Below are 115,343 nucleotides of genomic sequence, written 5' to 3'. Positions count from 1 at the left end.
CCCCAAAACTTTTAACATTTTTCACAATTCCTTCAAAATATCCACACTTAATCTCGCTATATTAAAATGAGGAATTTATTCATATAGGGAAGGTTAGGGGAACTGAAAGTATGAAAGTAAATCGTTCGCTTCATTACATTTTTTGGCGTTGGCATTTTTATGCTGGGCTTTTTATTACACCGCTTCTTATTACGTTGTCACTGAGCGGAATTGGGTATTTATTTCGGGAAGAAGTTGAAGATTTCATCTATAAAGATTTATATTTTGGGAAGAGCGCCCAAACGGAATCTATTTCGATGTCTGATTCTATTTCCTTAACAGAGAAAAAATATCCACATTATAGTGTGGCGAAAATTAGTGAGTTTAATGGGGATTATAATACGAGGCTTACTATTGCAAATGAATATACAGGGCAACAAAAATATGTGTATTTAGATAGCAATAATCAAATTATTGGAGATCAAAATGCAAGTGAAACGTTTGCCAATATAATGCGGGAATTACATAGTTCTCTTTTAGTTGGTGGCACTGTCGTCAACTATACTGTAGAGCTTGCGGCATGCTGGACAATCTTTTTAATTGTGACTGGATTGTATATGAGTATACGCCAGTTCAAAAACACACCGGCATCCACTAAGCGAGAAAAAGCAAAACGACGTCATTCTATTATCGGTATTATATTTACAATTCCACTCGTTTTGTTAGTCGCATCTGGATTGCCATGGTCAGGATTTATGGGTAACCAAATTTATAAAATCGCATCGTCGAATGAATCGATTGGATATCCCAAGTTGTATATGGCACCGCCTGAATCAAAGGTAAAAGAATTGCCGTGGGCAACAAGAAAAGAAGCTCCTCCTGAATCGAATTCAAATGAGCCAAAAACAATTTCTGTCGATGAATTACAAAAAGGAATTGAAATAAAAAAGCCATACGTTATCTCACTACCAACTGATCCGAAAGGTGTATTCACCGTTTCGAAATCGAGCGGTTCTGGTATTACGGGCATGGATGTGGCACCAAATGAAGAAATAACAGCTTACTTTGATCAATATAGCGGAAAACTCATTTCAAAAACGGACTATCGTGATTATGGCTTATTTGCACAATGGTTCACTTACGGTATCCCGCTTCACGAAGGTCATTTATTCGGATGGCCAAATAAAATATTATGCTTACTAACGACATTATCTTTATTACTTCTTATTTATTACGGAGTAAAAATGTGGTTTGCAAGAAAGCCGAAAGGAAAATTAGCAGCACCGCCAAAACAAAGAGATAAGAAAAGCATAATCGTTTTCTTTATCATGATGGTTATACTAGGCGCTGTCATGCCTTTATTCGGACTATCTGTTTTAGTTATTTTCGCAATTGAACTTCTCATATATGTATTTGCAAAAATACGATCATAATAAAAAGCATTTGTACTCCCGTGTACAAATGCTTTTTATTTACTATTTTCTTTTTTTCTACTACTTATTAAAAAGATAATATCTAATATGATAATCAATGCGATGATAATTTGAGCCACATAATCCATTGTAGTAGGACCACCCGCTTTATTCATCATCATATACATTCCAGTTACAAATGAAATGGAAAGTAGCATGAGTAACGTTACTTCAATATTTTCATATAGCTTTTGAAACAATCGCTTCATTTCCACCACCAGCATTTACCATATTATAACAAAAAACCACTCTACATGAGTGGTTTTTTTCATCACTGCGCCATTTTCTTTCGGTACATCTTCCCGTTCCAATAGAAGAATCGTGAAGTAAGCCCTCCGTATTTTACAATGCGCCGTGCCATTTTGTTCATATTCTTTTGTGCTGATACTTTTTGATCTGATAAATAAATACCAAGTAACCCTCGGCTTATGAGACGATGAAACTTCGCATGAGGTAAATCACCAATGCTCTTCTCTGCTTCTTCTACAAAATGTTTCATACGATCTAATATCGCTTGCTCGTTTTCATAATAACTACAGAAATTCAAATCCCCGCCGGCGCGGTCTTCTTCTTGATCGATGAAATAATCAAGTAAAATGTGAAGTCCTTGTACGTATGGGAAGTATCCTTGTCTAATTTTCGCAATATCTTCATCATGTAATTCATCATGAAATGCATATGCTACAAGACAGAAGATTCCAAGTGTAGAACCGGCACATGCTGAAAATTCAAACCAGCTCATTTCAGGTAAATTTTCTTTATGTGCTTCAAACCATTTTTGTAAGCGTGGTTCTCTTTCTTCTAACTTCACGTGTTTATGAATTTGCAAATCACAATAATAACAAGCAAGTTCATGAAGAACAGGAGCAATTTTGTCATAGTGCTTCGTTTTCTTTAAAACATCTTGGCATGTTTCAACAAGTTCATCTAAATAACCACCATCGTCTTGATCATCACGATAGCGATAATAATTACCGCCACCTTCTACTTCAGGTGATAATGCCATTAACATAGATTCATGCAGTGCGGCAAAATCATTCGGATCAAGTGATGTACTGCGGTCACATAAATTATCTAAATAATCGCTGATTGTTTGATACGCTACGATAAAACGAATGCATTCCTCTCGGTGCTCATTTGCTAACAGTGCTAAAATACCACCGCCTTCGCAATGAAACGTTTTATTCTCAATACTCGCGATTGCCTGACTATGAAGCTCATCATTCGGAATATGGTAGGCACGCTCTTTCCACACCGCTAGCTCATGGTGTACTACCGGAAACACATCACGGTATACTTTCGCCATGAGCGTTATGGGATTACTCGGTACGTTCACTTCTTCCTTCATCTCCTCTATTCGATGTACAAATAATTTACTTATTTGTTTGTTTCTATTATGTTATTGATGCGTATTTCAGTAAATGACTGAATATAATTCAAAATTTCATCACGCTCATACTCATTTAATAACTCGTGATAACAATTCGGCCATTCTTTAAAAGCCTTATCACTTATTTTAACATTATCAAACCAAGTGCGGACACGTATTTTATCTACAAGTTTATCCTCACAAGCTTGCATTAGCAAGAGCGGAACATCTGGAAAATCATCTATTTTTTTATGAGCAATTTCGATAGACTTAATCAATTCACTATACCAACGTACTGATACTTTGCGCAAGAACAATGAATCATTCTCCATCGCGTCCCTAACTTCATGATTACGAGTGGACATTTCCACTGTAAGATTCGTTGCAAATTGCAATTTTGGAGCGATAATATTTAATATTTTTGAGGCAGCTTGAAGTGGTGCTGAAGGTCCAGCTACTAAGCCTAAACATGGCGAACTTAAAATAATGCCGTCTACATCTTCTCTCTTCGTTTCTTGCATCATACGAATGACAATAAGACCACCCATACTATGACCAAATATAAAAATAGGTAACCTATACTTTCTTGCCTCTTTCACCCATAATTTAACTTCCTCTATGTATTCATCAAATGAATCAATATGTCCTCTATTTCTTGAAGTCGTTCCGTGTGACGGAAGGTCCCCCATCACGACGTGATAGCCGATATGATTCCACATTTCCGCAACGGCTTCATAACGTCCGTGATATTCCATTGCGCCGTGCACGATAACAACGACAGCTTTCGCTTCCTCTGTTTCATAATTCCACATACGGACCTCCTCCATTTCACTCTTTCTCATAATTTGATACACTGAAACTAGTCTCTAGGAAAGGAAGACTTTACATGATATATCCTTACAAAGAAAAAAATCCGAAAATTGCGAGTAGTGCTTTTGTCGCTGATTATGTTACGATTACAGGCGACGTTTCCATTGGTGAAGAATCAAGTATTTGGTTTAATACAGTCATACGCGGTGATGTTTCACCAACAATCATTGGAAACCGGGTAAATGTACAAGACCAATGTACACTTCACCAAAGCCCACAGTATCCTCTTATTTTAGAAGACGACGTGACCATTGGGCATCAAGTTATTTTACATAGCTGTCATATTAAAAAAGATGCTTTAATTGGAATGGGATCTATTATATTAGATGGTGCTGAAATTGGTGAAGGAGCCTTTATCGGTGCTGGAAGCCTCGTTTCACAAGGAAAGAAAATCCCGCCAAACACATTAGCATTCGGTCGACCAGCTAAAGTCGTTCGTGAATTAACAGAAGAAGACCGTAAAGACATGGAGCGAATTCGCACACAATATGTTGAAAAAGGCCAGTATTATAAATCATTACAGAAGTAACTTTTCCAGCTGCCACTTTAATGGCAGCTTTTTATATAAAGTGAAACTTTAATCAGTGGGGTTTTTCTTCATCCCCCACTGATTATTAGTTGAACCAGTCGGACTTTTATGGGCAGTTGATCCCCCACCTAACTTCTTTGCTTTCGCTGAATTTTGAGGTGGGGGTCTTACTGCCCATTAAAGCGAGATAAAAACTAACTTTTTCTTTACAAAACATTATTACTCCCTCAATAAAATCTTATTAAAATAAAAGCTAATATCTCCATATATATGTAAACAAGGGAGGAGAATTTTCATGAAGGTCAGTGGACTGTATAAAATAGAATGTTACATTTTCAAAGGAATTAACCGATACTTTGATCAAAAAACATTAAATATCTTTTTCAGCAATATTACTCATATCGGTGGTGCTACTTTCTCAATCGCACTCACACTTTTCTTTTTAATTTTTGCAAAAGGGACTTTGCATCAAGCTGCAATCGCAACTGCTATTTCTTTAGCAATTAGCCATATTCCTGTACAAATATTAAAAAGATGGTATCCGCGAAAACGCCCTTATTTAACAATTCAGGATGCGAAATATCCAGTCCATCCATTAAAAGACCACTCTTTCCCGTCTGGTCATACAACAGCCGTTTTCTCTGTCCTTATTCCATTTATTTGCTATAATCCAAGCATATTTGCTTTTCTATTACCGTTAGCATTATGCGTTGGCATTTCTCGCATTTATTTAGGGCTTCACTATCCGTCTGATGTATTCGTCGGTATGTGCCTCGGCACTTGCTCTGGCATCATCTCTTTTTATCAATTCATCCCACTTTTCACATAAAGGAGTGATATGATGAGAGTCGCCATTTTTACCGATACTTTTACGCCACAAGTTAACGGAGTTGCGAAAACATTAGAACGATTAACACGTTACTTTCAGAAAGAAAAGATCGCCTATTCTGTTTTCGCCCCTCAGCATACAGCTGAAGATAATTTCGTAGCTAATGTGAACAAGATGAGAAGTATCCCGTTAACAATATTATATCCAGAATGCCGCTTTTCTTTTCCTACTCCGCGCATTAAACGAGAACTTCTTTCCTTTAAACCTGACATTATTCACATTGCTACACCTTTCAACATGGGACTTTGTGGATTGTATTATGCAAAAAAGTTAAACATCCCAGTTGTCGGTTCTTATCATACTGATTTCGATGCTTATTTACGCTATTACAAAATCGAATTTCTCTCTAACATGCTTTGGAACTATTTAAAATGGTTTCATAGCCATATGCAAAAAAATTTCGTTCCTTCCTTTGAAACGTTACACCAACTAAAAAATAAAGGCTTTCATTCCCTCTCCATATGGGGACGTGGTGTAGATTGCACACTCTTTCATCCATCTTACAATACAGACCTATTCCGAAAAAAATATAATATTACAGCGAAGTATGTCCTTTCCTATGTTGGACGGCTTGCCCCTGAAAAAGATATTGATACGTTACAACACCTTATTGCGAAAACAGCGCATACTCGAAACAATATTCATTGGCTCATTGCAGGAGACGGTCCTCTAGCAATAAATTTACGTGAAGCTGTTCCGAATACAAATGTCACTTTTACTGGATATTTACAAGGTAAGGATTTAGCTGAAGCATATGCTTGTTCTAACATCATGGTATTTCCATCCGCTACTGAAACGTTCGGAAATGTCGTACTCGAATCACTTGCATGCGGTACACCTGTCATCGGTGCAAATAGTGGCGGGGTTAAAAATATTATTACGGATGGACAGACAGGAGTTCTTTGCCCGCCCAAACATGCGGATTCATTTCTATCATCCATCCATTCTTTATTGCGAAATGAAGAGCAACTTATGCAAATGAGCATAGCGGCTTCATCTTATGCTAAAACAAAAAGCTGGGATGAGATTTTCCGTGGGTTACTTGACCAATATGAAACCGTCCTTCAGAACACCGCATCAGAATTACTCGCTTAAACAGAAGAGCTCCCTTCAACTAGACGAAGGGAGTTTATTACACAGTTATAAATTTTAGTTTCATAAATGATACATAAGGTTAAACATTGTTTTATTTCTATATTCATTATATCAAAAATAAACATAACCAAACAGACTTGTAATAAAAACCCATAAAAATTAATATATGGTCATACAGTATTTTAACTGTATATTGATTTTAAGAATTCCCCTTAAAATCAACTTACTCACATACCTTTATACAGTAATTGTTCCCCAATTTCTGTATACCAAAAAACCTTTCATTCATTTGAAAGGTTTTTTTGAGCCTGCACATATTCTTCTTTCGTATTCACATTTATAAACCAATCCGCATGCGCTTGTACATCTTCTCCAGCAACATACTTTACATTACATTGTGATAAAAGCTGGCCCACACTTCTTTTTTCTTCCTGAAGCAAAGCATACATCTTTTCTTTCACACGGTTATGATACGCTGCAAGTAACGGTTGTTTTCTTCCATTAATAATAGGTACAACCGCATCATATTCATTACTCGTTTGCTCTAGTAAAATGGTAAACCACTCTGGCGAAACGTTTGGTGCATCGCAAGGCATAATAGCGTACCAATCTGCTTCTATATATTCCATACCTGATACAATGCCGGCAAGCGGTCCATTTCCTTTATAATGCGGAATATCTTCTATAACAGGAACTTGTACGAGTTGCTCTACTCGCTCTTTTATATCAGTATGGCTAATTACTACAATGTCTTGCAAAGTATTTCCCATCACTTTCACAATATGCTCAACAAAAGTAGTTCCCTTCCAAATTGCTAACGCTTTCGGCTCACCGAATCGACTCGACATACCGCCTGCTAATACAATTCCAGCATACTTACTCATTGGCGATGCAGCTCAAATGTAATATGACCTAATTCCGGTAAAATTAATTTATTCATCGCAAGGCGAACTGCTCCGCTCGATCCTGGCATCGAGAAAACTACTTTGCGCCCAATTGTACCACCAATCGCTCTACTTAACATTGCGCTGCTTCCGATATCTTCTAAATAACTAATCATGCGGAACAACTCACCAAATCCGACAATTTCTTTATGTAATAACGCTGATACTGCTTCAATTGTGACATCGCGTTTCGTAATACCAGTACCGCCATTTGTTAATACAACATCTACATCTTCCTTATGATAACCAGCTAACACCGCTTGCTGAATACTTTCTTTATCATCTTTTACAATTTCATAAGAAGTTACTTTATGTCCCGCTTCTTTTAACAATTCATGTAATAGTTGTCCGCTCTTATCTGTCTCTTCCGTACGTGTATCGGAAATCGTCACGATCTTACAACGCACTTCTTTTGGAGCTTGTTTTTTATGTTCAGTTACACTCATTTTTCATCTTCCCTTTCATTTTATTGTAAAATTATGTATGAAGCAAAGGATTCAACATGATACAATATAAGTATGTTTATCCATATAAAGGAGCTTTACATGATTCAAAATATGAAACGATCCGTACCCATTATACCATTCCTAATTATATTATCCCTTTTTCAATGTATCGCTTACGGGTTCGATATTAACTTTTTAAAATTGTATGTACTTTTGCCTGATGGTGGTATTCGTTACTATTTGACTAGCACATTAATTCCTCTCGTACTTGCCTATATAATAGATTTTATTTTTAAACGTTCTATCTCTAAATAAGGAGGTCTACATATTATGGAACTTTATAAAAAACTAACAACAACATTCATCCTCTTATTCGTCGCTTCCATTACTGTCGGCTTTTCTCTAAAAGGCGCAATTCCATACGCTACATTAGTAAGCATTATATTCGCAACACTATTTTTACTATGCAGTGCCTTTTGCGCGGGTAAAGCACGTCAAATGAAAGGTTGATTACATATGTTCCAGAAGAAACCAATCCTTTGTAAATCATGTAAAAAAGAAATACAAACGTATGAAAAAGCATGGATTCATATGCCCTTTCCAGCAAATAGTATGACGAATATGAAAAAGTATATTGAGCTATACGGCGAAGTGTATTGTAGCTCATGTATTCAAATTGGAAGTAAAACAAAATAAAAAAAGCTTTGCGCTCACGGCGCAAAGCTTTTTTTCATATATTATAGACCAGCTTGCTCTTTTAAAGCTGCAGCTTTGTCTGTACGTTCCCATGTTAGGTCTACATCAGTACGTCCGAAGTGGCCGTAAGCTGCTGTTTGTTTATAAATTGGGCGACGTAAGTCTAGCATTTTAATAATACCAGCTGGGCGAAGATCGAAGTTGTTACGAACTAGTTCTACTAGTACGTCTTCAGATACTTTACCAGTCCCGAATGTATCAACTGAAATTGATACTGGTTGTGCTACACCAATTGCGTATGCAAGTTGTACTTCTGCTTTGTCAGCAAGACCAGCTGCTACGATGTTTTTCGCAACATAACGAGCTGCATATGCTGCAGAACGGTCAACTTTCGTTGCATCTTTACCAGAGAATGCACCGCCACCGTGGCGAGCGTATCCACCATAAGTATCAACGATGATTTTACGTCCTGTTAAACCAGCATCACCTTGTGGTCCACCAATTACGAAGCGGCCAGTTGGGTTAATGAAGAATTTCGTTTCTCCATCCATTAATTCTGCTGGAACTACAGCTTTAATTACATGCTCTTTTAAATCGCGATCGATTTCTTCCCATGTAACATCTGGATGATGCTGTGTAGAAATTACGATTGTATCTACACGTACAGGTTTACCATTTTCATCATACTCAACTGTAACTTGCGTTTTTCCATCCGGACGTAAGTATGATAATGTGTCATCTTTACGTACTTCAGTTAAACGGCGAGCTAATTTGTGAGCAAGCGAGATTGGAAGTGGCATTAATTCTTGTGTTTCATTACATGCGAAGCCAAACATTAAACCTTGGTCTCCCGCACCAATTGCCTCAATCTCAGCGTCAGTCATTAGACCTTCGCGTGCTTCTAGCGCTTGGTCAACACCCATAGCGATGTCAGCAGATTGCTCATCGATAGATGTTAAAACTGCACAAGTTTCTGCATCGAATCCGTATTTTGCGCGTGTGTAACCAATGCCTTGAATTGTTTCACGAACGATTTTTGGAATATCTACGTAAGTAGAAGTCGTAATTTCCCCCGCTACCAATACTAAACCAGTTGTTACAGTTGTTTCACAAGCTACACGTGCATTTGCGTCCTTTGATAAGATCGCATCTAAAATTGAATCAGAAATTTGGTCACAAATTTTATCTGGATGTCCTTCAGTTACAGACTCAGATGTGAACAGATGACGTTTTTTTGTCATGTGGTAAACCTCCCTACAGTAATTGTATATATTGTACGGAACTCATCCTTAATTTGCCACAAACTGCGACATACATTTATTCTCCCACACAAGCATACAGAAAAACCTTTCCTACTTTACATAGAGGAAAGGTTTAATTTGCTACTTGCATACTGCTTTTTGCCCTTTGCTCTTATCGTTCGAGACCGTTAGCCTCGCACAGGTTTTAGCACCTATTCACCTGTATTTACCACTACAAGTGAGGTTGCTGGGCTTCATCGGGCCTGTCCCTCCGCCAGCTCGGGATAAGAGAGTATCCGTCCCAACCTATACTAAAGAAATGATATTCATTTGTCAATTAATATTCACATTTTCCTGAAAGTTTTTCTCAATACGCCTGGAATGAAATATTAATAAGGAAATAATACATTCACACAAACAAAAAGAAATAAATAGTATACATTATTTATATAATTGTGTTATACTCTTGTTGGGGATTACGAGAAATATTTCATTAAATGAAAAGGATGGTATATAAATATGAGTACTGTGAATGTCCAAATTGGTTTACACGAATTATTGAACGGAAGCAATGCACAGATTCAACTAAGTGTTCCGCAATTAGTGGAAAAAGTATTAATGCGAAATGAAGGGAAATTAACTTCTACTGGTGCCGTTTCTGCTTCAACAGGAAAATATACAGGACGTTCTCCTAAAGATAAATTTATTGTGAAAGAAGCATCGGTTGCTGACAAAATTGCTTGGGGAGCAGTGAATCAACCGATTTCTGAAGAACATTTTAATAAATTATACACTAAAGTTTTAGAATACTTAAAAGAAAAAGAAGAGTTATTCATCTTCAATGGATTTGCAGGCGCTGACCGCAATTACCGCCTACCAATTCAAGTTATTAACGAATATGCATGGCACAATTTATTTGTACATCAATTATTCATTCGTCCAACTGAAGAAGAATTAACAACTCATGAATCAGAGTTCACAATTGTTTCTGCACCGAATTTCAAAGCTGATCCAGCTGTTGACGGTACAAACTCTGAAGCATTCATTATGGTTTCATTCGAAAAACGTATCGTACTAATTGGTGGTACAGAATACGCTGGAGAAATGAAAAAATCAATCTTCTCTATTATGAACTTCTTACTACCTGAACAAGATATTCTTTCTATGCACTGCTCTGCAAACGTAGGTGAAGAAGGTGACGTAGCACTATTCTTCGGTTTATCTGGAACAGGTAAAACAACATTATCTGCTGATCCACACCGTAAATTAATCGGTGATGATGAGCATGGTTGGTCTGATAACGGTGTATTCAATATTGAAGGCGGTTGCTACGCAAAATGTGTAAACCTTTCTCACGAGAAAGAACCACAAATTTTCGATGCAATCAAATTTGGATCTGTTTTAGAAAACGTTATCATTAATAACCAAACGCGTATCGCAGACTATAACGATACTACTTTAACAGAAAATACTCGTGCTGCATACCCTATGCATGCGATTGACAATATCGTACTGCCAAGTGTTGCTGGACACCCAAATACAATCATTTTCTTAACTGCTGATGCATCTGGCGTATTGCCTCCAATCAGTAAGTTATCAAAAGAACAAGCTATGTATCATTTCTTAAGTGGTTACACTAGTAAACTAGCAGGAACAGAGCGCGGCGTTACATCTCCGCAAGCAACATTCTCAACTTGCTTCGGTTCACCATTCTTACCACTTGATGCATCTCGCTATGCTGAAATGCTTGGTGAAAAAATCGAGAAACACGATGCGAAAGTATTCTTAGTAAACACTGGCTGGACTGGTGGCGAATACGGCATTGGTAAACGTATGAACTTAGGTTACACTCGTGCAATGATTCAAGCAGCATTAAGCGGCGAACTTGCGAAAACTGAAACAGCTAAACATGACATCTTCGGTCTTGAAGTTCCACTTCACGTACCAGGTGTACCTGACGAAGTGTTAATGCCTGAACAAACTTGGGCTGATAAAGCTGCTTACAAAGCGAAAGCAATCGAGCTTGCGAGCGAATTCAAAGAGAACTTCAAAAAGTTCGACAGCGTTTCTGAAGATATTATTAACTTAGGCGGTCCAATCGCTTAAGTACAAACTTTCTGTTGGAATACCCCTTTTACTCATATGAATAAGTGTCGTGTAACCGTAAAGTTCCGCGTACTCACCGACAAAACCCAATGCGGCTTAACGGTTATACACACTTACATAAAAAAGAAGCTTACGTTAAAAACGTAAGCTTCTTTCTATATCTTATCTCTTCATCTATGACTTAGTTCGTTAAATCACAGAAAATTCATTTTATATTCATTCATTATTATTTTTTTATGATAAAATTTACATATGAAGGAAAGGATGAGGCCTATGAAAAATTTTTCTCGTACAGGAAAAATTTTATTCAGTTACGGAGCGATCCAAATGTTTTGGGGACTTGTGATGCTTAACGTTAATTTATTTGAGCATACAAGTGAAACGATAAAATATATTATTCTAATTACCGGAATAATTTGTTGTATTATATCCACCTTTTTTAAAGAACATAAGAGTCATACTAATACGTGATTTCATGTTAGCTTATAGGAAGCAGCAACCTGTATTTTATGCAAAATTATGCTTCCTATTGTAACTACCCCTCGCCGGATCCTCTATTCCACCTAAAAAGAGGCTTTTTATCTTTTTAGCTCTTTGTTAATTCTTCCTCATCTTTCATACTATAGTAGCCTAAATTCACAACGATTAAGAAATAACCCCCCAGAATCCCTACTGCAAATGCCCACATAACCATGTGGTGCTCAATTTCGTACATAATAACAGCGCCCAAAATGGCAGCTGCAAAACGATTAAACATACCGAGCGTCGGTGCTTTCGTTTTCTTTACGATACTATCTCCAAGCTTCTCAATTCGTCTCCCTAAAAGCCAAACACAATACATACTTACGATAAGTCCAATTCCAGCACCTAGAAAATGAGCTGAAAACGGTGTTAACATCCATCCTAGCAAAAGAAAACCTAGTAAATAATACGATTGAATTTTAAATGATCTTAATGACATACTAATCATGCTGTTCTCCTCTTCAGTAATTTTTATCTATCCAACAAAAGCTGTATAACTCATTTCTTTCGAGTTCATACTACTTAAAATTCATTTCACTCAAATTAAAAACAACATAAACAGTATGTTTATGTTGTTTGAATGTTTTCAGGAAATAATATTATACAAGATTTCAAGCATCATATTCTCATAATTTGTGACGTTTTTCCAAACATTTTTCGTCCATTTATGAAAAAAGTGATATCAATCTATGAACATACGGATATGATGTAATAAGTACACAAATAAAGGGGGCGTCTAATGATTTATTTTTTAATGGCTCTCATTCACCTCATTATCCCTGCACTTATTGGACTTTCATTGTATTGGTACACGAAAAATCATAGTATTTTCTACGCTGTCCTCGGTGTTCTTCTTCCAGGTATTATTCTTATCACACTCTTCCGTATTCCATTTTTAAACTTAATTCCACTTATTACTGCTATCTTATTTCTCGTCTTCTTACCAAAAATAAAAAAATAGGAAAGCAGATCATAGATGATCTGTTTTCCTATTTTGATATAGGTTCCCCCGCAGTAGAATGAATTTTTACTTTCTCCGATTTCACAAACCATAGACCGAAGAAAATAATAATTCCACCGATTATTTGTTGAAATGATACATATTCATTTGCCCATATAGCTGCAAATAAAACAGCTACAAGTGGCGTTATATACATATATACCATCGTATGTGACGCGCCAATTTTTTGAATACCAACATACCACATCACTAAACCAAATACTGTTACAAAGAAAATGGAATATAGTAAAGCGAATAGTGTCATTCCATGTGTAATGTGAAATGGCATTATAAATACATGTGGTCCACTTAACAATAAAAGCGGAATCGCGCCAACTAATGCTGACCATGCGGTAACACGTAGTGCTGAATATTTTTTAATTAATGGACCTGCTAAAACAGGATAAAGCCCCCAGCATATTGATGTAATAAGTCCAATTCCGTTACCATAAAAAGAACTAGCAAGCGAATGCCCTGCTAATAAAACTAATGCAGCACCACCAAAGGCAATTATAGAACCGATGAGCTTTCGAGAAGAAAACTTTTCTTGTTTCAAAAAAATAGCAAATACAGTTGTAAAAATAGGTGAAATAGAAATGAGTAAAGAGGCATTTGTAGCGGACGTATATTTGACAGTTTCCATAAATAACGTTTGATACAGTACAATACCTACAACACTAACGATGATTAATCTAGGTATATCCTTTCGTTCCATATAAACCGACTTTTCAATAAAAAATGTAAGGAGTAACATAAGCGGTGCCGCTGATATCATCCGAAGTGCAGTAAACTCAATTGCTGTAAATTCTAAAAGTCCATATTTAGCAATCGTAAAATTAATCCCCCAAATAATAACGACTGCTAAAATTAATAACTCAATCCCCCATCTTCTCATGCATATCCCCTCCGCAAATAAGATTATACAGAAAATTCAATCACATGTATATTTCATTATGTGAAAAAATCTTTGTATTGTATGGAGAGGTTTGCTTTGTTTGGTACATAAACTTATATCGACGATTTTTCGAATATATCGACTTATCAACAAAAAACGAAAATAATAGTACCTTATATAATAAAAAGATGGTCCAAAAATATTTTGGACCATCTTTTCTTTCTTACACTCGAACGTGTAACTTCATATTTGGATTATAAAATTGGCTTGGGCTCTTCAGCTGAAAAGTTCCTCCAACTTCATGCCAATCAACTGTTAACTTATCATCCATAAATACAAGCTTTGTACGATCTGCGATAAAATTCATTGCGCTAGATTCGATATCCACATCGCGCTCATCTTTTTCTGCTACAGCTACTAAATCGATAATTCCGCTCATTACACAACCGCAACCTTCATTATCGTAAAATAACTTTATATATTTCGCTTCATTTGGAATCGTATCCATAATCTTTTTATATGCTGCTTCTGTTACAGTAACGTACATATGTTAATCTTCATCCTCTCTTCTCATATCCTTCATACATTGTACCACCATTTTCTCTTAAATTTATATACATAAAATTAAGACTAATATACAATATATGTAATAAAGGAGGTTGTATCACTCATGTTCAAATTACTGCGATACCCCATCTTCTTAGGCCTACTCGGTAGCTTTTTTATTTCTAGCGGAATGCTATTACAACATATACTTCCTTATTCTCCTTCTATTGGTTGGATTTTAGGCTTTATTTGTTTCCTAACCGCTTCTTATTTTGCTATGAAAAAATAAGAAGCGCTTTAAGATTTATTTGCAGCTTAATTTTGACTTGGGTGTTACTTTCGGCCCACAAGAGAAACGTTGGCTCTATAACGATTCAACTCTCCTCTCTATTTTAAAATCTATACACAATACGATTGAACACACAAAAATATAGAATTCATAATATGTATATAGTGGTTCTATTTTTAAAACTAGTTTTTCAAAATATAGAAAGGAGAACATACATGTACCCACGTAATTGTTTTAGTTGCGACGGCAGACGCAATAGTAGTTCTAACGGAAACACCGGGCCCACTGGTAGCACCGGACCTACTGGAAACACTGGCTCTGCCGGCATCACTGGACCTTCCGGGAACACCGGACCCACTGGTAGTACTGGACCTTCTGGCTCTGCCGGGCCTTCCGGAGCTGGTTTCCAAAGTACTACCGCCTTTAGTCTAGCAGCCGCCCCCACCTATAAAAAAGGACAAGTTGTCACTTATACGAGCAGCGGCTATGTTGTAAAAAAAGATGCACCTCAAGGATTTCCGAATGTATCTCCAGATTATATCGTATTAGTAGAAAGTGGACCTACTGGAAACACTGGCAGTACTGGACCTTCTGGCGGTACCGGACCTTCCGGCATCACTGGACCTACGGGGAATACTGGATTTACTGGCAGTACTGGGCCTACGGGGAATACTGGACCTTCTGGCAGTACTGGGCCTACGGGGAATACTGGACCTTCTGGCAGTACTGGGCCTACGGGGAATACTGGATCTACTGGATTTACCGGGCCTACTGGATTTACTGGTTCTACTGGTAGTACCGGACCTACTGGCATTACCGGACCTACTGGAGCTGCAGGTAGTGCCTCAGCAAAAAGTATTATTTTTCAAGGAACAAATGCTGGTTTTCAACGTATAGCGGGTTCTCCTGGCATTGACTCCAATGTTATTCCATATGTCACTGCTGGAGACGGTAGTGTAGTTGGCTTTGCTGCATCTATAAATGTAAATAACTTACCTGCTGCTGTTTATACGATTGATATTTGCAGGAATGTCCCAACAAACCTCACTGCCCCTACTTCCAGTTACATTTTAACTACTATTACCTTAACTACCACGGACAAAATTACCGGAACTATAGTATTTTCCATTAAACCGACGGATACTGGATCAGGACAAATTCAAGTATTTAATCCTACTCCAGCCGTAGGTCCGGCTACTGTAACTTGGACTAGCATTACAACTGGAAACCCTGTTTCAAGAGGGGATGCTATATCTCTTTATATTAACCCTGGAATTACTGCCAGTGCTGTATATTCTATTTTTCTAATCACTAATATTTAGTTCCTTCTTAACAGTAATTTATTTAACAAAAAAAGGAGATCACTCTCAAATAAGTAATCTCCCTTTTAAAAATTTTTTCATTACATTGGCAATACAATCTTCACAGTCGTTCCAACCCCAACTTCACTTTCAAAACTCATTTTACCGTTGTGGTCTTTAATAATTTTTTCTGTAACTACTAAACCTAAACCTGTTCCCGTTTCTTTCGTTGTGTAAAAAGCTTCATTTAACTTCGGAATTTTGTCTTTTGGAATACCGCAACCTTCATCCTTAACTTGAACAATGATTGCATCTTCTACAGTCACTTTAATCGTAATCGTTCCGCCAACTGACATTGCTTCAATCGCATTTTTAATTAAATTAAAAAATACTTGCTTTAATCGTTTTTCATCGCATGTAATCGATGGTATGTCTTTACTATAAATACCTTGTATGTGCACTCCTTGCTTTAAAGCAGGCTTTCCCATAACTCGAATAACATAAGCGATAATTTCTTCTATATTATGAACTTCTGATTCTAGTGATTTAGATTTCTCAAATCCACTAAGTTCTGTAGCGATTGTATGAATTCGCTCTACTTCTTGTTTCATAATATCACTATATATTTTATCCTCAGGATATTTATTTGCTTGCTTATTAACAAATTTATCTAAATTAGCTAGAGGTCTTCTAATTTTGTAACCAATAACTGTAGCCATTTTCCCAACAGTTGCTAGCTTTTCTGTTTGTTGTATTTCTTTATCCATCATCTCAAGCGTACGAACGTAAGATTGAAACCTTAAAAACATAATCCAACATATGATAGTAAATACGCTATATAATGCCATCGGGATTAAAACGAGTGACGAGTGAATAATGATTCCTATAAGAGCGTATTTCCCAACAAGTATACCAGTAACTAACCAAAAATACCTTTTGTTCACAAAGAGTGGGGCAAATAAAATAAAAAATCCTTCTACTATATTCCCACCATCAAACTCAGCATCACTACCGTAGTAAATCATAAAATTATGGATAAAATCTAGTAGGTTATATCCAATTAGAATAATATATTTCACTGCAAATGGATTCTTCCATTTCATGAAGTATACTCCAATACAAAACAAAATCACCATTAGAAAATAAAGCCATAAACCTAAACCATCTTCAAATTGTCCTACTCCTTCTTGCTCTCCTCCTATTAAAGGTACAATAAATTCGTAGGCAAGATCGTATACAAAAAATATAATGAAAAATAAACTTAAAAATATTTTCAGTGCCTTCATTTCTTCATTTTTAAATATATCGTCTTTATTCATATCGTAACTCCTAGCTTTTCTCCCTCTTGGATTTCATTATTTCCACGTTGCTTCGGGAGCATAATATCTATTCTAGTTCCAATATCTCTTTCACTTGAAATATGTAATTCACCAAGATGCTGCTCAGTAACAAGCCGATTCGCTACAGTAAGTCCTAGGCCAATTTTATCTTGTTTCGTTGTATAAAAGGCCTCTTTAACACGAGCTAAATTTTCTTTCTTAATACCGTAACCATTATCAATTACACTTAGCATTACATAATCTTGTCCTTTGTTTTCTAACCGTAACTCTAATGTGCCACCTTGCTCCATTGCCTCCAGAGCATTTTTTATGACATATAGAAAGACTCCTCTTATTTTCCGCTCATCACATTCAACTTCTATCGTCTTTTCTTCCACATTAGAAATAAACTGGACGCTAGATTCATTCATTTTTTCGCGAACAATTTTTACTGCTTGTAATGCAATTTCACCTATATTATGTTTCTTATAAACAGAAGGTTTACATGTAGCAACTTCCATTAACTCACTTATCATATTATTCATATTTTCTATTTCAAAAATCATCTGTTCGTAAATAGGGTCCTCCTCATGCTTCTCTCGTTGTAATTGCGTAAACCCTTTTAATGAAGCAAGTGGATTTTTAATTTCATGTCCCACTGTCGCTGCCATTTTTCCGATTACTGCTAATTTTTGTGATTCACTAGCAATCTTAATACTTTCCTTTACCGCTGAAAGGTATTGTATAAATCGATTTAAAATGATGTATGCCGCTATTAATACGAGTGTATACATAATGAGGAACATAAATCCTTTTACTTCCTTTAATACGAATAAATAAATAACATATTTCCCTACAATTGTCGAAAGTACAAACACAAAATATTTTTTATTTAAAAATATAGGTACAAAGAAGATGAAAATAATTTCTATTATATTTACTCCATCAAATGCCGCCTCATTATAAAGCATATACGAAAGTATATTAACGATTTCTATTCCTATGTATGCAAATACACATGCATATTTAACAAGGTTCGCTTTCTCTTTTTTTATTAAATATACATTCACACCGAGTATTGCAGTTCCGCAAATAACTTGCCATAGTATGCTATGTCCCATATCCGTTAATGATTTATTTTCTAATACGATTGCATAGAAAATTTGGTATGAAACAACAATGACATATAGCACCCATAAAAAAATTTTTGCATTCCTTTCTTCTTCTTTATATGATAGAAAACTTCCTTTCACTTCAACACCCCTTCAAAATAATATCTCGAAGAATACCATTTATTATAATAAATGATTTTCATAGACAAACAAAGATAAATCGAACATTTGAGGAAAATCATCCCAATAAAGCAAAGTATCTTCAGGCTATATAAGCATAAAAGCTATAAACAATAATACGTATATTATGGGAGGTGTTTTATGTGGACGGCAAAAAAAATAAAAAAACAGAACAACTGGAACCCTTCACGCGTGAGAATGAAGGAAAGAAAATGACGACAAATACAGGTGTTACCATTTCAAATGATGAAAATACTTTAACCGCTGGTGATCGTGGTCCTACCCTTCTAGAAGATTTCCTAATGCGAGAAAAGCTTACTCATTTTGACCGTGAACGAATTCCTGAAAGAGTCGTTCACGCACGTGGATACGGTGCACATGGTATATTCGAGCTATATGAATCTTTAGAAGAGCTAACAATGGCCCACTTTTTACAAGACCCTTCAAAAAAAACACCCCTTTTCGTTCGCTTCTCTGAAGTAGCTGGATCAAAAGGGGCGAATGAAACAAATCGAGATGTACGAGGGTTCGCCGTTAAATTTTATACAGAAGAAGGAAATTTTGATTTAGTAGGAAACAATATTCTTATTTTTTTCATTCAAGATGGCATTAAATTCCCTGATCTTATTCACGCCCTTAAACCTGAACCGCATAATGAGATTCCACAGGGACAAACAGCACATGATACATTTTGGGACTTCATCGCCAATAACCAAGAATCGGCTGCGATGATGATGTGGATTATGTCTGATCGTGCCATTCCAAGAAGTTTTCGAATGATGCAAGGGTTTGGCGTTCATACATTTCGCTTAGTGAATAAAAATGGAAAGTCACGATTCGTAAAATTTCACTGGAAGCCGAAGCTCGGCATTCACTCATTAATTTGGGATGAAGCGCAAAAATTAGGTGGTGCTGATCCAGATTACCATCGCCGTGATTTATGGGAAAATATTAATGCTGGAAACTATCCTGAGTACGAACTTGGCATTCAAATTTTAGAAGAAGAGGATGAATTTAAATACGATTTCGATATATTAGATGCGACGAAAATTTGGCCTGAAGAAGATTTCCCCGTTAAAATCATCGGGAAAATGACATTAAATCGCAACGTCGAGAATGTATTCGCTGAAACGGAACAAGTCGCGCTTCATCCGGGAAGTATCGTCCGTGGTATTGATTTTACAAATGATCCGCTCTTACAAGGTAGGCTCTTTTCTTATACAGACACTCAATTGGCACGCGTCGGTACAAATTATCAAGAATTACCGATTAACCGTCCGATATGCCCATTTCACAACAATCAAAGAGATGGTGCATCTAAATATATAATCGACAAAGGAAAAATTGCTTACCATAATAATTCCTTAGCAAATAACACTCCTTACACTGTCCCCGGTACAAAGGGTGGGTTCGTTACATATCCTTCTACTGTATCAGGGCATAAAACGAGAGAAACAGCCGCTAGTTTCAAAGATCATTTCTCTCAAGCACGTTTATTTTGGAATAGTATGAGTAACGTCGAAAAGGTTCATATTATGCAAGCCTTCTCCTTTGAATTAGGAAAAGTAAAAAGTAAATCGGTCCGCCAACAAGTCGTAACTATGATTGGGCATATTAGTACTGAATTAGCTACGTTAGTCGCTGAAGCGATCGGAGCAAAAGTCCCAAATATTCAAGAATCGGGCGTTACGAAATCATCGCCAGCACTCAGTATGGCAAATACGACATTTAGTCCTAATACATTACGAGTAGGTGTCATTGTTGCAAATGGATATGACGGACAAAACGCGCAATATATACTAAATCAATTCAAACAAGTTGGGTTGCAGCCAGTAATTGTTTCCGAGCGATTAGGTATTGTGCAAGGAACGCAAAATGTACGTTGGGACGTGAATGACACTTTCTTAACGGGATCTTCACTTCTTTATGACGGGCTACTTCTTATTGGAGGAAACCTTGATGAACTGTTTCTTAATAAAGCGAGTTCATTTGTCGTAGAATCATATAATCACTTTAAGCCAATTGGTGCCTTTCAAAATGGATCTACCGTTATTCAATCTTTAAATATTGAAGGAAAGCCTGGCGTCCTAATAGAACAAAACCCTACGCAACTTGCAAATAAATTTATTAAAGCCATGACGAAACAACGCTTTTGGGATAGAGCATATGAATAGGTTAGAGGGATAATTTATGTTTGTTACCGTCGAGAAAGATGTGCATATTTTTGTGCAAGACGTTAATCCTGGACCCGGTAGTAAAACCGTGTTTTTCGTTCATGGCTGGCCTTTAAATCATCAAATGTACCAATATCAACTCAATGTGTTACCACAGCATGGTTTCCGCTGCATCGCTATGGATATACGCGGAAACGGGCAATCTGATAAACCATGGACTGGTTACACATACGATCGTTTAGCAGACGATATCGCCATTGTTCTCGAAGCACTTCAAGTAGAAAATGCTACATTAGTCGGTTTTTCAGTAGGTGGTGCTCTTTCTATTCGGTACATGTCCCGCTATAATGGCCATCGTATTTCTAAACTTGTATTAGTCGATGCTGTTTCCCCCTCTTTCGTTAAAAATCAAGAATCGCCCTATGGTGTCCCAAAAGAACAAGCAGATACCCTCATTAATCAAATGTATGCCAATATGCCAAAATTTTTAAATGATGTATCTTTATCATTTTTTAATAGAAACTTAGGATCTGCTACGTTAGAATGGTTTTCTTATCTCGGTATGCAGTCTGCTTCCTACGCTCTCATCAAAATATTGCAAGCAGCCGCAAATGAAGATGTAACGAAAGATTTAAGTGAAATTAACGTCCCAACAAAAATATTCCACGGTGTTCACGATCAACTTATCCCTTACAAAAGCGCTGAACTCACGCAAAAGCGGATTAAAAATTCTCAGTTACATCCTCTTACAAATAGCGGTCACGGCTCTCCAATTGATCAAGCGGATGAATTAAATGCAGAACTTATAAAGTTTTTGCATTCATAAAAATCTATACCAAATCGCTTCAATTGGAACGCATTTTTTGAAAAGATTAAAATTCACATATTTCTCACAAATCAATCAATAAAACGATTACCTGTACATTTATACTAAATGTACAGGTAATACTCCCTAAACCCAGCTTGTCTGGTTACCCCGTTAAATACTATAAAAAAAAGAACTTGTATCGTTATACAAGTTCTTTTTGTTTGTTCTATTTAAAAAGTATATCTTTACTATACTGCTTTCCAGCAAGTAAATCATATTGGATCATTTTATATTGCTCTAACATTTCTTTTTGTTTCTTTGTTAAATCTGTTATCTCTTCCCCATCTTTATTAACCTTTAACTCATCTCTAAGAACCGGTATTTCTTTATGCATTTCCGATAAAAATTGATAAAACGGTGATTGATTTAGTCCTGCATAATCAAAAACAAGATTAGAAAAATAAATTGGACTTACTAAACCTAAATTGTCATTTGGCAAATCAAAATTTGCATACATTAACAATGGTGTTTCTGACATAATTAATCTTTCTCTTACCGTCTCTTCATTTTCTATATATCCTGCTTCTTTATAAATAGATTTATTAGTTCCTAACATAGGTAAATGATCTCCAAAGAAGACTAATAAAGTAGGTCTGTCTAAATCGTTAAGCTGCTCGATTAAATATTGCAGAGCTTCATCAGACAGTCTTACACCTTCTGTATATGCTTCTAATTCCGCTTTCGATTCCTCTTCTGTTAATCCACTAATTTCTATTTTATTTTCTCCAAACATATTTGGCGTATACGGAAAATGATTTTGCATCGTCACCGCATGAATAAATGTAGGTTCTTTTCTCTTATTTAATTCATCTATGATTTCTTTACTCATAGATAAATCACCAATATTGTCTCCCACTACTTCTTTATTTTTCATCGTATCTTCTGCATTAAAATTATCGAATCCCAATGTTTTATATACATCTTCACGTTTATAAAACGATCGATTAAACGCATGAATTGCACTTGCATAATACCCTTGTTTTTTCAACTCACTTGCAATCGATGGAATCTCTTTTTGGCTTGGAACAGCTTGTTGATATGGTATAGAACCTGGCATTAAAAGACTCATCGAATAACTCGTTAAGGCTTCAAATTCTGTATTCGCTGTATTCCCTCCAAATGTAGGAGCTATCGTTTGTCCACCTGGAAAATTCTCTGTATAATGATGTAAATTCGGCACTGGATCTTCGCTAAATGAAAGATTCGTTAATTTTGTTGGATCCCAAAATGCTTCACTCATAATAAATATAATGTTCGGCTTCTCTACTTTTTTTTGTGCTTTTACTTTGCCGCTATATTGTTTTTCTATATCCTTTGCAATTTGCTGCATATTTTCTTTTGAATATTCCTCTGGCTCTTTAATAACTGTCGTATCTAAGTTACTTAAAAATCCAATAATAAAACCATTCGCTTTATAATTTGCAGCTTGATTCCATGCACGGATGTCTACTCCACCTTTTATAAATAAATCATTCATAAAGGTAGTAGGATAGTTACTATATCCATACAACATAAACCCAGAGCCACATATTAAAATAATCCTCATAATAATATGTGATTTTATAACTGGAATATACTTTCGTATATACGTAACTACAAATACAATCAACACAATGCCAACGATTGTCAGGAACATATTCCAAAAACTAAAATACTCCATGACCATCGGTATAACGGAATTCATATGACCAATCTGTGTAAAATCAGACGGGTAGAATGGCTCTCCTCTAAAAATGAGTTTAAAATGGTTCACCATCACAAAAATAAGTAAGACTAAGCTAGTTATCGTTGTACTTAAGAAAACTCTTCCAAGCAAATTATATGCAAAAACGTATACCATATAAATAAATAACAGGCTTAATATATACTGTCCATATTGTAAATACACCCATGTATTTACTACTATAAGGTTCATGTCCTCCTGCACTATGATATACATCCAATTCATTGTATGAGCAATTAAAAATAATACGACATACACTCGAATAGCCGGCCTAAGCTTATGACTGATGCCTTTATTCAAATGAATGATATATAGTAGTACACTCCACAAAACAATAATGAGTATACTTAGCGGTATTTCCCCATTAAAAAAATCTTTCGTTCTCTCAAATTCGAAAGACCTTAACATAACAAAGAATAGCGTTTCTAAACAGATCGCCCACATTCCACTAAGAATGATAGAAATTAATAGATTCTTTCTCGGTTGCTGAGCCGAGAAACTAAAATGAAATTCATCTCTTCTTCGTCGCTGTGTAAAAACATTAAAGCGCAATTTATTCCCTCTTTCCTTTACCCCTTCGTCTCGCATCAACAAACATATTGTCATATACAAAATACCATATTTGTATGCAGCTAGTCTCCCTATGTGCTTGTAATAATACACATGTATCCTTAATTTCCCCTTAAAAATGCAGTGAAACTTTAATAAGTCCGAACCATTCAGGATTGAACGGGATAAACCTTCTTCGCTCTATATTCTAACAGCATAAATGAACTACGCTTCACAAAATTGTTACCATAAGAAAAGAACCTATCAACACTGACAGGTTCTGCTTCATTCTAACAGACATGAGCATATGTATTATATAAGAGAATACATCCATACTTTCCATATAATACATACAAGTAAGATAACTACAAAATCAAAAAGATCTAATCTCGGGCCCTTTTTCATATTCATCTCTAGCCACATATGAATCCATTTTCTTTTTGTATATTTTTGAATGTTTTTCTTTGCAAATCTGTAAATGAGTACTTGCATAATAAAAAAACCGACTACGAAAATGAACAAGAAAATGAGAAAATCGACCACAAAATTCCTCCCTATTTTTGCAGCGATTTTTCTACTATATGATTTTTCAAGACCCACTCTTCAAATTGAGCACTTCCAAATTCCCAACTAAGATCACGAGCATGTACAGAAAAAACGTAATGACCAGCATATTCGTCCATAAATCTACCTGTCTCGATCTCATCTTTCTGAAGACCATATGTTCCAAAATTAAAATACACATCCCACACGTCTTCATTCTTCCGCTTATAAGCAATCGATTCCATATCACATTCTGTTCCGAAATAGTCAAGATGTAAATGTACGCTATCATCATATTCGTACTCCATTTTATCACCCCTTATATTTGTACTTCTTTATCACCCAAAAAATTCCTGCTATCTACACTCACATATGGGCACTTACCTACATATCATGCTTGTAGAGTGACTTCTAGGAGGTGTCATATAGTGAAAAAATTTATAGCTGTTTTTTGCATCATGTTACTATCTGTTTTCACATTTGCTGCTTGCAGTAGTAAAAAGGAAGGTACGAAAGAACAAACGCAAAACATTCGCATCGGCGAAGTTACCCATTCTCTCTTCTACGCCCCTTTATATGTCGGGATTGAAAAAGGATTTTTTAAAGATGAAGGATTAAATATTGACCTCCAAACAACAGCTGGCGGAGATAAAACGATGACCGCCCTATTATCTGGCGGAATTGATATTGCTCTCGTCGGTTCTGAAACGTCTATTTATGTTCATCAACAAGGTGCAAAAGACCCTATCATTAACTTCGCACAACTTACACAAACAGACGGAACATTTTTAGTTTCGCGTAAAAAATTAGACTCTTTTAATTGGAATGACGTAAAAGGTGTTACGTTTTTAGGACAGCGTAAAGGCGGCATGCCGCAAATGGTTGGAGAATACGTTTTAAAGAAAAATGGCATTGATCCTCGCAAAGATACAAACTTAATTCAAAACATCGAATTTGCTAACATTGCAAGTGCCTTTGCATCTGGTACTGGGGAATTTGTACAGCTCTTTGAACCGACTGCAAGTATATTCGAAAAAGAAGGAAAAGGGTTTATCGTCGCTTCGTTCGGAAATGAATCTGGAACTGTTCCGTATACAACGTTCATGGCAAAAGAAAGCTTCTTAAAGAAAGATAAAGATGCTGCTGAAAAATTCACACGTGCGCTCTATAAAGCACAACAATGGGTTGATACACATAGTCCAGAAGAGATTGGTGACACCGTTTCTCCATTATTTAAAGACACTTCAAAGGACATTACAGTAAAAGTAATTGAACGTTATAAAAAGCAACATTCTTATGCGACAAATCCGCTATTAGATGCTGAAGAATGGAAACAGCTCCAAACGATTATGAAAGAAGCTGGCGAATTACAAAAAGAAGTTCCACATGAAGCGCTCGTCAATACAAAAATTGCCGAAAGCGTTATTAAGAAATAGAGGCGAAGTGTATGAGTTTTTTACAAATACGTAACGTTTCTCACTGCTTTTTCGCGAAAGAGAATGCCAAACTAATTCTCGAAGATATGAGCTTACAAGTGGAAGAAGGCGAATTTATTTCTATACTCGGTCCAAGTGGTTGCGGCAAAACGACACTCCTCTCCATTATTGCCGGGCTACTTGATCCAATTGAAGGTATCGTCTTTTTAGATGGTGAGCCTATTACAACGAAAACTTCATCTATGGGATATATGCTGCAGCAAGATTACTTGTTCCCTTGGAAAACAATTGAAGAAAATATTATGCTCGGACTTCACACCCGAAAAATTTACAATGAACAGACGAAAGAACATACTTTACAGCTTTTAAAACAAGTCGGTCTACATGATGTAGAAGAGCAATACCCTCGTGAACTGTCCGGCGGTATGCGTCAACGTGCCGCTCTCGTTCGAACGTTAGCGACCGATCCTAAAATTTTATTGCTAGATGAACCATTCTCAGCACTCGATTATCAAACGAAATTGAAACTAGAAGATCTCGTTTTCAACTTACTACGCAAATATAAGAAAACGTCACTACTCGTAACACATGATATTGAAGAAGCAATTGCGATGAGTGATCGTATTTATTTACTACAAGCGAATCCCGGGAAAATTGCAAAAACATTTATCGTCCCAGAAAGCATCCGTTCCTTATCACCGTTAGAATCACGCCACCACCATGACTTCCCATCCCTCTTCCAAGATATATGGAAGGAGCTGGAGCGACTTGGATAATATAAAGCAACTACATGAACAGTTTCAGAAAAAAGAACGTAAGCGTGCATGGTTAGCACGCTCACTGCAGCTTTTACTGCTCATTCTTTTCTTTTCACTATGGGAAATAGCTAGCAAAAAAGAGTGGATTGATCCTTTACTCTTTAGCTCTCCTTCAAGCATTTGGGATCTCTTCCTTAGTAAATGGATTGACGGTTCGCTTTGGGTTCACATATGGACGACATTACTTGAAACAGGAGTAGGCTTCATTCTTGGAACAGTGCTCGGCGCTATTATCGCTACTTTTCTTTGGTGGATGCCACTTCTCGCTCGCGTGCTCGACCCCTATCTCGTCGTCCTAAACGCCATGCCAAAAGTGGCACTTGGACCTATTATCATTGTAATCTTCGGTCCAAATATTTCTTCGTCGATTGCAATGGGGGTAATCATTTCCATCATCATTACCATTCTCGTTATTTACAGCGCATTTCAAGAAGTCGATTCTAACTATATAAAAGTGATGGACACGTTTGGCGCAAATAAATGGCAATGTTATAAGCAAGTCGTTCTCCCTGCATCCTTCCCAGCAATTATTTCAACGTTAAAAGTGAACGTTGGTTTATCATGGGTCGGTGTTATATTCGGCGAACTTCTCGTCTCTAAACAAGGTCTTGGCTACTTAATTAGCTACGGATTCCAAGTATTTAATTTCACGCTCGTCTTACTGAGCGTACTACTCACCTGCGTCCTCGCAACACTTATGTATGTGTTTGTTGAGGCATTTGAAAAACTTCTAATTGGAAAACGAAAAAGAAGCTGACTTAGGGCGATAAACTATAGTCAGCTTCTTTCTTTACCTTTTATCACACATCTTTGTTTCATTTGTAACGTTTCCATCCGCAACTGTAACTGTATGGAAACAATCCTTCACACGTACTGTAACGACATTTTCTTTTCGATCTATTACATGATAATCATCATACTTTTTATTTAATGCACTACGAATTTGCTCTCCTTCAAAAATCGGAAAACCGTGAGACATTACCCAAATGAGACCAGCAACCGCAAGAATCGTTTTCATACGTTTCATTACCTCCTTGAGAGTAAACTTATAGTCCCTACAATATGCGCATTATAATTGTGTCTAATTTGTGACATTTTTATACTAATTCTCTTTTAAAGCTTCAGTTCCTTCTTCTTTTTGATAAAAAGACAGAATTTTCAATTTTATCAACATAAAAAACGCAAAGAACTAAAATTCTTTACGTTTTCTTGGCTAACATATATAACTCGCATTAGTGTCCACTTTGTTGTTCTAACGTTTTCGAAACATCATATAATCCCGTCAACACTTCCGCTCTCATTTTTACAAGCTCAGGGAACTGATAGAAGAACGCAATTTTTTTATACTTTAACTCCGATCCTTCTTTCACCTTTTTTGAATCTTGCAAAATAAATGCTGTAAACGTATCTGCAATATCTTCCGCTACGTTTGTCGTTCCATACTGTGAGACAAACTCCTCATGCTTTTCTTTAAAAAATTCAATTTGAGTTTCTTCACTTTCTTCTACTTTCTTTTCTATCCACTCCTGCTCAATGTCCTTCCAGAAAGAGTTATAAAATTGATTAATATAAGATTTTCCCCTCGCACATCCCTCTTGTAAGAAAAGAGTTTCACAGTTATTTCGGTACGTTGAAATATCTTTATCTTCTTCAAAATCCTTTACATAGTTTTCATCTACTGGTATTTGCTTATGCCCGAGCGTCAACACGTGAGCCGTCTCATGAATTAATGTTTTCATCACTTCATCGATATTTACCGCGGAATCAAGTGTATCTAAGCTTAGGGTCCAATCTTTCGGATTCTCCATACTAGGCATAACGTGAGCAACAACACCGTCATAACCGTCCGTTATTAAATCAAATTCTGTTATATTCCCGCGATATTTAGCTGGAATGAGAGTACGGTACATATCCCATAAGTCTTCATGATAACCTCTATCTTGACGCTGTTGTAGTACCTCTTCTTTCGCTTCTTTATCTTCAGCGAATACTTTATTTAAACGTTTCCGTTCTATTTTTTCAAAATAAGGATCTACAATTTCATCACCATCAATATAATAAGAGGCTAAAAAGAAATAATTTTCGTCATCCTCTTTTTTCTGCTCTGCCTCTTTCATATTCGCACTTTCATGCTCTTCTATATCATAATCTTCTACTGCTTCAAGTTCAGATAATCCATCTATTTTTTCATATACTTTTTGAAGTTTCTTATCTCCTATTTCCACACATTCTTCTTCTGTTTTACAAATTTCTTTTTCCTTCACACTCTTCATAGAACTATCGCATCCTGCTATTAAACCAATTGCGACGATCAACCCTACTAACTTGCCACACAGTCTCTTCATACAATCCTCCATTATTCCATTCTACAAAAATATCATAATCATTTTTTAACGAATATGCGATAATTAATTATACAAACTGTAAGGAGGTTTCTCATGATTCGAGCAGTCTTATTCGACTTAGATGGAACACTATTAGATCGGCGCCAATCTCTAGAACAGTTTATTCATGATCAATATAATCGCTTTGCCTCTCACTTAATGAGCATAAAAAAAACAGGGTATTGTTCTCGGTTTCTTGAACTCGATAATAATGGCTATACGTGGAAAGATAAAGTATATGCTACTCTCCTTTGCGAATACAACATTACCACTTTAACACCAGAGCAACTGCTGTACGACTACATTACAAACTTTCAACATCATTGTATTCCTTTCCAAAATATGCATGAATTACTTCAGCGTTTAACACAACAAAATATTAAAATTGGTATTATTACAAATGGCTTTACTGACTTTCAAATGAATAATCTTCGCGCACTAAACATACATACGTATACAAATACAATTCTCGTTTCAGAAGCGGAAGGAATTAAAAAACCACATCCTGAGATTTTCGAACGGGCTTTAAAAAAGCTAGATGTTAAGGCCACAGAATGTCTTTACGTTGGAGATCATCCAGAAAACGACGTGCTTGGTTCTGAACGAGTAGGGATTCTTGGTGTGTGGAAGAGAGATTCATTTTGGGATGATTTTGAGCATCCACGTATAGTGAACGATTTGTTGGAGGTGCTTTCGTTTTTAGAGGTAAAAATGAAAACAAAATAATAGTAAATAAATTACATTGGCAATTTTTTTACAATATATCGACTTACCGACAAAAGCTGACAAACAAAAAAGAGGCCGTTTTTCAAAAACGCCTCCCCTTCCTTTATTATTCATATACTGTAAACTGCGGTTTACTCGGATGATCTTTAACTTGCGCACCATCTGGAAACTTTGAAACTTTTTGATATAGGGCAATGTCACCGATACAACCTGCTGTTAGTAAAATCCCTAAAAATGAGATGGATTGCACATTCGTAGTTAACCCAATTACAATTGGCAAAATTCCAGTTGGTAAAAACGGCAGCATTAACACTTTCTTCATTTGCTTTACTGTAATCGCCTGTTTAGAATGAGCATATGCAACACCTAATTTCCAATTAACACCCCATTTCAGTTCACTCCACGGAACACCACCGATATAGCGAAACCCTATTAAATGTATCGCTTCATGAATACAAACAAGAACAATCATTGCGATAATAAAAAGAAACAAGGTTGGTAACGTAATTTCAATTTGAAACTCACCTGAAAGAAGTGAATGTAAAAAACTAACTCCAATCGCCAGAGCAAATGCTATACAACATGAATAGAAATTTAATTTCCCCATCGAAACAGTAACAGTCGTTTCTTTTCTTTTATCCATCTTCCCCCTCCTAAAATGTAAATATATCTTTACAAAATTGTATAATATACCCAAAATGATGTAAAGATATATTTACATTTATTCTTACAAACAAAAAAAGAAACCGGCCACTTTACTTCGTAAAACAGCCGATTTCTTCTATATGTTTCATCGTGCGCGCCAGTACATCGTCACGCATTATAAAGCTAAATTTTCTATCCGTTTTAATGTTATCAGGAATGTCTGTTAATAAAACAGATCCTTTCGTTTCTTCGTAATGCGTATGTTCTTCTACCGCACTAATTGTTGCAAAATAAATGTTTTTAATGATTATTTTGTCTTTTCCAGATACTTTATATTGTCCTAAGTAAGTTAAATCAGAAACTATGCCGCCGGTTTCTTCATGAACCTCTCGAACTGCCGCTTCTTCCGGTGTTTCCCCTAATTCTACTTTACCACCTGGAAATTCAAGACCGCGACGTAAATGATGCGTTAATAACCATTGATCCCCGTACCGGCATACAACCCAAACATGCTTTGGCTCAGGAGAAAATGGATAACGTTCAAACGATAATTGTACAGTATTGTGGTAATAATCTTTAAATTTGTACATGCCATTACTCCCCTATTGATGGTTACAAGTTTTTCCTACCACAAATTGTAGCATATTCTCGCTTTTCTGCATAATATTATCCAATTACAATCCATTGATTATTCCCATTTGCGCGACTAATTCTTTCGTCTCATGATTACCTAAATCGTAAATCATTTTATATGCTTTTTGTAGTTGTTCATCATATCGGTCATTATTCGAATCGTGATGATACTCAACAAATGGAACGTGAGAACGTACAAATGAACCTAAATCCTCTACATATGCTTGATCAAAGTACTCTCTTAACTCCGTAATTTCCTCATCACTTGCGGAAATCTCAAAATTATACGTATCCGCCGTCTTCACTTGTGAAATTTGACCGTTTCCTATTGATATATAATATGTTTTTTTCGTCTCCATGTAACACCCTTCTTTCATCCTTTTAATTTCTATTGTTTTCATCAATTACAAAATTATGTAAAATAAAGAAAAGGAGGGATTCCATGTTCAAAATATTAATTATCGGTATTATAATCGTCCTAGTCATACTAGTACTCTCCGTCATGACGATTAATAAAGGCTACGCTTATAAACATTCTGTTGATAAGCCAGAAGATAATCCTTATACAAAAAACAGCAAGAAGAATTCATAATACGCTTCATATACTACTTATTTTAGCCCACATCCTATCCAGTATTAATTTACTGACATTTCAACATAACTTTCTACCACTTTCACAATCTCTATTAGGAGTTTTACTGCTTCTTATTACCATTGAACAAATCAGGAAAAAGGATTCAGGAACTAGATTTATTTGTATTGTTGCAGGTGCTTTCATTTAGATTGTTCTCATCATTACCTACATAAACTAGAAGGAGGGCTTTTATGTTAAAAGGCGTTCGAATTACTTTTGCACTTATCGCCTTATCTATAGCAATCTATGGATTTATTAGCGGTAACAGAGACATTATGCCTTACATGTTCATTTTCTTAGGGGCTATGGCTTTCACTATAGGTTTAGAGGAAATAAAAAAACAGAAACAATCTAGCAGCATACTTGCTTTCATGGCTGGAGCTGGTGCTTTACTGCTTGGCTTCTCAGAAATATTCCGGTAAATAATCTATTTAAAAGGTGGAGATTTGTATGCTAAAAACATTACGAATTGTATCGGCTCTTATCGTCATCGCTCTCGCTTTATCCGGAATGTTTACAAACGCACTTGTTACAATGCCTTATATGCTCATCGCCTTATCTGTTATGACCTTCATCATGAGCGCAGAAGAAAAACAGAAACAAAAGAAAGTACATAGTACACTCTCCTTCTTTTCTGGCGTATTCACTTTAATCGTTGCTATTATAATTTTTGTCTCTCGGTAATTATTTTTCTACTAGGAGGTTAAAATGCATATAAGAAAAGTACAGCTAACCATCGTTTTTATTACTTTAATCTTATGTTTATACAGCACATTTACAATGAACTTTCAAACCTTTTCACCTATCATTTTGTTCCTCTTTAGTATATATGGCATTTTAGTAGGAATTGAGACGATTCAAAAACAACAAAAACAAATTGGAGCTATTAGCATCGGTTTAAGTCTTTTTACGATTGTTTTTGTTATTCCATTTATAATGTTCTTTTAAAGGAGAATTATATGTTTAAAAACATTCGAATTATAATAGCTACTATCGCTCTTATTCTCGCCCTATTTAGCTTCTTCGCAAATATCTCTATGCTTTTACCATACGTTTTTATCCTTTTGAGTATTATGTTTATCCTTTTTGGAATCGATGAAATAAAAGAGCGGCAAAAAGCAAAAGCATTTGTTTATTTTCTCGGTTCTGCCTTTATTTTATATGTTGGGGTGTCTAGTATACTTTCATAAAAAAGAGGCCGCCCAACACATATGTTAGACGGCCTCTTCTTTATATTTGATTCATACTATTGGCAGTTTTTGTCGGTAAGTCGATATCCAGTTTCGAAACATCGATATATTAAAAAAATCGTTGATATATTTCAAGTTGTGTTCGATATATTCGAAAAATCGTCGATATAATTTCATTTATCATCGTGTTACAAAAAAACTGCCCTTTCACAGGCAGTTTTTTCTTTTTATCCAAATACTTTCTCAAGTTCATCTTTATCTTGGCTTAACCAGAAGTTCATTAAGCGTTGTGCTCCTTCTAAGTCGTGAAGCTTCGCTTGGCCACACTGTGTTTCATTTGCAGCTGGAATTTCTGTAATTTGAACCGCATCTTTTAATGTTAATTCTAATAAATCAATGATTTCTCGAACCGTTGGTGTTCCGCTTACTACAAGATAATATCCTGTTTGGCAGCCCATTGGTGAAATATCGATAATATCAAAATGCGGATAACGATCAATATATTTACGTAAATTAAATGCTAATAAATGTTCTAACGTATGAATAACATCTGGTTTCATTGCTTGTTTATTCGGTTGGCAAAAACGAATATCGAATTTATTTACAATACCGTCACTACCTACGTTGTGAACTCCGCAATGTCTTACATAAGGCGCCTTTACAATCGTATGATCTAATTCAAAGCTTTCTACTGATGGCATACAACATCTCTCCCGCTTTTAATTTAATTCCGTTATATCCAATATGATATAACGGAAATCAACATTAGTAAAGTATTATGTACAGTCGTGCTATAATACTTTAAGACTATGCTGAAAAGGAGACCATTATGAAACAGATTTTTATTGGGATTATACGCTTTTATCAAAAATTCATTTCTCCAATGACACCACCAACGTGCCGCTTTTACCCAACTTGCTCTCATTATGGATTAGAAGCATTTCAAAAACATGGTGCTCTGAAAGGGTTTTGGCTTACATGCAAGCGTATATTAAAATGTCACCCTTTCCACCCGGGAGGATTTGATCCTGTCCCAGATAAAAAGGATGACAAAGTAAATTCTTAATTGTCGTAACCATTCACAACTAAATCTAATTTTCCTGTGTCAGGATCTATAACAAGACCGTGAACAGGTACTTCTTCAGGAAGTAATGGATGGTTGCGAAGTATTGATACGCTATGTTCTACACTTTCTTCTACACTAGAGAATCCTTGTAGGAATCTTTCTAAATCGATTCCAGAATAACGAAGTGTATCTAATTTCTCTTCTGTTATACCGCGCTCTTTCATCTTCTCAATTGTACTGCTTGCTTGAATTTTTGCCATACCACAATCGTGGTGACCAACTACACAAACTTCATCAGCACCAAGTTCATATACAGCAACTAAAATACTACGCATAATACTTCCAAACGGATGTGAAATAACAGCGCCTGCTACTTTAATAATTTTCACATCACCGTTACGCATATTCATCGCTTTCGGTAATAATTCAACAAGACGAGTATCCATACAAGAGATAATTACCATCTTTTTGTTTGGAAATTTACCTGTTTCGTACTCTTCGTATTTTTTTTCTTCAACGAATTTTTCATTGTATTGTAAAATCTCTTCTAATGACTTCATAGTAAAGAACCCTCTTTTCTCTCATTTACATTACTTATATAGTGTACCAAAATTTAAAAAACTCAAAAAGGATATTACTTTATAGTGAAAATAAGATATTTTCAGATAACCGACATAATTCTTTCAAAATATACACACACCTTTGTAACAAGTCCCTCCTATTTAAAACGTATTTTCACTATAAACTGATTGTAGATAATGTAAAAAAGGAGTGAATTTTCATTATGTCCGACGTTCTGTTACTGAGTCGTTTTCAATTTGCAATTACTATTTTTTATCACTTTTTATTTGTACCTTTGACAATCGGACTTGTTATTTTAGTAGCATGTATGGAAACTCAATACGCCCGCACATTGAATCCAACATACCGCAAAATGGCAAATTTCTGGGGTAAATTATTTACAATTAACTTCGTAATGGGGATTATAACTGGGATTACGATGGAATTCCAATTTGGAACAAACTGGTCTGAGTACTCCAAATATATGGGAGATATTTTCGGATCACCTCTCGCAATCGAAGCACTCGTTGCCTTCTTCTTAGAATCTACTTTCATGGGAATATGGTTATTCGGTAAAGACAAAATTTCACCAAAGTTCCGTGCCTTCTGTATGTGGATGGTTGCACTTGGAACAAATATTTCCGCCCTTTGGATTATTACAGCAAACGGTTTTATGCAAAATCCTGTTGGCTACGTCGTACGTAACGGCCGCGCTGAATTAAATGATTTCTGGGCACTTGTGACAAATCCATATGCTTGGAACATGTTCTTCCATACTGTAATTGGTTGTTATATCGTTGGTGCTTTCTTCGTTATGGCAATTAGCGCCTATCATTTATTACGTAAAAATGAAGTGGAATTCTTCAAAAAATCATTTAAATTTGGTTTAATGTTAGGTTTATTCGCTGCAACTGTTACACCGTTTATGGGTCATCAGTCTGGTGTATCAGCAGCTAAATATCAACCAGCTAAAGGAGCTGCGATGGAAGCAGTTTGGGAAACTGGAAAAGGACAAGGCTTTTCGATTGTTCAAATTCCTGATGTAAAAAACGAAAAGAACTTTGAATTCCTTACTATTCCGAAACTAGGGAGTTTCTTCTATACAAACTCATTTAATGGCGAAATTGTTGGTTTAAAAGATATCCCGAAAGATGAACGTCCAAATGTTAACCTCGTGTACTATAGCTTCCGCTTAATGGTTGCACTTGGTATGTTCTTTATGGCATTAACTTGGTACGGTTTCTACTTAAACCGAAAAGGAAAACTAGAAAACTCAAAACGTTATTTAAAAATTACAATATGGTCTGTCTTACTACCATATATCGCAATTAACGCTGGTTGGATTGTTGCCGAAGTAGGTCGTCAACCATGGACAGTTTATAAACTAATGCGTACAGCAGAATCTGTATCACCTATATCTGTTCCACAAATTTGGTTCTCATTAATTAGTTTAATCTTGTTCTACACATTACTTTTAATCGCAGACGTATACTTAATGCTAAAGTTCGCGAAAAAAGGACCAGCAGCATTAGAAGAACCTGCTACTGAGGGAGGTGCAGCTCATGTCTCATGATATGCTTGCAATTATCTGGTTTTGTTTATGGGGCGTGATTTGGACAGTTTACTTCATTCTTGATGGATATGCACTTGGTAACGGAATGATTTTTCCTTTCGTTGCGAAAGACCGACAAGAACGAAATCAATTACAAGAAGCAATCGGCCCATTCTGGGGTGGTAATGAAGTATGGTTAATTACAGCTGGTGGCGCAACATTTGCTGCCTTCCCAGTCACATATGCAAATATGTTTAGTTACCTATATACACCACTATTTTTAGTATTACTCGCACTGTTTGCTCGTGCTGCCGGACTTGAATTTATGCATAAAGACGATTCACCAATTTGGCAAAAAACTTGTAAATGGGCATTTACAATTGGTAGTTTCCTAATCGCCTTCTTATTCGGTGTTACGTTCGCTAACCTTTATTACGGACTACAAATCGGAAAAAATGGCTATGAAGGAAATTTACTAAGCTTACTAAATCATTATGGTATTTTAGGTGGTCTGTTCTTCACTGCTATATTCGTCGTATCTGGCGCCCTTTGGGTTATGATTAAAACAACTGGTGAAGTATCTGATCGTGCTTATAAAATCGCAAGACCATTTTCAATGGCAGCTGCTATCATTTTAGCTATTTTCTATGTAGCAACTGCAAATCGTACAAATTTATTCCAAAACTTCACAGAATATCCGGTACTATTCATTCTTCCGGTACTTGCCATGTTAATGAGTGTACTCGCACTTATTATGGTGTACAAACATAATATAGGTCTCGCATTCACATTCGTTTGTTTAACAATCGCAATGTTTATGACAACTGGATTTGCAGGTATGTTCCCAAGAATGTTACCATCTCGTATTAATGATGCTTATAGTACAACGCTATATAACGCAGCTGGTAGTCAATTAAACTTAAAAATTATGTTCTTCGTTGCAATGGTTATGGTACCAATTGTTATTGGATATCAACTTTGGAGCTACAGTATCTTTAAAAATAAAATTCATAAAGACTCTGCTAAAGGGTATCACTAAAATAAAAAAAGACACTTCGTTTGAAGTGTCTTTTTTGTACGTATGATTTTTGATAAGATGTTATATTTCCAATCTAACAACTATAATACAGAAGAATCATGAACAGCTCACAGCTAGATTGTAGCACAGGGCACGTTCATCATTTTATGCAATTTTACATATTTATCTATAAAGTAAACTGTATTCCTTGATCGTTCGCATCGCTATCCCTTACATCTGCTGTACTAATACCACTAAATGTTTGTACTTTTTTTCCTGTATTCGATGATCCTGATCCATTATAAGCTTTCGTTTTTTCAATCGGCTGCACGTTATATTTATCTCCTAAATTAATCGTTCCGTTACAGTTTTCAATAATAACGCCTTCCACAACTGACGGCATTTTGTCACCTACTTTCATTTCCTTACTTTTATTTTATGAGAACCGCCTAAAAAAATAGCATGTTTCCATAAGAAAAAGCACTCAAACTGAGTGCTTTTTCTTATTTACCTTTTTTCTTTTTCTCACAAGCAATTCCATCGCCATCACGATCTAAATGCTTACCATAATATGGACTATCTCTTGTAATGTCATAATATCCAGCATCGTTTGCTTCTTTACAATTAGCAAAACGTTTCGGATCCGGTTTCACTTCAGGTTTTACTTCTGGTTTTACTTCTGGCTTCACTTCTGGTTGTGGTTGTTTTGCTCCTGGTCTTTCTTCAAATGGTAACGTTGCATTATATAAGAACTGAACGTATTGCTCACGACTTACATGCATTTTAGGTGCGAATTTACCATCACCAGTTCCAGCCGTAATATAATTTGATTTAATTGCAGTAATCGCAGGATTCGCCCATCCATTTCTATCTACATCCGGGAAATTATGATCGCCTCTTATTTGCAATTGGAATCCCCTTGTCAAAATTTGTGCCATTTCTTCACGAGTTAACGAATCTTTCGGTCTAAATTTTCCTGTGTTATCTCCAACGAATACACCCATCTCTGTTAAAGCAAGAATCTCTTTTTTAAACATAGTTGAACGATCCGTAACATCTTTATACGGATTGTTATACTGTTCTTTTACTGTCGGTTTTAAATGACGGAACATAAGAGCTGCAACTTGCTCACGTGTTACATCATCACCAAATCCAAAAATCCCATTTCCGTATCCAGCAACAACGTTTTTATTTGCTAAATCCATAATCGCTTTATAAGACCAATGATTGTTTGGAACATCTTTAAAATCTGCACTTGCCTGCGCTGTTCCAATTGAAGTAAATGCTGTAGTTGCAACAATTGCACCTGTTAAAATTAATTTTTTAAATCCCATACTTAAGTCTCCTTTTCTTTCCTATAATAACCATTTAACAATATAACAAATTATTTAAATATATTTTGTCACATTATGTCGAACACAAAAAAGAATCCAAAAGGATTCTTTTTTGCTAAGCATGAATGGCAGTTTTGGAGACAGTTGACTTCTTCAAAAATTTATTAGGGGTAATATTTTGAAAAAGAAAGCCTTTCATATGTAGGTTAACACCACTGGAATATATAGTAAATTGATAATATTTATACGGAAGATTGCTAATGTTTAGTATAGATACTTTCCACTATATCAACAGTGAAAAGTATCTACATGAAACAATAAAAAGGTGCCTTCAAAGAGGGCACCTTTCATAAACAGACGCTATAAAACAGAATTATTTATTGTTATACGATTGTTAGATACAAAAAGTAGAGGGAAATGTTTGTAAGAAATTCTGCTTTATATAGTCTGCCTACCACTTATATTTTAATCCTCTTCACTTGAAAATAAATATAATATGCATAATTACATGAAAAAAAGAAAAGACACTCCATAGAGTGCCTTTTCAACCATTTTACTTTTAATATATCGCTTTCCATACATTGTAACATATGTATCTATATATTTTATTGAGAAAATTCTAAATCATTTTTTCTTTCATTTTCAATTATAAAATCATGTAATATAAAGGGTATGTCAAATTATTATACAAATTGAGGTGTACTATATTTATGTATTTTGGAATTATTCCTCTTATATTGTTTATTATTTTTCTTATCTCTTACTTAAAGGATCCGCGAAAAATAATAAACGGCTTTTTATTTAATGTTTTTTTCTGTTTTTTCCTTCTTTTTTGTGTGATTATATCTGTAAATTCAAGTATTGATGTCCTACGCTATAGTATAATTTTACCTATTTTAGCACTTATTCTTATGATTCCTTTCGGTGTTGTTGCTTTAATGTTTGGGCTATTTCTGAATGCGAGAATTTTAATGAAACGAGAAGGACGACGGTTCACTAACTGTTTAACACTCATTGCTGCTTTAGGTATTTTATTCTGTATATTATTCTTTTTCATAAGTCCAGCAAGTTTCTTCTCACCGCATTTGCAACCTATTTTTGGTGGAATTTCTCTTATAACCTTATATTTCTTTATACACTTATCTAACTTCTTAAGCGCTTATTTTCTATATCAATTCAACAGACCAAGGCGTAATCAAGATTTCATCATCGTTCTTGGTAGCGGCTTAATTAATGATAAAGTACCGCCTTTACTTGCAAGTCGTATTCATAAAGCAATCGACTTTTACTGGAAACAAGCCGCTGTGAATACACCACCAACAATCATTTTCTCTGGTGGACAAGGTCCAGATGAAGGTCTTCCAGAAGCGGAAGCGATGCAAAAGTACGCTGTTGAAAAAGGAATCCCGCTTGAACATACAGTGCAAGAAAATCGCTCTGTAAACACATATCAAAATATGTCGTTCTCTAAAGAAATTATGGAGTCTTTAAAACCTGAAGGTAAGTATAGAAGTATTTTTACAACGAATAATTTCCATCTTTTCCGCGCTGGTATATATGCAAGACAAGCGGGGCTTAATAGCCAAGGAATCGGATCAAAAACTGCATTTTATTACTGGCCTAATGCAATGATTCGTGAGTATGTCGCAATCGTTGTGATGGGACGTAAACGTCATATGAAAGTTTGCGGAGCTATTTTAGGATTTTCTTTATTCCTATCCGTGCTTAGTTTTATCATTTCTTAATAGTCTCCCATCCTTTGAAAGGATGGGATTTCTTATACTCACTTCAAAAATATTTTAAAGTGAGTATGGTCATAATATCCCCTGCATACATCCATTAAAGGAGAAATTTTTCAAATTAAATGTTAAAATGGAAGTTAGGTGTGAATGACGTAACAAATAAGAAACTAGTTTGAAACGAGGAAATTACATGGAGAAAATTATCAAAAACAAGCCCAATAAGCTAAAAATTGCTTCAAAAGCTTTGATGATTATTATTGGGGCATTTATCACAGCGTACGGATTAGAAGCAGTATTAATTCCAAATAACGTATCAGACGGTGGTGTGACTGGTTTAAGTATCGTTAGTTCAAGATTATTTGGATTGCCATTAGGAGCTCTAATCGCAGTTATTAACATTCCTTTCGTTTGGTTAGGATATAAGCAAATCGGTAAAAGCTTTGCTATTTATTCCATTATCGGGATTGCTTCATTAGCAGTAGGTACTGTTGTTATGCACGGAATACCAGCTATTATTGAAGGCGATACACTACTTGTTACAGTTGTTGGTGGTATTATTATCGGTTTCGGTATGGGACTAGCATTACGTAACGGCGGCGCATTAGATGGAATCGATATGCTAGCTGTATTGCTTTCTCGTAAGTTACCTTTTGGAACAAGTGACCTTATTTTATTCTTAAACATGTTCGTATTTATTTTCGTATCAACAGTATTCGGTCTTCAAGGAGCTATCCTTTCGGCAATTGCTTACTTTATTGCTTCGAAAGTGATTCATATCGTTGAAGTTGGTTTAAGTGGTTCGAAAGCATTTAAAATCATTACGAAAGAGCCTGAATTAATGGTAGAAACAATTCGTGATCGTTTAGGCCGAAGTGCAACATATAACGAAGTATACGGTGGTTATTCAAGAGAGAAATTCAAAGAAATTTCTTGTGTAATTAACCGTTTAGAAGAAAGTAAAATGAAAGAACTTATTAATGAAATCGATCCACAGGCCTTTATTACAGTTTATGACGTAGCAGAAGTAAAAGGCGGTAACTTTAAGAAACGTGATATTCATTAATCATCATGAATAAAGAGGGTGTGCCAACAATTTGGCACACCCTCTTCTTATTATGAAGTTGCGGTCGTTGTCGGTAAGTCGATATATTTCAATAATCGCTGATATAATTTTACTCTCCCCATCTTCTTCCTCTCTTAATCCATGCTACGTATTTTTGAAAGGCAGGCACTTCATGTTGAAAGCGCAGCGGAACATATAGAAAAAGAGTACATGTACATAGTATCCATAGAATACCTACTACAAAGTGAAATTTCATCGTTGTGCTAATAAACAAACTGAGGAATAAAACGAGGAACATAATCAAACTAAACCTTTTATATATAGTCATACTAATTTCCTCCTTATAACTTAATTGTACCAGCTACAAGGAATTAATTTCCATAATAAAAAGACCGAAAAGCAACTTCTCCTTTTCGGCCTCTATACCTATCTTCTCTTCGTAATTTTTCCTGAACCACCGACCCTCGTTTTCGGAGGAGATGTATTCCTTGGCGGCGTTTTAATAGATGATTTCGGCTTCACATCTGATCCGCTCGAGCCACCTGGTGTTTTTGTAATTTTTCCTTTGCTTCCAGTAGAAGGCGGAGGCGTACTACTTCCTTTTTTCGTAATACTTCCTGTATCTCCTACGGAAGGTTTCGAATCTACATTATCGCCTCGCTTAATGATAGATCCTTTCCCTTCCTTCGTAATTGGAGGCGGGGTTTTCTTTTCTTCTTTCGTAGGCGGTCTCTCTGGAATAACCGGTTTATGATTTTGTCTGTCATTATATCCGCGATAATCACCGTATGATGATTTTCGTGAACCGAATATATCGTTTAAAATACTTCCCATAATATATCCTTGCAGGAAGGATGGTTGGTAATTTTGACGGACAAATTCTTTATTACTTATTTCAATTAACGTATCAGAAGGTTTCTCTTTATCCTTTTGCAAGTTATAAATCTTATCAGAATAAACGAGGAACATTTGATTTTCGTCTTCTTTAGATGCTTGCTTCGGTTCTCTTTCATTAATGAGTTCCTTTGCGACTTCAGGAACTGACCGATTGGCGGCCCTATACACGTAAGATTCTTGTTTACCTTCTTTTGCGACAGATTCTAGTGGATAACGGTCTTGAATCGACTTTGTCTGTCCGCCTTGACAACCTGATAAGGCATATCCAGCAACAACAAGTAATAGAACGATAGCAAGTATAGGGATTACGAACGATTTAATCATGGTAAACAATCGGTTTGACATGATTACGCCCCCTTACGTTGCTCTTATAATTTGTACATCAGCAGGAATAATTGCTTCTCCCTCATACATCATTGTGCGACCATTTTGCCATTCAATACGTAATAATTTTCGGTTATCTGATTGGAATTCCCATACGTACTGTTCCTCTGAAGCAGAGAATGGTGTTTTCCCCATCACAACAACACGTCCGTTATATTGCTCTTCCATATGGTACTCTGTATCATCCATTTCAATTGTCGTCGGAACTTCATCAATTGAATCTAAACGACCATCGATTGGTGTATATAATTTGTAATACGTATTTTCACGATCTTCAATTTTTAAATAACGAATATCTTTCCCGTCTTGCAGTGTTAAAACAATTTCTTTACGAGAATGCATACTCGTTTTCCCAGTTAATTCGTACATGACTAATGAAACTTCAATCATATCGCCAGGAGCTAACGTTAACAAACTCTTCTCCGGTTTCGACGGTTCTGGGCTCTTCATTATATTTTTAATTCGTTTAAATAAACTCATGATTTACCCCTCCTTCTCTCTTTATAAACAAGCACCTAAAATAAGTGCACCAACGATATGTAATGATCCGGCCAACATCGCATGCGCAACACTGCCTTCTTTCGTACCTTCTTCTAAATCTAAACCGGACATTTTCTTTAACACAAATTCGATAAACATTTCTACCACTAATAAAATAACGAAAGAAACTGCTGATGCAAGTAGCGCTTGCCATAAGTCATTTGCTTTCGTTATGGATTGAGATAAAATGTACCCTTGCGCGAATAATTTCATAACGAAACGCGTTGTTACAGCTGTATTCCCATTCTTTATTTCTTTTAAATCATTGTATTTAGTAAAAATTGAATCAACCCACATAATTGCAAATAAAAGTACTGCACTTGCTCCAGTCCATACAAGCATGGCTAACACATTTGTCCATGTCATTGCAAAACCTCCTCTAAAATGTAATAGAAAACCGACATGAATTCTCTTCAGACATGTCGGTTTCTTTGTCTATTCTATATTATTTCTCATACTGCTTCATAATACGAGCTAATTCATCGTCAACAGCAGAATTTTTGTTTAAGCTTGCGAATTCATCATCTAATGACTTTTCTTTTTTATACACTTCACCACTTGCTTCTGCTTCAGCTTCTAATTGAAGAGCTTTCTCTTCCATACGACTTAAACCAGCTTTTGCTGAATTTGAATCAAATCCAGACATCGCCTGATTAATATTCTTTTGTGCTTTCGCCGCATTTACACGTGCTACAAGTGTTTCACGTTTATTTTTCAGCTCTGTTAATTGCTTACGCATTTCTTCTAGCTTCAGGCGAAGATTATCGGCAGCAGCTTTGTTTTGCTCATAGCTTGCTTTATACTCATTCATCTTTTGCTCTGCGTTTTGTTTTTCTTCAAGARCACGACGTGCAAGATCAAGATTGCTTGCTTGAACAGCCATATGAGCTTGCTCTTCACGTTTTTTCACAAGTGCTTCTTGCTCTTCAAATAATATTTTGAATTTCTTCTCAAGTGCAATTTGAGCTGCTACACTTTTCTCAGCTTCTTGTACATCCGCTTGCATATCGCGTAAATATTGATCCGTCATCTTAACTGGATCTTCCGCTTTTTCAATTAATGAATATACATTCGACATTGTTAAATCTCGTAATCGTTTAAATACAGACATTCTAATTCCTCCTATGACTTACCTCATATTTCAAATTCACTACTTGGAAAACTGAAAAATCTCCCTTAACAGTAAAGAATATTCATTTTTACAGCCTACGTGTTTATTATAACAAAACTAATATGTCCTTACATGTTATTTCCAAAATACAGCCAATATAATATGACATTCTATATAAAACATTGTATTCCTAATATATTCTCATTAACCCTCTTCAGAATTGACTTATTTTTATGCACTTTCACTAAATTACATTATTGTAATGTTACTGTAAGCTAACTCGATAGTTACGTTGCAATATTTCTTATACACTAATACCAGAAGCAACGAACAAGCTTCTCATCATTTCAGAACTAATACAAAAACTGTATTTACAATAAAACATATAAAAAGGAGAAATCATCATGAAAAAATTAGTAGGCATCGGATTAGCAGCAGCAATTTCATTCGGAGCATTATCAGGTTGTTCTTTATTAGGAGAGAAAGCAAACGGTTTTGTACTGTACGGATCAGAAGAACAAGTTCAACAAATTACAGATAAAAACAAAAAAGAAGTGAAAGAAAAAGACTTCTATAAAATGAAAATGACTACATTAGAGGGTAAAAAAGTTCTTGTTATGGATAAGAAAACTGGTGAAGAACTGGTGAAGAAAGAGTTACTTAGCAAAGTTGATGAAAAAGACGACACGAAACCACTTAATAAATTACCAGCTGTAACAGCAGAACAAGGTGTATTATTTGCTAAAGAAAAAGTAGAAAATGCTACACTTGATGGGGCAAAATTAAAATACGAAGGCAATACAATTATCGGAAGTGGACGTGCATATGCCGACATGTTCGCGATTGTTGATGATGCAACTTACGTAAATGTAAAAGGCGATGAAAAATCTGTTGGGGTATTAAAATTCGATAAAGACCCTAGTAAAGAATTCCCTGGCTACAACGGTGTAGAAGCTTCTCAACTTGTAAAAATTAAAAGGTAAAACAAAAAAGCTTTGCGAAATTCGCAAAGCTTTTTTCTATTTATGAGCAACTTGCTCCATATCCGGACTACAAGTTTGCGACTGACATGATTTATTTAAAGAACATGCTGCGCATTTTCCCTTTTTACTTCTCTTTACAAAATTAACTAACGTGTATGCTGCATAACCAAAAATGATAGCTCCGATTATAATATTGACCATCACTCTAATACATCTCCTTCTAGAATCCGAGTAAGGATCCAACTTGGTATATAATGAACGTTAATACATAAGCAACAACGAGTGGATAAACGACAGAGAAAATTGTCCACTTCGTTGATCCTGTTTCACGTTTAATAACAGCTACTGTCGCTAAACACGGAACATATAATAAAATAAAGAACATAAATGCATATGCTGATAACGCAGTATAATGTGCTCCCATTACATTTCCAAGCACATCTTCTTTCACCGCATAAATAATTGCCATTGTAGAAACGACAACTTCTTTCGCTAAAAATCCTGTTAAAAGAGATGCTGCAGCTTGCCACGTTCCAAAGCCGAGCGGTGCAAATAGTGGTGCAATAAATCCACCAATCATCGCTAAGTAACTATCTCCCATATCAACACCAAATCCTGATGGACCTGCATAGTTTAATAACCAAATGACAACAGAACCACCGAAGATGAATGTACCTGCTTTACGAACAAATCCTTTCCCTTTCTCCCACGTGCTTAGCCATAACGTTTTCGCTTGTGGCACGCGGTAAGGAGGTAGTTCAATGACGAAAATAGACTTTTCCGCTTTTAAAATGGTAAGAGACATAATTTTTGTAACTAATAATGCAAGAACAATACCTGCAACATATAAAGAAAACACAACAGTTGCCTGACTATGAGGGAAGAATACTCCCGCAAATAATGCGTATACAGGTAAACGTGCCGAACAAGACATAAATGGTGTTACAAGAACTGTAAGTAAACGTTCTTTTTCTTGTTCAATCGTTCTCGCTGCCATAATACCTGGAACATTACATCCAAAACCGATAATCATCGGAATGAATGCTTTTCCATTTAAACCGAAGAACTCCATAATTCTATCCATAACAACTGCAATTCGCGCCATATATCCTGAGTCTTCTAATAATGAAATGAAAAAGAATAGTGCAAAGATTTGTGGAACGAATACTAATACCGCACCAACACCGGCAATAATACCTTCTGTAACGAGTGCTTGAATAAAATCAGAAGCTCCAACACTTGTGAGCCCAGCCGTTACCCAATCCGTAAGCTGTCCACCAAAAAATTCATCTAACATATCGGATAAAGGTGTACCAATCCACGTAAACGTAACCTGAAAAATAAAAAACATAACTGCTAAAAAGATTGGAAGTCCTAAAATTTTATGTGTAATTAATCTATCAATTTTTTCCGAAAAAGGAATTTTTCCTTCTTTCTCATGCTTCATAACATTTGTTTTTAACTTTTCAATATACGCTTCACGAGTTTTGTAAATGTGCTCTTCCAACGTACAATCAAGTTTTCCTTCTAAGCGAGATCGAATGGCTACAAGTTCCTTATAAATTGGTAATGCTTTCATTTCTTTTTCTACTACTTCGTTATTGCTTAAAAATTGAAGGGCTAACCATCTTGGATGCTTATAATTCGCTGTCTCTAAAAGAGCTATTACCTCTCCAATTCCTTCATCCATCTGTACACCATATGAAATAATGAATGGCTTTTTCTCGTTTTTGTCATTTTCTTTAAGAGTAGCAAGTAGTTCTTCACAGCCTTTTCCACTTCTTGCAACGACCGGAACGACTGTTACACCTAATAGCTCTGATAATCGTTTTACATCAATTACAATGCCTCGTTGCTTTGCCACATCGACCATATTTAATCCGATTGAAACCGGCTTTCCAAACTCAAGTAATTGCAACGTTAAATGCATATTTCTCTCGAATTGCGAAGAATCCACTATATTTAACATATGATGAAATTCGTCTGTTAGTAGAAAATTTGTAACGACACCTTCATCACGCGAAACTGGATTCAAATCATAAACACCTGGTAAATCAATTAATGTTCCTTGCTTATCTTTTAATTTACCAACCTTCTTTTCTACTGTTACACCGCTCCAGTTTCCTACGTATTCATAAGAACCAGTAAGTGCATTAAATAATGATGTCTTCCCTGTATTCGGATTCCCTAGCAAAGCTACCTTATTCACGCTAATTCCACCTTTATCATTTTCGCGTCACAATGACGAATACTAATTAACTGTCCACGACACTCCAATGTACAAGGACCTTTGAACATCGCTTTCTGCTTCATGCGAAGTTCGCTTCCTTCAGAAAGACCGAAAGCAGCCAATCTTCTCTTCAGTAAATGATCTAAAGACTGAACGCTTTTTACTAACACTTTCTCACCGATTTTAATATCTACTAAGCTCATAACCTTCCCCCTCAGAAGAGAATGATAATTATTTTCAAAAAAATTATAGCACACTCTATTTCTCTTGTACTATACCCTTTTGCTTCATATTTATTAACATTTCGCTACAATTCTATTTCAATCATTGTCATACTGTATTCGTTTGCCATTCTCATCCATTTCGCTTACAATAAACAATAGCAAATAAAGAATCTCGTTATCACTGGGGGAGCCATGCCGCTGAGAGGGAACACTTCGTTCCGACCCTTCGAACCTGTTAGTTAATGCTAACGCAGGGATTGTGCAAACGTCCGAAATACATACCTCTTTTTTATTTACGTATTTCGTATCCTCCTATGATATCTATTCTTTTTTGCACAACTTGGATTTAGGGGGAGACAACATGCGTAACACCAATTTACAAGCGATGATCGAATCTGCAATTCTTGCAGCCTTCGCCTTGGTCATCGACATTTTACCATTATCAATCAAACTTCCAACAGGCGGTTCCATTTCATTCGCTATGATTCCTATTTTTATTATTGCATACCGCTGGGGCTTTAAATCAGCTTTCTTAGGTGGTTTAGTTTGGGGACTATTACAAATTGTCGTAGGAGATGCTTACATTTTAACACCTATTCAAGCTTTCATTGAGTACTTCATTGCCTTTGCTTTTATCGGATTTGCTGGCTTATTCTATCGTCCAATTCAAAAAGCACTTTTAACGTCTAATGAAAATAACTTAGAACAATCAAGTTTAGGTAGCCGTAAAGAAAAACCTTCATCAAAACAAAACGAAGGTAAGAAAGTCCTTGCTTATATTATCCTTGCTACATTTATCGGTAGCTTTGCTCGCTATTTCTGCCACTTTATTGCTGGTATTATTTTCTGGGGACAATATGCACCGAAAGGTCAATCAGCAGTTCTATACTCATTAATCGTAAACGGCAGTACAATGCTCGGTTCTTTTATTTTATGTACCGTTTTACTTATATTTTTATTTCTTACTTCACCTCGCTTATTCAAGAGCATCAATGCTTATCAAATAAATTCAAACAAAAAGAGCGCTTAATAAGCGCTCTTTTTGTTATATCGTAATATCAATTAAAAATACAATAAATGCACAAAAGAAAATAAATACCATTATACTTAGCCACTTGCTATGCACGGTTCATCGACTCCTTACATAACCTCATTTTCTAACCAGATTATATCGCTTAAAAATAAAGATTAGGTAAAGATAATATGAAAATAAATTAAAAAAGCGTAGCATGCATCATCTACGCTTTTTTAGGTAAATAAAAGTAAAATAATACACCATCTTCTGTATTTTCTGCCCCATATTCAGCATCGTGCAGTTCTAAAATATTTTTAGAAATAGCTAGACCAAGCCCAGTTCCACCTTGTGAACGGTGGCGAGCTGCATCCACGCGATAAAAACGGTCCCAAATTTTATCTAATTGCTCTTCTTCAATGTGAGTACCTTTATTTTCAATACACACTTTTATACGATCTTTCTCATCTATTGTAGAAATAATAATATCCTCTTTATTCGGTGTATAACGTATGGCATTCGTAATGAAGTTCACGATTACTTGTTCAATCCGACTTTGATTTGCGACTACTTCAAATGAACATATATTTTTATGCACATGAAGTTCTTTTTTCTCTATGTCCACAGAAAGGTGTTCACATATATCTTCAATTACTGTATCGATATAAAATACATCCTTTTTCATTTTATATGTACCTGACTCAAATTTAGCTAACTCCAGCATATCCAAAATTAAAGTATCCATTTTATCTACTTCTCGTTCCATTGCCTGAAAATAGTATTCTTTTTTATGCTCAGCTACTCCATCTTTTAAAATAGAAATACAGCTTTTCATAATACTCAGCGGTGTTTTTAATTCATGCGAAACACCAGAAATAAATTCTTTCCGCGTATTTTCTAACTTTCTTTCCTTTTCAATATCTTGTTCTAGCTGTCCAATATGCGAATGGAGCTTATTAGATAATACATTAATATTTTTCGATAAATCACCAATTTCATCTTTTGAAGTAATCGGTATTTGTTCTGTGAAATCTAAGTGTGCTATTTTCTTCGTCGTATCATTTATTTTTAATAACGGCTTTGCAATTTGTTTTGAATAATAGAACGAAGCTAGAAAAATAAGAACGACTACAAATGCAATGATGTAAATGTAGTAATCTTGCACCATTTGTACAGCTTCATCTACAGGCTGTAAAGAAGCCATCGCATAAATATATGTGACTGATCCGTCTCTTTCTGTTATTGGTTTCATTAATAATTTATATTTTATATCATTTTTTTCATAGTCCATTGTTTTTATTGAATATTCTATTTGATTACTTTCATTTAGTAATACATCCCTTTGAAACTCTTTTATGCTATCTAAGAATAGACTATTTTTATAAATTGGATTTACAAGACCTTTTACATCAGGAAACTGTACTTTCGTAACACGTCCTCTTATGTAAGTATCTAATTCCTGAGCAGATTCTTCCTGAACAGCTGGTTTCTTTTCTTTAACAAGTTGTTCTTGATCCGCTCTCTTTTTCTCCTCATCTAATTTCATTTTCTCCTGAAACGCTTTTTCTAACGGTTTATTAGATCCATTTAAATTTTGCTTACCTAACGCGAAAGAGAATGGAATAAAACTATCACCTTTTTTCACGCCAGAAAAATAAATTTCTTGTCCTAAAAACGGATCTGATAATTTATTATCAATCTCCTCTATATTGACGAGATTGTATAAAGGAATTTTGAATATTTGTTGTCCAAAGCTCTTTTGTTGCCTACGATCTATCGTTACTTCAAAATAAAAATCATCCGCATGTTTTAAATTCCCATTCTGATCTAACGTTGTAATCCACGTATTATTTTCTCTTAAAAAGTCTTGCTCCAGCTTCTGAATTCCTTCTGCACTTCCTGCATAATTCAAATAATTCTTCTCAAAGGAATTTAAATTCACTTTAATATCTTCTACTTTTCGATTCGCATAATATTGTTTAAAAAATATCGTTTGTCCAATAAATATCGTCGCTAAAATTAACATACATAATGCTGTTGTGAGGGCAAATAATTTTAGTACAATCCCCTTTCTCATACATTCCCCTCAAATTTATAACCTGTTCGTACTACAGTTGTAATGCACTTTGCTTTCTCTCCTAATTTATTTCTTAAATTACGAATATGACTATTAACCGTTCGATCGTCACCAGCAAATTCATATCCCCAAATTCTTGAAATGAGTTGCTCTCGCGTTAAAACAATCCCTTGATTTTTCATGAAATACGCTAATATTTCAAATTCAGTATGTGTTAAATTAATGTCTGTCCTATCTACCGTAACAGTGCGCGATGGGAAGTGGACGTGAATACCGTGAATGGATAATGTATCATCTTCATTCTCTAGAAGTTGCTTCGTTACTTTTCTACTTTCTAACAGCCTTTTCGCTCTTGCTAATAAAATTGGTGGGCTATACGGCTTCGTCACATAGTCATCCGCCCCAAGTTCAAATCCAAGTAACGTATCATCTTCATCTACACGTGCCGTCAGCATAATAATAGGAACCTCAGATGTTTTACGAATTCTTCGGCAAACAGACCATCCATCAAGTTCCGGCAACATAATATCTAAAATAACTAAATCAACCTCTTCTTCCTCAAATACAACTAAAGCTTCTTTCCCATCTCTTGCTTCAAACACTACATATTGCTCGCTCAAAAAATAATCTTTTAATATTTCACGCAAAATATCTTCATCTTCCACAATTAAAATGTTTTTTGACATAACTTATGTATCCCCCTTCCGCTTTCAGAAACTATCACTTCATTTTGAATAACTAGCCGTTAACTTCGCCTCGATAATATATCTATCTGGTGCATCCCCTATATAATCAAATGGATAGCAAGTCGTTAGTGTTAATATCGGTTCTTCTTTTTTTATAATAACAGTACGATCATCCGCATGGGTAATCCATATCTTTTGAATTTCGTATGTGTAAGTTTTATTATCATACTCTAAAACAAGAGTGTCTTTTTCTTTTAACTCCCCTAAATCTGTAAAGACAGTATCCCGGTGTCCACTCAGTACAGTATGTCCCCCTCCAGATGGTGTTGTCGTTACATCACTAACGAACATTCCAACTCCTTTCTTCAACGTTGCATCATCCGCTCCCCAGTATATAGAAAACTTCTTCTTTATTTTCGGTATATTTAACAGTGCAACCTTTTCTCCTTCTTTATGTTCTGTTTGAGAAGAAGGTACTTGGGAAGTTACAGGTGTTTCGTAAGAAAGTTGCTTATGTTGTATATTTTCAAGGCTCTTTAATTCTTCTTTCGTTAATTGTTGAGCAGAGCTTTTTCCTTTATACCATTCCATAGCGTAATATGATCCCGTGAATAGCCCTATGGCCATCAATATGATACCTATATAATTGAGTAACTTCATGTTCATCCCTCCATGCCAAAAATGGTAGGAATAACCTACCATTTTTAATATATGAAATTATTCCATTCTTTATAGGACAATATTTTATTTACGCCTTAACTTTATTGCGACGATTCAAACCAAATAATGTCCCTATCCCTACAAGACATGCGCTTAGTGCCATCATTGCTACATTATTAGATGCTGTGTTTGGTAATTTTTCACCTTGTACAGCTGGCTTCGCTACTTCTTTTTTTACCGCACCATTTTTTTGTTGTACTTGTGCTGCTTCTTTTTTTGCCATATCATTTTTCAACTGTTCTTGTGCTATTCTCTTTTTCTCTTCTTCACTTTTTTGCTGTTCCTTAATCAATGCTTCTTTTTTCGCCTTATCGTTTTTCAACTGCTCTTGCGCTATTCGCTTTTTCTCTTCTTCACTTTTTTGCTGTTCTTTAATCACTGCTTCTTTTTTCGCTTTATCTTGCTGCAGTTGTGCCTGTTCTTCCTTTGTTACTGTTCCAGTATCCGCACTCGCTACTGAAGAATATCCTACTGTTAAAAGTGCCATTGCACAAATTGGTAATAGTCTCTTTTTCATCTTCATTCTCTCCTTATATTTTATTCACATCAACTCGCATCGGATGTATCACTAGAATAAACAAGAGATATAAATATAAGATGCAGATGAAATATATTTCATTTAAAGATTTCATTGTAGAAAAATAAAAAAACATCGCAATATATACGATGTTTTTTCGGGTGTGTGTCTCAATATTTACATGTTACTTTCGCGTGATTTAGAAGTAGAACGGGCCGGAGCGATAACTAATTGTCTCGGCTCAGTTTTCTTTAAGTGATTTTTGACGTTACACTTACGACGTTGAACAACCCACGCTTTAATAGGGTTTGTCAAAATAATCTTTTGCTCTTCGTTAGGGGCCTCTTCTTCAAACCTACAACTTTCGCTCCATTTATTCCATTTCATTGTAAATTTAGAAGAAGAATGATCGTCTTCTCGATCAAACAAGTGCAAAAAATCCATTTCGCCAGCTAGCATTACGGTGTTGCTAGTTGCTAAAAAAGAAAAGGTCGTCCAACGTTTCTCCATGCCCTCCTACTCCTTTTTCACATATAGAGTGCCTAAAACTTAATTTACCTAAAATATGCTTGCCTTTTACCTTACACCTATAGTTTATCCAAAACACTACTATGCAACTATCGATTTGCCTTACAACTACCTTACATTTTTGTAAGAAACAAAAAACCTTCACTCTCTATACGTGAAGGTTTCTCATTTCTTATCTATATGATCTTTCATATGATCCACTCCAGCTTCTTGTAGCTGTGACATCATACCGTGGGAAATTGCGCCTAATACTAAAGTCATTCCAATTAGTGAAATTCGAATCGCTGGTACATCAATTATGTAAGCCAAACTACCAAGAACAATTGTTAAAAGTAATGCTTTTATAAATGTTGCACTTGTATACTCTTTCTTTCTCATCATAATCACCCTTTTTGGAAGCGTTTTCTTTATATGATCAGTATATCATATCATCTGACTATTTTGTGGGGATTTCTGTAAAAAACTTATATCTTCTTTGACTTTTCCCCTTCTTTCCTTTACAGTCGAAATGTTCACAAGTTTTACACTGTAGGAGGACTCCAATGAATCTTGAAATAAAAGATACTTTAATTTCTGAAGAACAATTACAAGAAAAAGTAAAAGAACTAGCACTTCAAATCGAACGTGACTTTGAAGGAGAAGAAATCGTAGTAATCGCTGTATTAAAAGGATCTTTCGTATTCGCTGCCGATTTAATTCGTCACATTAAAAACGATGTAACAATCGACTTTATTTCTGCATCTAGCTACGGAAATCAAACAGAAACAACTGGCAAAGTAAAACTATTAAAAGATATCGATGTAAACATTACTGGAAAAAACGTAATTGTCGTAGAAGATATTATCGATTCTGGTTTAACACTTCACTTCTTAAAAGACCACTTCTTTATGCATAAACCGAAAGCATTGAAATTCTGTACGTTACTTGATAAACCTGAGCGTCGTAAAGTGGACTTAAAAGCTGAATATGTTGGCTTCCAAATTCCAGACGAATTTATCGTTGGCTACGGTATCGACTGCGCAGAAAAATATCGTAACTTACCATTTATCGCTTCAGTTGTAACGGAATAATATAATAGAATAAACTTCTATCAATCATTGATGGAAGTTTATTTTCTATCACGATTCGTAAAAGACAAAGGGAGAGAATAAAATGACAAAAACAAAATTTGAAAAAGTACTCCTCATCGTAAATCCGAAAGCAGGACAAGGTGATCTACATACGAACTTAACGAAAATCGTACCACCTCTTGCGGCAGCTTTTCCTGACTTACATATCCTTCATACGAAAGAGCAAGGCGATGCAACAAAATATTGCCAAGAGTTTGCTAGTAAAGTAGATTTAATTATCGTCTTTGGTGGTGACGGCACTGTATTTGAATGCACAAACGGCTTAGCACCTCTTGAAACTAGACCTACACTTGCAATCATTCCAGGCGGCACTTGCAACGACTTCTCTCGTACACTTGGCGTTCCGCAAAACATCGCAGAAGCAGCAAAGCTTATTACACAAGGACATGTAAAACCAATTGACGTCGCAAAAGCAAATGGCCAACACTTCTTAAATTTCTGGGGCATTGGACTCGTATCTGAAGTATCAAACAATATTGATGCCGAAGAGAAAGCAAAGCTCGGAAAAATTGGTTACTACTTAAGCACTATTCGAACTGTAAAGAATGCTGAAACATTCCCCGTAAAAATTACGTACGATGGACAAATATATGAAGACGAAGCTGTCCTTGTTATGGTTGGAAACGGTGAATATCTTGGCGGGATCCCGTCCTTTATCCCGAACGTAAAATGCGACGACGGAACACTTGATATTTTCGTAGTCAAATCAACAGGCATTCAAGCGTTTAAAGATTATATCGGAAAGAAACTATTTGAAGACTCAAATGAAAATGACATCTTCCACGTAAAAGCGAAATCCATTCATATTGAAACAGAAGAAGAAAAAGAAGTAGATACAGATGGAGAAAGCTCGCTTCATACACCTTGTCATATTGAACTATTACAAGGACACTTTACGATGATTTATAATCCTGCGGTTGTGTAATGAATACTTTATTATACTTTAATAATTACTAAACTTCGCATTTTTGCGAAAAATACAGTATAATTAATAAGTAAAAGGTTGTTAACAAAAAATGTTAACAACCTTTTTATTTTTTCAAAAAAACTTTTCACTTTAGAGGAGCGATCACATGTATTGGAGAAAAAATGATAAGCCTGTAGAAGATCCCGAAGCGATAGCTATATGGGAATGCACGGCAAAAGACTGCCGTGGATGGATGCGTAAAAATTTTTCATTAGAAGAAGAACCAAAATGTCCATTATGCAAAAATGATATGAATAGTAGCGAGCGTTTATTACAAAAGCTCTAACTTCTGCTTTTCTCCACTTTAAATATTAGAATAAAGGATTATCTTTCTCCTTATCTACAAGATGCATTTCCTATATGTGAATAGAAAGAAAATAGATAATAGCGTAAAACATTGAAACAGAAAAGAGATGGTTTTCCCATCTCTTTTCTGTTTCAAATTCCCCTTATCAAACCTTAGTTATGCACACCTCATTTTAGCTAATAAAAAACGAAAAACTTTATCACTATTTTCATTTACTCACAATCCGAACATAAGAATGAACCGTTAAGAAATAATAACTAATATAAATAACGCTATATCCTTTAAAAGATGTATAAAGAAAAATGAAACAAAAAAATACATGCTGTATCAATAACCGCTCCAATCGGTACTTCAAAATGAACGTTTACGCCTAATTCCATCATGCTTACTAATAACTGAAGGAATGATTTTGAAAGTAAACTACCAATTACAATGCCGATTACTAATCGATAGTAAAACCATTAACGTATTTTCATAAAACAGCATTTTGCCTATTTCTTTTTTTCCAATACCTAGTAAAGAGTAAAGACCTATTTCTTTCTTACGCTTTCGTGTAAAAAATCCAAAACCATACAAAATGATTTCAAATTTCCTATAATTAAAATGTTAAATTACATTTCGAACAAAAGGGAGCAGAATTGCCTCTCCTAATTTTCGCATTACATTTTGGACAATATACATATCGCTCTTCTATCTTTTCTCGTTCTATCATATGTAAAGATACTATTCTCATACTACACATAACCCCGATTAAAATAAGACTAACAATGAGTAGCATCACCCTCGCCCCCTTACACTAAACATTACCATAAAACAACAAAACCGATTCTCTCATTGAGAATCGGTTTTATACTTATAATCCTAATTTCGCCTTCGCTCCATCAGGAATTTTATCTGTTGTTACTTGTACTTTATTATGTAAGAACTTACCTCTCGTAAGCACATGCCAGTATGAGCCTTTTGGTAATTCATCTACTTCGTCAATTGTAACTTCTTTTTTCTTACCATTTTCATCATAAGCTTTCACTTTATATTCACGACCTTTATTTCCACCTAACTCTTTTCCATCGTTATCAATTATTGCATAATGGTCCTCTATATCAAGAAATGGATTCATTCTATCAAACCCCGCGCTCCCCTTTAATAAATATGCCGCTCCTGCGACGATAACAAGTAGTGATCCAAAAATAAATCTTTTCATCTATATTCCACCTTTCATTATGTTTTCTTTAAGGTTTTTCTAAGTATAGAGCTTATTTCTTAATAAAAACTCGTTCGATTTCTTAACATTTTCTTAAACTAAAAGTGAAATATTAATTAAAAAGATTGAAATAGACAAAAAATAACTTTTTACACTCCAATTGACAAAATTACACCTTTAGTGTAATTTTACACTATAAGAAAAAGGAGCTGCATTATGGATAAACAAAAATTTATTGAACTCGTTAATTCAAAATTAAAACTCATCCGTGTTGAAAATAATCTATCACAAGATAAAATGTCAGAAATTATTGGTTTATCGAAGAAAACATTAGTAGAAATCGAAAAAGGAAGACGCACGCTAACATGGGCAGGCGCAGTTTGTGTCGTAACACTCTTCGAACAGAGCGATACAGTCCAGATGACATTTGGGGATGATGTGAATGAAATTATAAAAACAATCGCTTTTACACATTACAGTACAAACTTCCCGAAGACGTTAGGCGGAAAAGTGTGGTGGCGACAAATAAAAGAATTAAACGGTTATCAAATACAACAAAATATTTTATCTCAACATTATCGAATTTTAGATAAAGAAGACCGCAGAATATGCCATTCATTCGATTTCGATGAAATTGAACAGCGATTTATGGAAATGGCAAAAACATCTCAATAAAGTAAAACTTTAATCAGTGGGGATTTTACTGCCCTTTAATACGGGATAAAATAAATTTCGGAGTATAATTCAAATGGAAAAACAGACAAATATCACGATTTTAAATACGCTAATCATTAGCACGTTAGTATTCAATTTATTTATTTTCACATCAAGAATGAGCTTTTTACCTTGGTATATTGAAGATGGATGGGGCTATCTAGGATTATTATTTACGTCCTTTATTTTCTTACTTTGCTTCTTTCAATCTTCGAAGCTTCATAAAGACGGAAAGTTAACTACACTACAAAAGTTTATTCCACTTGCTTCTGCCATACTTTCAATCTTTGTTCTTATCACTCCATCAAGTGATTTTATGACTATACTAGCTAATCTAATCAATACAATCATATTAACAATTTATATAACTGTATTTCAAACAACACCTAATGTAAGTAATGAAAAGCTATTACATTAAAAGGGAGAGTTATTCTACAAAATAACTCTCCCTTTTATACTACTCTCAATAAGCGTAAGCCCTCATTCTATTTATTTACTCATCACCGTACTTCTTCTTTGCTTATACAAATAAGCACCACTCGCAACAACAAAAACAATTCCGCCAAAATACACGCCATACTCTATCGCAAGCGCTACAATCCTTTCAATATGTTGTCCAAATAAAGAACCGAGTACAAAGTAAGCAAGTGTCCAAACAAGTCCTGTCGTATAGGAATACAAAGCATACGTCTTAAATGACATGTTATTCATTCCAACTAAATACGGTACGATATGTCTGACGACTGGTATGAAGTAGCTTGTGACTAACGCATAATGGCCATACTTCTCTACCATTTTTTGAGATTTCAAAAGATATTTCGCCTTTTTCTTTTTCATTAGCTTATCAAGTACTTTTATACCAAATATTTTTCCTACTATATAACCTAACGACAGCCCAGATACAACGCCTAAATAGGTTAATAAAAATGCTGGAATGACACTTAATATCCCTAATGAAGAGACAAACCCACCACTCATTACGATCATTTCGTCTGGAATTGGCATACCGATAATACCTAACCATAAACAGAAAAATAGTGCCCAATAGCCATACTGTTCAATATAAGATAATAATTCATGTAATTCCATTAGGCATAAGCTCTTCTTAACTCTTTTTTACAGCTAAAGATGTACGCTGGCGGGAAATTGAGCCACACTTTTTCGAGCGTAATTTCAGGGAAGAAATGTTGTATAAATCCTTTTTTCACAAGTGAATATTGAAATGTAATAAATTCACCTGTCTCATGTATCGCCTCCATTACATTGTTTAAAATACGCTTTGAAACTTCTTCTGGTAAAGATGTAAAAGGCAATCCCGATAAGACGTAATCAATGCATTCTATCTGTAATTCTTCCATATACTTCTTTATATTTTCAGCTGAACCATGTACCACAATGACGTTCTGCTCATTTTTAAACTTTCTCTTTAACTCTTTGCAAAACACTTCATTAATTTCAATAAGAAGAAATATCGTTTCCTTCTTCTTTCTCTTCATAATTTCTCTCGTGAAAACCCCTGTACCAGGCCCTAGCTCTACGATACATTTCGCTCTATTAAAATCAATGACATCTACCATTTTCTTTGCTAATATTTTTGAACTTGGCGCAATTGCACCAGTATGTTTCGGATGTTTTATAAATTCATGTAAGAATGTTATGAGTTGCATGTAACCCTCTCCCCATTCGTTCGATAGTTTTTAACTTGTTTCTAAGTATAACTATCGTTTCTTAACAAAAATTGAGGAGATTTCTTAAGATTTTATGAAGAATGAAACATTTCTTATTCCATATATAAATACCTCTTTTATATTCATTAATTTGGTATAGTAGATATAAAAAGAACTTTTATGGAAGGTACCATCACTACGTTTATTTTCATGCACTATCTGCGGAAATTAATTTGTAAATCAACTTTCATCATTATCCAATATATGTAATTATTTTCATGTAAGCAAACAAAGGCAAATAATAAGAAATATAGATTTGAGTCTGAATATGTGGTATTCCAAAACTATTTAAAAGGAGAAGATAATGAATAATTCCATCGACCTACAGCACTTATGTGACCTTGTACATAGAACATTCCATGTTCCTGTTCAATTTCTATCTACTGATAAAAAAATTGTATATGAATCTACTTCTCATACAATTGGTAGTCCATTTTATTCTTCTAAAGAAGAACATCTTAATGAAATTTATCAAGAAAACGTACCTTGCAATTTTCCAATTTTCAAAGGAAATAAGTATCTTGAAAATTTCATTAGCATCCATATAACAAATCATGAACATATAAAAGGTACAATTATAATCGGCCCGACTACCTATCCAAAAGTATCAGATGAAATGGCGATTAAACTGATGAAGTATTTCAACTGTAATAATAAAATGCAACAAGGAGTAGATTACTATCAATTTCTACCCGAGATTAAAAAAAGCACGTTAATTGATATAAGTATTTGGTTACATTACGTCATTTTTAATGAAAAATTAGATAGAGATATTGTCTGGAAAGAGAATAAATTACTCGAAGATGTTTCTTATAAAATCGTAAATCCTGATTTATACATTTCAAAACGTCGCCGGCATGATTCGCAAAATTATGACATATCATTGGAACGCAAATTTTTTTCAGCCATTAAAGAAGGCAATACAGAAAAGGTCATACAATATGCGTATTCATTCCCCCAAGAAGATGCGACAATTTGGTCTAAAGGAGATCAGCTTAGAAACCAAAAAAATAATGGCATTATCGCCATTACGCTAGCTATTCGATATGCGATAGACGGTAATCTTCCATCGCATATTGCTTTTTCACTCGGTACTTTATATATACAAACGATTGAGAAACTAGATAACATGTATTCCGTAAATAGGTTAATTGAAGATGCATTATGTACTTTTGCAGAACGTGTAAAAGAATATCATAATCAAGCATATTCTAATTCCATTACTACGTGCCTCAATTATATTAACAAGCATATTTACGATGAAATATCTTTGAATGATCTTGCTAACCTTTTACATATTTCCCCTACTTATTTATCAAAACTATTTAAAAAAGAAGTGGGAATTCCTTTAATTGAATACATCCAGAGAGAACGAGTAGAAGAAGCTAAAAAATTATTAACATTAACGACTTATCCATTATCAGATATTTGTGCCTGGCTTAATTTTAATGATCAAAGTTATTTCACAAGAGTCTTCAAAAAAATTGCGGGTATGACGCCTAGACAATATCGTGAAAATCATACCGTTATATAAAAATGCTTACTTAATATAGAAGGTGAGATAGTTGTTATACTAGCTCACCTTCATCACATCGATTTATTCCCCTTAATAAAGTTTGAATCCCATTCAAAAAAGTACAAGAATGACAAATAATTACTATAAATAAGTGAATGAATTTGATAATTTTTTAGTACGAAGCCAATCCTGCTCCCAATCATCCATACTTACTTCGTTCTATCACACAAGGTACTTCCATAGTAATTAGCCTTCCCATATAGAAAATATATTGTTAGGAGAATAGAAAGCATGAGTAGTACAAATATATCAAAATCGACTGATATGAAAGAATCGCAAATAGTATCACCCTATGATGATAGAGACAAAATTGAAGATACTTTATTACGCTCTTACATTTCAGAAAAAGAAATATTGATCACTTATTATAAAGATGGTTATTTCCCTACAAGTTATATGACTGTAATGGAATTAAATCCTTTGAAGCGTTCTTTACTTTGCATAGATGCCTTTAACCGAAAGCATACTTTTAGTTTCATCGACATAATCGATGCGCGTTAATTATCTCTTCATTATAATTAGAACGTAAAAAAAGCCATTCACCTCATAAAAAATTAGGTAAATGGCTTTCTTATTTTCTCGCAGCTTCACTTATTATTTCGCACTCACAATCTTATAATAAGAACGAACTGTTAGGAAGTAATATCCGATATAAATGACACCATATACTCCAATACTAATTAGGAGCGGGATCATAATTTCAAATGGTAATATATTTGACAAACCTTTTAGTGCAAATAAACTGTGTAAAATACCGATAATTAACGGAATAGCAAAGATAAAGCTCACTTGTTTTGCTATAGCTCTCTTCATCTCTTGCTTCGTTACACCAATTTTATGAAGAACAACGTAACGATCACGGTCAGCACTTGCTTCTGTAAGCTGTTTAAAGTAAATGATTGAGCCTGTCGCTAATAGGAAAACTAATCCTAAGAATAGCCCAATGAACATCATTAAACCTGTCGTTTCAATTCCCATTTGGAATCCTGTATAGAAATCGTTAAATGGTTTTAAAACTTCCGATTCGCCTGCTGGCATAACGTTTGCTAATTTCGCTGTTAACTCTTTACTATTTCGCTCACCTTTTACATCAATATTTTTTACAGCGCGTGTTTCATATACTTGTTTCGCCTGCTCATATGTTTGATCTGGAACGATTACAAATAGTTCATTTAAGTTTGTAAGACTTCTACTATTTACACCTTTAATGTTTAGCTCTTTCGATTCATTCCCAACAGGAAATACAGCTTTATTTCCTGTATAAAGAGGACCAAAATCAAGTTTTTCAATATAGAGGCTATCGTATACAAAGGCTTCATTCGCACTTAAATTTACAGGCTCTACATCTAATCGTTTCGCAATTGTATTAAAGCTTGATTGAGAAATAAGCTGGTACTGCTTCGTAACATTATAATGTGTGTTCAGCACTTGATCTGCTCTTTCACCTTTAAATGTTCCCTTCACAGGAATCATTTCAACTTCTGATTCATATGTCACTGGATGATTGCTCTTCTCTCCAGCAAGTATTTCTTTTACTTTTTTATCTAGTGCTTCATCTTTTTTCTCGTAAGAATAACTATACGGAGCAGCAACTTTTGATTGCGTAAATGTGTTGTAATACATCGTAACTGACGTACCAACCGCTGTTAATGTCACTGCACTTAAAATAGCAATTGTTGCTAGTGATTTCGAGTTTCCTTTAATGCGATATAGTAGTTGCGATGTCGTTACCATATTCATACCGTTATAAAATGCTGACTTATTATTTCTTGCTCGCTTCAATACAAATACTGTGAAGAACATAAACAATAAATAAGTTCCTGCTACTGTCGCTAGTAAAATGTATAATGCAACGACCATAAAGTCTGCATACATAACTGCTTTCATGTACATTAACGCTAAGAAATAACCTGAACCGATTAAGAAAACTGAAATTAACGCCATCACTACGGATCCTTTTGGCATTGCTTCTCCTTCGCGTTCCGCTCGGAAAAGTTCAATTAGCTTAAAGCGATAAATTAAACGATATCCTTGAAGTGATGTATACAAAATAATCACAAAGAAAATAAGTGCTGTATCAATAACTGCGGCCATCGGTATTTCAAAATGAACGTTTAAGTTTATTCCCATCATACTTATTAGTAGTTCAAGGAATAGTTTTGAAAGAACGCTACCGATCGCAATTCCGATAATTAAAGACATTAATCCCATTAACATATTTTCATAAAACAGCATTTTACCAATTTGTCTTTTACGAATGCCTAATAAGGAATATAGCCCAACTTCTTTTTTACGCTTCCTTGTAAAGAAACCGTTCGAATATATAATGAACACCGCTACGAAAATAATTAGCATAACACTTGAAACTTGGAACGCTCCGCTAATTTTTTTAGAAGCTTCCGCAGCTTTTTCCATTTGTGAATTATACTGCAACGCCTTAAATGTAAAATAAATGACGATGCTAAAGATCATAGATGCAAAATATACAAAGTAGTCTTTAAAATTCCGCTGTATGTTGCGGAGGGCAATGCTAGATAAGGTCATCAGCCATACCTCCGGAAATGGAAGACATTACGTCAACGACTTGTTGGAAGAACTGTTTACGCGTTAATTCCCCGCGGTGCAATTCTTTATATAACTCACCATCTTTAATGAAAATAACTCGTTTACAGTAACTCGCCGCAAACGCATCATGTGTTACCATTAAAATTGTAGAGTTATCATATTCATTTAACGACTTCATACTTTCAAGTAAATCTGTCGCTGATTTAGAATCAAGCGCTCCTGTCGGCTCGTCCCCGAAAATCATACTAGGATTCGTAACGATCGCACGCGATGCTGCGCAGCGCTGCTTCTGTCCGCCTGACACTTGATATGGGAACTGACTTAAAATGTGATCAATACCGAATTTCTTTGAAATTTCAAGAACGCGGCGATCAATCTCACTCGCTTTCACCTTTGATAACGCAAGAGGTAACGCAATGTTCTCTTTTACCGTTAACGTATCTAATAAATTATAATCTTGGAAAATGAACCCTAAATGATCGCGGCGGAATAACGCTAACTTATCATCGTTCATCTTCACGATATCTTTTCCATCAATTAAAATTTCACCGTTCGTCGCATTATCAATTGTAGAAAGAACGTTTAGTAAAGTCGTCTTACCCGAACCAGAAGGTCCCATAATTCCAACGAACTCACCTTCTTTTACTTGTAAGTTGATACCTTTTAACGCTGCAAATTTATTACCACCCGTGTCATACACTTTTTCAATATTTTTTGCTTCTAACACTGTTTTCATCTCGACATCCCTCATTTCTTCTATTCTCTATTTTCAACTATATACACTCTCTACTCTTGCCACTATCGATGTTTCTTACACAAACATGACAGTTATGTAAGACGCATAAGTAAAGATATAAAAATTTAACCTACTGAACAAAAGTACTTTGTTACTATAGCATTGGGATATCATACCATCCATTCATTCTCCTTACAGGAACATTACAATTTTGTAAGGTTAAAAATGTACCCTACAAAGTTGTGCATGAAATGTCGGATGGACTTCGTTTGTTCCTGCTATTCTATTTAACAAGGAGGTCATCGTATGGATTCACTTAAAAACATGAATGCGGCAATGCAATATATTGAAAATAACTTAACAGATGAAATTGATTTTAAAGAAGTCGCAAAAATAGCTTACTGCTCTGAATACCATTTCAAAAGAATGTTTTCTTTCCTAGCTGGCGTATCACTATCAGAATATATTCGTTGTAGGCGTCTTACTCTTGCTGCTTTTGAACTAAAAGATAGCAATGCAAAAGTCATTGATGTCGCTATCAAATATGGATACAACTCACCCGATTCCTTTACACGTGCCTTTCAAAACTTGCACGGTATAACGCCTTCAGAAGCTCGAAGTACAATTCGTTCTTTGAAAGCTTATTCACCAATGACCTTCCAGTTATCGATTCAAGGAGGAAATGAAATGAATTATCGAATTAAAGAAAAAGAACCATTTCGAATTATTGGTATTACGAAACGAGTACCGATTGTGTTTAATGGTGTAAATGAAGAAATTGCTTCTATGTGGAAGAGTTTAAATCCAGAGTCCATTCAAACGTTAAAGTCCCTTTCAAACATGGAACCGAATGGAATTATTAGTGCTTCTACTAACTTTTCTGAAGGAAGGATGGAGGAAAAGGGAGAACTTGATCACTACATTGGAGTAGCCACAACGAAAAATTGTCCAGCGCAATTCGCGCAACTTGAAGTCACAGCTTCAACGTGGGCTATCTTTGAAGCTGTCGGTCCATTTCCTGAAACATTACAAAATGTATGGGGACGCATTTATTCCGAATGGTTTCCTTCTTCCAACTATGAATTAGCGGTAGGACCGGAAATATTGTGGAATGAACAGAAAGATGTATCTTCTCCAAACTTTAAAAGTGAAATTTGGATACCGATTTTGAAGAAATAAGAAATAAAGCTGCTCTTCCTTAGAAGGAAAAGCAGCTTTTATTTACATTTTTAGTTCTTTTTTATAAGCAACATAAGAATATCCCATCGTTAGTCCTACTGCACCGATAATAATCCCAATTATTAAGAAAGCTTTCCATACTACTGGGGCAAAAATACTTAACATCATAATAATTCCTAATACAACAAACACCTTTCCACTAAAACGGTGTGTCTTCCTCCACACTTCCTCGTTACTTAATGTCCACGGTGTTTTTATACCTACAAAGTAGTTTGGTTTACATTGTGGTAAATAGTTGCCGATGACTATAAATAAAAGACCAACAAGAATATGCGGTGTACTATTCATGGGAATGTCATAACCTAATCCAGCACCAATTCCAATGATACTTACTAAAAATAATAGGACTAATACGCTATAATTCATTACATTATATCCTTTAGAAAATTTCTTATAATTCCCATGCTTCGGATCTATCTTAGGCAATAAAGTCAATAACACATATATAAAAACCATAACTGCAACATCCAAAATCATCATGCCCATTTTTGACATATGTCCATCTACCTCACCAGCAAGATTCCAATGACTCGGAACCTCCTCCGGTAAATGCGGCCACGCGGCACACCATGCAATAATCGTTAAAGCAATTAATAATAACGGAAATATATGCTTCCTCATTTCCCCTCTTCCCCCTTATTCGTAAATGTAAACACCCAAGTCAATAAATCTTGAAATACAGTTGTATTTAAAGAGTACATAACGAATTGCCCTTTTTTTTCATCTTGAATAAGTTCAGCATTTTTAAGTGCGTTTAAGTGGTGTGAAATACTTGGCTTCGTCATATTGAAATGTTCAGCAATCTCACCAGCAGTTAAATCATCTTCTTTCAATAAGTCCAAAATTTTTCGCCTTGTTGGATCTGCTAATGCTTTGAATGCTTGATTCAATGTCTTTCTTCCTTTCACTAATTAGACATTTAGATATTTATCTAAATATTAAATCACTTCCAATTAATTGTCAATTATACATAAGCCCTTTTTACTTTTCACACTTTTGACCTATACTGTTTATTAGCCTACATTTCAACATAATGAAAAGACTTGAAACACATGATACACTATAGCTACAATTGTTTTTTTAGGAGGAGTATACATATGTATAAAATTTTAATCGTTGAAGACGATCCAAATATTTCATCATTACTACAATCTCACATTCAAAAATATGGCTATGAAGCTGTTGTTGCAGAGAATTTCGATGATATTATGGAATCGTTTAATGCAGTGAAACCACATCTTGTTTTACTTGATGTAAACTTACCGAAATTCGATGGATTCTACTGGTGCCGTCAAATTCGTCATGAATCTACTTGTCCAATTATTTTCATTTCAGCGCGTGCTGGCGAGATGGAACAAATTATGGCGATTGAAAGCGGTGCGGATGATTATATTACAAAACCGTTCCACTATGACGTTGTAATGGCGAAAATTAAAGGTCAATTACGCCGTATTTACGGTGATTATGCGCCAAATATTTCTGAACGTATCGTTGAAGTAGAAGGTTTAAAACTATTCCCAGAACGCCCAGAAATCCATTTCGGTGCTGAGCAAGTTCTTTTAACGAAGAAAGAGGCAATTTTAGCAGAAATGTTATTATCTAAATTCCCTCGTACAGCGAGCCGTGAAGATTTATTAGCTGCCCTATGGGATGACGAAAGCTTCGTTGAGGAAAATACATTAAACGTAAACATTACGCGTCTTCGTAAAAAGTTCAATGAGCTTGGTATTGAAAATGCTATTGAAACAGTACGTGGACTTGGGTATCGTTTTAACGCAACTTGGAGTGAATAAGCATGAAGCTATTTTTACGTGATCATTTTGCATTTTTTCTACTATATGTATTAAACTTCGGCATCATTTTCGTTCTGTATGATGCAGTAGATGGATTTCAAAATAATAAATTTTACTTCGTCGTTTTAAGTTTATATTTATTCATTTGTTTCCTCGCTTATCGTTACGTCCGCAATCGTAGAATGTACCATAGATTAAGTGAGCAACCAGAGAAAATGGAAGATGCGTTTATTGAAAGAGCAACTGCTCCGATGCCTCACGGTGTAAATGAACTCGTGCGCACGCAGTATCGTCTATTCCAAAAAGAACTACAATCGTATGAAGTAAAGCAGCAAGAACATCAATTATTCATTAACCACTGGGTGCATCAAATGAAGACACCTGTGTCTGTTATGCAACTTATGGTGCTCGAAATGGAAGATGAACATTTGATTCCGAAATTCAAAAAAGAATTAGAACGATTAAATCAAGGACTCGATATGGCTTTATATATGGCAAGGTTAAATAACTTCCATGAAGATTTCCACGTTGAGACGATTTCGTTAAAAGATGCGGTAACAAAAAATATTAACGGATTAAAAGAACTATTCATTCGAAACGGGGTCTTCCCTGTTTTAGAAGTTCATTCCGATTTAAAAGTTGCTTCTGATGCGAAATGGCTAAAGTTCATCATTTATCAGTTAATGACAAATGCAGTTCGTTACTCTGGTGAGCGCGGAAAGAAAGTATTCCTATCTGCTTACCGAAACGGAAAAGATATTATTTTAGAAGTTCGCGATGAAGGTGTTGGTATTCCGCAAGAAGATATTCGAAGAGTATTTGAACCGTTTTACACTGGGAAAAATGGTCGCGCATTCGGAGAATCTACTGGTATGGGACTTTATATTGTAAGTAAAATTTGTGATTATTTAGGTCACTCTGTCAAACTAGATTCTGAAGTTGGTAAAGGAACGACGATTAAAATCATCTTCCACAACGCTGCAAATAATCAAGCAGAAACTACGGAGAAGGTGACCGAAGCATGATCGGAACATATGCTAGCAAAATGTATGAGAACTTACTCTCATACATTTTTTGCAATAAAACTACATATTTGCCTTCTAGCGAGAGGTACATATTATGACATTTTGGCAATTTGCATTTAAAAATGTAACGCGCAACTCGAGAGCTTATTTTGCTTACTTTGTAAGTAGTTCCTTTTCCATTGCTGTTTTCTTTTCGTTTGCTGTTTATTTGTTTCATCCGAAATTACAAAATCCCACTATGATCTCTGAAATTTCAGGATTAATGATTTTTTCAGAAGTTGTTATTGTCTTGTTCTCGTTCTTTTTTCTACTCTATTCAATTGGATCGTTTTTAAAAGTTCGTAAAAAGCAATTTGGTATTTTAACTATTTTAGGTATATCAAAAAAACAATTACATCGACTCGTTTTCACTGAAAATATGTTAATTGGTATTTTATCTATCTTTTTCGGTATGCAGTTTGGATTTGTATTTTCACAATTTTTCTTATTAGTGACAGCGAAAATTACACATCTACCAGGGATATATTTATATCCACCTACGAATGCTTTCATTTTAACAACGATTGTATTTCTTGGTCTCTTTATCGCTGTATCTTCATTTACACCCATGCTAATTCGTACGAAAAAGACGGTAAACCTTTTAAAAACTAATGGTGGGAAACAAAAGGAAAGAAAACCATCCATATTCATTTCTCTATTTGGTGCTATCTGTTTATTAGGTGGTTATATTTTAGCTGCAAACCCTAAATATTTCTTCTCAATAAACACGCAAGTAGGCGTTATCTATATGGTTTCAAGTGTTTTTGTGATTCCAGCACTTGTTACAATTGGGACATATTTTTTCTTTTCTCAAATTAGTTTCTTACTTATTTATATTTTAAAGAAAAGAAGAAATTTTTATATGAAACGAATTAACATGCTTTGGATTTCGGATTTAGCAAGTCGTATTCGAACGAATATCAATATGCTTTTTATTGTAGCGATGCTTTCTACAATTGCTTTCACAATGATTACGTTCCTATATGGATTCGGAAAGTTTACAAAGCTAGATGTTGCGAGAACTTCACCTTTTCCATTTTCTTATTTTTCATATGACGCAAATCCTTTTGTTAACGAGCATTTAACTTGGCTTGAAAAGCAGTTACAAAAGGAAGATTTCTCTTATAAAAAACTAAAGGCTGATTTATATGAAACACCACTGAAAGAAGATGAAGGTATAACGACTTACAATGACATCTATGCAATGAAACAAAGTGACTATAACAAACTTGCAGCTTCCCTGCGAATGAAACAACTATTCATGAGCGATAACGAAGCATATGTCTTAACAGGTAGCGCTTATTTCACCTTATTCAGCCAATTTGAGCCAAGCTACAATAGAAAATCCATTACACTTTCTAGCACAAATACGACATTACAAGTAAAAGGATATGAACAAGTAGGGGCCATTCCCTCTGACTTTTCATATCAAACTTTAATTTTACCTGACGCTGTTGTAAACAACTTACCAAATACAACAAAGCATGTAGCAGCGTACAATTATAACGTACAAAACTGGGAAAAGACGTATGAAATTGCTAATGATTTTATGAAAAAAATACAAAGAGATCGACAGGAATTCCAATACGAAGGACCCCTTATACGCTCCTATGAATCAGCAGGCTCATTATATAGAATTACATCAGGAAGTGCCGCATACTTCCTAATCGGGACATTCTTAGGTGTCATTTTCTTTATTGGAGCAGGTAGCGTTCTTTACTTTAGACTGTATACTGATTTAACGAATGAACAAGAAAAATATGTAGCAATTTCAAAAATTGGTGTAACAGATGTAGAGATGAAAATATCTGCAACCATTCAACTTAGCATTTTATTTTTCGTTCCGTACGTTATGGCGTCCATTCATACAATGTTCGCAACAAAAATGCTCCAAGACGTAATTGATTTATCACTATTCAAAGAAATTTCAGCTGTTCTTATTATTTTTGGAGTCGTTGAAGTCATCTTTTTCTTATTTATTCGTTCCTTTTACATGCAAAAGTTATCAGAGTATACGAATGGTTAAGTTTTATAAATATATTAGTACAGGAAAAGGGTATCTCTTATATCCTTTTCTTCTTCACTCTATTAGGAGGTTCAGGTGAATGACATTTTGGCAGTTTGCATTCAAAAACGTAAACCGGAACGCCAGAGCTTATTTCGCCTATTTTGTAAGTAGTGCATTTTCCATTGCAATTTTTTTCTCGTTTGCGGTTTATTTATTTCATCCTAAATTGCATATGACAGGCGTGAATGCTGCTCTGAACATATTAATGACAATTTCAGAAATTGTCATTGTATTCTTTTCATTTTTCTTTTTACTATATTCAATCGGTACTTTCTTAAAAGTACGAAAAAAGCAATTTGGGATTTTAACAGTACTTGGCATATCTCAAAAACAATTAAAGAGACTCGTATTTCTAGAAAACATGCTAATTGGTGTTCTTTCCATCTTTTTCGGCATTCAACTTGGACTTGTCTTCTCGCAGTTCTTTTTATTAGTTACCGCCAAAATTACACATGTTCCTGGTTTATATTTATATTGGCCAACAGCTGCCATTATTTTAACTATGATCATTTTTCTAGGACTCTTCATTCTCGTCTCATCGTTTACGCCGATGCTCATTCGGACGAGAAAGGCTGTACGTCTTTTAAAAGAAGGAACAAAACAAAAAGAAAGAAAAGCATCCGTGCTCATCTCTCTATTTGGTGCGACATGTTTAATATCTGGATACGTACTAGCAGCAAATCCGCTATATTTCATGTCGCTCGGCGAAGTAGTTGGGCTTTTGTACGCCGCCACCAGTATATTTCTCATTCCGTCACTTGTTGCAGCTGGAACATACTTTTTCTTTTCACAAATTAGTTTTTTACTCATTCGTATATTAAAAACGCGAAGAACATTTTATATGAAGCGAATTAATATGCTTTGGATTTCTGATTTAGCAGCGCGCATTCGGACAAACATTAACATGCTCTTTATTGTAGCGATGCTATCAACACTTGCTTTTACTATGATTACATTCTTATATGGTTTTGGTAAATTTATGAAGTTCGATACAGTAAGAGAAAATCCTTTTCCTTTTACATATTTATCACATACTGAAAATACGTTAGCGGATGAACATTTAAATTGGTTAAAACAAAAGTTTAACGAAGAGCAATTTACTTATAAACAATTTAAAACGGATATATATGAAGTATCTTCAGCGGAAGGAAATTCTCAGCTCTATTATGCAATTAAACAAAGTGACTATAATGTACTTGCTAAGGCTTTAAATTGGGAAACGCTCACGGTAAATAAGAATGAATCTTATATTCTTATGAAAGACTTAGATGATCAGGTTATTGGAACGCTTCATAATAAAGACAAGAAAAATACTCTTACACTTACTCAAAACAATTTACAACTACAAGTGAAAGAATATAAAAGTTATAACCCATTCCCAAATCGCTTAATATACCAATTGCTCATACTATCTGATGAAAATGTAGAGGCGTTATCATCCGTTTCAAAACAGATGAGTGTATATAGCTTTAAAGTTAAGGACTGGGAAAAAGCTAATAACATCGGCTCTTTATTCATAGAAAAAGTGAATACAGACGGGAACAACATTCAAGCAGAGCACCCGCCTTTCCATGCAAGTGAAGCGAGCGATTCTCTATACACAACAAAACAAAATGTCGCTTCGTTCTTCTTAATTGGGACTTTCTTAGGTGTTATTTTCTTTATTGGTGCTGGCAGTGTTCTTTACTTCAGAATGTATACAGATTTAACAAATGAGCAAGAAAAGTATGTAACGATTACAAAAATCGGTTTAACAGAAGCTGAGATGAAACGATCTGCTACAATTCAACTTGCAATTCTTTTCTTTGTTCCATACATTATGGCATCGATTCATACGATGTTTGCGACAAAGATGCTACAAGAAGTATTACATCTCTCGTTCTTCGCTGAGATTACAGTCGTACTTATGATTTTTGGAACGGTTGAAATTTTATTTTTCCTTTTAATTCGTTCCTTCTATATGCAAAAATTATCACAACACATTAAGTTTTAACGGATAGAAAGGTGATTACTATGGAAGAAGTTTTACACATAAAAAACGTCTCAAAAGTGTATGAAGGAAAAGTCCCTCATACTGCTTTAAAAAATATAAATTTACATGTAGATAAAGGTGAATTTGTCGCTATCATGGGACCATCTGGTAGTGGTAAATCTACATTTTTAAACGTTATCTCTACAATTGATTCCCCTACTTCTGGTGATGTCGTGATTAACGGAAAAAAACCGCACACATTTCGTAGAGAGAAGTTAGCTATTTTCCGCCGCCAAGAGTTAGGATTTGTTTTCCAAAACTTTAACCTACTAGATACACTAACAATCGGTGAAAATATCGTACTACCTTTAACATTAGATAATGTTCCATTAAAAGAAATGGACGAAAAGCTTAATAACATTTCCAAAAAGCTTGGCATTGATCATATTTTAGACAAACGTATTTTTGAAGTTTCTGGGGGACAAGCACAACGTACCGCAGTAGCACGTGCTGTTATTCATCATCCGTCACTTCTACTTGCCGATGAGCCAACGGGAAATTTAGATTCAAAAGCGGCAATTGACGTGATGGAACTATTTACGAAATTGAATAAAGAAGAAGATGCAACAATTTTAATGGTTACGCACGATCCATTCGCAGCAAGTTACTGTAACCGCGTCATTTTTATTAAAGATGGCGAGCTTTACAACGAACTACATCGCGGGCTATATCGCGAAAAGTTTTATCAAGAAATATTAGATGTTTTAGCATTATTAGGAGGAAGACGTGGATGACATTTTGGCAATTTGCATTTAAAAATGTCTCGCGTAATTCTAAAGCATATTTCGCTTATTTTGTAAGTAGTGCTTTTTCTATCATGGTTTTCTTTTCATTTACTGTATACGCGTATCACCCGCGCTTCCAAAATGTACAAAGCTTTCAAGAACGTGATCCTCTAATGAACTTAGCTAGTACAGCACAGCTTGTTATCGTTATGTTCTCGTTCTTCTTTCTCTTATATTCAATTGGAACATTTTTAAATGTACGGAAGCAGCAATTCGGGATACTCACGATTCTCGGTATCTCACAGAAACAATTAAAAAGACTTTTATTTACTGAAAACATGATCATCGGGATATTGTCTATCTTTATCGGCATTCAAGGTGGCCTTGTATTTTCTAACTTTTTCTTATTAGTCACTTCGAAATTAACAAATGCGAAAGGTCTCTATTTATATTGGCCAACAGAAGCGATAATCGTGACAACCGTAACGTTTATCATTTTATTTTTAATCGTTTCTACGTTTACACCGATGTTTATTCGTACGCGTAAAACAGTCCATCTTATTAAAGGGAACAAGAAAGTGACAGCCGAAAAAAGGCCGTCTATACTCATTTCGATATTTGCTTTAACTTGTTTAGGGTTATGTTATTATATTGCTGGTTATCCACAAGGCTACGTAACCGAAAAAAATGTGCAAAACGGATCTGTCTTCTTTATTATATTATCTATTTTGCCACTCGTAGTAATCGGAACATATTTTTTCTTTTCACAAACATTTCTTCTTTTTATCTATATTTTAAAGAAGCGTAGAAAGTTTTATTTGAAACAAATAAACATGTTATGGATTTCAGATTTAGTTGCTCGTACCCGTAGTAATATTAATGTACTCTTTATCGTTTCTATGCTATCTGCGCTTGCATTTACGATTATTATCGGACTATTTGCTGCGAATAATAATACAAAAGCGTCGATACTAGAGCGATATCCTATTCCCTTCACATACAAATTAGAAGGGGATCATTCCCTTGAACGAAAGCACGTTAATACTATTGAATCCGAACTTTCCAATGCTCATTTTCAATATAAAAAATATAAATTTACGCTTTTAAAAGATACTGCTTCAAAAGAAGAGATTGCAATTATGAAAATGAGTGATTATAACGAAATTGCTAAACAGTTAAAGAGACCTACAATCACCCTTGATTCAAAAGAAGTTTACATTATTTCTGGCTATTCACCAGAGCTATTAAACCTTGTATCAAATCCATTTGTAAAACAAAATACAATTACGCTTGAATCCAATAAAAAGGAGTTTTATATAAAGGGATTTATTAACAAAGGAATAGCACCACCATTTGCATTAGCAAATTTAGTTATTATGCAAGATTATGCAATCGATACTATGATTCCTCATATTGAAACCATTACAGTTTATAACTACTTCGTGGATAATTGGGAAAATGCAATTATTCCAACAAAAAATATATTAAAAAGTATTAGTAATGACACCGAAAAATATTATGAGGCACATAAAGACGATAAGCATGCATCTCCCGTTCCTTTTAATATTTATACAGCTACTGATGAGTTACTCCATAATAAAGAAAATGCAGTTGCTCAATTCTTTATTTGGGCATTTCTTGGCTTTATCTTCTTTATCGGTGCGGCTAGCGTTTTATACTTCCGTATGTATAACGACTTAACGAATGAAAAACAAAAATACATTACGATTACAAAACTAGGCTTAACTGAATCAGAAATGTTTCGCTCTGCAACGATTCAGTTAGGAATTTTATTTTTCGTTCCTTATATCGTTGCTGGTGTTCACACATTATTTGCGGTTAAGTTTTTACAAAGCATGTTTTCTTTCTCATTACTAAAAGAGTTATTAATTATACTCACCTTTTTCGGGATTATCGAGATCATTTTCTTCTTCTTAATCCGTTCTCTGTACATTAATAAATTATCACAGCATATAAAAATATGAATAAAATAGCCTTGTGCAGTATGCACAAGGCTATTTTCAATAGTTTTTAATTAGCAGCAATATCCACCATAGCCGCCGCCATAACCGCCGTAACCACCATAACCACAACCGCCTCCGCCTCCGCCGAAGCAGCTAGCACCGATGATAATTAATAAAATAAACAATACGATTAGAAGCGCAAAACCTCCTCCGCAACCATGGTGTCTGCGGTTACAATCATCATGTCTGTGTTCACACTTTTCGCTCATTACTCTATTCCTCCTTTAGTATCATTCATAACAAGTTCACCTTGCTCTAAATGAGGGGATTCCATTTATAGTATGTTTTCAGGGCGAATAGGAAGCTTGGCTTACCTAAAAACGGGCTTGTTTTTGGAAATGGGCTTCATCAAAAAAAGATACCAATTAAGGTATCTTCTAAATAAAAGTATTTAATAAAAGCGCAAAACCAAATGCAATAAATGATAACAATGTCTCAAGTACCGTCCACGTTTTAAACGTTTCCTTCACCGTTAATCCTAAATACTCTTTTACAAGCCAAAACCCTGCATCATTTACGTGAGAAAACATTAATGATCCTGCACCTGTTGCTATAACGAGCAATTCTAAATTTACACCTGACATGTGCTGAATAACTGGTGAAACAATCCCTGCTGCTGTCGTTAATGCTACTGTCGCTGAACCTGTTGCAATTCGAATTAATCCAGCTACCATGAAAGCTAACACAATTGGTGATAACGATATATGTTCTGCCATTTGGGCAATCGCTGTTCCAACGCCGCTTTCAATTAATATTTGTTTAAATCCACCGCCTGCACCAATAATTAAAATAATGGAACCGACCGGTAATAAACTTTCATCCATTAATTTTTTAATCACCTTTTTATTAATTCCTTGCCTTATTCCAAGTAAATAAAATGCTGCAAAACATGAAATAAGTAAAGCAATTACTGGACTTCCTATAAATACAAAAAATTCAGTTATCTTTTTCGGTAATGAAATATATGGTGCAACTACTGATAAAATCATCAATACAACTGGTAATAAAATAATAAAAAATGAAACTTTACGACTTGGTAAATCTGTTGATACAGTCGTAACTCGAACAAGCTCTGGTTCATTTTCAGGTATAACCCTTTTATGTACCCACTTTGCAAATATCGGTCCTGCGATAATGGCTGCTGGTAACGCGATAAGTAATGAATATAAAAGTACCTTTCCTAAGTTCGCGTTATAAATACCGATTGCTGTCATCGCCCCTGGATGTGGTGGTACAAGCCCGTGCACAATAGATAATCCAGCAATAACAGGTAACGCAATTAATAATATATTTTGCTTCGTCGTTTTTCGAATAGAAATAACAAGTGGTAATAAAATGACGATCCCCACTTCAAAAAATACCGGAATCCCTATAACAAATCCTGCAAATAACATAGCCCAAGGTAGTTTCTTTACACCGAAAAATCGAATAAAGAAGTCTGCCACTTGCATGCCGGCCCCTGAATCGGACATCATTTTTCCTAAAATTGTTCCGAGAGCTAAAATACCAACTAGATGCCCTAGTACACTACCGACACCAGTTTCATAGGCAGTCACTATTTTCGTCAAATTCAATCCAGACATGATAGCTAAAAATAAACTTGCAACTGTTAAACTAATAAATGCATGCCATTTCCACCATGATACCCCTAAAATAACAATCGCGATTGCAAGTAACGTGACGATTAATAAGTATATATCCATCTCTCATTCCCCTTACTTTTATCCCGTATTTGCAGGCAATAAGCACCTAATTGGTGCGGGATGAATCTAATGAAACACTTTATAAAAAAAGAGGGCGAATCCCCTCTTTTTTATACGTCATAATTCACTACATAATGCTGCATTTCTGTGTTGTAGTAGCCTTCGCTATATTCAATTACTTCTCCAACTTCATCGTAAGAATAGCGCATACGTTTTAATAGCGCTGTCCCCTCTTTTTCACCTAACGCTTCGGCAACGAAACTAGGCGCAAGCCCAACAGCGAATTCATCTCTGAAGTTTTCTAAATGTATACCTCGGTCTTCCACTAAATCGTAAAGCGATTGCAAGTCAAAGTCCGATAAATCTGTACTTGCCATGTGTGCTGAGAAATAGTGCGTATAATGAATGTACGGTGCATCATTTAACGTATATAAACGTTCAATGCGAAAACTTTCCTTACCGAATAATCGAAATGGCACCGTTCCTTCTTCATTATGAACGATTTCTGCTTTGAGCAATTTCTTCTGTACTTTATATCCTTCTTCCACTAACACTTCTGTAAATTTCTTACCCTTTGACAACTTTGTCGCAGAAGTATTACGGATAACTTTCGTTCCTTTACCGCTTTTCTTTTCTAAATATCCTTCTTGAGCAAGTTCTTTAATCGCATTACGCACTGTAATTTTGCTCACTTTGAACTCTTCTTCTAACTGCGGTTCGGAAGGAATATTCGTATGAATCGCATATACACCATGCAATATTCGATCACGAATAATATTTTTTATTTGTAAATATAATGGTCCTTTTTTCCTCGTTACGTTCACCGTTACACCCACTACCTTTCTACATCACCTACTGATGCCGTCATTGCCCGAAGTATATCCTTCTCTGATGACATTGGCGTATCACCGACGATTGTATGTGCAAGCATTCCAGCTGCTGACGCAAATGAAACAGCTTTCTCTGGTGCAAACTCTTCTATCTCGCCATGAATAATCCCGCTCGTATAAGCATCTCCAGCACCTATTCTATCATATACAGAAAACGTAAGTGTTTTTGCAAAAGTGAACGCACCATCTTTACATATAAACCCGCGAAGCGAGTGTGTATTATCGCTATTAATAGAGCGATGTGTACCAGCAATTGTAGCGATATGATATGTTTCAGCAACCTTTGGAATAAGATCAACAAGTTGCGCCTCTCGCTCCGTCTCCTCGGTTTTCATTCCCAGAACGAACATTGCATCTTTTTCGTTCATCATAACGATATCAGCAAGAGCCAGCATTTCTTCATAATGTGGTTTCGCCTGCTTATACCCGTCTTCTCCCCAAAGAGATGGACGATAGTTGCAATCAAAGACGACAGTTCCTCCGTTTTCTTTCACTGCTTTCGCTAAAGATTTCATATGATGGCGCACCGTATCATTCATCGCAAGTGTAATCCCGCAAAAATGAACGATATCAATTTCCTTTGCGATTTCTTCAAATTGATACATGTCTTCACATGCCGTATTGAAACTACTTTCTAATCGATTTGAATAAGTAACGCGGCTTGCACGTGCGCCAAATCCATTTTCTAAAAAGTACATGCCGACATATTTACCGCCTCTTGAAATAAACGGCGTCCGAATGCCTAACTTTTGAATATGTGATACCGCAGCATCCCCTACAGAATTTTCCGGTAAAGTTGAAATAAGAAAGCCTTCATGCCCGAGATGAGAAAGTGCCGCTGCAACGTTCACACCTGTACCAGAAAAGGAGTAATTTAATGCGTTAGCTTGCGACAATAACTCATATCCTGGTACTTGCAGGCGCATCATTACTTCGCCGAATGCTGCAATTTTCTTACGCATATTGATCAACTAGCTTCTTCACTACCGCTAATAACTCACGCACATCTTCTGTTTTCGTATTACCAGTTTCTTTATCAATAATAGAAGAGTACACGTGCGGGATAACTTGCTCTACATTTGCCTCTAATGCGATACGTAAAATTGTTTCAAAGTTTTCTTTATCAATTCCGCCTGTTGGCTCTAATGCAAAGCCTTCTTCCGCACATGCTTTCGCAACTGCGCGATATTCTTCTTCATGAGCTAAACCTTTCATTGGGAAGTACTTCAATGAATTTCCGCCCATGTCACGTACAAGTGCGATCGCTGTTTTAATTGGAACGATTGCTTTTTCTTCTCCAGCTGCACTAATTGGACCAGTAGAAATGTTTACGTACCCTACTTTTCCTGTTGGTGATACTAAACTATTAATCCAGCTATCTTTTCCGCCAAGATTTGCACGTGTCGCTCCAACTGAAGGGAACACTTGATTAATATGACTACCAGGATAATGCTTCGCAATTTCAGCTACAACTGCTGCTTGGCGATTATCTCCTGCGCCTAATCCGATTGATACAGCGTCATCAATTTCTTTTCCGTATGCTTTCATCGCTGTAACTGCTTCTTCTACTGTTGGATAATCTTTTGATAACACTCCAACAACTACATAACCTTCTGCGGCCTCAAAAATGTCTTTCGCATTTTCGATATTGTTCGCTAATACATTTAATGCTACGCGGCCTTTATAAAAACGTTTTTGAATGTTTGTCATTTTAGTTTCCCCCTACAATTTCTCTCATTTTTTCTTCAATTACATGTATGTCATCACCTTGAAGTGGACGTGGATCGATATCAAAGAATCCTTGTCTTACTCCGTAATCACGTGTGTAAATGGCAATTTCCCCTTCGCGTAATGCTGTTACAACATCTTTTGCTGATTTATTTAACTCATTCTCGTTAATGTGAATGCGTGCTCTAAAGATTGCTCTTCCTGCTTCATCTTGAACGATCGTTACATTTACACCGTTTAATTCTTTTAGCGGCATAAGTACTTGTAATAACTCTTTTTCTTGCTCACTCTTATCTTGTTTTACTCCGTACTCATCAAGTGCTTGAAGTAGACCGAAAGTTGTTTCTTTCCCAACTTTCATACTTCTTCCGATGCAATGTAATTGTACTTTCAGCCACTCGATATATTTTCGTTTACCGCCGACAATACCAGAAGTTGGTCCTTCAATTGCCTTTGAACCGCTATAAATGGCAAGGTCTGAATACTTCACATATTTTTGAATATCTTCTTCAGCTGCCGCATCGACGATAAGTGGTACGTTATTTCGCTGCGCAACTTCCCATGCTTCTTCAACAGAAATCATATTTTTTTGCACGGCATGATGGGATTTCACATATAGAATTGCTGCTGTATTTTCACCAATCGCATCTTCAATATGCTCTGCTTTCCCTTCATTTGCGTAACCCACTTCAACAAGCTTACCGCCACCTAAATAAATCATCGTTTCAACAGGAGCACCGTATTGAACGTTATGACCTTTTAACATAATCACTTCGTTTTTCGCGATGACCTCTTGATGAAGTCTTTCACTTTTACGGTGATTTCCTTCTGTAACGATACCAGCGATAGAAAGCGCAATTCCGCTCGATGCTGAATTCACAACGACTGCTGCCTCCGAATCTAGAATTCTCGCAATATGGTCTCCTGCTTTATCTACTAAATCTGCAATTTCCACATAATTTTGTCCACCATGTTTCATCGCATCCATAACTGTATTTGTAGGAGCGGATACACCTAAAATACTCATTCTACCGCTCGCATTAATTACTCTTTTTAATCCGTACTTAGCATTCAATGAATGACCCATTGATTACAACCCCTTTCGTATCAATTCTTCTTTCAGCAATGCGCTGATCCCCTTCTGAATCAATTAACGTAATCGGTTCATCTTTCACCGTAAATAAAGTTAAATTTGCAATATCGCCTTCTTGAATACGGCCAAGCTCTGGTTTTTTCAGCCACTCTGCCGCATTTTTCGTAACCGCATCAATTACTTCTTCTAGCAGATAACCTAAGTAAAGGAATTTCGAAAGAACGTGAGCCATACTATACACTGGGCCGTGTATACGATTCTTCCGGTAAATATCTGTACTAATTGTATTAAAGGCAATACCGTGACGCTTCGCCGCTTCTGCTACTTTAAAAGAAAAACTAGCATTACCGTGACCAACATCTAAATGAACACCGCGCTTCACTGCATCTAGTAATACAGGTAGCGGTTTGCCTTCTTCATCAAATAAATTATTTTCTTTCCCGTTTAAGTAATGTGTAATGACATCATCTTTTTCTAAAAGAGGTACAACTTCCTCAATGCGAGGAGGCGCTGAACCGATATGTACCATAATCGGCAATGATGTTTCACGAGATAACGAGCGTGCAACATGAAGCGGTTCAATTCCGCTGTCACAAACAACACTTTTACTCATTCTCGCCTTTAACCCAACGATGACATCTTTATACTTTTCTACTGCTTCTATTACTTTCTCTTTATCTATCCATTCCATATTGGATAATTCATCAATTCGTTTCAAACCGATGCGAGAAATATTTAAAAAGGCAAATAAATTCGTTTTCGCCTGTTCTCTACTTTGTACTAAATCTGCAATACGATCAGCTCCGCAGCTACCCGCATCAACAATTGTCGTTACCCCTTGCTTAACGCCAATTTCATCCACCTCATCGCCATACGGATCAAACTCTGGAAAAGCATGAACGTGTAAATCAATCCAGCCACTCGATACGTAAGTACCTGAGTAATCAAGAACCTTTCCACCCTCGCCAGCACCAGCTTTCGTCACCTGTGCGATTTTATTATTTTCAATTACAATGTCAATCTCTTCCCCGTTCACACGTTTCACATTACGTAGTACGAATCGTTCTGTCATTGTACTTCCACCCTTTTCTATAAGAAGCCACAAGAATACGCTTACATTAAAATTTCATTTTATATGTCTTTCACACGTTTAGCGTAACACAAAAAAAGGGAGAAGTAAATATAACGTTATAATGTTTAAAGGTGAAATAAAAGATACTCCTCAAAATAATGATAGTACAGGAATTTATATCAACGCTTCAACAAGGAATATCGATTTACCGACAAAAAACGCCAATCCCCTTCTTATATACGAAAAGGCTGCTCCAAAAGGGAACAACCTCTTTATCTATTCCTGAACCGTCACGATAACCCCATCCATATTATTCCCCGAAATTTCATACTGCTTATTCGCTGGAACATTCACGTTCATACGATCTGAAACTTTATAATAAGAAACCGTATATTTCTTACCTTCAACATCAGTTGAAACTTCTTTTTTCTCTTTTAAGAAGTCCAAATATTCCTCTAATGTAATTTTCTCCTTTTGCATAATCGCACTATGAGGTAATCCGACATAGCGTATATGCCACGGCTCATATTGAATGCCTGTAATATGACTTTTATTTTTCGGATAACGTAAAACAAAGCCATGCTTCCATACGTTCTCTTCAATCCACTTTCCTTCAGGGGCTCTCTCCATTTTCTTTTGCGTAGATCCAATGTCGAGTGATAATCCTAAATTATGTTCACTATATCCTGCTGGAAGTGCATAGTCAGATCCCATTTCTTTATACAATTTACTTTGCTCTTTAAAATCTCGATACCCGCTACTCATTAAGAAATGCTGTACTCCATCTTTTCCAGCTGCATCGACAACGTTCAAAAAATTTTTCACAACACCCTTTGATAAGCGAAGATTTCTATCAAATATGACGTAACCTCTTACTAATTCACTATTGTGATTTACATTTATAATGTCAGACCTAATACTATCTTTTTTAACTGGGTAATCTTTATTAACTAATAATAGATCCCCTTTATAAATTTCTTCTTTTGTAATCTCTATCTTTTCCGTATTCGCAGCTCTTACCGTATTATCTTTGTCAGCAATTTTAACATCGATCTCTTTTTGAAATAACGGTGATATATAAAAACCTACACAGATTGTACATGCTATAAATAGAGAAATAAATACCCACTTTTTCATTTCTAGTTCCTCCTTAACGTAACTTACGTATAGAATAGAAAAAACTATTAAAATAAAAAGTGGGGTAAAGTTTAAATTTTTATTAAATTGCTCCGCTCTCTTCTTTTGGCAATCTCACTTCAAATATCGTCCTAATCACATTACTTTCAGCAGAAATCTTCCCATCATGCTGTTCAACAATATTTTTCGCGATAAACAGTCCAAGGCCTGTACTACCTTGTTGCTCTGACCTTGCTTTATCACCTGTATAAAACATATCAAAAAGATACGGTAAATCTTCTTCCGGAATGCTATCTCCGTAATTAATAATTTGTACGACTACCTCTTCACTCTCAATATATCCGTTCACATCGACAAACTTTCCATCATACCCGTAACGAATCGCGTTCGTTAAAAGATTTTCAAATACCCTCGCTAATAATTTTCCATCACCGCTAATAGGTAAATAAGAATCCATGTTCAATCTCGCTTCTAAACCCTTTTTCTCTAATAACGGATACAATTCTTCCTCTAACTGTATAAGCAATTCACTTATATCAATTGGTCTTTTGTCCAGCTGCAACATCCCATAATTCATTCTCGTAATTTCAAATAATTCATCAATTAAACTTTCCAGCCTTTCGGATTTCGTAAAAGCGATTGTGGAAAAATGTTTAATTTGTTCTTTCGTCAAATTCTCATCTTTAAGAATTAAATCTAAATAACCTAAAACAGATGTTAACGGCGTTCTTAAATCGTGAGCTAAATTAACAATGAGCTGGTCTTTACTACTTTCCGCAAAGTCTCCTCGTTCAACCGCTTCCTTTAATTTTTCACTCGCTACATTTATTTCACGTGCGATATATCCAAACTCATCATTAGATGAAACGCGCACTTCATTTGTAAAATCACCGTTTGCCAAATGATGAATTCCGTTTGAAATCTCATCAAAATATTTTAAATACGGCCTAGTAAGGAAGAAGAAAAACATAATGGATAGAGGAATGAAAATAATCAAAAAGAAATTAACATCCCCAATTTGTCTTACCATGGAACGAAATTGAGCTAACGGATCCTCAAAACGAACGACTAATTTATAATAAATCCGTAATCCTTCATAAATGATATACGTTACGCCACCAGCAAATATCATACTTAACGCAAATAGCATAACCATCTTCGAGCGAAAGCTTCTCATCTTTTTAGCCATTGAAAGTATACCCTACTCCCCAAACTGTTTTTATTAACTTATTCTTTCTTTTATCTTCCCCAAGTTTTTTCCGCAACGTACGAATATGTACCATAACCGTATTTCCGCCTTCATAATAATCATCTGCCCATACTTGCTGAAAAATATTTTCCACATTGTACACTTTCTTCGGATGGCTCGCTAATAAATATAAAATATCAAACTCTTTCGGTGTTAATTCAACTTGTTCTCCGTACACATTCACTGTTCTTCGCTCAGGATCAATAACGACTCCGCCTACCTCTAAAGCAGATTTATTCTCCGCTACCTTCGGCTGATTTAACGTAAGAAATCGGCGTAATTGTGCATTTACACGTGCGACTAATTCAATCGGTGTAAAAGGTTTCGTCATATAATCATCTGCACCTAATACTAAACCTGTCACCTTATCAAAATCAGACGTTTTCGCACTTAAGAAAATGATTGGCATATGGTGCTTCACGCGAATTTGGCGCGTCACTTCATAACCATCCATTTTCGGCATCATAATATCTAAAACCACTAAATCGATTGGCTGCGTTTCAATAATATGAATTGCCTCTTCTCCATCAGCTGCTTTCACGACGTGGTAACCTTCTTTTTCTAAATGTATCTCAATTAAATCAGCAATTTCTGCCTCATCATCCGCTATTAAAATTGAAATGTTCTTCATTTTACTCCCCCTTTACCCCGCTATTTGCGGGCAGTAAGACTCCCACCTCAAAATTCGGGTGAATCAAAGAAGTTAGGTGGAAGATCAACTGCCCATAAAAGCCCGATTGGTTCAACTAATAATCAGTGGGGATGCCCCCACTGATTAAAGTTTCACTTTATACGCTCGATTGTAAACTAGTCTATCCAATTTGTACAATACGAAAAGGTTACTCACAGGAGTAACCTTTGTAAATGAAATTATATCGACGATTATTGAAATATATCGACTTACCGACAATTAACAACAAAATCCTACCGCTATTTGCGGGCATCCTGATTAAATTCACCGCTCCAAAACTATCCGCTGCTTCGTGATTTCCGCCAGCCTTCCTCGATTTACTTCATACTCAGTGTCAACACTTTGCGGTACAATCACCTTTCCGCCCTCAAGCATCACTTCCGGCGAAATAATATCCTTCTCCCAATGTCGGCTAGAGGCAGATATATCACCTGGAATCGTAAAGTTTGGCAGTGAAGCAAGCGCAACATTTTGTGCTCGTGAAATCCCCATCTCTACCATACCACCGCACCAAACTGATATGTTATGCTCCATGCAGTAATCATGAATTTGAATGGATTCTGTTAATCCACCCACTCGCCCTGGTTTAATATTAACGATTCGGCAACTGCCAAGCGTAATCGCAACGCGCGCGTCTTCTAAACTATGGATGCTTTCGTCTAAACAAATCGGCGTTTCCATTTTCTTTTGCAGTTGTGCATGATCAAGAAAATCGTAATCCGCTAGCGGTTGTTCAATCATCATCAATTGAAATTCATCTAATCGTTTCAGTTTCTCCGTATCAGCTAATGTATACGCTGAATTTGCATCAGCCATTAACGGGATGCTTGGAAACTCTTTACGAATTTCTTTCAATAACTCGTAGTCGTGCTCTGGCTTTATTTTCACTTTAAAACGCTCATATCCTTCTTCTGCATACTTCTCGATTTGTTTTAACATAACCGAAATTGTATTGATACCAATCACAACGCCTACTTCAATTTCAGTCCTAGTTCCGCCAAGCAATGTCGCTAATGACTTCTTTTGACGCTTTGTATATAAATCCCAAACAGCCCCTTCAATTCCGGCCTTTGCCATTCTGTTTCTCTTTATATGCTTGAACAACCCTGGTATTTCATTCGGATGAGAAATTTCAGCTTTCAATAAATCCGGTATTAAAAAATCTTGAAGTACATGTAGCGCTGTCTTCACCGTTTCTTCCGTATACCACGGTTCAGAGAACGCAACAACTTCGCCAAATCCAATGTATCCGTCCGTATTTTCTAATTCAATGACGATACTTTCACGCTTTTCATACGTTCCGTAGCTTGCAGCAAACGGGATTACGAGTGGCATTTCCGTTATATGAAGTGTCGCTTTTTTTATTTCCACTTACATCTCCTCCACTAATTGTCTTAACTCTCGTCTTAACAATTTTTTCGAAGCATTTCGTGGTAATTCCTCTAAGAAACACGCTTTCTTCGGCACTTTATATTTCGCTAATTTCTCCTCGCAAAAATGCAGAATTTCTTCTTCTGTTACCTCTCCACTTTTTACAACAAAAGCAGCGGGTACTTGTCCCCATTTATCGTCAGTCATACCGACAACACCGGCTTCCGCTACCATCGGATGAGAAAGCAACACTTCTTCAATTTGAGCCGGATATATATTTTCTCCGCCAGAAATAATTAAATCACTGCGGCGATCTAGTACGTATAAAAATCCTTCTCCATCTAAATAACCGAGGTCACCAGTATGAAGCCATCCGTTTTGAATTGTTTCGCTTGTCGCATCTTCACGGTTAAAATAACCACCTGTTACATTCGGTCCTTTTACTACGATCTCGCCTTCCACAAACGGCGGTACTACTACGCCATCTTTTTCAATACGAAGTTGGCACTGAAATAGTGGTTTCCCAGCTGATCCTACTTTCGTTAACATATAATCTGCGGATAACGTACAAATTTGCGACGACGTTTCTGTCATACCGTACGTTTGATACACAGGAATTCCTTTATCTACACAAGTTTCTAATAACGGTTTCGGCGCTGGTCCTCCGCCAAGTAACATACATCGTAAAGAAGATGGATATGTCTCTTCTCCAAGTCTCTCTAATAAATCAGTTAACATTTTAGAAACGACAGAAATGATCGTAACACCTCTCGTTTGAAGTGCTTTATGAATAAAATCAGCATCATATTTCGGAACGAGTAAAATACGCATTCCGTACATAACATTTTTCATTAAAAGAGATAGCCCGCCAACGTGGAACATTGGCATACAAGCTAACCAGCAATCATCATCACGAAGCCCTAAATTAAGCGAAGAACCGACTGCGCTTGCCCAGTGATTGCCGTACGTTAAAATAACGCCTTTCGGTTTTCCTGTCGTCCCTGACGTATAAATGATTGTCATCGCTTCTTCTAAAGAGAATTCTTCTTGTATAGAGGCTTCCGCCTTCGATCCATTCATCACTTCGGCGAACGAATATACAGGAACATCTTTAGCCTCGAAATCTTGATCCGTCACTAAGCATATAACTTCAGCATCATCCATTTGCCAAAGTAGCTCTTCTCTTGAAAGACGCGTATTTAAAAGCACAGCTACTGCACCTACGTAAGATAGGGCGTGAATAACTGTAATCATCTCCATACCATTTTTCATCAGAACAGCCACCTTTTGCCCACGCTTCACTCCTACATGCGTGAGGTGTTCACAAACAGATACTACTTTTTCATGCAGCTCCATAAAAGTAACCTTTTCATCCTCTATTTCAATTGCAGTGCGATCTGGTGTTAAAAATGCACGTTGCATTAACCAATTTGGCATCGTCTCCATCACTCATTCTCCTTTCATGAAAGAAAGAGACTTGATATGACATCAAGTCTCTTAGTTATTTTGTTTCCGGTTGATCTCATCTAGCTACAGCGGCTAGAACAGTCGGTCGTTTCACGCCTTCCTACGAGGCAAAAAGCGCCTCTTCGTCAGAAGCTCCATCCCCCTCACATTCTAAGCGAGAAAGTAAAAAACACTTTCTGTGCGAAAGAACCTTAGCCTACGAGGCTAAACAGTCGGCTCCGCTTTTGGTTTGATCAAGGGAAACGAGGGAATTGACCGAAGTCCGGACTGCGTTTTTCTTTGAACGCGTCACGACCTTCTTTTGCTTCGTCAGTTGTGTAGTACAATAACGTTGCATCTCCAGCTAGTTGTTGAATACCAGCTAGACCGTCTGTGTCTGCGTTGAATGCAGCTTTTAGGAAACGAAGTGCCATTGGGCTGTTTGCTAAGATTTCTTGTGCCCATTGTACTGTTTCTGCTTCAAGCTCTTCTAATGGTACTACTGTGTTTACTAAGCCCATATCAAGCGCTTCTTGTGCGCTGTATTGACGGCATAGGTACCAAATTTCGCGAGCTTTCTTGTGGCCTACCATACGAGCTAAGTAACCAGCTCCGTATCCACCGTCAAAGCTTCCTACTTTAGGACCAGTTTGTCCGAATACAGCGTTGTCTGCAGCGATTGTTAAGTCACATACGATATGAAGTACGTGTCCACCACCGATTGCATAACCTGCTACCATTGCGATAACTGGTTTAGGAATTGCGCGAATTAGACGTTGTAAGTCTAATACATTTAAACGAGGGATTTGGTCGTCACCTACATATCCACCATGACCGCGAACTTTTTGGTCGCCGCCAGAACAGAATGCACGTCCACCTTCACCTGTTAAAATGATAACGCCAACATTTGCATCATCACGAGCTTGTGCAAAAGCGTTGATTAACTCCATTACCGTTTTAGGACGGAATGCGTTATGTACTTCAGGACGGTTAATCGAAATTTTTGCGATACCATTGTATGTTGAATAAATAATATCTTCGTAATTGCCTTCTTTTACCCATTCAATAGCCATTACAACTACCTCCTTGTATATTTCTGATCTCCTCTATAAGTGTAGCTTCCTTCTTAGATGAAAAAGCATCACTGCATAGTTTTTAGAAATCCCTTTACTATTGTATCAAACTTTTCCGGTTGTTCCACATGAATTGCATGGCCAGCACCATCAATTTTCACAAATTTCGCGTCAGAGATGCATTTTTCGATGTTTTTTAATATGCGAAAGAACTTTTCATCATGCTCCCCGTTCATTAAAAGAACAGGTATTTTTAAGTTTTGCAGCTCGTTCCACCATGAAGGCTGAGCCCCTGTTCCCATGCCGCGCAAGCTATTTGCAATTCCTTTTGGATTGTTAGCAAGTCTTTCTTGTCGCACTGCTTCTTGTGCGTTTTGTGCTAAACGTTTTTGCGTTTCAAACAGCGGAATATTTTCCCACATCGTTACAAAACTATTGATGCCTTCTCGCTCAATTTTATCGGCAAGTCGCTCATCTTTTTCACGACGTTCTTCTCTCTCATCTTCACTTTTGAGCCCAGCTGTACAATTTTCTAACAAAAGGGAATGTACATACTCTGGATATAGACATGCCATCGTAATCGCCAGTCTACCGCCCATTGAATAGCCAAGTATGTGCACTCTTTCAATATGAAGGTAATCTAATAGTTCTTTCATTTGCAATGCTACATTTCGAATATCATAGTGAGTTACATCTTCAGGACTTTCCGTTTTTCCGTGCCCCACAATGTCTACTAAAATGACTTGAAACTGCTCACTCCAAGAAGGAACGAAGGAACGCCACGTTTCCATGCTTCCCGTAAAACCATGAAGAAGTAGAAGTGGTTCCCCGCTTCCGACTACTTCATATTCATACGATACACCTTGCAGCGTTACGTTCATTTTGATTCACCTTGCAACGATGTAGTAATTACGTCCTGCGTTTTTGCCCACAATTTACGGTGCAATGTTAAGTTTTCATCACGGTTCGTACAAATTTCTACAACGTGTAAACCTTCCGTCGTCGTTCCCTTTTGTACCTCTTCTCGGAATTGCTCCCAACCATTTACACGACTAAATGAACCGCCGTACATTTTGACAACATGCTCATAATCAAGTCCAATTGGCGTTCCAAATAATGATTCAAAATGTTCCTTTTTCTCATATTGTGGTAAGAATGAGAAAATACCGCCACCATCATTGTTTACAACGACAATCGTTATATTTAATTCATGTAATTTTGCGGCTAATAATCCGTTTAAATCGTGATAGAATGATAAATCACCAATAACTAATACGAGCGGATCGCAAATAATGCTCGCTCCTAAAGCTGTCGAAATGATGCCATCAATCCCATTTACACCACGGTTTGCCATCACTTGAATATTTTTATCCGATGTGAAGAAGAATGAATCTGTATCACGAATTGGCATACTATTACTCGCAAATAATGTTGCCCCTTCTGGTAGTACGCGGACGATATCCGTAATAACTTTCCCTTCAAATGCAGTTTCATATGTTTCCATTTCACGAAGCGTTTCCTTCGTTTTTTCGTTTATATGTTGCCACATTCCGAACCAATCATTCTTTTTCATAACTGGCAGTTTTTCTATTAATGCACTGCAAAATGCAATATCACTTGCTTGGACAACTTCTGTCGCAACGAGAGCTGGATCTCTCCATTGTCCAGATTCGTCAACAACGATATGAACAGCTTTCGTCTGTTTTTTGATGAACTGCGTTAATGCTTTCGAAACAGGCATCCCACCAAAACGAATCATAACTTCTGGCTTCCACGTTTCTTTTAACAGCTCATTTCGTAAAAATGTATCGTAACAGTCGATTACCATCGTTTTATCGTGATGTCCGCTACGAATGTTAGAAAGTGGATCCGCTAATATTGGATATCCCGTTTTCTCAGCTAGTTCTGCCGTAAACGCTGCGATTTCTGAATGACTATCATCTCCACAAATAATAAGCCCCTTTTCCATATGTGAAAGGCGCCCTACAAGAGAATCTACATATTCACTCGGCATCATCACGTTCCCTTGCTGAACTACTCCTGTATATTCCCCGCGTCCTTTATCCCATAAACTTTCTAATGAGAAATCTGGGATAAGCGGCTCGCGAACTGGAAAATTAAGATGAACAGGTCCTTGCGGCGCTAGAAGTGCGCTTGCTATCGTGCGCTGCGTCGTCATGCGAGCATAATGATACATCGCCTCACTCGCTTCTGGAAGTGCCATCTCTGTAAATTGCTTCACAAATGTACCGTATAAATTGAATTGATTCATCGCTTGTGGTGCACCAACATCTCTTAATTCATGCGGTCTATCTGCCGTTAAGACGATAAGCGGTACTCGTGAATGAAAAGCTTCACATACAGCTGGATAGTAGTTCGCCGCTGCCGTTCCTGACGTACATAATAATGCAACAGGGCGTTTTTTTGCTTTTGCGATACCGAGCGCAAAAAATCCCGCTGATCTTTCATCTACATGTAAATATGTGTTCATTCCTTCATGTTGTTCCATTAGTAGAGCAATCGGTGTTGACCGTGAGCCTGGACTAATGACAACATCACATACATTTAGACGCGTCAGTTCATCCACGAACGCGCCTAAATAATATGATAATGCTTCTATATGATTGTTCATTTCATTAATTCCTCCAAAGCACCAAGCATCGGTCTAAACTTCAAGCTTGTTTCTTCATATTCAAGTTGCGGTACTGAATCAATTACAATCCCGCACCCAGCAAATAAGGATGCTTTCGCGCCATTTAATAATCCGCAGCGAAGTGCAACCGCAAATTCACCATTTCCTTCATCATCTATCCAGCCAATCGGTGCACCATATAACCCTCTGTCTAACAATTCAACATCACGAATCAGTTTCATCGCTTCCAAACGAGGTGTCCCGCCAAGAGCTGGTGTTGGATGTAATTCTTCTACCATTGTCAAAAGACTCGCATCGCCTTTTGCCTCTACAGGCGTATATAAATGAATTAAGTTTTTCGTTGTTAATAAGCCCGGACTTTCCGGAATATTAACGGATTCGCAGTGCTCATTTAGTACTCCTCGAATCATGTTCACAACATAACCGTGTTCAGCTAAATTCTTTTCATCATGAAGAAGCGCATTACTATTTCGTTTACTTTCTTCTATAGATTGACCATGACCAGTTGAACCAGCAAGACACATCGAAGTAAACTTCTCATCTTCTTTGCGAATTAATCTCTCTGGCGTCGCTCCTAAGAAGCATGCTCCTTTATAATCAAAAGAAAATACGTAACAATCTGGTTGCCCAATGCGAAGTGCTTCTAAAACAAGAGCAGAATCAATATGATGATCCATTTCTACTATTAGCTCCCTCGCTAATACAACCTTCTGCACGTTCCCCTGCTTCATCTCATCTTGTACTTTCTCAATGGCCTTCATCCAGCCTTTCGGATCTACTTCTACTTTAGAAGTAACTGTTAATTTCGATCCTTCGAGTGCACATTTACTCTCCCAAAAAATTTTCTCTTCTAAAGAAACAATTTCGTTATAAAGAGTTTCTGCACAATCAGTTGCTGAAACGAATGTATTCATTGTTAACCATGCTTTTTCATTTTTTACAGTTAATAAAAATGCTGGTAGTGAAAATGTCGTATCATCAAATTCTTTCCATAAGTCGGTTTTCTCTTTTTCTTGGTCAAATGAAAATCCACCAAATAAAAGAGGACCTGTTCCAAATTCGTATCTTTCTCTTTGTACAAATGCTTTCTCTTTTACTTTGTCCCACTCGTCACGGGCCGTTTGAAAGCGTTTGTTAGAAGAAGTTGCTATAGTGAAAACAGAGCCAATTCCAGCAAATATTACATGCTGAGCTGGGTCTGCAAAATAACATCTATTTTCGAATGAGATCCTTTTTCCTGCTGCATAAAACAGAAGCGGATCTATCCAGTCTATTTGTTTTACGAAGCTAACCAATATTTTTTCATCAGTTGCACGCTTAATGGCTGCACTAAGAACTTCTTGCAAGCCTATTTGTTTCGTTTGAATCACAATTGTCTCCCCCCTATGGGCGAAAAATAGTCATAATTACGCTTGATTTTAAGATACACCTCAAACGAAAGGCCTGTCAACGTTTAGCATTTCTGAGAAATTCACCTTCTCTTCCTAGAAAATAAACGTTGACACTAAATGATGCTTTTTCTACACTTAGTTGTGTACAATATGTGACCAAAGGAGGATTCAACATGGAAATGAACGTCGAAACGAATTCCTCTCCTACGGCGCCAAAGCCAAGTAAGCAAACCGGCTGGCGCATTTGGTGGAGTTTACTACGTCCCCATACATTAACAGCAGCTTTCGTTCCTGTTTTCATCGGAACAGCCTATGCGATGCAGGTCGGAGGTATAAATCAAATACATCTCCCTCTTTTCCTTATGATGCTTCTCGCTTGTCTTCTCATTCAAGCAGCAACAAACATGTTTAATGAATACTTTGATTATAAAAGAGGACTCGATCACGAAGGGTCAGTTGGTATCGGCGGCGCTATCGTTCGCGATGGCATTCAGCCAAAAACGGTGCTTAACTTAGCATTTGGATTTTTCGGGATCGCAATACTATTAGGTGTTTATATTTGTATGAATTCTAGCTGGTGGCTTGCTGCAATCGGTCTTGTTTGTATGGCCGTTGCTTACCTTTATACAGGTGGCCCACTTCCAATTGCATATACACCATTTGGAGAGTTAACAGCCGGATTATTTATGGGTGTCATTATTATTGGAATTTCATTCTTTATTCAAACTGGAACTGTAACATCAGAAGTCGTTTTACTATCTATTCCAAGCTCCATTTTAATTGGTGCCATTTTACTAGCTAATAACATTCGTGACTTAGATGGCGATAAAGAAAACGGTCGTAAAACGTTAGCAATTCTCGTTGGACGCGAAAGAGCCGTTGGTGTACTCGCTTCTATGTTCATCGTTTCTTATATTTGGACAATCGCTCTGATTATCGTTAACATCGTATCACCATGGATGCTTATCGTATTTTTAAGTGCACCGAAAGCATTGAAAGCGACGAAAGGCTTTATCGGCAAAAGTATTCCAATGGAAATGGTACCTGCGATGATTGCAACAGCAAAAACAAATACAATCTTCGGTCTCCTCATGGGAATCGGATTATTGCTTGGATATTTCCTATAAAGTGAAACTTTAATCAACTGCCCGTTAATGCGGGATAAAAAGGAGCTGCTGACGTGGCTCCTTTTTCATATACCAATTTCAGCTCATAATTCCTACTCTCAACGCTCATACTATGTAAAGAAACTGAATTGTAGGAAGGTGGACGACTATGTTAACTCCACAACAAATAAATCAATTTAAATCTATTTTAGAAAAACAACAGCAAGAAGTTGAACAAACAATACAAACTCATGAGAATACAGATCGTGCTTCTGAACGCGATTCTGTTGGAGAATTATCTAGCTATGACAATCATCCAGGTGATATGGCTACAGAATTGTACGAACGTGAGAAAGATTTCGGGCTCATCGAATTTTGGCATAAGCAGCTAGAAGATACAAAACATGCCCTGCAAAAAATTGAAGAAGGTACGTATGGAATTTGCGAAGTATCTGGCGAAGAAATTCCGTTTGAAAGATTAGAGGCAATGCCAACCGCTACAACATGTATTCAGCACACTACAAATAAATTAAATATGAACACGCGACCAGTTGAAGAAGAGGTGTTGGCTCCTTCTTTTCACAAGCACGACGAAGATCATTCTGTAGAATACGATGCTGAAGATGCATGGCAAGATGTCGCAAATTATGGGACATCAGAAACACCGTCCGATTTAGAAAGACAGGATTTCAAAAACTATAATGGCATGTACGTAAATAGTGAAGAAAATGTTGGGTATGTAGAGGATTTCGAAAATTTTATAGGAACAGACATGTATGGCAAAAATCCTCAAGTTTTCGCCACAGAAGAACATGAAGAGTATGAACAAATGCTTGATGACTTTGAAGAGCGTACTTTCAAAGGCGAGTTATCTTCAAATGAATCTAGCTCCAAAGAATAAAAAAAGCATTCCGAAATTCGGAATGCTTTTTTTCGCTAGCTAATTAGTTTTTTGTAACGTTAGCTGCTTGTGGTCCGCGGTTTCCTTCAACGATTTCGAAAGAAACTTCTTGACCTTCTTCTAAAGTTTTGAAGCCGTCGCCTTGGATAGCTGAGAAATGTACGAATACGTCTTCTCCGCCTTCAACTTCGATGAAGCCAAAACCTTTTTCGCCGTTAAACCATTTAACTTTACCTGTTTGCATGTCATGTACCTCCTAAATAAAAATGAAACTATGAATCCACATGAAAAGGTGGATATAAAGGACATGAATGTATAACAAGCTTACAGCCTTTAATACAACGTGCTTTATTTCCGTACCACATTATGTAGCTCAATAGTATTTTCACTATATCATGCTATGTCAAAAACGTCAAATGAGAACACTTTCAACCCATCGTTTTTTATAATCCTAGTATAACCTTAAATTTTCATTCTATTTTTATTCAAAAATTAACAAATCTACAGTATTCTAATTCCTTTGATTTCTGTACAATATAATTACTACATATGATGAGGTGAAAAAATGCAAGCACATGAAATCGAGTATAAATTATATGGCGATGATATGCAGTTTGTTGAAATTGAATTAGATCCAGAAGAAAGCGTTATCGCAGAGGCTGGCGCAATGATGATGATGGAAGATCATATCGAAATGGAAACCATTTTCGGTGATGGTTCTGGCCCATCTAGTGGTCTATTCGGTAAATTAATGGGCGCTGGTAAGCGTCTTGTTACAGGTGAAAGTATGTTTATGACTGTCTTTACAAATACAGGTCATGGCAAGCGCCACGTATCATTCGCCGCTCCTTATCCAGGAAAAATCATCCCTGTTGATTTAACACAATATCAAGGGAAAGTCGTTTGTCAAAAAGACGCGTTTCTTTGTGCAGCAAAGGGCGTTTCTATCGGAATTGAGTTTACGAAAAAAATTGGAACTGGTTTCTTCGGTGGTGAAGGTTTCATCATGCAGAAACTTGAAGGTGATGGACTCGCTTTCATGCATGCAGGAGGAACTGTATATAAGCGTGAATTAAAACCTGGCGAAAGACTTCGCATCGATACAGGTTGTCTCGTTGCCATGACAAAAGACGTTAACTACGATATCGAGTTCGTTGGAAAAGTAAAAACAGCTCTATTTGGCGGCGAAGGCTTATTCTTCGCAACGTTAGAAGGTCCTGGAACGGTTTGGATTCAGTCCTTAACACTTAGCCGTTTAGCAGCACGTCTTACAAGCCCAGCAGCTCAAAACAGCGGTGAAGGCAGCGTCTTAGGCGGACTTGGACGTTTATTAGATGGAAAAGAGTAAACAGTGCCCTTATAGGGTGCTGTTTTATTTTGGCATGATTCGTCCATAAGTCGCTATAATTTCATCCACTAATTTATATACGCGATACAAACTATTTGCCCCCTCCAAAAGAATGAATCAAGTCCCTCACTGCATATATTGAACTATACCTTTTCTTAAGGAGGGCTTCCTTAATGCGTACTCCTTTATCCTTCGATAAAGATACCGCCATATTGTTAGCTTCTTGTTGTGAGTTAACGTATGAACAATATAAACAAAATGGGATTTTCGAAATACCGGATGGTTTTCAATATGTACAAGGCTTTCAAGGAAAAACCATTCAAACGACAGAATGGTTCGGATTCATACTAGAATCTGAGGATACGATTATTGTAGCTTTTCGCGGAACACAAACAGATACAGACTGGATTATCGATTCACTCGTTAACCAAAAACCATACCCATATGCTTTAAACAGCGGAAATGTCCATAACGGCTTTCTTTCCATTTATGAATCTTGCCGAGATTCTATTATGGATATGCTCGTATCACTACCAGCCCATAAAAAACTCCTTGCAACAGGTCATAGCTTAGGCGGCGCGCTCGCCACACTACATATACTCGATGCGCGTATCAACACCGCCTTCGCACAGTACGGTCTTTATACATTTGCCTCTCCCAAAGTGGGCGATATTGCATTTCGTAATTATTATAAACTACAAGTAGCTAGTAGCTTTCGCTTCGTTAATTTATTTGATGTCGTTCCTCTTCTCCCTCCGCGCAATGTCCATTTTAATGACCAAGACTGGGAATATGCACACGTTCATCACAACATGACTTTTACAAAAAACACAAAATCTATTACAAATAATCATGCCATGACAACATACAAAACATGTCTGACTTCTCATTTTTAACCAGGTAATGATTGGAAACCCTATATCCTTATACTATAATAATATATGAAGTTATTTTTGGATGAGGGGACCTTACATGCTAAAATTTATCTTTGCACTTTTTCTCATTGTAATTTTTACGTTTACGGGTTTCTTTACATTTTCATACTTTGCGACTGGAGAATATGGTGGAACAGGTATCATGTATACTGCCATCCCATTTCTTTCTTAAGCAAAAAAGGAAAAACGAGCTTAATGAGATTAAGCTCGTTTTTTAGCAATTATATTCCTCTTTTAAAAGTGAATACACTTTGTCTCCATGAATAAAAGTCCCTTCAAAAGGGACTTTCACCTAATACTGTGTAACGGCATTACCAATACTCCAAATCTCATTACTATACTGTAAAATCGTTCGATCACTCGCAAAATGACCAGACTGTGCAATATTTAAAATCGACATTTCTAGCCACTTCGTTCGGTTTTCATACGCTCTACCGACAGCTTCTTGTCTTTCCGCATATGGACCAAAATCTCGCAGAACGAAGTATTCATCATTTTGAATTACGAGAGAATCATAAATCGCTTCAAATTCAGCTCCCGAATGTGCAAAGAAACCATTCGTTAACTGATCTACTACTTTTTTAATATGCATATTGTGGTGATAATAATCACTTGCACGATATCCACCATTTTGATAGTAATGAAGAACCTCTTCCGCTGTTAAGCCAAAAATGAAACAGTTATCATCACCGACCCGGTCTTTTATTTCAACATTAGCTCCGTCTAACGTTCCGAGTGTAATCGCACCATTCATCATAAATTTCATATTCCCTGTTCCTGATGCTTCTTTACTCGCAGTTGAAATTTGCTCACTCACATCCGCAGCTGGGAATATATCTTCCGCTAAAGACACTCGATAGTTTTCTAGAAAGATAACTTTCATATATTGGCTTACGTACGGATCATTATTCACTTTCCTTGCGAGTTCATTGATTAATTTAATAATTTTTTTCGCATAGTAATAGCCAGGTGATGCTTTCGCTCCAAAGATAAAAGTACGCGGATAAAATGTAAAACTAGCATCCTCTTTCAAACGGTTATACAAATATAAAATATGAAGAACGTTTAATAGTTGTCGTTTGTAAGCATGTAGTCTTTTTACTTGCACATCAAAAATAGAATTAGGATCAATTGTAATCCCCATTTTATTATGAATACGCTCCGCTAAAATCTCTTTACGCTCTTGTTTTACCTCTGCAAATTTCTCTTGAAAACTCGCATCATATTGAACTAATTGTAGCTCTTGAAGCTTAATCGGTTCTTTCTTCCACTCTGTTCCAATCGCCTCCGAAATAAGGTTTGTCAGCTGCGGATTCGCCTTCATTAACCAGCGTCTATGAGCAATTCCATTCGTTTTATTATTAAACTTATCTGGATAAAACTCATAAAACAATCGCATTTCACGTTGCTTTAAAATTTCCGTATGAATTTTTGCTACACCATTTACGCTATGGCTACCGACAATTGCTAAATGAGCCATTTTCACAAGATCATGCGCAATAATCGCCATCTCTTCAATACGATGCCATTCATATGGATAACGTTCCCAAAGTTCATGACAGAAACGTTCATTAATCTCTTCAATAATCATATAAATTCTCGGTAATAACGGTTTAAAAATGTGAATTGGCCACTTCTCAAGCGCTTCTGATAACGTCGTATGATTCGTATAAGAAATCGTTTGTGTCGTTATGTGCCAAGCTTCTTCCCATGCTAGTTTTTCTTCATCTAATAAAATACGCATTAGTTCTGGAATCGCCAAAACTGGATGTGTATCATTAATATGAATCGCAATTTTCTCATGTAATTGACGAAGGTCACCATATCTTTCTCTATGCATACGAACGATATTTTGCAAACTTGCTGATACGAGGAAATACTGTTGCTTCAAACGAAGTATTTTCCCCTCATCATGCGTATCATCTGGATATAAAAACTCCGATACCGCCTCTGTTTCACGCTTATATTTCAAAATATCTTTGCAATTTTGCGGGAAAGGAACTGGTTCAGCATTCCAAAGTCTGAGTGTATTTACAGTACTCGTCTCATAACCTACTACTGGAACGTCATATGGTACTGCCATAATCACTTCTGCATTCGTATGCCTGAACTCTAAACGCCCGTCAATGTATAGCGGTTCAACATTGCCGAAATAACTTACCTCTACAGCTTGATCATGCCTTCTTACTTCCCATACGTTTTCATGAAGAAGCCACTGTTCTGGAAATTCAACTTGATAACCATCAACAATTTTTTGATCAAATAAGCCGTGCTTGTAACGAATTCCACAGCCATGACCTGGTAAGTTTAAAGATGCAAGTGAATCAAGGAAACAGGCTGCTAATCGTCCAAGTCCACCATTTCCAAGACCTGCATCTGCTTCCACCTCTTCTAACTGTTGCAAAGAAATCCCAAGCTCAGAAAGTCCTTGCTCACATACATCCCTGATGCCTAAATTTAATATGTTACTTCCAAGCAAACGCCCAAGTAAAAACTCAATGGATAAGTAATACATTTGCTTTTGCTCTCCAGACCGATAACTTTCGTTCGTTGCAATCCATTGACTATTCATATACTCACGTACCATGTACCCAAGCGTATTGTATTGATCACGAGTTGTAGAGTCTTTAAAACTTTTACCATACATCGTCTCTAACTTTTCTAGAAAAGCTGATTTGAAACTTTCAACATGAGTAAACATTTCTTCACCACCTACATGTTATTCCATGAGACTTTTATACAATTTCTTATAGGCAAGAGCTGATTTCTCCCAGCTATAATCTTCAGTCATCGCTTGTTTTACAAGCTGCTCCCATACCGGTTTATCATGATAAAATTCAATCGCACGAAGAACCGTGTGCAACATGTCATGCGCATTAAAGTTCGTGAAACTGAAACCATTTCCTTCTCCAGTTTCTTCGTCATAAGATTGTACAGTATCATTTAATCCGCCTGTCTCTCTTACAATCGGAATTGTACCGTACGCTAATGCGATAAGTTGTCCAAGTCCACACGGTTCAAATAGTGATGGCATTAAGAATAAATCACTTCCCGCATACACTTGGTGGGCTAGTTCTTCATTAAATCCGATATACACTTTTACCTTCTCAGGATACTCGTATGCCATCCACTCAAAGAATTGTTCATATTCAGAATCACCTGATCCTAAAATAATACATTGCACATCTTCCTCCATTATTTCGCGGAATACAGTACGTACTAAATCAAGACCTTTTTGCTTCGTTAATCTCGTTACCATCGAAATAATTGGTGTATCTTCTTTTTCTGGCAAACCAAAATAACGCTGCAAGGCGCGTTTATTTTCATTCTTTTCCTCTAATGACTCTGCATCATACTGAGCAGTAATATACGAATCTGTTTCTGGATTATATACGCTCGTATCAATTCCATTTACGATGCCGCTAAGCTTACCATTATTTTTTCGTAACAACCCATCTAACTTCTCACCGAAAAACTCATATTGAATTTCCTCTTTGTATGTCGGGCTAACCGCTGTAATTTGATCAGAAGCAATAATTCCGCCCTTCATAAAGTTCACATTTCCATAAAACTCTAGCTGCTCACTATGAAAATATTCATCACCAAGTTCTAACAAGTCGTACATCACTTCAGGAGGAAATACACCTTGGAACTGCAAATTATGAATCGTATACACCGTTTTAATATGCTCATATAATGGATTATCTTGATACTTTTCACGCAGTAAGAAATTCACCATAGCTGTATGCCAATCGTGGCTATGAAGAACATCCACTTCAAAATCAAGATGCGGAATACACTCTAAAACTGCTTTCGAAAAATAAGAAAAACGCTCTCCGTCATCATAATGACCATATAGAGAATCTCTCTTAAAATAATATTCATTATCTATTAAGTAATACGTAATCCCGTCTTGCTCACCTTTTAAAATTCCGCAATATTGATTTCTCCACCCAAGCGGGACGTTAATTACTTTATGTAACGTACATCCATCCCTTAATTTTTGCGGAATAAGACTATAATTTGGAAGTATAATGCGAACGTCCACGCCTAATTTTTTTAGCTCTTTTGGGAGCGCACCTGCTACATCAGCTAATCCTCCCGATTTAACAAATGGTACACATTCTGATACTGCAAATAAAATATTCACTTGTTGTCCCACTGCACGAAAAGCTTATACGACTTCCCTTGCAGCTTCCTCCCTTCGAGTTTTCATTTGAATGAATGCTTTAATCAGTGGAGGAAAAACCCCCACTGATTCTTTTAAGAATAACTATTAATCGTACTGTTTTGAATGCTTCCTTTTTCTACAACATATGGCTCATCGGCGTTTCCTTTTAGTACAACACCGTCACCAATTTTCACGTCTTTATCAATAATAACACCGTCTATTATACAGTTATCTCCAATTTTGCTCTTTTGCATAATAATGCTATTACGAACAATTGAGCCTTTTCCAATTTTAACAGAACGGGAGATAACACTATTTTCTACTTCTCCTTCAATAATACTGCCGTTTGCAATCATTGTATTTTTCACGGCTGCACCCTTCAGGTAACGAGTTGGTGGTTCATCTTTTACTTTCGTAAAGATCGGTGCTTCTTTCTTAAATAATTGCTTCCAAATAGCAGGTTGCAAAATTTCTAAGCTATGTTTATAGTAACTTTCAATTGAATCAATAATAGCTACATATCCTGTATGCTCATACGTAGCAATATGCAGTGATTTTCCGCGCTTTTCTCTCACTACATCAAATAAACTGTATTGCTCCACATCTTTATATGTCTCAAATAAATCTAACAATAATTGTTTCTTTAACACGTATGTTTGAAGCGAAACCCCTTCATGGCAAACTTCAGTAATATCAGCTGCCGTATGTATATGTCGCTCTAACACCGCTTGAAAATTTAATGCTGTTACGAGATGGCTATTCGTAATAACAACGTATTCTTCTCTAGCTCTTAAAAAATAATCAATATGTCTTCTAAAATGTGCAAAAGACCCAAATTCATCTTGGTCACATTGGCAATTTGGCGGGAATAAAAACAGTCCGTCTCTTTTTCTATCTAAATCCCACTGTTTTCCTGAACCAACATGGTCCATTAGTGAACGGTTTTTATGACTTGTAAAAACCGCTACACTATGAATATTAGAATTCACCATATTTGAAAGCATGAAATCAATGAGTCGATAACGGCCCCCAAATGGTAACGCCGCTAATGAACGATGCCCTGTTACTTTCTTTAAGGAAGGAAAACTTCCCGTTGCATTAATAATTCCTAACATTTTTTCTCCCATTCATTTCATCCCCCTTTTCTATTTCCCTTCAGCAATGAGTACTACATCGTCGACATTTTTTTCTGGACGAATAATTGTTCCATCTTCAATAACCATTTCCGATCCAACAATCGCTCTTTCAATCACAACATTTTTACCAATCTTCGCTCCTGGCATAACGACGGAATCAATAACCATACTACCTTCTTCCACCGTCACCCCTTGGAATAATACAGAATGCTTCACGTCCCCTTCAATGACGCATCCTTCGTTAATAAGTGATTCTTCTACTTTTGCCTTTTCTGCAATATATTGAGGTGGCTCATTTGGATTCACAGAATAAATACGCCAATTACGATCGTTTAAATTCAGCGATGTTTCATCGCGAAGTAAATCCATATTCGCTTCCCATAAGCTTTTCACCGTTCCAACATCTTTCCAATATCCTTCAAACGGATACGCCATCAGCTTTTTCCCTTCATCTAATAAAAGCGGAAGTACATCTTTTCCGAAATCATTACTAGATTCAGGATTTCTTGCATCCATCTCTAAATACTCTTTCAAAATTGCCCAGTTAAAAATATAAATTCCCATTGATGCAAGATTACTTCTTGGAAATTGCGGTTTCTCTTCAAATTCAACAATCTCCATCTCTTCGTTCGTATTCATAATACCGAAGCGACTCGCTTCATCCCACGGCACTTCAATAACAGAAATCGAAACGTCCGCTTCTTTCTCAATATGGTAATCTAGCATTTTACTGTAATCCATTTTATAAATATGATCGCCTGATAAAATCAGAACATACTCTGGTTCATATTGACTTAAATAGTTTAAGTTTTGATAAATGGCACTTGCTGTACCTGTGTACCACTTCACACCTGAAGACTCCGCATAAGGAGGTAACACTGTGACTCCACCGCTTACTCGGTCTAAATCCCAAGCATTGCCGATTCCGATATAATTATGAAGTTCGAGTGGTTGATATTGCGTCAAAATCCCAACCGTTTCAATACCAGAATTCGCACAGTTACTTAGCGTAAAGTCAATAATGCGATATTTACCACCAAATGGAACAGCTGGCTTGGCTAAATTTTTTGTTAATGCACTTAATCGACTACCTTTTCCCCCTGCTAGTAACATTGCTACGCACTTTTGCTTTTGAGCCATCTTGTTTTTTGCTCCCCTTTCTCGTCTTCACTGGTCGTAATATGGATACGCCAAATGGTGGAATTGTAATTTCTACATGTGCCGCTTGATTATGATACGGTTCTTGAATCGTCTTGAGACGTTTCTTATTCACTTGCCCCGATCCGCCATATTGCTCAGCGTCACTGTTTAAAATCTCGTTATAATACTCGAAATCTGGCAAACCTACTTTATAGTTTTCATATGTAGCTTTCGTAAAATTACATACGACAACTAACGCATCTTCTTGTTTATCCCCTTGGCGGATAAACGAGAAAATACTTTGCTCATGATTATTAGCATCTATCCACTGAAATCCTTCAGGTGAATGATCAAGCTGCCAAAGTGGTTTGGAGCGCTTATACAATGCTATGAGCTCTTTAAAGTAATCATGCATATAACGATGCATTTCAAAATCATGTAAATTCCAATCTAAATCTTCAAGGTCTTTCCACTCATCAAACTGCCCGAATTCTCCACCCATAAAGAGCAATTTCTTACCTGGATGAGTAAAGAAATATCCATATAATAAACGAAGTTGAGCAAACTTATCCCAGTAATCTCCTGGCATTTTATTTAATAACGACTTTTTCCCATGAACGACTTCATCATGAGAAAGCGGTAATATGAAATTTTCAGAGTAAGCATATATTAAAGAGAACGTCATTTTCTCATGAATATACTTCCTGTACTCAGGCGCACACTCCATATATTTCAGCACATCATTCATCCAGCCCATATTCCATTTGTAATTGAACCCAAGCCCACCTTCATACGTTGGAGCTGTTACAAGTGGCCAAGCTGTTGAATCTTCTGCTGTCATAAGAAAATCTTCATCTTCTGCAAACACCGCTTCATTTAACTCTCGTAAAAATGAAACAGCGTGCTCATTACTTTGCTCTTGTCCTTCTTTATTCCAGTACAGCATATTCGCAACTGCATCCACCCTGAAACCGTCAATGTGGAAATACTTCATCCAAAATAACGCATTTGAAATTAAAAAATTACGTACTTCCCTCTTCCCTAAATCAAAATTAACAGTTCCCCATACTAGGTTTTCTTGTACATCTATATCTTTATATTCATAAGTCGGTGTCCCATCAAACAAATATAAACCGTGAGCATCTTTACAAAAATGCCCCGGCACCCAATCTAAAATGACACCGATTCCATATTTATGACATTCATCGACAAAATACATCAAATCATGTGGCGTGCCGAATCTACTTGTCGCTGCATAATATCCCGTCCCTTGATATCCCCAAGAACGATCATATGGATGCTCAACAAGCGGCATAATTTCAATATGTGTAAATTGATGTTCCACCACATACGGAATGAGCTCCTCGGCCATTTCTCTATAAGAATACAGAGCGCCATCTTCTTTCTTTTTCCAAGAACCGAAATGTAATTCATAAACTGTCATCGCTTCTTTATAAATCGATTTTTTCTTTCTCTTACGAATCCAGTTTTTATCATTCCATTCATATCCCTCTATATCAAAAACTACAGATGCCGTATTTGGTCTTACTTCTGCATATACTGCGTAAGGATCTGCTTTTAAAATAACGTCACCATCCATCGTTTCAATCGCATACTTATATATCTCATTCTCTTCAATATGCGGTACAAACAAGGACCAAATCCCCTCTTCTGTCACTTGTAGCATCTTATGTTGCTCATAATCCCATTCATTAAAATCTCCAACAACACTCATTGCTTTCGCATGAGGAGCCCATACTGTGAATCGTACACCTCGCATCCCATCTTCCGTCACAATATGTGCCCCAAAGATGTTATAACTGTCATAGTACTTTTCTGTATGAAACTCATCTCGTTTCACTTCTTCACAATTTATTACATCCAATATGTTCACCTCACTAAGATGACAGAAATTTTTTACTCTTTATCATTTCTGCGAAAAACTGAAATATCCTTGTTATTTTTTAAAAAATATTCGTTTTTTTCTTTAATTTCGCTTAAAATATTCAAATTTACTGTGTAAAATATCGAATTTTGACGAATATCCATTGCGAACGCTTCATTTCCTACTAGGCTTTCATCCTATTATTTATTTCTCAACCTTTATTTCATTAGATTGATTCTATTTTACTTGCTATTTATCACTTAAAATCACAACAAAATAATCTGTCATAAAAAAATGTTTCTCAACATTTTTTGTCACAATTTTATTGAAATGGAAAATTCATAAGCATATACTTGTTCTCAATAAAGAACTACGAACTCTCGCAAATATAATTCATACTGAAACACTATGTTTACTCTGTCCATGCTCCAAGAAAAAGTTTGATAAAAAATTAAATTAGGAGGCTTTCTTATGTCATTAAAACAAAAGGTTGGAATGGGAGTTGTCACAGCTTCACTTGGCTTATCCCTTACATTCGGCGGTGTATTCGCCTATTTCAGTGATTCTGAAACATCTAGTAACTCATTTCAAGCTGGTACACTAGATCTTTCTATTAACCCAAGTGTAATTGTTAATGTGAAAGATTTAAAACCAGGTGATTTGATTGAAAGAAACTTCAAGCTTGAAAATAAAGGAACATTGCATATTGCAAAAGTAGCACTTGAAACATCCTATGAAGTTACAGATGCAAAGCAAAATAATGATGGTGAAGATTTAGGCGATCACATCATCGTCAAATTTTTAGTGAATGATGGAAAGCCATCTAATCCAAACGATGATCATGAAATTTTGTGGGAAACAAAATTATCAGAATTAAAAACTATGAAACCGGAGGATGTAGCTACTTCTCTAGAACGTCATAACTTAATAGATGGTATTAAATCTGGTGAAACAGATTATTTACACGTTCTCTTCTCCTTTGAAGACAACGACCAAGATCAAAATAAATTCCAGGGTGATTCCCTGCAGCTAAACTGGACATTTCATGCAGAACAAACACCAGGCGTGGAGAAATAATTTTTAAAATATAAATTATCGGAGGCCTATATATGAAAAAGAAAAATCGTTTTGTTACCGGAATTGTGACGGCTGGCGTTCTATTTTCAACTGCCCTTCCGTTCAATGTACTTGCTGAAAACCCTATTAACCAAATTGACTCTTCAAACGCCCAGTCTTTACTATCAAAACTTTCTAAAGAACAGCGCCAAGCATTACAAACGTTAGATGCCAATCCTGGTTTTACTATTTCGCCAGATATTAATACGAGTAGTTCTGAACCAGTAAATATCATTGTAGAATTTCAAACTGCTCCAGTAAAGATTAATGAATTAAAACAAAAAGAAAAAGGATTACAAGCTGCTCCTGAAAATATAAAGGCACGTATTGATCAAGAACATGAGGAATTCCAAAAAGGATTAAAACGCCTTTATCAATTCAGCCCATCAGTAAAATCAGGGAATTTCCAGTCTGTACTAATTAAACGTTCTTATAAGCACGCTATAAATGGTGTTGCGCTAACGTTACCTGCAAATACAGTTGAAGAATTGTTACGCATTGGCGTTGTAAAACGTATTTGGAAAGATTACGAAGTGAAATTAAATTTACCAAAACAAGCAGAGCAGAAAGCACCTCAAAAACTAACAGATAGCATTCCCCAAATTGGGGTAGATAAGTTACATAGCGAGGGCATTACCGGAAAAGGAATTAAAGTTGGTGTACTAGATACAGGTATTGATTACAATCACCCTGACTTAAAAGACGTGTATAAAGGCTATCGCGCAAAATCGGGTGAGGATTCTAGTAAGGTAGACCCAAACTCCGTAAAAGGTTGGGACTTTATTAATAACGATGCAGATCCGATGGAAACAACTTATACAGAGTGGCAACAATCTGGCGCTCCTGAATTTGATGATCGTGGTTCTTCCTTCTATACTGCGCATGGTACTCACGTAGCAGGTATCGTTTCTGCTCAAAAGAAAAATAAATCAGATTCCGCAGTAAAAGGTGTTGCACCTGACATTGAACTGTATAACTATCGTGTACTAGGTCCTTACGGAAGCGGCGATAGTTCTGGTATTATTGCTGCAATCGATAAATCTATTTCTGACGGTATGAACGTCATTAACTTATCGTTAGGTGACGATAGCAACAATCCGCTTGATCCAACGTCTATCGCTGTCAATAACGCAATGCTTTCGGGCGTTTTTACAGTCGTTGCTGCCGGGAACTCTGGCCCAAATCCAGCGACACTTGGGTCACCAGGCGCTTCTCCATTTGCTATTACAGTTGGAGCAAGTGATAGCTCTATTTCCTTACCGAAACTATCCGGTCATGCTGGGCAATTACAATTCCCTAACCTAATTTTATTCGGCAAAAACTTCACTGATAAAATAGAGGATTTCAAAGGACAATCTCTCCCTATTGAATCTGTAGGAATCGGTACTCCTGACGAGTTTAGTAAAAAAGATGTAAAAGGAAAAATCGCTCTCGTTGCACGTGGTACAATCTCGTTTGATGAAAAAATCGCAAATGCGAAACAAGCTGGTGCAAAAGCAGTTATTATTTATAACAATGTGGATGGAGAAATTCCTTACTATATTGGCGAAAGTACAAAATACATTCCAGCATTCCGCCTAACGAAAGAAGATGGCGAAAAACTAAAAGCTCAAATTGAACAAGGCAAAACATCCTTAACTTTCGATGAAATAAATTATATTCAAACAGAAGGCGATCATCTTGCAGACTTTAGCTCACGCGGCCCTGTTACATCAAATGATGATATTAAACCTGATATTACAGCGCCTGGTGTTGCGGTACTTTCAACAGTACCTGAATATATTAACGACCCGCAAGAAGGTGAAAACTACGATGTTTCCTATGAACGTATGCAAGGAACATCCATGGCATCTCCTCATATCGCTGGCGTTGCTGCTCTTATTTTGCAAGAACACCCAGAATACTCTCCATTCGATGTAAAGGCATCTCTTATGAACACAGCTGATGATTTAAAAGAAAAGTATTCCGTATATGAAGTTGGAGCTGGACGAGTAGATGCTTATAACTCTGTTCACACGGAAACAAGTTTTAAAGTGTTAGATACGACAAAAACAATTGTCAATGATGAAGTGATTGAAGTACCAGACGAAACTGGATCCATTGCATTCGGTAAATACTATCAAAAAGACGGGGAATCCATTGAACAAAAACGAAAAATTAAAATTGAAAACCGCAATAAACAAGAGAAGAAAGAATTTAAAACAGAAATTTCTTATACACCAGCTTCTTCTGCCATTAATGACGCTACCGCAAACGGTGTAAAAATTTCTACTTCTGAAACAATTACGATTGATGCTGGTAAATCAGATGAAATTGAAGCAAAAATTAATATTCCTGCTGGTGCAAAGCAAGGCCGATATGAAGGATATATTCATATTACAAATACGAAAAATAAAGAAGAAACGTATCAAATTCCGTTCTCTATTCGTGTGTCAGAGCCTGGTATTGAAAATGCACTATTATCAAGAAAAACAATCTCAACTGATACATCTACATTCAATCCATACCGCGAATCATATGTTCACGGGGCGTTCCAATTAAATAGCGAACTTGAAACGTTAGATCTTATCGTGAAAGATTCCAAAACAAATAAAGCACTTGGCTTCATCGGAACATTAAACACGAGTGGATTAAAAACAGATGTGTATTACTATTTAGATTCATTCTTTAACGGCAGAGTGTATCCTTTTACAAATGATCCTGCAAAACCAATTGGTGATGAAAAAATCGACTTACCAGAAGGAGATTACACAATTGAATTTGTTGGCTACGATAAAGCCGGGAAAGCACGTGTGAAAGGTGATTATGTCGTAATTGATAATACACCGCCAGAAGTGAAATTAACTGGATTACAGCCTGGTATTTATGAATTAAATGAAGAAAACTATACAGTAGAAGACGGTAAAAAAGCACTATGGGTTAAAGGAAATGTATATGATTCTAACGTTGACTACTTAAGAGGAAAAGGATTAAACATTACGCAAGAAGCGAACGGCGTTATGTACTATGACTATTCTCCCTACTTGCACAAGTTTTTACCTATTACTGAAAATGGTGACTTTAAAGTTGGTATTACACCTGATTCCTTTAAAACTGAAGGTCCAATGAACACAGGCGTATATATTTTCGATTATGCAACTGCAGGTCCTGACTATCCAAGCGGTGTAAATAACTATTGGTTTATTCCGCAAGGTGCTCAATATGCAAAAGCTAGTTATGATAAAAAAGAATTATATAAAGATGATGAATTCACTGTGACACTAAACGCCAAACATGTGAAACAATTTGTATCTGGAGAATTTAACGTAAAATTCCTAGAGAAGAACTTCAAATTTGCAAATGCGAAATTGAATCCTACTTTTGAAAAACTCCTTTCTGAAAAAGGGGTAACCGCAAAAGTAAATGAGCCGAAACTAGAAGAAGGTTCTGTTACAGTAGGCGGAGCTATCGATGATAAAAACTTCGCCGGATTAGATGGTGACTTCCCGTTCATTGATGTAACTTTCAAGGTAGAAAATGATGAGTTTTATGAAGCAAATGCTCAATTAGATTTACCGGTGTTCGTTTACTGGAAACAAGGTGAATCAGAGCCAAGCAGAATGCGTGTGCTTCAAGATCAAACATTCTCAGTTATGTCTTTAAACTCAAAAGTAGAAGGAAATATTAAACCTGGTGCATTCTTAAATGAACGTGGATATTTAGATGAGAAATTTGATTATACAAAGCTTGGTGTAAAAGTATATGCAACAGATTCTTACCGTCATAAGTTTGAAGGCTCACTTGATAAATACGGTTACTTCAAATTGAATGGACTTCCTGTTAATAAACGTGATTATAACTTATACGTGGAGGTTCCAGGACATTTAACAAGCCGACTAACTACAAAACTAGGTACTGAAAAAGATGGTAAACTACTTGGTCAATATTATTATGCACGACCTGACGAAAACCTTGCTGGCGATGTAAATGCTGATAAAGTAATTGATATGAAAGATGCTGAAATTATCGCTAGCAACTATGGTAAAAAAGGACTATCTGTGAAAGACGGCGACCTTAACAAAGATGGCATTGTCGACGAAAAAGATATTCGTTTCGTTGAAAAGAACTTCTTGAAAAAAGGACCAGATGCATCTAAATCACAAATACCTGTTGAAAAATCAAAAAGCGGTACACTGGCAGATATTTTAAAGAAATTAGGATTAACACCTAAAAAATAATAATAAAGAGCACTCTATATAAAGTAGAGTGCTCTTTTCTATAAACGACCCTTATCCAGCAAAAGGGGTATATTGGGGATATACAAGGGAAACCGGAAAAGGAATTTATATTAAATTATATAAAAACTCAGAGGTAGGAAGCAGTTTCCCGCCTCTGAATTATTTAGCAATTATTATAGTACTGGTGCCATTGTTTCTTTTAATACTTTTACAGAATGAGCGAATTTCGCTTTTTCTTCTTCATTTAGCTCAAGTTCTACGATTTCACGTACACCTTCGCGGTTAATAACAGCTGGAACACCTACGAAAGCATCTTTCTCACCATATTGTCCTTCAAGGTATGCAGATACAGTTAATACGCTGTTCTCGTTGCTTAAGATTGCTTTAGTTACACGAAGTAGTGACATACCGATTCCGTAGTAAGTTGCACCTTTACGCTCGATGATATGGTAAGCTGCATCGCGTACATTTTCGAAGATTTTATCTAAGTCTTCTTGTTTGTACTGTTCGTTGTTAGCTAAGATTGTTTCTAGTTTTTGTACACCGATAGTAGCGTGGCTCCATACTGGAAGTTCAGTGTCACCGTGTTCACCAACGATGTAAGCATGAACGTTACGTGGATCTACATCTAAGTAGTCACCTAACATGTAACGGAAACGAGCAGAGTCTAAAGTAGTACCAGAACCGATTACGCGCTCTTTTGGTAAACCAGATTCTTTCCAAGTTACGTAAGTTAAAATATCAACTGGGTTAGTTGCGATTAAGAAGATTCCATCGAACCCGCTATCCATAATGCCGCGAACGATTTGTTTAAAGATCTTTGTATTTTTCTCAACTAAGTCTAAACGAGTTTCACCTGGCTTTTGTGGTAATCCAGCAGTGATAACAACTAGATCTGCATCTTTACAATCTGCATAGCTACCGCTCCAAACTTTTGTTGGTGATGGAGAGAATGGTACCGCATGGCTTAAGTCCATTGCTTCCCCTTCTGCTTTTGCTTCATTAACATCTACTAATACGAATTCTTCAGCTACACCTTGGTTGATCATTGAGTAAGCGTAACTACAACCTACAGCTCCTGTTCCTACTAATACTACACGATTGATACCTTTTTTCATGGTAATTTCCCCTCTCTATTGTTCACATATATTTTTTATGATTGTTTAAGTAATTAATTAAAATACTAATTTAATGTTGTTTAACTTCTTTACATTCATATTGTAGCACGTATTATTGTGAATTACTTCACAAATTATGGCCTATTTGTGAACTTTTTCACATAGAGTGTAAAGTTGATGGAATAGGTGTGGAATCCATCTCAATGGAGACGTTTTCTTTAGATTGTGAAAGGGATTTTCTTATGTTTTTGTCGGTAAGTGAAATTATATCAGCGATTTTTTAAATATATGGACCGTAACTCCAAATATATCAGCGATTTTTGCAATATATCGACTTACCGACAAAAACCGACAATGATAACAGCATAACAAACGCCATCCTTTCTGTATATTTCTACAAAAAGAATAGCGTCTTTTGATTATATGGATACAAATTTATCTTAGCTGGACAGCGATGTTTTTTCCATACACGTCAAATTAACATACCGTCACTTATTAACAGTCAATAAACATGTGAACCTAGCAAAGCTCTTTAATTATTGTAGCAACACAGTCGTTTTTAAATCTTCAGCACCTCCATTTTTTAATGTATCATTTAGATCACTAAGATACGTAGGTTCAATTGTTAAGGATTTTGGAGGATTATCCATTGGTGGAAGAGCTAAAACAATATGGTGTCCGTATAGTCCCGTGCTACCAACTTGCAAGCTGACTCCTTCGTAGATTTTTCCTTTATCATCAGTTACGGTATAATCAAGTGCTGGCCAGCTATCATTAGCTTCCATTTCTTTTGGATAATCAAAGGTCAAATCAATCCTCGTTGAAAGTGAAGAAAAGGTTACTTGATTTACTGTTAATGCATATAAATTATCTTTCGTTGATGTTTTTATATTAGGAGTGAATTTATGAATCTCACCTTCAACTTTTGTAAGAGGAAATGCTACGTTCCATATTCCTGTTTGTTCAAATAAATCTTTCCCATGGACGGAAACATCAATTTTATCACCAAATTCACCGTAATTAGCCAGAGTAAATTCATGCTGCTCAATAATGGTGTTTTGTCCTTTTGACTTCTGTGAAGTAGAACCAATTGCAGCTCTGACTTCTTTCCCATTAATGGTTATATAACTAAATCCAGCTTTCTCTTCATTACTTTTGGAAATAGGATTCTCTCCTTTGTATTCCACCGTGACCACTAAACGTCCACCATCGTAAACAGCTTCTTTCACATTCATCGTTAAACCACTATGACTATCTCGTCTCTCAATTGATGTGGCAAGCTCATCCTTTTCAATTTTATCAGAAGCAATATCATTAAATTGTGCATAAATGGAGCCTATAACTGGAACACCCGATAATGTCTTTGCCATGGTAGGAGAAATGAATCCAAAACCTAAGAGAGAAACACATATTCCACAAGCAATAAGACTAGAATACTTAATTGTTTTTTTTCTACGGTACTGATTTTTCTTAGCTTGAAGCATGGCTGTTTTTTCTCTTTGAATTAACCGATCTTCTGGTATAGGAATATCATTGATATGGTGATTAATTTCTTCTTTATTCATAACTATATCCCTCCTTTAAAATGGGGCGTAAGGCTTGCTTTGCTCGATGTAATTGAGATTTTACCGTTCCTTCTGGAGAATTAAGAACCTCAGCAATTTCCTTAATAGATAAATCGTGATAATACCTTAATAAAATAATGGTTTTGTAAGTAGGATCTAAGAAATTAAATGCCTCGGTTAAATCCAGCGATTGCTCTAATTTATTCATGCTCTCTTCTGTACATAAATTAGATAACATTTCATCATTCGCAACAAATTGTCTAGAGGACTTTCTTACAAAATCAATGGATTTAAAAACAAGAATTTTAGTAATCCAACTTTGAAATTTCTCCGGCTTTTTTAATTTTCTCAATGAAAGATATGCTTCATAAATTGTTTCTTGGTATATATCCAGTGCATCTTGTTCATTTCTTACATAAGAATAGGCTGTTCGATATAGCTTTGGGCGAACAAAAGTAATAAGTTGTTCAAATGCTTGATCATTTCCTCTTGTTGCTTGGTTTACTAGATAGGCTATGTCCATTTTTATTTCTTCCTCCCTTTACTAATATAGTCGAATGAGAGAATAAAAAGGTTGCAAAAATAAATGCATATATATAAATCTCCTACAACTTATTGCAATAATTACTATCAAGCATTAAAGACACAAAAAACCCATAAAAAAAAGCAGACTATCCAAAGTCCGCTTTTACACAACAAAAAAGAGATAGCAGATTATGCTATCTCTTTTAGTATGACCCGTACGGGATTCGAACCCGTGTTACCGCCGTGAAAGGGCGGTGTCTTAACCACTTGACCAACGGGCCAATTCTGGCAGAGAAGAAGGGATTCGAACCCTCGCACCGCGTTCGCGATCTACTCCCTTAGCAGGGGAGCCCCTTGAGCCACTTGGGTACTTCTCTATAATATGGCTCCGCAGGTAGGACTCGAACCTACGACCGATCGGTTAACAGCCGATAGCTCTACCACTGAGCTACTGCGGAATAATTATGGTGGGCCTAAATGGACTCGAACCATCGACCTCACGCTTATCAGGCGTGCGCTCTAACCAGCTGAGCTATAGGCCCATAATTGAAAAGCGGGTGAAGAGAATCGAACTCTCGACCAGAGCTTGGAAGGCTCTTGTTTTACCACTAAACTACACCCGCATTAAATTGTAAATGGTGAGCCATGAAGGATTCGAACCTTCGACCCTCTGATTAAAAGTCAGATGCTCTACCAACTGAGCTAATGGCTCATTTTGAAAGTGGTGCCGACTAGAGGACTTGAACCCCCAACCCGGGGTCGAACCGGCGATCTCCTGCGTGACAGGCAGGCATGTTAACCACTACACCACGGGACCATTTGGTTGCGGGGACAGGATTTGAACCTGCGACCTTCGGGTTATGAGCCCGACGAGCTACCGTGCTGCTCCACCCCGCGATGATAAAATATTTAATTTAGAAAAAATGGAGGAGGTAGAGGGATTCGAACCCCCGCGCGACTCTCGCCGCCTGTCGGTTTTCAAGACCGATCCCTTCAGCCGAACTTGGGTATACCTCCGAGATATAAAGCTTTAGTGGTGGACCTTGTAGGACTCGAACCTACGACCGGACGGTTATGAGCCGTCTGCTCTAACCAGCTGAGCTAAAGGTCCTTTATGGTAGCGGCGGAGGGGATCGAACCCCCGACCTCACGGGTATGAACCGTACGCTCTAGCCAGCTGAGCTACACCGCCATAAAATATATTAAAATAAGTGGAGCCTAGCGGGATCGAACCGCTGACCTCCTGCGTGCAAGGCAGGCGCTCTCCCAGCTGAGCTAAGGCCCCGTGTTTTTGGAAAATCGGGAAGACAGGATTTGAACCTGCGACCCCCTGGTCCCAAACCAGGTGCTCTACCAAGCTGAGCCACTTCCCGTTAATAAAAGCGCGCCCGAGAGGAGTCGAACCCCTAACCTCTTGATCCGTAGTCAAACGCTCTATCCAATTGAG

Annotated in this window: 122 protein-coding genes, 13 tRNA genes, 1 pseudogene and 2 riboswitches; of the genes and pseudogenes, 52 read left to right on the top strand and 84 right to left on the bottom strand. The window is 36.2% G+C overall.

All coding sequences use genetic code 11. The features are described 5' to 3' along the window. Positions 1-110: 110 nt before the first annotated feature. Entirely contained in the window at positions 111-1,412 is a 1,302-nt protein-coding gene (locus tag AC1DMU_RS24735) for a PepSY-associated TM helix domain-containing protein (RefSeq protein ID WP_088064623.1), read from the top strand. 35 nt (positions 1,413-1,447) lie between these two features. On the opposite strand, the gene AC1DMU_RS24730 is transcribed toward AC1DMU_RS24735, so the two are convergent. From AC1DMU_RS24730 to AC1DMU_RS24720, 3 genes are all read right to left on the bottom strand, one after another. Further along, positions 1,448-1,660, bottom strand: coding sequence for a hypothetical protein (locus AC1DMU_RS24730; RefSeq protein ID WP_088064624.1), 213 nt, complete (start codon positions 1,658-1,660; stop codon positions 1,448-1,450). A 62-nt stretch (positions 1,661-1,722) separates the two neighbouring features. Then, positions 1,723-2,787: a tetraprenyl-beta-curcumene synthase family protein gene (locus tag AC1DMU_RS24725; RefSeq protein ID WP_142291822.1), complete on the bottom strand. Its 1,065-nt coding sequence runs from the start codon at positions 2,785-2,787 to the stop codon at positions 1,723-1,725. Positions 2,788-2,828: 41 nt separating this feature from the next. Further along, the gene (locus AC1DMU_RS24720) at positions 2,829-3,632 is read right to left on the bottom strand and encodes an alpha/beta hydrolase (protein WP_000267444.1); all 804 of its coding nucleotides are present in this window, start codon (positions 3,630-3,632) and stop codon (positions 2,829-2,831) included. 74 nt (positions 3,633-3,706) lie between these two features. On the opposite strand from AC1DMU_RS24720, the gene AC1DMU_RS24715 reads away from it, so the two are divergent. The 3 genes from AC1DMU_RS24715 (at position 3,707) to AC1DMU_RS24705 (ending at position 6,203) form a co-directional block, all read left to right on the top strand. Beyond that, entirely contained in the window at positions 3,707-4,219 is a 513-nt protein-coding gene (locus AC1DMU_RS24715) for a gamma carbonic anhydrase (RefSeq protein ID WP_000640213.1), read from the top strand. Positions 4,220-4,514: 295 nt separating this feature from the next. After that, positions 4,515-5,048 (top strand): phosphatase PAP2 family protein, encoded by a 534-nt coding sequence (locus AC1DMU_RS24710; RefSeq protein ID WP_000868583.1) that lies wholly within the window; start codon positions 4,515-4,517, stop codon positions 5,046-5,048. A gap of 12 nt (positions 5,049-5,060) precedes the next feature. Beyond that, positions 5,061-6,203 (top strand): glycosyltransferase family 4 protein, encoded by a 1,143-nt coding sequence (locus tag AC1DMU_RS24705; protein ID WP_088064626.1) that lies wholly within the window; start codon positions 5,061-5,063, stop codon positions 6,201-6,203. Positions 6,204-6,484: 281 nt separating this feature from the next. On the opposite strand, the gene AC1DMU_RS24700 is transcribed toward AC1DMU_RS24705, so the two are convergent. Together AC1DMU_RS24700 and AC1DMU_RS24695 are read right to left on the bottom strand one after the other, a co-directional pair. Further along, positions 6,485-7,087 (bottom strand): molybdenum cofactor guanylyltransferase, encoded by a 603-nt coding sequence (locus AC1DMU_RS24700; RefSeq protein ID WP_088064627.1) that lies wholly within the window; start codon positions 7,085-7,087, stop codon positions 6,485-6,487. After that, positions 7,084-7,593: a MogA/MoaB family molybdenum cofactor biosynthesis protein gene (locus AC1DMU_RS24695; RefSeq protein ID WP_000117127.1), complete on the bottom strand. Its 510-nt coding sequence runs from the start codon at positions 7,591-7,593 to the stop codon at positions 7,084-7,086. Before AC1DMU_RS24695 ends, AC1DMU_RS24700 begins: the two co-directional genes overlap by 4 nt. A 99-nt stretch (positions 7,594-7,692) precedes the next feature. On the opposite strand from AC1DMU_RS24695, the gene AC1DMU_RS24690 reads away from it, so the two are divergent. The 3 genes from AC1DMU_RS24690 to AC1DMU_RS24680 are packed head-to-tail and all read left to right on the top strand — an operon-like array spanning position 7,693 to position 8,289. Beyond that, positions 7,693-7,908 carry a hypothetical protein gene (locus tag AC1DMU_RS24690; RefSeq protein ID WP_088064628.1) on the top strand — a complete coding sequence of 72 codons (216 nt, stop codon included), beginning with the start codon at positions 7,693-7,695 and terminating at the stop codon, positions 7,906-7,908. A 15-nt stretch (positions 7,909-7,923) separates the two neighbouring features. Then, positions 7,924-8,103: a hypothetical protein gene (locus AC1DMU_RS24685; RefSeq protein WP_088064629.1), complete on the top strand. Its 180-nt coding sequence runs from the start codon at positions 7,924-7,926 to the stop codon at positions 8,101-8,103. Between the two features lie 6 nt (positions 8,104-8,109). Beyond that, positions 8,110-8,289: a hypothetical protein gene (locus AC1DMU_RS24680; RefSeq protein ID WP_088064630.1), complete on the top strand. Its 180-nt coding sequence runs from the start codon at positions 8,110-8,112 to the stop codon at positions 8,287-8,289. A gap of 41 nt (positions 8,290-8,330) precedes the next feature. Here AC1DMU_RS24680 and metK read toward each other — a convergent pair whose 3' ends face one another. Beyond that, complete coding sequence (gene metK, locus AC1DMU_RS24675) at positions 8,331-9,530, bottom strand: methionine adenosyltransferase (protein ID WP_000163113.1); 1,200 nt, start codon at positions 9,528-9,530, stop codon at positions 8,331-8,333. A 169-nt stretch (positions 9,531-9,699) separates the two neighbouring features. Further along, positions 9,700-9,821, bottom strand: a riboswitch (SAM riboswitch). A gap of 228 nt (positions 9,822-10,049) precedes the next feature. Here metK and pckA point away from each other — a divergent pair. Beyond that, complete coding sequence (pckA, locus tag AC1DMU_RS24670; RefSeq protein WP_087984876.1) at positions 10,050-11,636, top strand: phosphoenolpyruvate carboxykinase (ATP); 1,587 nt, start codon at positions 10,050-10,052, stop codon at positions 11,634-11,636. Between the two features lie 273 nt (positions 11,637-11,909). Beyond that, positions 11,910-12,107 (top strand): hypothetical protein, encoded by a 198-nt coding sequence (locus tag AC1DMU_RS24665; RefSeq protein WP_088064631.1) that lies wholly within the window; start codon positions 11,910-11,912, stop codon positions 12,105-12,107. A gap of 115 nt (positions 12,108-12,222) precedes the next feature. Here the strand turns inward: AC1DMU_RS24665 and AC1DMU_RS24660 are convergent, their stop codons facing one another. Next, complete coding sequence (locus tag AC1DMU_RS24660) at positions 12,223-12,606, bottom strand: ATP synthase subunit I (protein ID WP_000624934.1); 384 nt, start codon at positions 12,604-12,606, stop codon at positions 12,223-12,225. 291 nt (positions 12,607-12,897) lie between these two features. Between AC1DMU_RS24660 and AC1DMU_RS24655 the strand changes: the two genes are divergently transcribed. Beyond that, positions 12,898-13,119 (top strand): hypothetical protein, encoded by a 222-nt coding sequence (locus AC1DMU_RS24655; RefSeq protein WP_000639043.1) that lies wholly within the window; start codon positions 12,898-12,900, stop codon positions 13,117-13,119. 28 nt (positions 13,120-13,147) lie between these two features. Here the strand turns inward: AC1DMU_RS24655 and AC1DMU_RS24650 are convergent, their stop codons facing one another. Both AC1DMU_RS24650 and AC1DMU_RS24645 read right to left on the bottom strand, forming a co-directional pair. Next, complete coding sequence (locus tag AC1DMU_RS24650) at positions 13,148-14,053, bottom strand: DMT family transporter (RefSeq protein ID WP_088064632.1); 906 nt, start codon at positions 14,051-14,053, stop codon at positions 13,148-13,150. Between the two features lie 223 nt (positions 14,054-14,276). Beyond that, on the bottom strand, positions 14,277-14,600 hold the full coding sequence (locus AC1DMU_RS24645; RefSeq protein WP_048540845.1) for an iron-sulfur cluster biosynthesis family protein: 324 nt from the start codon (positions 14,598-14,600) through the stop codon (positions 14,277-14,279). A 123-nt stretch (positions 14,601-14,723) separates the two neighbouring features. Between AC1DMU_RS24645 and AC1DMU_RS24640 the strand changes: the two genes are divergently transcribed. Together AC1DMU_RS24640 and AC1DMU_RS24635 are read left to right on the top strand one after the other, a co-directional pair. Beyond that, complete coding sequence (locus tag AC1DMU_RS24640; protein WP_087984879.1) at positions 14,724-14,888, top strand: hypothetical protein; 165 nt, start codon at positions 14,724-14,726, stop codon at positions 14,886-14,888. Between the two features lie 215 nt (positions 14,889-15,103). Further along, positions 15,104-16,210: a collagen-like domain-containing protein gene (locus AC1DMU_RS24635; RefSeq protein WP_306007979.1), complete on the top strand. Its 1,107-nt coding sequence runs from the start codon at positions 15,104-15,106 to the stop codon at positions 16,208-16,210. Positions 16,211-16,290: 80 nt separating this feature from the next. Here AC1DMU_RS24635 and AC1DMU_RS24630 read toward each other — a convergent pair whose 3' ends face one another. Together AC1DMU_RS24630 and AC1DMU_RS24625 are read right to left on the bottom strand one after the other, a co-directional pair. After that, entirely contained in the window at positions 16,291-17,508 is a 1,218-nt protein-coding gene (locus AC1DMU_RS24630) for an ATP-binding protein (protein WP_046958663.1), read from the bottom strand. Next, the gene (locus AC1DMU_RS24625) at positions 17,505-18,761 is read right to left on the bottom strand and encodes an ATP-binding protein (RefSeq protein ID WP_088064634.1); all 1,257 of its coding nucleotides are present in this window, start codon (positions 18,759-18,761) and stop codon (positions 17,505-17,507) included. The genes AC1DMU_RS24630 and AC1DMU_RS24625 overlap by 4 nt, the downstream gene beginning before the upstream one ends. A gap of 182 nt (positions 18,762-18,943) precedes the next feature. On the opposite strand from AC1DMU_RS24625, the gene AC1DMU_RS24620 reads away from it, so the two are divergent. Further along, on the top strand, positions 18,944-20,974 hold the full coding sequence (locus AC1DMU_RS24620; protein WP_476941587.1) for a catalase: 2,031 nt from the start codon (positions 18,944-18,946) through the stop codon (positions 20,972-20,974). A 16-nt stretch (positions 20,975-20,990) separates the two neighbouring features. Continuing rightward, positions 20,991-21,800 (top strand): alpha/beta fold hydrolase, encoded by an 810-nt coding sequence (locus tag AC1DMU_RS24615; RefSeq protein WP_088064636.1) that lies wholly within the window; start codon positions 20,991-20,993, stop codon positions 21,798-21,800. Positions 21,801-22,008: 208 nt separating this feature from the next. Here the strand turns inward: AC1DMU_RS24615 and AC1DMU_RS24610 are convergent, their stop codons facing one another. The 3 genes from AC1DMU_RS24610 to AC1DMU_RS24600 form a co-directional block, all read right to left on the bottom strand. After that, positions 22,009-24,153: an LTA synthase family protein gene (locus AC1DMU_RS24610; RefSeq protein ID WP_141542725.1), complete on the bottom strand. Its 2,145-nt coding sequence runs from the start codon at positions 24,151-24,153 to the stop codon at positions 22,009-22,011. 273 nt (positions 24,154-24,426) lie between these two features. Further along, complete coding sequence (locus tag AC1DMU_RS24605; RefSeq protein ID WP_087984884.1) at positions 24,427-24,657, bottom strand: hypothetical protein; 231 nt, start codon at positions 24,655-24,657, stop codon at positions 24,427-24,429. Positions 24,658-24,668: 11 nt separating this feature from the next. Further along, positions 24,669-24,965: a DUF3986 family protein gene (locus tag AC1DMU_RS24600; protein WP_088064638.1), complete on the bottom strand. Its 297-nt coding sequence runs from the start codon at positions 24,963-24,965 to the stop codon at positions 24,669-24,671. Between the two features lie 120 nt (positions 24,966-25,085). Between AC1DMU_RS24600 and AC1DMU_RS24595 the strand changes: the two genes are divergently transcribed. The 3 genes from AC1DMU_RS24595 to AC1DMU_RS24585 are packed head-to-tail and all read left to right on the top strand — an operon-like array spanning position 25,086 to position 27,668. Then, a complete protein-coding gene (locus AC1DMU_RS24595; protein ID WP_476941586.1) occupies positions 25,086-26,093 on the top strand; it encodes an ABC transporter substrate-binding protein in 1,008 nt (335 codons plus the stop codon). An 11-nt stretch (positions 26,094-26,104) separates the two neighbouring features. Continuing rightward, positions 26,105-26,869, top strand: a complete 765-nt coding sequence (locus AC1DMU_RS24590; protein WP_088064639.1) for an ABC transporter ATP-binding protein — start codon at positions 26,105-26,107, stop codon at positions 26,867-26,869. Continuing rightward, positions 26,862-27,668, top strand: coding sequence for an ABC transporter permease (locus AC1DMU_RS24585; protein WP_088064640.1), 807 nt, complete (start codon positions 26,862-26,864; stop codon positions 27,666-27,668). The genes AC1DMU_RS24590 and AC1DMU_RS24585 overlap by 8 nt, the downstream gene beginning before the upstream one ends. A gap of 33 nt (positions 27,669-27,701) precedes the next feature. Here the strand turns inward: AC1DMU_RS24585 and AC1DMU_RS24580 are convergent, their stop codons facing one another. Together AC1DMU_RS24580 and AC1DMU_RS24575 are read right to left on the bottom strand one after the other, a co-directional pair. Continuing rightward, entirely contained in the window at positions 27,702-27,929 is a 228-nt protein-coding gene (locus AC1DMU_RS24580) for a hypothetical protein (protein WP_000849118.1), read from the bottom strand. Positions 27,930-28,143: 214 nt separating this feature from the next. After that, entirely contained in the window at positions 28,144-29,268 is a 1,125-nt protein-coding gene (locus tag AC1DMU_RS24575) for a zinc metalloprotease (protein ID WP_098133826.1), read from the bottom strand. Positions 29,269-29,349: 81 nt separating this feature from the next. Here AC1DMU_RS24575 and AC1DMU_RS24570 point away from each other — a divergent pair, with 81 nt between their 5' ends. Then, complete coding sequence (locus tag AC1DMU_RS24570) at positions 29,350-30,021, top strand: HAD family hydrolase (protein WP_088064642.1); 672 nt, start codon at positions 29,350-29,352, stop codon at positions 30,019-30,021. A 106-nt stretch (positions 30,022-30,127) separates the two neighbouring features. Here the strand turns inward: AC1DMU_RS24570 and AC1DMU_RS24565 are convergent, their stop codons facing one another. The 3 genes from AC1DMU_RS24565 to AC1DMU_RS24555 form a co-directional block, all read right to left on the bottom strand. Continuing rightward, positions 30,128-30,664, bottom strand: a complete 537-nt coding sequence (locus tag AC1DMU_RS24565; RefSeq protein ID WP_087984890.1) for a DUF3267 domain-containing protein — start codon at positions 30,662-30,664, stop codon at positions 30,128-30,130. A 112-nt stretch (positions 30,665-30,776) separates the two neighbouring features. Next, entirely contained in the window at positions 30,777-31,256 is a 480-nt protein-coding gene (gene mutTA, locus AC1DMU_RS24560) for an antimutator 8-oxo-(dGTP/GTP)ase (RefSeq protein ID WP_000276386.1), read from the bottom strand. Positions 31,257-31,340: 84 nt separating this feature from the next. Then, positions 31,341-31,658, bottom strand: coding sequence for a hypothetical protein (locus AC1DMU_RS24555; RefSeq protein ID WP_000448410.1), 318 nt, complete (start codon positions 31,656-31,658; stop codon positions 31,341-31,343). Positions 31,659-31,741: 83 nt separating this feature from the next. Here AC1DMU_RS24555 and ytzI point away from each other — a divergent pair, with 83 nt between their 5' ends. The 6 genes from ytzI to AC1DMU_RS24525 are packed head-to-tail and all read left to right on the top strand — an operon-like array spanning position 31,742 to position 33,123. Continuing rightward, positions 31,742-31,891 (top strand): YtzI protein, encoded by a 150-nt coding sequence (ytzI, locus tag AC1DMU_RS24550; RefSeq protein WP_000472802.1) that lies wholly within the window; start codon positions 31,742-31,744, stop codon positions 31,889-31,891. Further along, positions 31,884-32,081: a DUF3953 domain-containing protein gene (locus tag AC1DMU_RS24545; RefSeq protein WP_088064693.1), complete on the top strand. Its 198-nt coding sequence runs from the start codon at positions 31,884-31,886 to the stop codon at positions 32,079-32,081. Before ytzI ends, AC1DMU_RS24545 begins: the two co-directional genes overlap by 8 nt. Before the next feature lie 43 nt (positions 32,082-32,124). Beyond that, positions 32,125-32,355 carry a YczI family protein gene (locus AC1DMU_RS24540; protein ID WP_088064643.1) on the top strand — a complete coding sequence of 77 codons (231 nt, stop codon included), beginning with the start codon at positions 32,125-32,127 and terminating at the stop codon, positions 32,353-32,355. A 28-nt stretch (positions 32,356-32,383) separates the two neighbouring features. Continuing rightward, the gene (locus AC1DMU_RS24535) at positions 32,384-32,617 is read left to right on the top strand and encodes a DUF3953 domain-containing protein (RefSeq protein ID WP_088064644.1); all 234 of its coding nucleotides are present in this window, start codon (positions 32,384-32,386) and stop codon (positions 32,615-32,617) included. 24 nt (positions 32,618-32,641) lie between these two features. Continuing rightward, positions 32,642-32,881, top strand: a complete 240-nt coding sequence (locus tag AC1DMU_RS24530; protein WP_088064645.1) for a hypothetical protein — start codon at positions 32,642-32,644, stop codon at positions 32,879-32,881. An 11-nt stretch (positions 32,882-32,892) separates the two neighbouring features. Further along, on the top strand, positions 32,893-33,123 hold the full coding sequence (locus tag AC1DMU_RS24525) for a YczI family protein (protein WP_088064646.1): 231 nt from the start codon (positions 32,893-32,895) through the stop codon (positions 33,121-33,123). Between the two features lie 227 nt (positions 33,124-33,350). Here the strand turns inward: AC1DMU_RS24525 and luxS are convergent, their stop codons facing one another. Continuing rightward, entirely contained in the window at positions 33,351-33,824 is a 474-nt protein-coding gene (luxS, locus tag AC1DMU_RS24520; RefSeq protein ID WP_001141371.1) for an S-ribosylhomocysteine lyase LuxS, read from the bottom strand. 128 nt (positions 33,825-33,952) lie between these two features. Here luxS and yidD point away from each other — a divergent pair, with 128 nt between their 5' ends. Further along, on the top strand, positions 33,953-34,189 hold the full coding sequence (gene yidD / locus AC1DMU_RS24515) for a membrane protein insertion efficiency factor YidD (protein WP_000809334.1): 237 nt from the start codon (positions 33,953-33,955) through the stop codon (positions 34,187-34,189). Here the strand turns inward: yidD and AC1DMU_RS24510 are convergent. Next, a complete protein-coding gene (locus AC1DMU_RS24510; RefSeq protein ID WP_000838167.1) occupies positions 34,186-34,749 on the bottom strand; it encodes a beta-class carbonic anhydrase in 564 nt (187 codons plus the stop codon). The two genes, yidD and AC1DMU_RS24510, sit on opposite strands and share 4 nt — an antisense overlap. A gap of 224 nt (positions 34,750-34,973) precedes the next feature. Between AC1DMU_RS24510 and cydA the strand changes: the two genes are divergently transcribed. Both cydA and cydB read left to right on the top strand, forming a co-directional pair. Further along, positions 34,974-36,323 (top strand): cytochrome ubiquinol oxidase subunit I, encoded by a 1,350-nt coding sequence (gene cydA, locus AC1DMU_RS24505; RefSeq protein ID WP_048541033.1) that lies wholly within the window; start codon positions 34,974-34,976, stop codon positions 36,321-36,323. Beyond that, entirely contained in the window at positions 36,313-37,341 is a 1,029-nt protein-coding gene (gene cydB, locus AC1DMU_RS24500; RefSeq protein ID WP_088064647.1) for a cytochrome d ubiquinol oxidase subunit II, read from the top strand. Before cydA ends, cydB begins: the two co-directional genes overlap by 11 nt. A gap of 166 nt (positions 37,342-37,507) precedes the next feature. Here cydB and AC1DMU_RS24495 read toward each other — a convergent pair whose 3' ends face one another. After that, positions 37,508-37,741: a spore germination protein gene (locus AC1DMU_RS24495; RefSeq protein WP_033657613.1), complete on the bottom strand. Its 234-nt coding sequence runs from the start codon at positions 37,739-37,741 to the stop codon at positions 37,508-37,510. 82 nt (positions 37,742-37,823) lie between these two features. Beyond that, positions 37,824-38,654 carry an S-layer homology domain-containing protein gene (locus tag AC1DMU_RS24490; protein ID WP_088064648.1) on the bottom strand — a complete coding sequence of 277 codons (831 nt, stop codon included), beginning with the start codon at positions 38,652-38,654 and terminating at the stop codon, positions 37,824-37,826. A 710-nt stretch (positions 38,655-39,364) separates the two neighbouring features. Between AC1DMU_RS24490 and AC1DMU_RS24485 the strand changes: the two genes are divergently transcribed. After that, a complete protein-coding gene (locus AC1DMU_RS24485; RefSeq protein ID WP_087984896.1) occupies positions 39,365-40,399 on the top strand; it encodes a YdcF family protein in 1,035 nt (344 codons plus the stop codon). 187 nt (positions 40,400-40,586) lie between these two features. Beyond that, positions 40,587-41,459: a YitT family protein gene (locus AC1DMU_RS24480; protein WP_088064649.1), complete on the top strand. Its 873-nt coding sequence runs from the start codon at positions 40,587-40,589 to the stop codon at positions 41,457-41,459. Between the two features lie 109 nt (positions 41,460-41,568). Here AC1DMU_RS24480 and AC1DMU_RS24475 read toward each other — a convergent pair whose 3' ends face one another. The 5 genes from AC1DMU_RS24475 to AC1DMU_RS24455 form a co-directional block, all read right to left on the bottom strand. Then, positions 41,569-41,787, bottom strand: a complete 219-nt coding sequence (locus tag AC1DMU_RS24475) for a hypothetical protein (protein ID WP_088064650.1) — start codon at positions 41,785-41,787, stop codon at positions 41,569-41,571. A 98-nt stretch (positions 41,788-41,885) separates the two neighbouring features. Further along, a complete protein-coding gene (locus AC1DMU_RS24470; RefSeq protein WP_000071201.1) occupies positions 41,886-42,701 on the bottom strand; it encodes a DUF4247 domain-containing protein in 816 nt (271 codons plus the stop codon). Between the two features lie 12 nt (positions 42,702-42,713). Next, positions 42,714-43,220: a DUF4178 domain-containing protein gene (locus AC1DMU_RS24465; protein ID WP_088064651.1), complete on the bottom strand. Its 507-nt coding sequence runs from the start codon at positions 43,218-43,220 to the stop codon at positions 42,714-42,716. Between the two features lie 21 nt (positions 43,221-43,241). Further along, positions 43,242-43,646, bottom strand: a complete 405-nt coding sequence (locus AC1DMU_RS24460; RefSeq protein WP_000220323.1) for a DUF350 domain-containing protein — start codon at positions 43,644-43,646, stop codon at positions 43,242-43,244. Between the two features lie 79 nt (positions 43,647-43,725). After that, positions 43,726-44,391 carry a PspA/IM30 family protein gene (locus AC1DMU_RS24455; protein WP_476941585.1) on the bottom strand — a complete coding sequence of 222 codons (666 nt, stop codon included), beginning with the start codon at positions 44,389-44,391 and terminating at the stop codon, positions 43,726-43,728. Positions 44,392-44,795: 404 nt separating this feature from the next. Between AC1DMU_RS24455 and AC1DMU_RS24450 the strand changes: the two genes are divergently transcribed. Further along, positions 44,796-45,374 (top strand): lipoprotein BA_5634 family protein, encoded by a 579-nt coding sequence (locus AC1DMU_RS24450; RefSeq protein ID WP_088064652.1) that lies wholly within the window; start codon positions 44,796-44,798, stop codon positions 45,372-45,374. 36 nt (positions 45,375-45,410) lie between these two features. Here AC1DMU_RS24450 and AC1DMU_RS24445 read toward each other — a convergent pair whose 3' ends face one another. From AC1DMU_RS24445 to AC1DMU_RS24435, 3 genes are read right to left on the bottom strand one after another with little or no spacing between them, the layout of a single operon-like run. Next, a complete protein-coding gene (locus AC1DMU_RS24445; RefSeq protein ID WP_000989599.1) occupies positions 45,411-45,578 on the bottom strand; it encodes a FeoB-associated Cys-rich membrane protein in 168 nt (55 codons plus the stop codon). Between the two features lie 16 nt (positions 45,579-45,594). Then, positions 45,595-47,583 carry a ferrous iron transport protein B gene (gene feoB, locus AC1DMU_RS24440; RefSeq protein ID WP_088064653.1) on the bottom strand — a complete coding sequence of 663 codons (1,989 nt, stop codon included), beginning with the start codon at positions 47,581-47,583 and terminating at the stop codon, positions 45,595-45,597. Further along, the gene (locus tag AC1DMU_RS24435; protein WP_000060518.1) at positions 47,580-47,807 is read right to left on the bottom strand and encodes a FeoA family protein; all 228 of its coding nucleotides are present in this window, start codon (positions 47,805-47,807) and stop codon (positions 47,580-47,582) included. The genes feoB and AC1DMU_RS24435 overlap by 4 nt, the downstream gene beginning before the upstream one ends. Positions 47,808-48,001: 194 nt before the next feature. Next, positions 48,002-48,103: riboswitch (TPP riboswitch) on the top strand. Positions 48,104-48,189: 86 nt separating this feature from the next. On the opposite strand from AC1DMU_RS24435, the gene thiT reads away from it, so the two are divergent. Then, positions 48,190-48,858, top strand: a complete 669-nt coding sequence (gene thiT / locus AC1DMU_RS24430; RefSeq protein WP_088064654.1) for an energy-coupled thiamine transporter ThiT — start codon at positions 48,190-48,192, stop codon at positions 48,856-48,858. A 208-nt stretch (positions 48,859-49,066) separates the two neighbouring features. On the opposite strand, the gene AC1DMU_RS24425 is transcribed toward thiT, so the two are convergent. The 6 genes from AC1DMU_RS24425 to AC1DMU_RS24400 all read right to left on the bottom strand — a co-directional run bounded on the left by AC1DMU_RS24425 (position 49,067) and on the right by AC1DMU_RS24400 (position 53,749). Beyond that, positions 49,067-50,917, bottom strand: coding sequence for a sensor histidine kinase (locus AC1DMU_RS24425; RefSeq protein WP_088064655.1), 1,851 nt, complete (start codon positions 50,915-50,917; stop codon positions 49,067-49,069). After that, positions 50,914-51,603 (bottom strand): response regulator transcription factor, encoded by a 690-nt coding sequence (locus AC1DMU_RS24420; protein WP_060486642.1) that lies wholly within the window; start codon positions 51,601-51,603, stop codon positions 50,914-50,916. The genes AC1DMU_RS24425 and AC1DMU_RS24420 overlap by 4 nt, the downstream gene beginning before the upstream one ends. A gap of 39 nt (positions 51,604-51,642) precedes the next feature. Beyond that, a complete protein-coding gene (locus tag AC1DMU_RS24415; protein WP_088064656.1) occupies positions 51,643-52,263 on the bottom strand; it encodes a class D sortase in 621 nt (206 codons plus the stop codon). Positions 52,264-52,351: 88 nt separating this feature from the next. Then, positions 52,352-52,840 carry an LPXTG cell wall anchor domain-containing protein gene (locus AC1DMU_RS24410; RefSeq protein ID WP_088064657.1) on the bottom strand — a complete coding sequence of 163 codons (489 nt, stop codon included), beginning with the start codon at positions 52,838-52,840 and terminating at the stop codon, positions 52,352-52,354. A 177-nt stretch (positions 52,841-53,017) separates the two neighbouring features. Then, complete coding sequence (locus AC1DMU_RS24405; protein WP_046199459.1) at positions 53,018-53,350, bottom strand: hypothetical protein; 333 nt, start codon at positions 53,348-53,350, stop codon at positions 53,018-53,020. A gap of 183 nt (positions 53,351-53,533) precedes the next feature. Then, positions 53,534-53,749: a hypothetical protein gene (locus AC1DMU_RS24400; protein ID WP_048541082.1), complete on the bottom strand. Its 216-nt coding sequence runs from the start codon at positions 53,747-53,749 to the stop codon at positions 53,534-53,536. A gap of 161 nt (positions 53,750-53,910) precedes the next feature. Here AC1DMU_RS24400 and hpt point away from each other — a divergent pair, with 161 nt between their 5' ends. The 3 genes from hpt to AC1DMU_RS24385 all read left to right on the top strand — a co-directional run bounded on the left by hpt (position 53,911) and on the right by AC1DMU_RS24385 (position 55,751). Then, positions 53,911-54,438, top strand: a complete 528-nt coding sequence (hpt, locus tag AC1DMU_RS24395) for a hypoxanthine phosphoribosyltransferase (protein WP_001047287.1) — start codon at positions 53,911-53,913, stop codon at positions 54,436-54,438. A gap of 82 nt (positions 54,439-54,520) precedes the next feature. Then, positions 54,521-55,423 (top strand): diacylglycerol/lipid kinase family protein, encoded by a 903-nt coding sequence (locus AC1DMU_RS24390; RefSeq protein WP_088064658.1) that lies wholly within the window; start codon positions 54,521-54,523, stop codon positions 55,421-55,423. A 148-nt stretch (positions 55,424-55,571) separates the two neighbouring features. Beyond that, positions 55,572-55,751, top strand: coding sequence for a cold-inducible protein YdjO-related protein (locus AC1DMU_RS24385; RefSeq protein ID WP_000289924.1), 180 nt, complete (start codon positions 55,572-55,574; stop codon positions 55,749-55,751). Between the two features lie 283 nt (positions 55,752-56,034). Here the strand turns inward: AC1DMU_RS24385 and AC1DMU_RS24380 are convergent. From AC1DMU_RS24380 to AC1DMU_RS24370, 3 genes and pseudogenes are all read right to left on the bottom strand, one after another. Further along, positions 56,035-56,351 (bottom strand): annotated as a pseudogene (locus tag AC1DMU_RS24380) (FtsX-like permease family protein); the annotation flags it as partial. A gap of 19 nt (positions 56,352-56,370) precedes the next feature. Further along, complete coding sequence (locus tag AC1DMU_RS24375) at positions 56,371-56,550, bottom strand: hypothetical protein (protein WP_088064659.1); 180 nt, start codon at positions 56,548-56,550, stop codon at positions 56,371-56,373. Positions 56,551-56,625: 75 nt separating this feature from the next. Beyond that, on the bottom strand, positions 56,626-56,973 hold the full coding sequence (locus AC1DMU_RS24370; RefSeq protein WP_088064660.1) for a YxeA family protein: 348 nt from the start codon (positions 56,971-56,973) through the stop codon (positions 56,626-56,628). A gap of 216 nt (positions 56,974-57,189) precedes the next feature. On the opposite strand from AC1DMU_RS24370, the gene AC1DMU_RS24365 reads away from it, so the two are divergent. Beyond that, positions 57,190-57,648, top strand: a complete 459-nt coding sequence (locus AC1DMU_RS24365; RefSeq protein WP_088064661.1) for a helix-turn-helix transcriptional regulator — start codon at positions 57,190-57,192, stop codon at positions 57,646-57,648. 73 nt (positions 57,649-57,721) lie between these two features. Further along, positions 57,722-58,105, top strand: a complete 384-nt coding sequence (locus AC1DMU_RS24360) for a hypothetical protein (protein ID WP_087984913.1) — start codon at positions 57,722-57,724, stop codon at positions 58,103-58,105. 71 nt (positions 58,106-58,176) lie between these two features. Here the strand turns inward: AC1DMU_RS24360 and AC1DMU_RS24355 are convergent, their stop codons facing one another. Both AC1DMU_RS24355 and AC1DMU_RS24350 read right to left on the bottom strand, forming a co-directional pair. Further along, entirely contained in the window at positions 58,177-58,776 is a 600-nt protein-coding gene (locus tag AC1DMU_RS24355) for a DedA family protein (protein WP_088064662.1), read from the bottom strand. Next, entirely contained in the window at positions 58,776-59,354 is a 579-nt protein-coding gene (locus AC1DMU_RS24350; protein ID WP_088064663.1) for a class I SAM-dependent methyltransferase, read from the bottom strand. The genes AC1DMU_RS24355 and AC1DMU_RS24350 overlap by 1 nt, the downstream gene beginning before the upstream one ends. A 364-nt stretch (positions 59,355-59,718) precedes the next feature. Here AC1DMU_RS24350 and AC1DMU_RS24345 point away from each other — a divergent pair, with 364 nt between their 5' ends. Together AC1DMU_RS24345 and AC1DMU_RS24340 are read left to right on the top strand one after the other, a co-directional pair. Beyond that, the gene (locus AC1DMU_RS24345) at positions 59,719-60,948 is read left to right on the top strand and encodes a helix-turn-helix domain-containing protein (protein WP_088064664.1); all 1,230 of its coding nucleotides are present in this window, start codon (positions 59,719-59,721) and stop codon (positions 60,946-60,948) included. A gap of 273 nt (positions 60,949-61,221) precedes the next feature. Beyond that, a complete protein-coding gene (locus AC1DMU_RS24340) occupies positions 61,222-61,491 on the top strand; it encodes a YolD-like family protein (RefSeq protein ID WP_088064665.1) in 270 nt (89 codons plus the stop codon). A 93-nt stretch (positions 61,492-61,584) separates the two neighbouring features. On the opposite strand, the gene AC1DMU_RS24335 is transcribed toward AC1DMU_RS24340, so the two are convergent. Next, positions 61,585-63,534 (bottom strand): ABC transporter permease, encoded by a 1,950-nt coding sequence (locus AC1DMU_RS24335; protein WP_088064666.1) that lies wholly within the window; start codon positions 63,532-63,534, stop codon positions 61,585-61,587. After that, entirely contained in the window at positions 63,521-64,291 is a 771-nt protein-coding gene (locus tag AC1DMU_RS24330) for an ABC transporter ATP-binding protein (RefSeq protein ID WP_000859654.1), read from the bottom strand. Before AC1DMU_RS24330 ends, AC1DMU_RS24335 begins: the two co-directional genes overlap by 14 nt. 306 nt (positions 64,292-64,597) lie before the next feature. On the opposite strand from AC1DMU_RS24330, the gene AC1DMU_RS24325 reads away from it, so the two are divergent. After that, on the top strand, positions 64,598-65,470 hold the full coding sequence (locus AC1DMU_RS24325) for an AraC family transcriptional regulator (protein WP_088064667.1): 873 nt from the start codon (positions 64,598-64,600) through the stop codon (positions 65,468-65,470). Between the two features lie 42 nt (positions 65,471-65,512). On the opposite strand, the gene AC1DMU_RS24320 is transcribed toward AC1DMU_RS24325, so the two are convergent. Next, positions 65,513-66,151, bottom strand: coding sequence for an SdpI family protein (locus AC1DMU_RS24320; protein ID WP_088064668.1), 639 nt, complete (start codon positions 66,149-66,151; stop codon positions 65,513-65,515). Beyond that, the gene (locus tag AC1DMU_RS24315) at positions 66,148-66,420 is read right to left on the bottom strand and encodes an autorepressor SdpR family transcription factor (RefSeq protein ID WP_088064669.1); all 273 of its coding nucleotides are present in this window, start codon (positions 66,418-66,420) and stop codon (positions 66,148-66,150) included. The genes AC1DMU_RS24320 and AC1DMU_RS24315 overlap by 4 nt, the downstream gene beginning before the upstream one ends. 207 nt (positions 66,421-66,627) lie before the next feature. Between AC1DMU_RS24315 and AC1DMU_RS24310 the strand changes: the two genes are divergently transcribed. From AC1DMU_RS24310 to AC1DMU_RS24285, 6 genes are all read left to right on the top strand, one after another. Next, positions 66,628-67,323, top strand: a complete 696-nt coding sequence (locus tag AC1DMU_RS24310; RefSeq protein ID WP_000276736.1) for a response regulator transcription factor — start codon at positions 66,628-66,630, stop codon at positions 67,321-67,323. 2 nt (positions 67,324-67,325) lie between these two features. Then, positions 67,326-68,348: a sensor histidine kinase gene (locus tag AC1DMU_RS24305; RefSeq protein WP_000765339.1), complete on the top strand. Its 1,023-nt coding sequence runs from the start codon at positions 67,326-67,328 to the stop codon at positions 68,346-68,348. Between the two features lie 94 nt (positions 68,349-68,442). After that, positions 68,443-70,413, top strand: a complete 1,971-nt coding sequence (locus AC1DMU_RS24300; RefSeq protein WP_088064670.1) for an FtsX-like permease family protein — start codon at positions 68,443-68,445, stop codon at positions 70,411-70,413. A gap of 79 nt (positions 70,414-70,492) precedes the next feature. Beyond that, positions 70,493-72,448: an ABC transporter permease gene (locus tag AC1DMU_RS24295; RefSeq protein WP_088064671.1), complete on the top strand. Its 1,956-nt coding sequence runs from the start codon at positions 70,493-70,495 to the stop codon at positions 72,446-72,448. A gap of 20 nt (positions 72,449-72,468) precedes the next feature. After that, positions 72,469-73,221 carry an ABC transporter ATP-binding protein gene (locus tag AC1DMU_RS24290; RefSeq protein WP_071757563.1) on the top strand — a complete coding sequence of 251 codons (753 nt, stop codon included), beginning with the start codon at positions 72,469-72,471 and terminating at the stop codon, positions 73,219-73,221. After that, positions 73,218-75,197 (top strand): FtsX-like permease family protein, encoded by a 1,980-nt coding sequence (locus AC1DMU_RS24285; protein ID WP_088064672.1) that lies wholly within the window; start codon positions 73,218-73,220, stop codon positions 75,195-75,197. Before AC1DMU_RS24290 ends, AC1DMU_RS24285 begins: the two co-directional genes overlap by 4 nt. A 50-nt stretch (positions 75,198-75,247) precedes the next feature. Here AC1DMU_RS24285 and AC1DMU_RS24280 read toward each other — a convergent pair whose 3' ends face one another. The 16 genes from AC1DMU_RS24280 to AC1DMU_RS24205 form a co-directional block, all read right to left on the bottom strand. After that, the gene (locus tag AC1DMU_RS24280; RefSeq protein WP_001290402.1) at positions 75,248-75,445 is read right to left on the bottom strand and encodes a YjcZ family sporulation protein; all 198 of its coding nucleotides are present in this window, start codon (positions 75,443-75,445) and stop codon (positions 75,248-75,250) included. A 168-nt stretch (positions 75,446-75,613) separates the two neighbouring features. Beyond that, entirely contained in the window at positions 75,614-76,939 is a 1,326-nt protein-coding gene (gene gntP / locus AC1DMU_RS24275; RefSeq protein ID WP_088064673.1) for a gluconate permease GntP, read from the bottom strand. A gap of 110 nt (positions 76,940-77,049) precedes the next feature. Then, entirely contained in the window at positions 77,050-77,775 is a 726-nt protein-coding gene (locus tag AC1DMU_RS24270) for a GntR family transcriptional regulator (RefSeq protein WP_000539264.1), read from the bottom strand. Continuing rightward, on the bottom strand, positions 77,775-78,791 hold the full coding sequence (locus AC1DMU_RS24265) for a sugar kinase (RefSeq protein WP_088064674.1): 1,017 nt from the start codon (positions 78,789-78,791) through the stop codon (positions 77,775-77,777). Before AC1DMU_RS24265 ends, AC1DMU_RS24270 begins: the two co-directional genes overlap by 1 nt. Beyond that, complete coding sequence (gene dagF, locus AC1DMU_RS24260) at positions 78,784-79,539, bottom strand: 2-dehydro-3-deoxy-phosphogluconate aldolase (RefSeq protein ID WP_000181910.1); 756 nt, start codon at positions 79,537-79,539, stop codon at positions 78,784-78,786. Before dagF ends, AC1DMU_RS24265 begins: the two co-directional genes overlap by 8 nt. Position 79,540: 1 nt before the next feature. Then, positions 79,541-80,644 carry a DgaE family pyridoxal phosphate-dependent ammonia lyase gene (locus AC1DMU_RS24255; RefSeq protein WP_088064675.1) on the bottom strand — a complete coding sequence of 368 codons (1,104 nt, stop codon included), beginning with the start codon at positions 80,642-80,644 and terminating at the stop codon, positions 79,541-79,543. Beyond that, entirely contained in the window at positions 80,622-81,722 is a 1,101-nt protein-coding gene (locus AC1DMU_RS24250; protein ID WP_088064676.1) for an amidohydrolase/deacetylase family metallohydrolase, read from the bottom strand. Before AC1DMU_RS24250 ends, AC1DMU_RS24255 begins: the two co-directional genes overlap by 23 nt. Before the next feature lie 276 nt (positions 81,723-81,998). Then, positions 81,999-82,859, bottom strand: a complete 861-nt coding sequence (locus tag AC1DMU_RS24245; RefSeq protein ID WP_088064677.1) for a M15 family metallopeptidase — start codon at positions 82,857-82,859, stop codon at positions 81,999-82,001. An 82-nt stretch (positions 82,860-82,941) separates the two neighbouring features. Continuing rightward, on the bottom strand, positions 82,942-84,048 hold the full coding sequence (locus AC1DMU_RS24240) for a HAMP domain-containing sensor histidine kinase (protein WP_088064678.1): 1,107 nt from the start codon (positions 84,046-84,048) through the stop codon (positions 82,942-82,944). Next, a complete protein-coding gene (locus tag AC1DMU_RS24235) occupies positions 84,041-84,739 on the bottom strand; it encodes a response regulator transcription factor (protein ID WP_088064679.1) in 699 nt (232 codons plus the stop codon). Before AC1DMU_RS24235 ends, AC1DMU_RS24240 begins: the two co-directional genes overlap by 8 nt. 324 nt (positions 84,740-85,063) lie before the next feature. Beyond that, entirely contained in the window at positions 85,064-86,170 is a 1,107-nt protein-coding gene (gene menC, locus AC1DMU_RS24230) for an o-succinylbenzoate synthase (protein WP_088064680.1), read from the bottom strand. Beyond that, entirely contained in the window at positions 86,171-87,616 is a 1,446-nt protein-coding gene (locus AC1DMU_RS24225; RefSeq protein ID WP_141542724.1) for an o-succinylbenzoate--CoA ligase, read from the bottom strand. A gap of 254 nt (positions 87,617-87,870) precedes the next feature. Continuing rightward, positions 87,871-88,689 carry a 1,4-dihydroxy-2-naphthoyl-CoA synthase gene (menB, locus tag AC1DMU_RS24220; protein WP_088064682.1) on the bottom strand — a complete coding sequence of 273 codons (819 nt, stop codon included), beginning with the start codon at positions 88,687-88,689 and terminating at the stop codon, positions 87,871-87,873. A gap of 68 nt (positions 88,690-88,757) precedes the next feature. Continuing rightward, entirely contained in the window at positions 88,758-89,570 is an 813-nt protein-coding gene (gene menH, locus AC1DMU_RS24215) for a 2-succinyl-6-hydroxy-2,4-cyclohexadiene-1-carboxylate synthase (protein ID WP_088064683.1), read from the bottom strand. Next, positions 89,567-91,321: a 2-succinyl-5-enolpyruvyl-6-hydroxy-3-cyclohexene-1-carboxylic-acid synthase gene (gene menD / locus AC1DMU_RS24210; protein WP_088064684.1), complete on the bottom strand. Its 1,755-nt coding sequence runs from the start codon at positions 91,319-91,321 to the stop codon at positions 89,567-89,569. The genes menH and menD overlap by 4 nt, the downstream gene beginning before the upstream one ends. Continuing rightward, a complete protein-coding gene (locus AC1DMU_RS24205; RefSeq protein ID WP_088064685.1) occupies positions 91,318-92,712 on the bottom strand; it encodes an isochorismate synthase in 1,395 nt (464 codons plus the stop codon). The genes menD and AC1DMU_RS24205 overlap by 4 nt, the downstream gene beginning before the upstream one ends. Positions 92,713-92,906: 194 nt before the next feature. On the opposite strand from AC1DMU_RS24205, the gene AC1DMU_RS24200 reads away from it, so the two are divergent. Then, positions 92,907-93,860 carry a 1,4-dihydroxy-2-naphthoate polyprenyltransferase gene (locus tag AC1DMU_RS24200; RefSeq protein ID WP_060486613.1) on the top strand — a complete coding sequence of 318 codons (954 nt, stop codon included), beginning with the start codon at positions 92,907-92,909 and terminating at the stop codon, positions 93,858-93,860. Between the two features lie 148 nt (positions 93,861-94,008). Next, positions 94,009-94,740, top strand: a complete 732-nt coding sequence (locus AC1DMU_RS24195) for a yteA family sporulation protein (protein ID WP_088064686.1) — start codon at positions 94,009-94,011, stop codon at positions 94,738-94,740. Between the two features lie 43 nt (positions 94,741-94,783). Here the strand turns inward: AC1DMU_RS24195 and cspD are convergent, their stop codons facing one another. Beyond that, positions 94,784-94,984, bottom strand: coding sequence for a cold-shock protein CspD (gene cspD / locus AC1DMU_RS24190; protein WP_001193052.1), 201 nt, complete (start codon positions 94,982-94,984; stop codon positions 94,784-94,786). A 321-nt stretch (positions 94,985-95,305) separates the two neighbouring features. Between cspD and AC1DMU_RS24185 the strand changes: the two genes are divergently transcribed. From AC1DMU_RS24185 to AC1DMU_RS24175, 3 genes are all read left to right on the top strand, one after another. After that, on the top strand, positions 95,306-96,088 hold the full coding sequence (locus AC1DMU_RS24185; RefSeq protein ID WP_001147830.1) for a TIGR00266 family protein: 783 nt from the start codon (positions 95,306-95,308) through the stop codon (positions 96,086-96,088). A 173-nt stretch (positions 96,089-96,261) separates the two neighbouring features. Then, a complete protein-coding gene (locus AC1DMU_RS24180) occupies positions 96,262-96,984 on the top strand; it encodes a lipase family protein (protein WP_001260119.1) in 723 nt (240 codons plus the stop codon). A 76-nt stretch (positions 96,985-97,060) separates the two neighbouring features. Beyond that, positions 97,061-97,195 (top strand): hypothetical protein, encoded by a 135-nt coding sequence (locus AC1DMU_RS24175; RefSeq protein ID WP_002015803.1) that lies wholly within the window; start codon positions 97,061-97,063, stop codon positions 97,193-97,195. Between the two features lie 120 nt (positions 97,196-97,315). On the opposite strand, the gene glgP is transcribed toward AC1DMU_RS24175, so the two are convergent. The 5 genes from glgP to glgB all read right to left on the bottom strand — a co-directional run bounded on the left by glgP (position 97,316) and on the right by glgB (position 105,355). Continuing rightward, positions 97,316-99,724 carry a glycogen phosphorylase gene (gene glgP / locus AC1DMU_RS24170; RefSeq protein WP_087984936.1) on the bottom strand — a complete coding sequence of 803 codons (2,409 nt, stop codon included), beginning with the start codon at positions 99,722-99,724 and terminating at the stop codon, positions 97,316-97,318. Positions 99,725-99,742: 18 nt separating this feature from the next. Further along, positions 99,743-101,173, bottom strand: a complete 1,431-nt coding sequence (gene glgA, locus AC1DMU_RS24165) for a glycogen synthase GlgA (protein ID WP_002203738.1) — start codon at positions 101,171-101,173, stop codon at positions 99,743-99,745. Between the two features lie 113 nt (positions 101,174-101,286). After that, the gene (glgD, locus tag AC1DMU_RS24160; RefSeq protein WP_000504142.1) at positions 101,287-102,321 is read right to left on the bottom strand and encodes a glucose-1-phosphate adenylyltransferase subunit GlgD; all 1,035 of its coding nucleotides are present in this window, start codon (positions 102,319-102,321) and stop codon (positions 101,287-101,289) included. 18 nt (positions 102,322-102,339) lie between these two features. Then, complete coding sequence (gene glgC / locus AC1DMU_RS24155; RefSeq protein ID WP_000057613.1) at positions 102,340-103,470, bottom strand: glucose-1-phosphate adenylyltransferase; 1,131 nt, start codon at positions 103,468-103,470, stop codon at positions 102,340-102,342. Then, on the bottom strand, positions 103,418-105,355 hold the full coding sequence (glgB, locus tag AC1DMU_RS24150) for a 1,4-alpha-glucan branching protein GlgB (protein WP_060486611.1): 1,938 nt from the start codon (positions 105,353-105,355) through the stop codon (positions 103,418-103,420). The genes glgC and glgB overlap by 53 nt, the downstream gene beginning before the upstream one ends. Positions 105,356-105,826: 471 nt before the next feature. Between glgB and AC1DMU_RS24145 the strand changes: the two genes are divergently transcribed. Further along, the gene (locus AC1DMU_RS24145) at positions 105,827-106,432 is read left to right on the top strand and encodes a CalY family protein (RefSeq protein WP_088064688.1); all 606 of its coding nucleotides are present in this window, start codon (positions 105,827-105,829) and stop codon (positions 106,430-106,432) included. 32 nt (positions 106,433-106,464) lie between these two features. Next, positions 106,465-110,688, top strand: coding sequence for a S8 family serine peptidase (locus tag AC1DMU_RS24140; RefSeq protein WP_088064689.1), 4,224 nt, complete (start codon positions 106,465-106,467; stop codon positions 110,686-110,688). A 173-nt stretch (positions 110,689-110,861) separates the two neighbouring features. On the opposite strand, the gene AC1DMU_RS24135 is transcribed toward AC1DMU_RS24140, so the two are convergent. From AC1DMU_RS24135 to AC1DMU_RS24060, 16 genes are all read right to left on the bottom strand, one after another. Further along, positions 110,862-111,806, bottom strand: coding sequence for an L-lactate dehydrogenase (locus AC1DMU_RS24135; protein ID WP_060632710.1), 945 nt, complete (start codon positions 111,804-111,806; stop codon positions 110,862-110,864). 536 nt (positions 111,807-112,342) lie between these two features. Then, entirely contained in the window at positions 112,343-113,371 is a 1,029-nt protein-coding gene (locus AC1DMU_RS24130; protein WP_088064690.1) for a DUF4179 domain-containing protein, read from the bottom strand. After that, positions 113,364-113,894, bottom strand: a complete 531-nt coding sequence (locus tag AC1DMU_RS24125; RefSeq protein WP_087984940.1) for a sigma-70 family RNA polymerase sigma factor — start codon at positions 113,892-113,894, stop codon at positions 113,364-113,366. The genes AC1DMU_RS24130 and AC1DMU_RS24125 overlap by 8 nt, the downstream gene beginning before the upstream one ends. Positions 113,895-114,105: 211 nt before the next feature. After that, positions 114,106-114,177: transfer RNA gene (locus AC1DMU_RS24120), tRNA-Glu, on the bottom strand. 5 nt (positions 114,178-114,182) lie between these two features. Further along, a tRNA-Ser gene (locus tag AC1DMU_RS24115) sits at positions 114,183-114,273 on the bottom strand. A 6-nt stretch (positions 114,274-114,279) separates the two neighbouring features. Continuing rightward, positions 114,280-114,354: transfer RNA gene (locus tag AC1DMU_RS24110), tRNA-Asn, on the bottom strand. Between the two features lie 7 nt (positions 114,355-114,361). After that, positions 114,362-114,438, bottom strand: a tRNA-Ile gene (locus tag AC1DMU_RS24105). A gap of 10 nt (positions 114,439-114,448) precedes the next feature. Continuing rightward, positions 114,449-114,519 (bottom strand) — tRNA-Gly (locus AC1DMU_RS24100). 13 nt (positions 114,520-114,532) lie between these two features. Then, positions 114,533-114,608, bottom strand: a tRNA-Lys gene (locus AC1DMU_RS24095). Positions 114,609-114,618: 10 nt separating this feature from the next. Next, positions 114,619-114,705: transfer RNA gene (locus tag AC1DMU_RS24090), tRNA-Asp, on the bottom strand. A gap of 11 nt (positions 114,706-114,716) precedes the next feature. Next, positions 114,717-114,793 (bottom strand) — tRNA-Met (locus AC1DMU_RS24085). 27 nt (positions 114,794-114,820) lie between these two features. Then, a tRNA-Ser gene (locus AC1DMU_RS24080) sits at positions 114,821-114,913 on the bottom strand. Between the two features lie 17 nt (positions 114,914-114,930). Further along, positions 114,931-115,007: transfer RNA gene (locus AC1DMU_RS24075), tRNA-Ile, on the bottom strand. 4 nt (positions 115,008-115,011) lie between these two features. Beyond that, a tRNA-Met gene (locus AC1DMU_RS24070) sits at positions 115,012-115,088 on the bottom strand. 20 nt (positions 115,089-115,108) lie between these two features. After that, positions 115,109-115,181 (bottom strand) — tRNA-Ala (locus AC1DMU_RS24065). A 14-nt stretch (positions 115,182-115,195) separates the two neighbouring features. Next, a tRNA-Pro gene (locus AC1DMU_RS24060) sits at positions 115,196-115,269 on the bottom strand. Between the last annotated feature and the right edge of the window lie 74 nt (positions 115,270-115,343).

It is taken from the genome of Bacillus sp. 01N45 (assembly GCF_056399205.1).
Note: the sequence above shows the minus strand (reverse complement) of the source record. Positions and strands in the feature narration are given on the sequence as shown.

Excerpts from the sequence above, each read along its gene's own strand:
- AC1DMU_RS24735 (WP_088064623.1), top strand. The coding sequence starts at position 111 with ATGAAAGTAAATCGTTCGCTTCATTACATTTTTTGGCGTTGGCATTTT.
- AC1DMU_RS24730 (WP_088064624.1), bottom strand. The coding sequence starts at position 1,660 with ATGAAGCGATTGTTTCAAAAGCTATATGAAAATATTGAAGTAACGTTA.
- AC1DMU_RS24720 (WP_000267444.1), bottom strand. The coding sequence starts at position 3,632 with ATGTGGAATTATGAAACAGAGGAAGCGAAAGCTGTCGTTGTTATCGTG.
- AC1DMU_RS24715 (WP_000640213.1), top strand. The coding sequence starts at position 3,707 with ATGATATATCCTTACAAAGAAAAAAATCCGAAAATTGCGAGTAGTGCT.
- AC1DMU_RS24710 (WP_000868583.1), top strand. The coding sequence starts at position 4,515 with ATGAAGGTCAGTGGACTGTATAAAATAGAATGTTACATTTTCAAAGGA.
- AC1DMU_RS24705 (WP_088064626.1), top strand. The coding sequence starts at position 5,061 with ATGAGAGTCGCCATTTTTACCGATACTTTTACGCCACAAGTTAACGGA.
- AC1DMU_RS24700 (WP_088064627.1), bottom strand. The coding sequence starts at position 7,087 with ATGAGTAAGTATGCTGGAATTGTATTAGCAGGCGGTATGTCGAGTCGA.
- AC1DMU_RS24695 (WP_000117127.1), bottom strand. The coding sequence starts at position 7,593 with ATGAGTGTAACTGAACATAAAAAACAAGCTCCAAAAGAAGTGCGTTGT.
- AC1DMU_RS24690 (WP_088064628.1), top strand. The coding sequence starts at position 7,693 with ATGATTCAAAATATGAAACGATCCGTACCCATTATACCATTCCTAATT.
- AC1DMU_RS24685 (WP_088064629.1), top strand. The coding sequence starts at position 7,924 with ATGGAACTTTATAAAAAACTAACAACAACATTCATCCTCTTATTCGTC.
- AC1DMU_RS24680 (WP_088064630.1), top strand. The coding sequence starts at position 8,110 with ATGTTCCAGAAGAAACCAATCCTTTGTAAATCATGTAAAAAAGAAATA.
- metK (WP_000163113.1), bottom strand. The coding sequence starts at position 9,530 with ATGACAAAAAAACGTCATCTGTTCACATCTGAGTCTGTAACTGAAGGA.
- pckA (WP_087984876.1), top strand. The coding sequence starts at position 10,050 with ATGAGTACTGTGAATGTCCAAATTGGTTTACACGAATTATTGAACGGA.
- AC1DMU_RS24665 (WP_088064631.1), top strand. The coding sequence starts at position 11,910 with ATGAAAAATTTTTCTCGTACAGGAAAAATTTTATTCAGTTACGGAGCG.
- AC1DMU_RS24660 (WP_000624934.1), bottom strand. The coding sequence starts at position 12,606 with ATGATTAGTATGTCATTAAGATCATTTAAAATTCAATCGTATTATTTA.
- AC1DMU_RS24655 (WP_000639043.1), top strand. The coding sequence starts at position 12,898 with ATGATTTATTTTTTAATGGCTCTCATTCACCTCATTATCCCTGCACTT.
- AC1DMU_RS24650 (WP_088064632.1), bottom strand. The coding sequence starts at position 14,053 with ATGAGAAGATGGGGGATTGAGTTATTAATTTTAGCAGTCGTTATTATT.
- AC1DMU_RS24645 (WP_048540845.1), bottom strand. The coding sequence starts at position 14,600 with ATGTACGTTACTGTAACAGAAGCAGCATATAAAAAGATTATGGATACG.
- AC1DMU_RS24640 (WP_087984879.1), top strand. The coding sequence starts at position 14,724 with ATGTTCAAATTACTGCGATACCCCATCTTCTTAGGCCTACTCGGTAGC.
- AC1DMU_RS24635 (WP_306007979.1), top strand. The coding sequence starts at position 15,104 with ATGTACCCACGTAATTGTTTTAGTTGCGACGGCAGACGCAATAGTAGT.
- AC1DMU_RS24630 (WP_046958663.1), bottom strand. The coding sequence starts at position 17,508 with ATGAATAAAGACGATATATTTAAAAATGAAGAAATGAAGGCACTGAAA.
- AC1DMU_RS24615 (WP_088064636.1), top strand. The coding sequence starts at position 20,991 with ATGTTTGTTACCGTCGAGAAAGATGTGCATATTTTTGTGCAAGACGTT.
- AC1DMU_RS24610 (WP_141542725.1), bottom strand. The coding sequence starts at position 24,153 with ATGCGAGACGAAGGGGTAAAGGAAAGAGGGAATAAATTGCGCTTTAAT.
- AC1DMU_RS24600 (WP_088064638.1), bottom strand. The coding sequence starts at position 24,965 with ATGGAGTACGAATATGATGATAGCGTACATTTACATCTTGACTATTTC.
- AC1DMU_RS24590 (WP_088064639.1), top strand. The coding sequence starts at position 26,105 with ATGAGTTTTTTACAAATACGTAACGTTTCTCACTGCTTTTTCGCGAAA.
- AC1DMU_RS24580 (WP_000849118.1), bottom strand. The coding sequence starts at position 27,929 with ATGAAAACGATTCTTGCGGTTGCTGGTCTCATTTGGGTAATGTCTCAC.
- AC1DMU_RS24575 (WP_098133826.1), bottom strand. The coding sequence starts at position 29,268 with ATGGAGGATTGTATGAAGAGACTGTGTGGCAAGTTAGTAGGGTTGATC.
- AC1DMU_RS24570 (WP_088064642.1), top strand. The coding sequence starts at position 29,350 with ATGATTCGAGCAGTCTTATTCGACTTAGATGGAACACTATTAGATCGG.
- AC1DMU_RS24565 (WP_087984890.1), bottom strand. The coding sequence starts at position 30,664 with ATGGATAAAAGAAAAGAAACGACTGTTACTGTTTCGATGGGGAAATTA.
- mutTA (WP_000276386.1), bottom strand. The coding sequence starts at position 31,256 with ATGTACAAATTTAAAGATTATTACCACAATACTGTACAATTATCGTTT.
- AC1DMU_RS24555 (WP_000448410.1), bottom strand. The coding sequence starts at position 31,658 with ATGGAGACGAAAAAAACATATTATATATCAATAGGAAACGGTCAAATT.
- ytzI (WP_000472802.1), top strand. The coding sequence starts at position 31,742 with ATGTTCAAAATATTAATTATCGGTATTATAATCGTCCTAGTCATACTA.
- AC1DMU_RS24540 (WP_088064643.1), top strand. The coding sequence starts at position 32,125 with ATGTTAAAAGGCGTTCGAATTACTTTTGCACTTATCGCCTTATCTATA.
- AC1DMU_RS24535 (WP_088064644.1), top strand. The coding sequence starts at position 32,384 with ATGCTAAAAACATTACGAATTGTATCGGCTCTTATCGTCATCGCTCTC.
- AC1DMU_RS24530 (WP_088064645.1), top strand. The coding sequence starts at position 32,642 with ATGCATATAAGAAAAGTACAGCTAACCATCGTTTTTATTACTTTAATC.
- AC1DMU_RS24525 (WP_088064646.1), top strand. The coding sequence starts at position 32,893 with ATGTTTAAAAACATTCGAATTATAATAGCTACTATCGCTCTTATTCTC.
- luxS (WP_001141371.1), bottom strand. The coding sequence starts at position 33,824 with ATGCCATCAGTAGAAAGCTTTGAATTAGATCATACGATTGTAAAGGCG.
- yidD (WP_000809334.1), top strand. The coding sequence starts at position 33,953 with ATGAAACAGATTTTTATTGGGATTATACGCTTTTATCAAAAATTCATT.
- AC1DMU_RS24510 (WP_000838167.1), bottom strand. The coding sequence starts at position 34,749 with ATGAAGTCATTAGAAGAGATTTTACAATACAATGAAAAATTCGTTGAA.
- cydA (WP_048541033.1), top strand. The coding sequence starts at position 34,974 with ATGTCCGACGTTCTGTTACTGAGTCGTTTTCAATTTGCAATTACTATT.
- cydB (WP_088064647.1), top strand. The coding sequence starts at position 36,313 with ATGTCTCATGATATGCTTGCAATTATCTGGTTTTGTTTATGGGGCGTG.
- AC1DMU_RS24495 (WP_033657613.1), bottom strand. The coding sequence starts at position 37,741 with ATGAAAGTAGGTGACAAAATGCCGTCAGTTGTGGAAGGCGTTATTATT.
- AC1DMU_RS24490 (WP_088064648.1), bottom strand. The coding sequence starts at position 38,654 with ATGGGATTTAAAAAATTAATTTTAACAGGTGCAATTGTTGCAACTACA.
- AC1DMU_RS24485 (WP_087984896.1), top strand. The coding sequence starts at position 39,365 with ATGTATTTTGGAATTATTCCTCTTATATTGTTTATTATTTTTCTTATC.
- AC1DMU_RS24480 (WP_088064649.1), top strand. The coding sequence starts at position 40,587 with ATGGAGAAAATTATCAAAAACAAGCCCAATAAGCTAAAAATTGCTTCA.
- AC1DMU_RS24475 (WP_088064650.1), bottom strand. The coding sequence starts at position 41,787 with ATGACTATATATAAAAGGTTTAGTTTGATTATGTTCCTCGTTTTATTC.
- AC1DMU_RS24470 (WP_000071201.1), bottom strand. The coding sequence starts at position 42,701 with ATGTCAAACCGATTGTTTACCATGATTAAATCGTTCGTAATCCCTATA.
- AC1DMU_RS24465 (WP_088064651.1), bottom strand. The coding sequence starts at position 43,220 with ATGAGTTTATTTAAACGAATTAAAAATATAATGAAGAGCCCAGAACCG.
- AC1DMU_RS24460 (WP_000220323.1), bottom strand. The coding sequence starts at position 43,646 with ATGACATGGACAAATGTGTTAGCCATGCTTGTATGGACTGGAGCAAGT.
- AC1DMU_RS24450 (WP_088064652.1), top strand. The coding sequence starts at position 44,796 with ATGAAAAAATTAGTAGGCATCGGATTAGCAGCAGCAATTTCATTCGGA.
- AC1DMU_RS24435 (WP_000060518.1), bottom strand. The coding sequence starts at position 47,807 with ATGAGCTTAGTAGATATTAAAATCGGTGAGAAAGTGTTAGTAAAAAGC.
- thiT (WP_088064654.1), top strand. The coding sequence starts at position 48,190 with ATGCGTAACACCAATTTACAAGCGATGATCGAATCTGCAATTCTTGCA.
- AC1DMU_RS24425 (WP_088064655.1), bottom strand. The coding sequence starts at position 50,917 with ATGAGAAAGGGGATTGTACTAAAATTATTTGCCCTCACAACAGCATTA.
- AC1DMU_RS24420 (WP_060486642.1), bottom strand. The coding sequence starts at position 51,603 with ATGTCAAAAAACATTTTAATTGTGGAAGATGAAGATATTTTGCGTGAA.
- AC1DMU_RS24415 (WP_088064656.1), bottom strand. The coding sequence starts at position 52,263 with ATGAAGTTACTCAATTATATAGGTATCATATTGATGGCCATAGGGCTA.
- AC1DMU_RS24410 (WP_088064657.1), bottom strand. The coding sequence starts at position 52,840 with ATGAAAAAGAGACTATTACCAATTTGTGCAATGGCACTTTTAACAGTA.
- AC1DMU_RS24405 (WP_046199459.1), bottom strand. The coding sequence starts at position 53,350 with ATGGAGAAACGTTGGACGACCTTTTCTTTTTTAGCAACTAGCAACACC.
- AC1DMU_RS24400 (WP_048541082.1), bottom strand. The coding sequence starts at position 53,749 with ATGATGAGAAAGAAAGAGTATACAAGTGCAACATTTATAAAAGCATTA.
- hpt (WP_001047287.1), top strand. The coding sequence starts at position 53,911 with ATGAATCTTGAAATAAAAGATACTTTAATTTCTGAAGAACAATTACAA.
- AC1DMU_RS24390 (WP_088064658.1), top strand. The coding sequence starts at position 54,521 with ATGACAAAAACAAAATTTGAAAAAGTACTCCTCATCGTAAATCCGAAA.
- AC1DMU_RS24385 (WP_000289924.1), top strand. The coding sequence starts at position 55,572 with ATGTATTGGAGAAAAAATGATAAGCCTGTAGAAGATCCCGAAGCGATA.
- AC1DMU_RS24375 (WP_088064659.1), bottom strand. The coding sequence starts at position 56,550 with ATGCTACTCATTGTTAGTCTTATTTTAATCGGGGTTATGTGTAGTATG.
- AC1DMU_RS24370 (WP_088064660.1), bottom strand. The coding sequence starts at position 56,973 with ATGAAAAGATTTATTTTTGGATCACTACTTGTTATCGTCGCAGGAGCG.
- AC1DMU_RS24365 (WP_088064661.1), top strand. The coding sequence starts at position 57,190 with ATGGATAAACAAAAATTTATTGAACTCGTTAATTCAAAATTAAAACTC.
- AC1DMU_RS24360 (WP_087984913.1), top strand. The coding sequence starts at position 57,722 with ATGGAAAAACAGACAAATATCACGATTTTAAATACGCTAATCATTAGC.
- AC1DMU_RS24355 (WP_088064662.1), bottom strand. The coding sequence starts at position 58,776 with ATGGAATTACATGAATTATTATCTTATATTGAACAGTATGGCTATTGG.
- AC1DMU_RS24350 (WP_088064663.1), bottom strand. The coding sequence starts at position 59,354 with ATGCAACTCATAACATTCTTACATGAATTTATAAAACATCCGAAACAT.
- AC1DMU_RS24345 (WP_088064664.1), top strand. The coding sequence starts at position 59,719 with ATGAATAATTCCATCGACCTACAGCACTTATGTGACCTTGTACATAGA.
- AC1DMU_RS24340 (WP_088064665.1), top strand. The coding sequence starts at position 61,222 with ATGAGTAGTACAAATATATCAAAATCGACTGATATGAAAGAATCGCAA.
- AC1DMU_RS24335 (WP_088064666.1), bottom strand. The coding sequence starts at position 63,534 with ATGACCTTATCTAGCATTGCCCTCCGCAACATACAGCGGAATTTTAAA.
- AC1DMU_RS24330 (WP_000859654.1), bottom strand. The coding sequence starts at position 64,291 with ATGAAAACAGTGTTAGAAGCAAAAAATATTGAAAAAGTGTATGACACG.
- AC1DMU_RS24325 (WP_088064667.1), top strand. The coding sequence starts at position 64,598 with ATGGATTCACTTAAAAACATGAATGCGGCAATGCAATATATTGAAAAT.
- AC1DMU_RS24320 (WP_088064668.1), bottom strand. The coding sequence starts at position 66,151 with ATGAGGAAGCATATATTTCCGTTATTATTAATTGCTTTAACGATTATT.
- AC1DMU_RS24310 (WP_000276736.1), top strand. The coding sequence starts at position 66,628 with ATGTATAAAATTTTAATCGTTGAAGACGATCCAAATATTTCATCATTA.
- AC1DMU_RS24305 (WP_000765339.1), top strand. The coding sequence starts at position 67,326 with ATGAAGCTATTTTTACGTGATCATTTTGCATTTTTTCTACTATATGTA.
- AC1DMU_RS24300 (WP_088064670.1), top strand. The coding sequence starts at position 68,443 with ATGACATTTTGGCAATTTGCATTTAAAAATGTAACGCGCAACTCGAGA.
- AC1DMU_RS24295 (WP_088064671.1), top strand. The coding sequence starts at position 70,493 with ATGACATTTTGGCAGTTTGCATTCAAAAACGTAAACCGGAACGCCAGA.
- AC1DMU_RS24290 (WP_071757563.1), top strand. The coding sequence starts at position 72,469 with ATGGAAGAAGTTTTACACATAAAAAACGTCTCAAAAGTGTATGAAGGA.
- AC1DMU_RS24285 (WP_088064672.1), top strand. The coding sequence starts at position 73,218 with ATGACATTTTGGCAATTTGCATTTAAAAATGTCTCGCGTAATTCTAAA.
- AC1DMU_RS24280 (WP_001290402.1), bottom strand. The coding sequence starts at position 75,445 with ATGAGCGAAAAGTGTGAACACAGACATGATGATTGTAACCGCAGACAC.
- gntP (WP_088064673.1), bottom strand. The coding sequence starts at position 76,939 with ATGGATATATACTTATTAATCGTCACGTTACTTGCAATCGCGATTGTT.
- AC1DMU_RS24265 (WP_088064674.1), bottom strand. The coding sequence starts at position 78,791 with ATGCGTAAGAAAATTGCAGCATTCGGCGAAGTAATGATGCGCCTGCAA.
- dagF (WP_000181910.1), bottom strand. The coding sequence starts at position 79,539 with ATGACAAACATTCAAAAACGTTTTTATAAAGGCCGCGTAGCATTAAAT.
- AC1DMU_RS24255 (WP_088064675.1), bottom strand. The coding sequence starts at position 80,644 with ATGGGTCATTCATTGAATGCTAAGTACGGATTAAAAAGAGTAATTAAT.
- AC1DMU_RS24250 (WP_088064676.1), bottom strand. The coding sequence starts at position 81,722 with ATGACAGAACGATTCGTACTACGTAATGTGAAACGTGTGAACGGGGAA.
- AC1DMU_RS24245 (WP_088064677.1), bottom strand. The coding sequence starts at position 82,859 with ATGAAAAAGTGGGTATTTATTTCTCTATTTATAGCATGTACAATCTGT.
- AC1DMU_RS24240 (WP_088064678.1), bottom strand. The coding sequence starts at position 84,048 with ATGGCTAAAAAGATGAGAAGCTTTCGCTCGAAGATGGTTATGCTATTT.
- AC1DMU_RS24235 (WP_088064679.1), bottom strand. The coding sequence starts at position 84,739 with ATGAAGAACATTTCAATTTTAATAGCGGATGATGAGGCAGAAATTGCT.
- AC1DMU_RS24225 (WP_141542724.1), bottom strand. The coding sequence starts at position 87,616 with ATGGAGACGATGCCAAATTGGTTAATGCAACGTGCATTTTTAACACCA.
- menB (WP_088064682.1), bottom strand. The coding sequence starts at position 88,689 with ATGGCTATTGAATGGGTAAAAGAAGGCAATTACGAAGATATTATTTAT.
- menH (WP_088064683.1), bottom strand. The coding sequence starts at position 89,570 with ATGAACGTAACGCTGCAAGGTGTATCGTATGAATATGAAGTAGTCGGA.
- menD (WP_088064684.1), bottom strand. The coding sequence starts at position 91,321 with ATGAACAATCATATAGAAGCATTATCATATTATTTAGGCGCGTTCGTG.
- AC1DMU_RS24200 (WP_060486613.1), top strand. The coding sequence starts at position 92,907 with ATGGAAATGAACGTCGAAACGAATTCCTCTCCTACGGCGCCAAAGCCA.
- AC1DMU_RS24195 (WP_088064686.1), top strand. The coding sequence starts at position 94,009 with ATGTTAACTCCACAACAAATAAATCAATTTAAATCTATTTTAGAAAAA.
- cspD (WP_001193052.1), bottom strand. The coding sequence starts at position 94,984 with ATGCAAACAGGTAAAGTTAAATGGTTTAACGGCGAAAAAGGTTTTGGC.
- AC1DMU_RS24185 (WP_001147830.1), top strand. The coding sequence starts at position 95,306 with ATGCAAGCACATGAAATCGAGTATAAATTATATGGCGATGATATGCAG.
- AC1DMU_RS24180 (WP_001260119.1), top strand. The coding sequence starts at position 96,262 with ATGCGTACTCCTTTATCCTTCGATAAAGATACCGCCATATTGTTAGCT.
- AC1DMU_RS24175 (WP_002015803.1), top strand. The coding sequence starts at position 97,061 with ATGCTAAAATTTATCTTTGCACTTTTTCTCATTGTAATTTTTACGTTT.
- glgP (WP_087984936.1), bottom strand. The coding sequence starts at position 99,724 with ATGTTTACTCATGTTGAAAGTTTCAAATCAGCTTTTCTAGAAAAGTTA.
- glgD (WP_000504142.1), bottom strand. The coding sequence starts at position 102,321 with ATGGGAGAAAAAATGTTAGGAATTATTAATGCAACGGGAAGTTTTCCT.
- glgC (WP_000057613.1), bottom strand. The coding sequence starts at position 103,470 with ATGGCTCAAAAGCAAAAGTGCGTAGCAATGTTACTAGCAGGGGGAAAA.
- AC1DMU_RS24145 (WP_088064688.1), top strand. The coding sequence starts at position 105,827 with ATGTCATTAAAACAAAAGGTTGGAATGGGAGTTGTCACAGCTTCACTT.
- AC1DMU_RS24140 (WP_088064689.1), top strand. The coding sequence starts at position 106,465 with ATGAAAAAGAAAAATCGTTTTGTTACCGGAATTGTGACGGCTGGCGTT.
- AC1DMU_RS24135 (WP_060632710.1), bottom strand. The coding sequence starts at position 111,806 with ATGAAAAAAGGTATCAATCGTGTAGTATTAGTAGGAACAGGAGCTGTA.
- AC1DMU_RS24130 (WP_088064690.1), bottom strand. The coding sequence starts at position 113,371 with ATGAATAAAGAAGAAATTAATCACCATATCAATGATATTCCTATACCA.
- AC1DMU_RS24125 (WP_087984940.1), bottom strand. The coding sequence starts at position 113,894 with ATGGACATAGCCTATCTAGTAAACCAAGCAACAAGAGGAAATGATCAA.